This is a genomic window from Corynebacterium ciconiae DSM 44920 (genome assembly GCF_030440575.1).
GTDB classification, from domain to species: Bacteria; Actinomycetota; Actinomycetes; order Mycobacteriales; family Mycobacteriaceae; genus Corynebacterium; species Corynebacterium ciconiae.
Genome location: NZ_CP047189.1, coordinates 863093 through 976553 on the forward strand (window position 1 = coordinate 863093; position 113461 = coordinate 976553).

The following is a 113461-nucleotide window of genomic DNA, read 5'->3' on the forward strand; positions in this document are numbered from 1 at the left end:
GATCGAGCATGATCTTCTGTTCGAGCGCTTCCTCAACCCCGAACGCCCCTCGGCACCAGATATTGATATCGACTTCGACGATCGCCGCCGCGGTGAAATGGTGCGCTACGCCGCAGAGCGCTGGGGCGAGGACAAAGTGGCGCAGGTGATCACCTTCGGCACCGTGAAAACGAAGCAGGCTTTGAAGGATTCGGCGCGTGTGCAATTTGGCCAGCCCGGCTACCAAATTGCCGACCGCATCACTAAAGCCCTGCCGCCGGCCATCATGGCCAAAGATATTCCGCTGGCTGGAATCACCGACCCCGAGCACGAACGCTACGAGGAAGCCGGGGAGGTGCGTTCGCTCATCGAGTCCGATCCCGATGTGAAGCAGATTTATGAGACCGCCCGTGGTCTCGAAGGAGTGGTGCGCCAAGCGGGTGTTCACGCTTGCGCGGTGATTATGGCCTCGGTGCCATTGATGGATCACATTCCGATGTGGAAGCGCTCCGACGGGGCGATCATTACCGGTTGGGACTATCCTGCCTGCGAAGCCATCGGTTTGCTCAAGATGGACTTTCTGGGGCTTCGTAACCTCACCGTCATCGGTGACGCTTTGGAAAATATCAAAGAAAACCGCGGTGAGGATCTCGATCTTGAAAACCTCAGCACGGAGGACGAGCCCACCTACAAACTTCTCTCCCGGGGCGACACCCTAGGTGTGTTCCAGCTGGATTCCTCCGGTATGCGCGAATTGCTCAAGCGCATGAAACCCACCAACTTTGACGATATCGTCGCCGCTCTTGCGCTGTATCGCCCAGGACCTATGGGTGTGGGCGCGCACTTGGCATACGCGGATCGTAAAAACGGCCGCAAGCCCATCGAGCCTATCCACCCGGAGCTCGACGAGCCGCTCAAGGAAATCCTTGCCGATACCTATGGTCTGATTGTTTACCAGGAGCAGATCATGCGTATCTCGCAAAAGGTGGCCAACTATTCCGCCGGCCAGGCCGATAGCTTCCGTAAGGCCATGGGTAAGAAGAAGCCCGAAGTGTTGGCGAAGGAGTTCATCACCTTCGAAAAGGGCATGAAGGAAAACGGCTACTCCTCAGAAGCGATCAAGGCGCTGTGGGACACCATCGAGCCCTTCGCGTCCTATGCGTTCAACAAATCGCATGCCGCAGGCTACGGCCTAGTGTCGTTCTGGACGGGCTACCTCAAGGCGAACTACACCTCCGAGTACATGGCGGCCTTGCTGACATCGGTGTCGGATAACAAGGACAAGTCGGCGGTATACCTCGCTGACTGCCGCCACCTCGGCATCCACGTGTTCCCGCCGGATGTTAATGACTCCAAGCTGAATTTTCAGTCGGTGAATAAGGACATCCGTTTCGGGCTGGGTGCTGTGCGTAACGTGGGTGAAGAAGTGGTGGATTCCATCATCGCTGCCCGTGAAGAAAAGGGGAACTTCACCTCCTTTTCGGACTATTTGGACAAAATCGACACCGTCGCCTGCACCAAGCGTGTCACCGAGTCCCTCATCAAAGCCGGAGCTTTCGACTCCTTGGGCCATCCCCGCAAGGGCCTGATGCTGATCCACGAAGAAGCCGTGGATGGTGTGTCCTCTACAAAGAAGGCCGTGGCGAAGGGGCAGTTCGATCTGTTTGCCAGCCTCGGAGACGGTGGCGAGGAGACCACCACCATTTTCGAGATTGAGGTGCCGGATCAGCAGTGGGATAAAAAGCAGCAGCTCGCACTCGAGCGTGAGATGCTTGGCCTGTATGTTTCTGGCCACCCGCTGGATGGTTTCGAGGATGCGCTTGCGCTGCAAACCGACACTGCGTTTACCGATATTTTGGAGCGCAATGTGCGCCACGGCCAGGAAGTTACTATCGGCGGCATCATTTCCAAGGTGGATCGGCGTTTTTCGAAGCGCGATGGTTCTCCGTGGGTAATTATCACGATCGAGGATCACATTGGTGCACAGCTCGAGGTCCTGGTGTTTAACAAGGTCTACGCCTTGGTGAGCGGCATGATCGCCGAGGACAGCATCGTGTTAGTGAAGGCGCATATTTCAGAAAAGGACGAGCGCCAATCCATCTTTTGTGATGATATGAAACAGCCCGATCTTGCCGGCAGCGGCAACGGCATTCCGCTGCGTTTGCGGATGCGTGCTGATCAGTGCACGATCGCTAATATTTCCCGCTTGAAGAGCGTGCTCCAAGCCAACAAAGGCGAATCGGATGTGTATCTCACACTCGAGTGCGGTGAGGAAACCACGATGTTGGTCCTCGGCGACCATCTACGCGTGAACCGCACCCCCAGCCTCATGGGGGATCTCAAAGCAGAGATGGGGCCCGGAATTTTGGCCTAGTTCTACCCTCCGCGCTTATCGACGCCACCCTCCAGGCCCATCATCGCAACCCCGCGGTGATCTTGGCTGGTGGCGTTTCGCCACGCGACTGGGGGAGGGCAGCGCAAAGCACGCAAGGCGAGGCGCTAGAATCTAGCTGCATGACGGATCATCACAGCGCGACCGACGCGCCCACGCCACTAGAGACCGCGACGCACGATTTTTCCGCAACGGACATTCATGCGTCCGATATTCAAATGGCGCAGGCACGAATTTCCGCCGTATTGGGTCCCTCGCCGCTGCAGTACAGCCCCCGCATGTCCGAGCTCACTGGGGCGGAGGTGTATCTCAAGCGAGAGGACCTTCAGGATGTGCGTTCCTATAAGATCCGCGGCGCTTATAACAACATCTCTCAGCTCGACGAGGCGCATCGGGCCGCCGGGATCGTGGCTGCCTCTGCCGGCAATCACGCCCAGGGTGTGGCCTATGCTTGCCGAACCCTCGGTATCACGGGCCGTATCTATGTGCCGGAGCAAACCCCGAAGCAGAAACTCAAGCGCATCCGGGTGCACGGTGGAGAGTTCGTGGAGGTCATCCAGATCGGTGACACCTATGACGCGGCCTCCGAAGCAGCGAAGGCCGATGCCAAGGACACCGGCGCTACCCTGGTCGAGCCCTTCGACGCCCGCGACACCATCATCGGCCAAGGAACCGTGGCCGCTGAGATCCTCGCGCAGCTCACCGCCATGGGAAAGTCAGCGGACACTATTGTGGTGCCGGTGGGCGGCGGCGGGCTACTGGCCGGTGTGGTGAGTTACCTCGCCGATATGGCGCCTACAACCGCGATTGTCGGCGTGGAGCCCGAAACGGGCGCATCGATGCAGGCGGCCCTCGACAACAAGGGGCCGGTCACCCTGCCCAGCGTGGATCCTTTCATCGATGGTGCCGCCGTCAAGCGCGTCGGTGATTTGAACTATCGCATCATTGATCGCAATCGCTCGCGGGTGCACATGATCTCTGCGAACGAGGGCGCGGTGTGTACCCAGATGCTTGGGTTGTATCAAAACGAGGGCATTATCGCGGAACCCGCCGGCGCATTGTCGGTGACGGGACTTATGGATGTCGCCCTCAAACCCGGAGAGATCGTGGTGTGCATCATCTCCGGCGGCAATAACGATGTGCTGCGCTACAACGAGATCGTGGAGCGATCTTTGGTGCACCGCGGGCTGAAGCACTACTTCCTTGTTGATTTTCCGCAGGAGCCTGGTCAATTGCGCAGCTTTGTCACCGACATCCTGGGCCCTGATGATGACATCACACGGTTTGAGTACCTCAAGCGCAACAACCGCGAAACCGGCACGGCGCTGGTTGGTTTGCAGCTTTCCCACGCCAGGGATCTTGATCCCCTCCTCGAGCGCATGGATGCTTCGCGCATGACGTGTACGATGCTCACCCCAGAATCGCCGGAATACCAGTTCTTGGTGTAGCCGCGACTGCTTTTATAAGGACCTGAGGGCGTGCTCGTAGGTTGTAAGCAGCTCGCTCGCGTGCTCAGAGTTGTGAGAGGAAGCTAGCGTATCGCGGATATCTGCGATACGGGCGGTGAGCACCCGCGTGGCTGCCTCCTGGTAGCTCAATGCATGGATGGGGCACTGGCAGTTGTGTGCTTTTTGTAACGCTCGATAAACGCTACAGCGTTCGTCCGCTGTGGCCTCGAGATGCGGATGGCTCAATAGGGCAAGCTCGTCGAGGGCGCGCGAGCCATTGCCGCCGTTCTCCCAATTAACAAGCACGGCATCAGTGTCGGTGACAATGACCGTGTCAGGGCTGACGTTGCCATGGGAGACCGCTGGGCACGTACAGATCTGAGCGCACTCGTGTGCGTAGTGAGAGGCACCCACGGCTGGAAGATTCGCTTCTACCCGTGAATCGCGCTGACACAGTTTCGCAAAAATGCCGTGCTGCTCGAGCATGCTCCACCGGTAGCAAGGCTCTACCTCTGATAAAGCGGTACCGTCGATGAATTCCGATTCGATGCGATCATTCTCCCAGCACAGTACGCGCGGGTGGGGAAGGCCCGAGGCTGCAGGGGCGTGCACCGCCGCAGCAATCATGTGCGTGGAAAATGCGGGGTAGGTCTGCTCGAGCCACGCGGTGCTGTCATGACCGAGTATCGTCACGCGGCGGGTGAGCGTGGCCTTGCTCTCGCCGTATGCCAAGGGGATCGCGAGCCGAGTGTGCATGCTGAGCGCAATCAAAGCGGGTATGACGATGCACAATAGTTGCAGCGCCATGCGCCAGATGAGCTCAGATTCCGAGGGATCGTTCACCACAATTGCAATGTTTATGATCGATGACACAAGGCTGGAAAACATACCGGTCAACGACAACCAGCGGGCTTTCCAGTGGGCGGCCGGCAAGGTCTGCACGGCGAGAGTGGAAAATAGAGGTCGATAGACTCCCTTCATCACTCCCATCAAGACCGCGCCGAAAATAATCACCGGCAGCACACCACTGTTGATGAACATCAAAGAGGCGAGCGTGCCCACCGTGAGCGCAACTAATGTGGCACACAACCCGTGCCTGGAGCTGAGCCGACGAGCGCGTTGGCCTAGGCCCAGCGTGGCCAACACGTTCGTGATGACGAGAACACCAGCCACAGTCCACAGTCGGTCGATTCCGGGAATGCTTGCAGCAGCCACCACGATCTGCAGACTGCGATTGAGTAGTTGGTTAGCTGCTTCAAACTCACCTGCAGTACAGCACACGGCGACCACGACGGCGACCCACACGAGCGTCGGCGAGATCCGCCAGCGCCCACCGATACAGCACCGCCCCGATTGGATATCCTCGTGGCTTCTTGGGGTCCTATCAGCTGTGGGCGCTAGCGTAGCAACAATCGCGCCCGCAGCAATAAGACACAATGCCTGCACCGCGAAAAGTAAGGTGGGAGAAACCAGATACAGCGCCACTCCCACAGGAAACAATCCACTTGTGTAGAGATAAAAGCGGCGATTCAATTCAAAAATCTCGAGTGAGAATCTCTCTTTAGCGAGCTCCAAGAGCAGGGCTGTGTCCGTACCAGAGATCAGCGCGCCGGCGAGGCAGATTCCCACGAGATAGGCGACAAAGCCCGCGAAGCCACCGATAGCCGAGGCTACAAAAGCAAGCGCAAACATCCCGAGGCCCACCGCATAAGGAATTCGGGGTTCGGTCTTGTCACTCCAGAACGACAAAGGAAAATCGATCAGCAGAGACACAATGCCTTGGATAGCCATTCCTGCGAGATAGACAGACAGCCCCACGCCGGTCTGCTCGCTCCACCAAATGGGCATAATCGGCATGGTGAGCGCCGTGGATTTTAGATAAAAGGCAAGGCGATATCGCCGAAGAGACTGCTGTGCCATCGGCACCTTTCTTCTACGCGCTTAGAGGTATCAAGGAGCGCAACAGGCGCTGAGTTTTCTTTCAGCGCAGTGGACGCGGGGGTAGTCAGCACTACTAGTACTGCCGCGCGGGGGCAGCTCTTCGAGCGGCGCCGCGGTGGAGCTATGTGGTAGTCGGCTTGGTTGTGATCAGGGCGAATTCCCAAGGGCCGAGGTCGGTGTGGGTATCGCTTACTGTCGGGGAGGTGAAGGAGTAGACGAGTGTGCCGCCGAAGGGCACACGGGTCTTGTGCGCGGAGTAGTTGCCCACGAAGATGTAGTCGCCGCGGTCCATGGCCACCCACTGCTCGTCGTGGCTGACTTGCATGTGCTCGAGCCACGGATCGGCAAGTCCGCAGGAACGGCGCAGGCGCAGCAGGGTGCGATAGGCCTCAAGGATGCTTTGTTGGGTGGCATCGAAATCCCAATCCAATCGTGAGCGCAGGAAGGTCTCTTCTTCCGCGGGGTTCGGTACATCCTCGGGGTCCCATCCAGCGCTGGCGAATTCTCGCAGACGGCCTTCGGCGGTCAGCCGCAGCAGTTCTTGATCCCCGTGGGATACAAAGAACTGGAAGGGGGTGGTTGCGCCGAACTCTTCCCCTTGGAAGAGCATCGGGGTGTAGGGCGAAAGATAGATAGTGGCGGCTTTCAACACCTGTTGGACAGGGCTGAGGTTCTGGCTAGGCCGGTCACCTTGGCATCGGTTGCCCACCTGGTCGTGGGTGGTGGTGTAGGTGACAAAACGGTTTGCCGGAATCACATCGGTGTGGAGGTGACGGCCATGGCGCTTGCGGCGGAAGGTCGAGTGCCAGCGGGTGTGTACAAAGACTTCCTCAAGAGCATTCGCCAGGGTGGCTGTGTCACCAAAATCGGTGTAGTAGGTGTGCTGTTCACCGGTGACGAGGGCGTGCAGAGCGTGGTGAATATCATCAATCCACTGCGCATCAAGCCCGTAGCCGCCGGCCTCCTTCGAAGTCACCAGCCTAGGATCGTTTTGGTCCGACTCTGCGATCATGAACCTTGAAATTCCGGTTTCGGCTTCCACACGGCGGGCCACTTCGGAGATTTCCTCCAAAATGGGAACTGCGCCGGGATCGTTGAGAGCCTGCACTGCGTCGAGCCGCACCCCGTCGATGTGGTAGTCCCGCAACCACTGCTCGATAGCGTCGAGCACATACAGCCGCACCTCGTCGGAGTCTTCGCCGTTGAGATTGACTACCTCACCCCAGCCGGTGGATCCGCCCGAGGTGTAGGGGCCAAAGGCTCCTACATAATTGCCCTCTGGGCCGAAGTGGTTGTACACGCAGTCGAGCACCACGGCGATACCTCGGCGGTGGGCGGCGTCGACAAGCCTCTTAAGTCCTTCGGGGCCGCCATAGCCGGCGTGGACCGCGTGCAGCGACACGCCGTCATAGCCCCAGTTACGGTTCCCGCCGAAAGGCTGCACGGGCATGAGCTCGATCGCCGTCACCCCGAGATCGACAAGGTGATCGAGTTTTTCAATCACTCCATCGAAGGTGCCCTCGGGGCTAAAGGTGCCCACATGCAGCTCGTAGAGCACCTGGCCCGGCAAGCTGCGACCAGTCCACGCCTGGTCGCCCCACGGATATTCATGATCCACCACGGCGCTGAGCCCATGCACCCCATCGGGCTGGGATTGAGAGCGTGGATCGGGAAACGGCCCATGCTTGTCGACGCCACCTGCCGAATCCTCACTGCTTTTTTCAAGCAGAAAACCATAACGATCCCCCGGGCATGGGCGAACCTCCGCGGTAGTGAAGACATCCGCGCGGTCAGGATCGCGCTCCAAGTCGATGATGCGCTCGCGTGAAGAATCACCACCGGGGTGGAGAAGAAGAGACACTGCCTCTGCGTAGGGGGCCCATACACTAAAAGTTTTCATGCTTGTCCACTGTAGCAATCGGATGCTGCGCTCTCGCCGGCTTTTATAGAGCGCTGCGGGATGCGCTAATGCGGTGTGCGGGCATTGAGAATGACACAATGTCAGCTATGTACCAGCTACCAGCAGAGAGCATCGACGCGCCGGCGGTGGCGGAATTTGAGGAAAAACGCTCCCGATTTATCGGCCTGATCGCCCGGGCCAGTAGCGAGGACGAAGCCCGCGCGTTCATCGCGCAATGTGTCTCGGCCTATCCAGATGCCCGCCACCACTGCCACGCCTTCATCCTGCACCAGGAGGGGGCACAACCAATAGAGCGGTCCAGCGATGACGGTGAGCCATCTGGGACCGCCGGTATGCCGATGCTCGATGTTGTGCGGGGCAGCGGATTGCTCAATGTTGTTGCCGTCGTGGTGCGCTATTTCGGGGGAATCAAACTTGGCACCGGCGGGTTGGTACGCGCCTATGGGCATGCGGTACAGCTGGCGGTGGAACAGGTCAGCGTGGTCGATCGCGCCAAGCGGCTGCTGCTTCGCCTTGAGTTGGACCACGCCAGCGCGGGCAAAATTGAGTCCGAATTGCGCCACCCGCACGGCTTTGAATTAGCAGTATTAGAGCCGGACTACACTGCCCGCGGTGTAGTGCTCACCCTCGCCGTAGACCCTGCCGATGAAGAACGCGCCACGGCACTAATTTCCCAACTCAGCGGTGGCACCGCGAGCGTTAGCAGAGGCGGGGAGATGTGGGTAGACACCCCACGGAAGAGGTAGCCACCGAAGCACCCTGCCCGTATCCCTCAGGGGGCCAGCCAAGTGGGTACTATAGATCTCCATGAGCATGCAGCGCTACCCCTCAAATCCCATCGAACGGCGCAAACAAGCGGTTCGTAGATACTCTCGCAACGCGGCCCTGTGGGGCGTTGGTGGCCTCGGAGGCGCTGCGGTGGCGGGGATCGCTGTGGGCAGCCCCGTACTCGTGATCCTGTGTCTGGTGTGCGCGGTTGCGGGAGTGGCATTCAACGCCTCGCGGGTACGCACCATTATCAACCACCGGGACTTGAATTAGTCGTGACGGCACCTAGTAGCGAACCGGTGCGGATCGACGCCTGGATCTGGGCTGTGCGTATCGTCAAAACTCGCACTCTTGCCGGGGCTACCTGCAAGGCCGGGCATGTAAAGATCAACGGCAGCACCGCGAAGCCCTCCCAACTCGTCGCGCCGGGTGACCGTGTGAGCGTGTGGGTCGAGCATCGCAACCTCGAACTCGAGGTGACACATACCCTCAAAAAGCGCGTGAGTGCTGCGGTCGCACGTACCTGCTACGTGGATCACTCTCCGCCGCCTCCGCCGCGCGAAATCCTTGCCTCCCAGCCGCGGCGGGACCGCGGAGCGGGCCGGCCGACGAAGAAGGAACGCCGCCAGCTAGACCGGCTGCGCGGCCGTGGCGAGGAACTCTAGAATCCCACCACAAAGCTAAGCGCCGCATCGAACACTGCGTGAGGACCAAGATGTCCTGAGTCACGCGCATTCGATGCGGCGCTGCTGCCGGTGGGCCGAGCCTAGAACTCGATGCTGCCCACGACGGCGTCGAGATCGTCCATGCCCCAGTCCGCGGGCGGGACATCAATGCCGAACTCGCGGAAGAAATCAGCTGCCCTCAATGCCCATACGTGCACTGCGTCGGCGGCCACGGGGAACTGCTCTGCAAAGCTATCCATCTCGATCGTCTCCTCGAATCATTCGGACGTGGTGTTCTACAGCAGCCACAAGTCTAACTCACCGGCGCGGCTGCGTAGAAGCTAGCGCTTATCGCGGCGCAGGCGCTTCAAGCGTCGGGCCAGACGTTGAGGACGCTGGGCAGCGCGGTTGCCGGTGGAGTCTGTACGGGCGATGTGCTGTTCACCGAAGCGGTCCAGCAGCAGATCATCCACGATGCGCACTTGGCTCGGCTGGAAGCGGTAGCCGAGCCGGCGTCGCAGACGCGCAATCGCCGGCGCTGTCACCAACTCCTTGAGCTCAGCGACGGTGGTGACCCCGTTGCGCTTGAGCAGCTCCTCGAGCCAGGGGTAGTGCTCGGATTTCGAACGGGGAAACTCCGAGCCCAACAAAATAGCGAGCACACCGGGCAGAGTGATGGCGGTGAGAGACACATCGTCGCCAGGATCCGGGGAGGGGTTTTGGATACTCGCGATTTGGTCGAATTGCTGGTCTGCCAGCTCGATCAACCCAGCAGCCAAGGTGAAGGCGCGATCGACCCGCGGATCTACACTGGCGCCAGAGGCTTTATAGCGAATATCGTGCTCGAACTCCGCCCAGGCGTGCTGGAGCACAGTGCGCAGCTGCACCTCGAAGGTCAGGCCCTCGAAGTCTCCCAACTCGTCATGATCGGCCGGCACCCGCACCACCAGGTGGTGGCTGCCGTAGCCGAAGCTACCGCTAACTCGGGTTTGGGCGGTTTTATCTACCGAGCGCAAAACATCGAAATGCCCGCCGAGCAAATCAATCACAATGGGGATCTCGGTGGAGTGGAACGTGGTTACGCGCACGCCGAGAATATCGTGAATATCATCCCACGGCTCCGGATACACCCACGCACCCTCGTCGTCTCGCTTGTAGGCCTTCGCCTCGAGCGAGGGCCATTGCTTCACGCGAGCCACCACTCGGTCGTAGGTGATTCCGCCGTCGGTGAGGAGATCTTCAATCACATCTTGGAAGCGCTCACTAGCGTCGGGGTGGTGAGCACACCACTGCACATAGGTGTCGTTGAGGGCGGAGATGTGCGCCGGGGCATGCACATACTCGCCCTCGTGAACCGCTTCGGTACTCACGTGGGTCTAGATACCTTCCAACAACGAGATGGGCAGGGTGGCGAAAAGTTCGGCCACGGCCACGGTGCCCTGCCACTCACGGCCGGTGAAACGATCACGCCACTGTCCCTCGGGCAGGGTGATGGTGGTTTCGCCCCAGCCGCCTTCGTGCTCCAGCAGGAGCGGCGTGCGGGTGGCGAGAGCAATCACGTCTACATTGCGTTCCCCATCGCCGCGCGCCATACCCACCAGATGGTTTTCTGCCGGGCCCTGAGCGAACACAGACTGATAGTCGGCGTCGATGAAGTATTCGGGATGCTCGCGGCGCAGCGTCAGCGACTCGTGGACCACGGCGAGTTTCACCATATCCGGGGTGGCGTCGATAAGCGCTGCATCCCCTTGGGATACAAGCCCATCGTGGGTCAGAGTGTGCAGATACTGGCCGCGCTTGGTGTAGTCCACGAAACGGCGGTTGTCTGGATCCACGAGGGAGTCGTCGAAGAACTCATTGCCCTGGTAGATATCTGGGATGCCGGGGCCAATAAGCTGCAGCAACTTTCGGCCCACGGACAGCACTCGTGCCGAAGGGGCCAGCTGCTGCACATAGCTGGTGATCAGCGGGGACGCGGGGCCGTTGACCAACGCGTTGATCCAGTTGTGGATGGAATCCTCAAAGTGCGCATCTGGGTCGGTCCACGTGGTGTGCACGCTAGCCTCGCGCATGGCCTTTTCCGCATAGGCATGGAAGCGTTCCACCAAGGACTCGGACACCTCGCCATCTTCCGGCCAGATGCCCAGTAGGTTTTGCAACAAGAACAGCCCGGTTTGGGAGTCCGGCGCGGGGGTGAGCGCCAAGACCTCGCGCACCAGCTCTGCGAACTCGGTGGGAGTTTCAGAGATCGACAGAATCCGAGCGCGCACATCCTCGCCGCGTTTAGTGTCATGGGTGGTCAACGTGGTCATAGCTTTGGGCCAGAGCACGCTGCGTTCCTGCTGCAGCAGATGGAACTCGGCAGCAGAAACACCGAAACGACCCGGGGCGCCACCTACCTCCTGCAAAGGAACAAGACGGCAAGCGCGATAGAAGGTGGTATCTTCCACGCCCTTAGCCATCACCGCGCCGCAGACCTGGGCGAAACGAATCTTGGCCTCGCCATCGGCCAGCAGCCCCGCGGAGATGAGATCGAGGGCGTTACGACGCGAAGGGAAACGCCGCCCCATATCGGCAACAATGGTGGCGGTGACACGCGACAGCGACAAATAATCTGCGCGGTAAACCGGCATGGCGGCCACCAGATCCACGATTGTGTCAAACAGCTCCTCATCGGAGACCCGGCCACCGACGGTGGAGAAGTTATCGCGCCGCAACGCCCGCGCCAAACGACGCACCTCGGCGGAAAGCTCATCGGCAGCCACATCACGTTTGAGCGTGTGCTCTGTCGCCTCGATGGCGGCCTCGTTCCACGTCGAGCCGGACTGCTCTAGCGCCAACATAGACAGCGCATCTTCGGCGCGGCGATTAAGAAATACCCCGTCGAGCTCCCGCAGAGCGTCATAGCCGGTCGTGCCGTCGGCGGCCAGGCGGGCATCGAGTGGCTCGTGCACGTCGAGGATCTTCTCCACCACGAGCCAGCGATCATCGCCAATGACATCCCGGAGGCGCTTGAGATAGCCGAAGGGATCAGACAGGCCGTCGGGGTGATCCACCCGGATACCGTCGATAAGCCCCTCGGCGCACAGCTGGCGAATCACGCGGTGGGTGTGTTCGAACACCAGTGGATCTTCCTGGCGGATGCCGGCGAGTCCATTTACGGAGAAGAATCGGCGGTAGCTGATCACCCCGTCGCGCCAGTACATCAACTTGTAGTGCTGCTGGCGGTAGGTGGTGAGGGGATCATCGCTGAGAGTGCCTTCATCGATGGGGAAGATGTTGTCGTAGTAGGCGAGCACGGTCTCGCCATCGACCTCACGGAACTCGAGCTTGTCCTCGTCGCCCTCGGCACCAAGAACCGGCAGGCCCAGCTTGCCTTCCGCGCCATTATCCTCGTGCCAATCGATATCGAAGTAGGACTCGAATTCAGAGTCCTGGCCCCGCTTGAGTACATCCCACCACCAGGCGTTATCGCGGGGATTATCAATACCCACGTGGTTGGGCACGATATCGATCACAAGACCCATGCCGTGCTCGTGGACCACATCAGCTAGTGCACGAAAGCCCTCGATGCCACCGAGCTCAGGGTTGACGGTAGTCGGGTCGATCACATCGTAGCCGTGGTTCGATTCTGGGGCTGCGGCCAGAATCGGGGAACAGTAGACGTGGCTGACGCCAAGCTTGTGCAGATAGGGCACGATCTCAGCCGCTTCAGCAAAGCCAAAAGCGCGGCCCTGCGCATCGGCCTTAGGCCCGCGCAGCTGAATGCGATACGTGGAGGTAATAGGGGTACGGGGCATGAGACATCAGTCCTCAGGTTTATCAATCGCACGGTGCAAAATGGTGTGCGCGGCCACGCCGCGAGCTGAATCTCACGCGACGGCGGGGAAAGGATCGTCTCCCCGAGCGGATATAACCCGCCCTATGCTCTCGCGAGAGAGTGCAGCCTGTGGCGCACGCGCGCGCACACATGTGCCCTTCGAGTGTAGACCTGCTCGTGTCCTAGGGGACAGAATCAACCCTGTGGACCAACCCTGTGCGCCCTTGCCCGCTGCCGGCAGACTGCCGCGGTTTATCCGGCCTCGGTGCCCATCAGTGGAATCGGGTGACGCCACCGCGTCGAGGGTGGAGGAAGGGGCGGGCTGCTAGGCATCTGCTGCGGGTTGAGCTCGCGCGGGAATCCGGCTTGGTAGAGCAGCACGTGCGGGCTGAGTGGCTGCGGGGTGCGGCCAGCTACCTGCGGCAGGTGAGTGCGCGCCAAATCGGCGATCCAGTCGGTGGTGAAACGGGAGGCAACACGGAAAGGGACAGCGAAGAGATGGTCATCGGACAACGCCACAAAAACCACATCCGTGCCGAGCAGGGTGGTGAGGTGTTTATCGAGAATAGTGAAGGTGGTCGGGTGTGCCAGCCACGCAGTGGGCGAGTGCCCGAGGGTGCGGATCTGTGTCATCTCGCCCACGCGGCGGGTGAGGAAACGAAGGCCGCGCCGGGTGCGTGCAGCGTTGATGAGGTTGGTAGCTGCCAGACCCCACGCCTTGGAGACGCTGATATGCAGATTATCGATGTCTCGCTGGTTCAGTGGGGTTCCATCGTGGCAGAGCGTGGCGGCAAGGGTGGGGCAGAGGTTCACCACCGGTGCCGAGGAAGCGAACTGGGCGCTGTCGAGGCGATCCCGGCGCACCAACTCGGAGGGTCTAAGAAGCGGTGTAATCAAATGTGGTTGAAGAGTCATAGTGATGTGGACTCCGCCGCCACCGCTAAGGTTCCCTTTGGGCGGGAAACTACCCCCCTTTGGGGCTAAAAGGGTGGTTGTTCATCCAAGCCCAGCACCTGAAGTAACTGGGGCTGATCCCAGAACTCGATGTCTTGGCCCTGCTCGCGGTATTTCTCCGCCTTCTTTTGCTTCGAGGTGATGCCATTCCACGGGCCGCACACCAAGATCGTGGTCTTTTTAGTCACGTTCTTTCCTACGGTGGCGCCGCAGTCGGCGATACGCTGCCACAGTTGCCCCTTATCGAAGGGGGAGAACTCGCCCGTGAGGGTGACATTCTGGCCAAAGAGCGCATTGTTTTTGCTGGCGTTGGGGTTCGCCTCAGGAACGGAATCGGGTGCTTGCACCTTTGCCCACACCGGAGGTGTCGCGGAGCCGGAGCCATCCGCGTGCTCTGCGGGGGTTGAGCTTGATGCTGCCGAGCCATCCCCTGCAGCCTTCGTCTTTGAGCGGGGCGTGCCGCGGTGAGAGGCCGAGATGAGACGATCACGCACCACCGGCTCTACCTTGCCTTCGGCGGTGGAATGCCCCAGCCGCAGAGAAGCGGCAGCCCATAGGGCTCGAAGATCGCTGGGATCCTCAGCATTAGCGGTGGCGGCGCCCAGCAGACTAAGCGTGTCGGAGATGGTGGCGCTCAATGTCACTCGGCGCCCGCCGTTTTCAGCGGAGGCGGCTTGGGCGGAGGCGGCTTGGGCGGAGGCTAAGGCGAGCACGCACCCGAAATCACAGTCCGGCGCCTCGACACCGTGGGCGCGGGCTGATTGGGCAAGCCCCAGCATGAGTGGCTGGGCGTTATAGGCCACCAGAATGTCTTGGCCGAGAAACTCGGTGAAACGCGGGATAATCTCCTCGCCTTTCAGCGTGGCGTCTTGTGCTATCTGGCCATCGCGCACCCGAGCCAGGCTGAGGGATACGAGCTGACCTGGATCACCGTGGGCGAACTCGGCGGAGGCGAGCACACAATTCAGCCCTGGGATAGTCATTCCCTCGCCCGTGGCGATACCACTAATTACTCGCACCAGATCCTGAGCCACGGCAGCCTGGTTGGGCGCTAGGGTCAGTCGCACGCTATCCCCACCTGAGCGCACTGTTAGTGAGCCGCAGCTCAGCGCGGTGGGCTCGTCGAGTTCCCAGGAACAAGAGGAGTCAAGGGGCAGCTCACACGCCTGCACCCGAAGCGCGCGGGCTAGCTCGCTGGGCCGAAAGGTGAGCGTGGTGCCCACAAATTCCACATCTCCGCCATGAACCGCTACCACGTGTACTGCTCCTTAAATCCTCGCCACAACGTCGCCATATTTTCACCGTACAGTCGCCATATCCTCGCCATACGGTCGCCGTTTCTTCGCCCCGTTCCCACGACAGCCACCACGGCGGGAGGTGATACCCACCGCACATGGCAACGCCGCGGCTACGAAAGTGGTCGCTATCTGTCACGATCATACGCAGTCGCGGCGTGGGGGCCGGATGGGGTATCGGGGAGTACTTAGTCGGTCTTGTTGTCCTCGACGCGTTCGGCGGTCTCGCGGCTTACCTGCGCTACCTTGTCGTGGGCGCGCCTTTCCGCCTCGGCCAGTTCTTCGGTGCGGTCGGTATGGGCGCGAGGCTCGATACCGTCACCAGAGGTGGTTTCATCCGACTGCTGGTCGGCGCTGTCTGCCTCGCCGTTGGCACGCTTCTCCGCCTCGGCCACGATGGCTTCGGCCTCAGACTTTAAGGCCTCAACCTCGGCTTCTTCCATGCCTTCAGCGGCATCGAGCTTCGCCTTGGTGCGCTCGAGCTGTGCCTTGGCTTCTTCCGGGTCGGTCTCAGCGAGCTTCGCCAGCTTCTCCTGAGACTGCTTGATGCGGCGGTCGCGATCGCGCAGGGCTCGCTCGAGGCGCTCACCGGAGTAGTTGGTGCGCTCGGAGCCGACATTCACAGCGTGCAGGCGGCGCGCGTACTCATCATCGCTAGCCTGGTTCTCCTCGGCCTCTGGGGGCTCGATTTGCTTGAGAATCGAGGTGGAGCGGGCGGGAACAACGAAGGTCTGGCCAGCTTGCACCACTTCCTCCTCCAGCGGATAGCCGGTGGCCTCGGTGGTGTCCACGATCAGACGCCAGCTCTTGCCGAACTGCTCGTCGGGGGCGGTGAACTCGATGTCTTCGTGGTAGGCATTGAAGCACAGGATGAAGGAATCATCGTGGATCTTCTCACCGCGATCATCAGGCTCGGCAATGGCGTCGCCGTTGAGGAACACCATGAGGGACTTGCCGAAGGCAAAGTTCCAGTCCTCTTGGCTCATCACCTTGCCGTCCGGCACGAGCCAGGCAATATCGCGCTTGGCTAGCTGAGCATCTCCAAGCGGGCCGCCAGCGAGGAAGCGTCGACGGCGGAACACTGGGTGAATAGCGCGGATATTCAGCAGCCGCTTGGTAAAGGCCACGAGATCAGCGTTGGTCTCGGCCTGCTCCCAATCCATCCACGCGATCTCGTTGTCCTGGCAGTAGACGTTGTTATTGCCGCCTTGGGTGCGGCCCATCTCATCACCGTGCGCCAGCATCGGGGTGCCTTGTGAGAGCAGCAAGGTGGTGAGGAAGTTGCGTCGCTGCTGGGCGCGTAGCTGCAGTACCTGGGCATCAGAGGAGGGGCCTTCCTCGCCGCAGTTCCACGAGCGATTATGCGATTCGCCGTCGTTGTTGCCCTCACCATTGGCGTCGTTGTGCTTGTTGTTGTAGCTCACCAAATCGTTCAGGGTGAAGCCATCGTGGGCGGTCACGAAGTTAATGGAGGCGGTGGGGCGGCGACCATTATTGGCGTAGAGATCCGAGGAGCCGGTCAGGCGGGAGGCGAACTCACCCAAGGTGGCGGGCTCACCGCGCCAGAAATCGCGGACGGTGTCGCGGTATTTACCGTTCCACTCGGTCCACAGCGGCGGGAAGTTGCCCACTTGGTAGCCGCCTTCGCCCACATCCCACGGCTCCGCGATGAGCTTGACCTGGGAGACGATCGGGTCCTGTTGCACCAGATCGAAGAAGGACGACAGTCGGTCCACGTCATGCAACTCGCGGGCTAGGGTGGAGGCGAGGTCGAAGCGGAAGCCATCCACATGCATCTCCGTCACCCAGTAGCGCAGCGAATCCATAATTAGCTGCAGGGAGTGCGGGTGCCGCACGTTCAACGAGTTACCGGTGCCGGTGTAATCCATGTAGTGGCGGCGATCGCCATCAACCAACCGGTAGTAGGCGGCATTGTCGATACCGCGGAAGGAGATAGTTGGGCCCATGTGGTTGCCCTCGGCGGTGTGGTTGTACACCACGTCGAGGATCACTTCGAGGCCGGCTTCGTGGAAGCTGCGCACCATGCCCTTGAACTCGGCGACGGCGCCACCCGGCTCGGAGGCGGCGGCATAGCCCTCGTGCGGGGCGAGGAATCCGAAAGTGTTATAGCCCCAGTAGTTGCGGAGACCGAGCTCGCGCAGGCGATCGTCTTGGAAAAATTGGTGCACCGGCAGCAGCTCGATGGCGGTAACACCCAAGTCCTTGAGGTAGTCGATGATGGCGGGGTGCGCCAAGCCGGCGTAGGTGCCGCGAAGGTTATCCGGAATATCCGGGTGAGTCATCGTCATGCCCTTGACATGGGCTTCGTAGATGACGGTCTCGTGATAGGGGATCTTCGGCGCCCGATCTGCGCCCCAATCGAAGAAGGGGTTAATCACCACCGAGAGCATGGTGTGGCCCAAGCTGTCCTCGGTGTTACGGGCGTTTGGATCGTCCGGGTTGAAGATGTCATAGGAAAACAGCGAGGGGTCGCCGTCGTATTCTCCCGCGAAGGCCTTCGAATAAGGATCAACCAGCAGCTTGCTCGGGTCACACCGGTGCCCATTGTTGGGATCATAAGGGCCGTGCACGCGATACCCGTAGCGCTGCCCAGGCTGAATGCCGGGAAGGTAGCAGTGCCAGATGTGGGCATCTACTTCTTCCATATTGACGCGAGTTTCGTTCATATCCGCATCAATGAGGCAGAGTTCCACTTTGTCCGCAATGTCGGAAAAGAGGGCGAAGTTGGTGCCGGCGCCATCGTAGGTGGAGCCCAAGGGGTAGGCGTCGCCAGGCCAAACTTCAAAGGGTAGATCAGAAGTGCTCATAGGGAACGATCATAGACGGTTCTCCGAGTTAATACCCTTAACCAGCAGCTGGGCGCCCAGTTCGAAGCGGGCGCTGTAGTCCACCTCCTGCAGGTGAGCGCCGGATTCATCCACCGAGCTGGCCAGCTCTGTCAGCGCCCGCGTGGATTGTTCCGCGAGCACGGCGCCAATAACGTAGTGCACGAACACTGCCGCCATGTCCGCGCGTTGCTCCGCGGCGACGTCCGCGGGCAAATGGGCGCTAAAGATCGCCCCGGCCTGGGCCGCGAGTTCGGGCTGGGCGAGGGCCGCACTGACGATTTCTGCACCATCGCGGTGGGCGTTGAGGCAGGCGCGCAGCCGATCCGCCGCGGTGAGCAGGTGTATTGCGCCGCGCTTATCGACGCCACCCTCGGGCTCTTGCACGCAGGCCGGCTCGAGGATCTTCTGGGCAATCTCCGCAATCAGTGCCTGCTTGGAGGGGACATGCCAATACAGGGCCCCTGGGGCGACCCCGAGATGCTTGGCCACGCGCCGCATGGTCATGTCGGCTAACCCGAAGGTGTCCAAGATGGTCATGGCCGAGTCAATAATCGCCTGTTTCGATAGCTGCACAGCGTGTAACTCTAGTGAACCTTGGCGAGAGGGTGGCGTCGATAAGCCTTAAGGAGGGTGTTTTTTAGCGGAGTCTCGGTGTGGTCTGGGCGGATTCTCATATCCCTGTCAGGTGCGTTTGCTACGGTTGACCCAGCACTGACCCGCGGGATGTGTTCACCTGCGCGGGTAGTAGACCTTTATTTGAGGAGAAGTTGTCTATCGTGTCCATCGCGTCTCTGTCCACAAAGAGTGTCGTTGCAGCGCTGCTGGTGTTGCCGCTGACCCTGAGCGCCTGTAGCCGCGACGAGGGGGACTCCGCCCAGAGCTCGTCCTCGAGCAGCACCAGCCCATCCACCACCACAACCACCTCTACCTCCACTGCAGACACGAAGGAGTCTGAGGAGAACAAGGACGACAAGGACGCAGACAAAGCGGCCGAGAACACCCGCGAGGAAAGCGAGCGCGAGCAGGCGCCAAGGACCGAGCAGGAGCAGCTGGACGCCGCCCAGCAGGCGGCACAGCAGGCCGCGCCCGCCGCAAACCAAGAGCCCATTGAGGGTGGCCATCCCGCCAGCGCCCAAGATAAAGAGGAAATCGAGCGATTGGTGCGTGGATGGGGCGAGCAGACCACGCTGCGTTCGTTCATGGAATACGCCAATAACAACACCTGCCGACGCGTGATTGAGAGCAATGGCGGTTATGCCGCGAGCGATCCGTCGAAGGTGCCGGATGTGTCGCTGGAAAATCAGTCCAATCTCAACCTCGGGGTGGAAAGTGTGAGCGATATCCAGGTCAACGGCGATTCTGCGAGTGCCAGGGTGACACCCACCGGACCGAACCCAGAGACCAGCACCATGCGCTTTTTGCGCGAGGATGGCCGCTGGACCATGTGTAACTAGGTGGACATGGCAGTATCTGAGGCCGCCGAAGCTCCCAGTCGGCGGCGTCTGCATGTAGGGGCCACGGCCCGCACCGCGATGGCTGTGTTCGCCCTCGCGGTTGGAGCGAATGTGGCGTGGGCTGTGCCGTGGGGGCTCCTGCGGCCCGCGCAGCGCGTGAGCATCGGCCCAGATGGGCAGGCATGGAGCGATGCCGCCGCACTTGCTGTGCAATTTCCGCAGTATGCACTGTGGGTGATTGTTAGCTCTATCGTGGCGTTTGTCGTGAGCATAGGTGCTTATCGACGCAGCCTCGCCGCCCGTAACCTGTGGACCATGGCAGCCGTGGTATTCAGCGCAAGCATCGGAGCCTTGATGGCCTTCGACCTCGGCAACTGGCTATCAACTGTGGCCCATCCCATGCCGGCCCCGCAGGACATCGAGCCAGGAGGCAGCGTGGAGATCGCCCTCGTGCTGAGCGGGCGGGTCGGAGTGCTCGCGGCCGCGGGCATCGCCGCATTGTCGTATTGGGTAAGCGCTTGGGTCACTGAAAGCGAGTCTGGCGAAGACTCCTAATCATTCCGAGCGCGCGCACTTTCTGTGGTCTCTCGATTTAGCGCTCGGGGCTACCTGCTGTCTGGACCTACACCTGTATGGGCCTACAATGCTGCTAGTGTGCTGCGGGCTTTCTACAATATGTCCACCCGCCCGCTTAGCAGCCGATAAATGAACGAAAGATGTGTGTAAGCGATGCTGCAGATTACTGATCTTCGTGGAACCACCCCTACCACCCGTGAGCTGCGTCAGGCGTTGCCGCGCGGTGCCACCGATGTGGGGGCAGTGATGGACACCGTCGCGCCCATGGTGGCTGAGGTTCAACAGCGCGGTGCCGCCGCGGCTATGGAGTACGGCGAGAAGTTTGATGGAGTGCGCCCGGAATCGGTGCGGGTGCCCGAGTCCGTGATGCGCGAGGCCACCGAGTCACTCGATCCGCAGGTGCGTGCCGCCTTGATCGAGGCCATCGAGCGTATCCGGGTGGTGCATGCCGCGCAGGTTCCGCAGAGCAGCACTACCACCTTGGCAGATGGCGCCACGGTGACCGAGAAGTTCATTCCCGTCGAGCGGGTCGGTTTGTACGTTCCTGGCGGCAATGCGGTCTATCCTTCCTCGGTGCTGATGAACGTAATTCCCGCCCAAGAGGCAGGGGTGGGAAGCCTGGTGGTGGCCTCCCCGCCGCAACACAACTGCGGCGGCTGGCCGCACCCGACCATTCTGGCCGCGTGTCAGCTGCTGGGGGTCGAAGAGGTGTGGGCCGTGGGAGGCGGCCAAGCCGTGGCACTGATGGCCTACGGCGATGACAGCGCCCAGCTGGAGCCGGTGGACATGATCACCGGCCCGGGCAATATCTTTGTCACCGCCGCCAAGCGCTTGGTGCGCGGAGTGGTGGGCATCGATTCCGAGGCTGGTCCGACCGAGATTGCCATCGTGGCTGACGACAGTGCCGATGCGGTGCACGTGGCCTATGACTTGATCAGCCAGGCTGAACACGATGTGATGGCGGCATCTGTGCTTATCACCGACTCGGAGGAATTCGCGGCAGCCGTCGATCGTGAGGTCGAGCAGCGTTATGCGGTCACCCTCAACGCCGAGCGCGTAGCCGAGGCACTGCGCGGTGCCCAGTCCGGAATTGTTCTGGTCGATTCCATGGCCGAGGCGCTGCGCGCCGCCGATGCCTACGCGGCCGAACACCTCGAAGTCCACACCCGCCAGTCGCGGGAAGACGCAGAAAAGATTCGCAATGCCGGTGCGATCTTCGTGGGCACGTATTCCCCCGTGCCACTAGGCGACTATGCGGCTGGATCCAACCACGTGCTGCCCACCTCCGGAACGGCGCGGCACAGCTCGGGGCTCTCCACCCACACCTTCCTGAAGGCCGTCAATCTCATCGACTACAACGAGCGGGCCCTCCACGAGATCGCCCCGACAGTCATCGCCCTAGCCGATGCCGAGGCCCTTCCCGCTCATGGCGAGGCGATCAAAGCCCGCACCAGCACCGAGATCAACTAATCAGAAAGAGACGTGACGTTTCATGGCAGCTTCTCACCCTTCGCTGAACGATCTGCCCTTGCGCGATAGCCTGCGCGGGCAGTCTCCCTATGGTGCGCCGCAGCTCGAGGTGCCGGTGGCGCTCAATACCAACGAGAATCCTTATCCGCCCTCCGATGCGATCATCACCGAGCTGCAGCAGCAGCTCGCCGCCGATGCTGCGCGATTGAACCGCTACCCAGAACGCGACAGCGTGGAGCTACGCACCGCCCTCGCCGACTACTTTTCGCGCCAGACCGGGGTGGAAGTGAGCGTAGATAATGTGTGGGCGGCCAATGGCTCTAATGAGGTGCTGCAGCAGCTGCTGCTCGCCTTCGGCGGGCCGGGTCGATCCGCCCTGGGCTTCCAGCCGAGCTACTCGATGCACCCGATTCTTTCCGAGTCGACCATGACGGAGTTTCTCAACTGCCCGCGCGATGAGAACTTCAACATCGATATGGACCGCGCCCTCGAGGCGATCGCCGAGCACCGCCCGAACGTGGTGTTTGTGACCACCCCGAATAACCCGACTGGTGGGTTGACCTCCTTGGAGGATATTTCCACCATCGTCGAAGCTACCGACGGGGTGGTGATCGTGGACGAAGCCTATGCCGAGTTTTCGGATCAGCCCTCGGCCGCCACCCTGCTGAAGAGCTATCCCAACAAGCTCGTGATCTCCCGAACGATGTCGAAAGCCTTCGACTTTGCAGGTGCACGGTTGGGCTACTTCGTGGCCGCGCCCGCCTTCGTGGAGGCCGTGATGCTCACCCGCTTGCCCTATCACCTGTCGGTACTTACCCAGAGCGCGGCGATCGTGGCGCTGAAGCACTCCGAGGACACCTTGGCCACCGTGGCCACGCTCGCCGCTGAGCGCGACCGAGTGTCTGCGATGCTCAAGGACATCGGCTACGACGTGGTCGATAGCTCCTCTAATTTCATCTTCTTCGGCCGCTTCGCAGACGCCCATCAGGTGTGGCAGCAGTTCCTCGATAGGGGAGTACTCATCCGCGATGTCGGGGTAGAGGGATTCTTGCGTGTCTCCGTGGGGTTGCCGGAAGAAAATGACACCTTCATCGCCGCCGCGCGCGAGATTCACACCAGCTAGCCGATTCTCCCTTTTCGCGCCGGCATCTTGCGGCTCACGCGAGCTAGCCGGCGCCCCGATCTTTCCTATAAGGAGCCACCATGGCAGATCTCAGCCACAGCAGGGATCAGCGCATTAGCGCAGAGACCGCCGACAAGGAGCGGCGCGCCCGCATCGAGCGCGCTACCCAGGAATCCACCATTTCGGTGGAGTTGAACCTCGATGGCATCGGCAAGGCGGATATCTCCACCGGGCTGCCCTTCTTCGATCACATGCTGCACGCCTTTGCCAGCCATGGTCGTTTTGACCTCCAGGTACACGCCAAGGGCGATATTGAGGTCGATGCCCACCACACGGTGGAAGACACCGCGATTGTGCTCGGCACGGCTTTCGCCGAGGCCTTGGGTGATAAGTCCGGTATCCGGCGTTTCGGCTCTTGCCAGCTGCCCATGGATGAAGCGCTGGTGGAAGGCATCGTGGATGTATCCGGCCGACCCTACTGCGTGTTTACCGGTGAACCGGAGCAGATGATCTCGGCGGTGATTGGCGGGCACTATGCCACGGTGATTAACCACCACTTCTTCGAAACCCTAGCCTTGAACGCGCGCATTGCGCTGCATGTGCGCTGCCACTACGGACGCGATCCCCACCACATCACCGAGGCCGAATACAAAGCCGTAGCGCGGGCGCTGCGTCAGGCCGTGGAGGAGGACCCGCGGGTGACTGGGGTGCCCTCGACCAAGGGAAGCCTGTAGATGCTCAGCGCAGTGCTCGCCGAGCCTGAAATGCCAGGCGATACTGGCCAAGCGTGGCTGGTGTATCTGCTGTTCATGGTGTCCGGATTGCTGGTTGGTGGCGCTATCTCGGCCTATAGGGCGGAGCGAAAAGCCCTCACGATAGTCTTAGGTGTGTTAGCCCTGATCGGCGTCGCCGGTGGGGTGATGTGGATGATTGGAGAATTAGGAGCCTAGATGAGTACTCGGGTACTTTCACGCGCAGAACTCGAACAACTGCCCAGCATGTGGAAGTCGCCCGGGTTTATCGCCACGCTCATCGCCGTGGGGTCGGCCTTCGGGGCGTTTTCCATCCTGCTGCCCGTGGTGCCGCTGGCCGTGATTGAAGAAGGCGGCTCTGATGCCCTTGCCGGCGCCACCACAGCCGTGTTCATGGCCGCTACGGTGCTCACTCAATACTTCACCCCGCGGGCCATCCGCGCGGTCGGTTATCGACCGGTAATGGTGGCCTCAGCGTTCATGTTGGGTGTGCCCGCACTCGGTCACCTGCTGGGCATGACGGTGGTGCCCGCCCTGTTGTTCTCTGCGTTGCGCGGGGTTGGTTTCGGCGCGATCACCGTGGCCCAAGCGGCCCTCATCGCAGAGATCGTGCCGCTGCGTTTCCTGGGTAAGGCCTCCGGCATGCTTGGGGTGTGCGTGGGGCTGTCGCAGATGGTCTTTCTCCCCATCGGGCTTGCGGTAGCAGACAACATCAGCTTTACGGTGGTCTATATCACCGCCGCAATTATCGGGGTGTCTGGGGCGGCGCTGTGCGTACTCATTCCGCCGGTGCGTCCCAATCCCAACACCGACAGCCAGGAGGAATCGGAGGGCTTCACTCAGCGCGTAGCCACGTGGAAGCTCATTACCGTACCGGCGATCGCTATTTCCACCGTGGCCATGGGCTTTGGTGCTGTGTCCTCCTTCCTGCCGGCCGCGATCCGCGATATGGATCCGCGCTCTGGGGCGTTCATCGCCGGCATTGTGCTCTCGGTGGTGGGCGGTGCCCAAATGGTCTTCCGCTTCCTCTCCGGCATGGTGGCGGATCGACGCGGCGAAGCCGGCGCTACGATGCGTCCAGCCCAGATCGTGTCGGCACTCGGCCTCGTGGCAATCGCGGTGATCATTATTTTCGAGTGGCCTAGCTGGCTGCTGCTGCTCGCTGCCCTCGCTTTTGGTGGAGGTTTTGGCGCGATCCAGAACGAGGCCCTCTTGGCCATGTTCAACCGGTTGCCGCGTTCGAAAGTCTCCGAGGCCTCCGCGCTGTGGAACATGTCCTATGACACCGGCACTGGCATGGGCTCGTTCGTTCTCGGTATCGTGGCTGCCCGCGCCGCCTACCAAGACGCCTTCATCGTCGGAGCCAGCTTGGTCGCGGTGGGGCTCATGATCAACTACGCCGATGCCGTCATGGGGCGGCACCGCATTGCCGAATACGGCAATACCCGCGCCCAGCTACGCCAGGTGCCCGTGGCCCGCAAGGCCGTGTACGGCATGCGAAAGATCCGACGCGTTGGCGCCAGCGCAGTGCCGGTGGAGGCACTGCTGCGCCGTGCCCCGCGGCCCGGCGGCTGGAAGCGCGGAAACAAAAACACTAAGCGCGGCTAGCTGTTTAAGGCCCCAGACTACAATTTTTGAATGCGCCATTGCCTGATGCGTGAAGGTGGCGTCGATAAGCACAGAACAAGGTGGAGACAACCTCATGACAACAACAGTGGCAATTTTGGATTATGGCGCCGGAAATCTACGATCGGCGCACCGCGCCATCGAACGCCACGGTGTGACCACGCTGGTAACCAACGATCCGCGCGAGGTCCTCGCGGCCGACGGTCTGCTCGTGCCTGGGGTGGGCGCCTACGCCGCCTGTATGGACGGGCTGAAGAAGGTGCAGGGGCCGCGGCTGATCGGAGAGCGCTTAGCCGGAAGCCGTCCCGTAATGGGCATCTGTGTGGGCATGCAGGTGATGTTTGCGCGCGGCGTGGAACACGGGGTGGATGCCGCCGGGCTCGGAGAGTGGCCCGGAACCGTGGAACGCCTTGAGGCGGAGGTATTGCCGCACATGGGGTGGAACACTGTGGATGCGGACGAGGACATGCGCATGTTCGACGGGCTGGATCCGCAGGAGCGCTTTTACTTCGTGCACTCCTACGGGGTCCGGTCGTGGGAGTTGGAGGTGGAGGAGCCTTTCGTGCCGCCGAAGCTGGCGTGGAGTGAGCACGAAGGCGGTCGCATTCTCGCCGCCGTGGAGAACGGCCCGCTGTGGGCCACCCAATTCCATCCGGAAAAATCCGGCGATGCCGGCGCCGAACTGCTGCGCAACTGGATTGCTACGCTCTAAGCTAGTGCCGCCACAGCCCACCACCGCGTTTAATCTTTAAGGATTCTTAGCTGCCATGAGCTTCACCCTCATCCCCGCTGTCGATGTTGTCGATTCCCACGCCGTGCGCCTCCACCAGGGCGAGGCCGGTACAGAAAAAAGCTACGGCAGCCCACTCGACGCCGCCCGCACTTGGCAGGAACAGGGCGCTCAGTGGCTGCACTTTGTGGACCTCGATGCCGCCTTCAAGCGCGGTTCTAACCATGAGCTCATGTCCGAGGTGATTCGGGAGCTTGACATCAATGTGGAGCTCACCGGCGGCATTCGTGACGATGCCTCCCTCGAACGCGCTTTGGGCACCGGTGCCGCCCGCGTGAACATCGGCACCGCCGCGCTGGAAAACCCCGACTGGGCTGAAGACGTGCTCGCCCGCTACGGCGAGGCGGTGGCGATTGGGCTAGACGTCAAGCTCATCGACGGTGAGTGGCGCACCCGCGGCAATGGCTGGGTCTCCGACGGCGGTGACTTGTGGGAAGTGCTCGAGCGCTTCGACGCCGCCGGCTGCAGCCGTTTCGTGGTGACAGATGTGTCCAAAGACGGCACCTTGGCCGGCCCGAACATCGATCTATTGCGGGATGTTGCGGCAGCCACTGACGCCCGTATTGTCGCCTCGGGCGGCATCTCCAGCATCGAGGATGTGCTAGCCGTAGCCGAATACCGCGCAGAAGGCATCGACTCCGTCATCATCGGCAAGGCCCTCTACGAGCAGCGCTTCACCCTCGCCGAGGTCCAAGCGGCTGTGGATGCCCTGGACTAACCTCGGCGACAAGGCCTTGGCGCGATGTGGTGCTGGCGGCGCGATGTGGCGTGGTACAGCTAGCGGCGCGGGCGGTCCGGGAGTATCAGGAAGGGGCGGAAAGGAACACCATGGTGGACACACCTGACACGGAGTATGACGCCCAACAGCTCGAGCAGCTGCGACGTAGCGCGGAACGCATCCTTCAGCCACTTCTGCCGACCTTCCGCGGTGGACTCGGCTCCCCGCCGGCGGTGAAGAAGGCGCCGGGCGATTTTGCCACCGCGGTGGATCTGCAACTTGAGCGCACCCTCAGCGAGGAGCTGAGTGCCCAGACCGGCATCAGTTGCGCGGGCGAAGAATTCGGCGCGGTGCGTGACTACGCATCAGCCCACACCACCCCGGCCCCGCAATGGGTGATCGATCCCATCGACGGAACCTCCAATTACTCCGCTGGTAACCCACAATGCGCCATCTTGGTGAGTCTCATCGCCCAAGGCTCCGCCGTGATCGGCCTGACCGCACTGCCCGCCACCGGCGAGCTACTTTCCGCCACAGTGCATTCTGGGGTGTATCTCAACGGAGTGGAGGCCCTCGAACCGCCGGAGCATGTGCGCTCTATTACCCAGTTCGGTTTCGGCTCCATCGTCTCGCCGAGGGATTCTCGTTTCCCCACCGAGCTGCGCCATCGACTACTCGGGGAACTCATCACGCGCTTCCCGCGGCTGCGCATCACAGGTTCAGTGGGCGTGGACTTGGCTTATACCGCACTGGGGCGCTTCGGCGGCGCTGTGAGTTTTAGCCCCCACCCGTGGGATAACGCCGCCGGATGTGTGCTCAATATCGCGGCCGGCAATGTGGTGACCGATTTAGCCGGCACCCCGTGGCGGCCGGGTGGTATCGGCATGGTGGCCGCCACCCCGCGTATCCACGAGGTAGTCATGGATGTTATCCGGCAGGCGCAGTAGCCGCCCATGTGGTGCTGCGGGGCGTCTACCCTCTATGCGGTGTGGGCGCTGGAGCGTGGGAGACTGGTAGCGAGACTTCAACTACAGTCAACATTCTTAATTTCAGTGTGAACAACAATCGTGTGTAAGGACGAACAATCGTGGGCGTAGCAGTGCGTGTGATTCCGTGTTTGGATGTGGATCAAGGACGCGTGGTAAAAGGCGTGAACTTCCAGGGACTGCGCGATGCCGGTGACCCGGTTGAGCTCGCGGCCCGGTATGACGCGGAGGGCGCCGACGAACTCACTTTCCTCGACGTCTCTGCCTCTACTGCGGGGCGTGGCACCATGCTCGATGTGGTGCGCCGCACCGCCGATCAGGTGTTTATCCCGCTGACGGTCGGCGGGGGAGTGCGCAGCGTTGAGGACGTGGACCAGCTGCTGCGCGCCGGTGCGGACAAGGTGAGTGTAAACACCGCCGCGATTGCGCGTCCCGAGTTACTCACCGAACTTGCCGAAACTTTCGGCTCCCAGTGCGTAGTGCTCAGCCTCGACGCGCGTCGAGTCCCGGAGGGAGGAACCCCGCAGCCCAGCGGTTTCGAGGTCACTACCCACGGTGGGACCCGCTCTGCGGGGATTGATGCCATCGAGTGGGCTAAAGAGGCCGAACGTCGCGGCGTGGGCGAGATCCTGCTCAATTCCATGGACGGCGACGGCACCAAAGCTGGCTTCGACACCGAATTAATTGCTCTGGTTCGCGCGGAAGTATCGGTCCCCGTGATCGCCTCGGGTGGTGCCGGCAGCGCCGAGCATTTCCCGCCTGCCGTACAGGCTGGGGCGGATGCGGTGCTCGCCGCCAGCATTTTCCACTTCCGCGAAGTCAGCATTGCCTCCTGCAAGCAGGCGCTTATCGACGCCAACCTCGAGGTGCGCACCAGCCGTGACCACGCCAGCGCCCCGGCGGAGCTGCCAAGCACAGCTGAAGGGGGAAGCGATGCCGAGCACTAGTCCAGCAGACTACGAACTGGATCCCGCTATTGCCGCGCAGGTGCGCTTCAACGCCGATGGGTTGGTGCCCGTGGTGGTACAAGACGCCGAAGACGGGGCAGTGTTGATGATGGCGTGGATGGACGCGCACGCTATGGCTTACACATTGGCCTCGCGCCGCGGCACCTACTATTCCCGTTCCCGACAGGAATATTGGATCAAGGGGCTAACCAGCGGGCACGTGCAGCAGGTGGTTTCACTAGCAGCGGACTGCGATGGCGATACCCTCCTCATGCGCGTGTACCAAACCGGTGCGGCCTGCCACACCGGCACCCGCACCTGCTTCGATGGCCGAGAATTCAGCTTCGGCTGCGAGCGTGAGGATAGGCAAGGAGATCAGCAGTGAGTCGAGTCAGTTCAGCCACCAGCTCCACGCGATATTGGATGTCTGTCGCCGCCATTGCCCTCGGCGCGGTGGTGACATGGGTATCGACCCGCATGGTGTGGGTGAGCGTGGAGAGTTTCGACGATAAATCCGGTGCTGCCTCCTATGAGATCGTCGGTGCAACATGGTCCACAGAACTCACCGCCATCGCGTTGCTCTTTCTGGCCTCGGTTGTTGCCGCTACCGTGTTGCGGCCGGCCGTGCGACGGGTCATTGGTGGCGTCGTAGCCGTCGCTGGGGTGGTAGGCGGCTACGCCCCGCTGACTGTACTCGGTCGAGAGGCCGATCCTGCCCGCGCTCGGGCACTGCTGCTTGCGGACTCTCACGATGCCGGAGCGTCCGCGGCAGGTACTAGCCAACAGGTACAAAAGCTCACCGAATGGGCCAGCATCCAGGCTGTAGACAGCTCCACCCTTGGCCCCGCACTGGCGCTGCTCGGGTGTGCCTGCGCAGTATTCGGTGGTGTGGTGCTGATGCTGAAGCCGGGCCGGGCACGGGCTGCAGCGGCTAATAAATACGAAAAGCGGGCGGCACGGCGAGAGAATCTTGAAGTGGATCTGCGGGAGTCTCCCGACTCTGGGCGCGTGATGTGGGACGCCCTCGATGAGGACATCGACCCCACTGAGGCCTCGGACTCGGTGAACCGCAGCGATGACGTAGACAACACAACCGAACGTTAAATGCCCTGAGACACCGCGACACTAGGCGGCTGTGAGCTGCGGTGATGCCCGTGATTTAGGGATAACCCCCGCTAGGTTATAGCCTAAAAGAGTTAATCGCAGGGCGGTGGTGTGATCGTTGTGGGGTCCACCACAGCCGCCGGACACACTCTAAGGACACGGCATGGTTTCGGAGATCGAGCGCATTCTCGCTGGTGTCAGCGAGGACGTGAAGGCGCGCGAGAACCAGGTGTCCTTTAAAGAGATTAAAGAGCTGTCCTTTCATGCCCCTGAGCCGCGGGACGCTCGAGCGGCTTTGGCTCAACCGGGGTGCTCGATCATCGCTGAGCTCAAGCGCGCTGTCCCCAACAAGGGAGAGCTCGCTGCCATTGAACATCCTGCCTTGCTGGCGCAGCAGTTCGAGCGCGAAGGAGCGCGCATCATTTCGTGCCAAACAGAGCGGCGCCGTTTCAATGGTGATCTCCGCGATGTGCGCGCCGTTAAACAGGCCGTGGATGTGCCAGTGATGGCGAAAGACTTCATCATCGATCCCTACCAAATCCACGAGGCACGCTATTTCGGTGCGGACGTGGTGCCGCTCATCGCCGCGATCTTGGATCAACACCGGCTCGAGGCTTTGCTGGACCGGATCGAATCCCTAGGTATGACCGCCCTGGTGGAGGTTAATACCCGCGAGGAGGCGAGCCGAGCCGTACAGGCGGGGGCAACAGTGATCGGCGTTAATGCCCGCTCCATGGACACTTTCGAGCTCAACCCCACGGCCTTTTCGGATATCGCCCCGGGCCTGCCTAGTGGGGTAGTGCGCATCGCTATGTCGGGTGTGGATACCCCGCAACAGTTGATGACTTACGCCGGCTGGGGCGCCGATGCGGTTATTATTTCCACCTCCTTGGTCACCCATGAGGATCCGGCAGGGCTGTGCCGTAAACTGGTGGCTGCCGGGCAGCACCCGGCTTGTCCCTCCACCCGCTAGCAATCTAACGAAGCGAGATCTCCCACGGTGCTAGACCAGTTCGTTTCCACCGGACTCCCGCATGCCTTTGTCCTAGCTGACCTCCACGGCGTGGGCGCGATGCTGACCCGCGCTATTCCCTCACCGCCGCAAGGCGTGTGGCAGCTGGGCCCAATCCCCATCCGCGCCTATGCGCTGTGCATCATTGCCGGCATCGTGGCGGCGCTGCTTCTTAGCAAGAAGCGCTATCAGGACCGCGGCGGCGATGGGGAGGTGGTCTACGATGCCGCCCTCGTGGCCGTGCCCAGCGGCATCATCGGTGGCCGACTGTATCACGTGATCACCGATCACGATAAGTACTTTTGCGATAGCTGCAATGCAGTCGATGCGCTGAAGATTACCAACGGCGGGCTCGGTATCTGGGGCGCTATCGCTCTGGGCACTCTCGCCGTGGCGCTATATTTCCGAATCAAGAAGATTCCACTCGGGCCCTTTGCCGACGCCGTGGCCCCGGGCATCATCCTCGCTCAAGCCATTGGGCGTTTGGGCAACTGGTTCAACCAAGAACTCTACGGCTATCCCACCGATGTCCCGTGGGCGCTTGAGATTTACGAGCGGGTCGATGATAGCGGGATGCTTGCTCCCGTCACGGGCCGATCCACGGGGGAAGTATTGGCCACCGTGCACCCGACATTCCTCTACGAACTGGTGTGGAACCTGCTCATCTTCGCGCTGTTGCTCTGGGCGGATAAGCGTTTCTCTCTCCGCGGCGGGCAGGTATTCGTCCTCTACGTTGCGGGCTACACCGCTGGGCGCTTTGTCATTGAGCTCATGCGTTCGGATGCAGCCACCCACATCTTTGGCTTGCGCGTCAATACCGTGGTCTCTGCTGTGGTGTTTGCAGCGGCGGTGCTCACGTTCATCATCATGCGCGCCCGTCAGCGCAGCCGAGACACACAGTCCCTTGGATCTGCCGCCATCGAGCGCAGCGATTCTGCGGCCGTGGAATCCTAGAGTCCTCAACGAGCCGGCGCCTGTCATCACCGCACTCACCACTGGTGGGTGCGGTTATGTGTATCGGGGACTCAAGGCACCGAAGAATGGCGCCTAAGGCGGTGGTGTGATCAACTTCGCCAGAACGTGGCCGTGTGGCCTCATCTCGCATGGGGTGCGGCGGTGTGCTCTCGAATGGCAATGTTGGTTTATGCCTGTTTATCCAGCATTTGTGTGGTTTTACGGACGTTTCTGTGGATAAAACAACAGGGTGGTGTGGGGTTGTTGGGTGGCGTCACCGCGCCTTCCAGCGCTTTCTTTCTTTCGCGGCGTGTAGCCGGATTGCGTATTGAGCACTACAGTGGGAAAGCGTGAATAGGAGAACGAAAATCGTATGTACCCTCGGTCCGGCCGTTGCTAGTGAGGAGGGCATTCTTGAGCTCGTCAAATCTGGCATGGACGTGGCTCGCCTGAATTTCTCGCACGGTGATCACTCCGACCATGAGCAGAACTATCGGTGGGTGCGTGAGGCCACCGATAAGACTGGTCACGCTGTCGGCATCCTCGCCGACCTGCAAGGCCCCAAGATTCGCTTGGGTCGCTTCATCGACGGCTCCACTATGTGGGAGACCGGCGAGACCGTCCGCATCACTGTGGACGATGTGCAGGGCACCCATGACCGCGTGTCCACCACCTACAAGAACCTGGCTCAGGACGCCAAGCCCGGCGACCGTCTGCTGGTTGACGATGGCAAGGTTGGCCTCGTCTGCATCGAGGTCGACGGCAACGATGTGGTCTGTGAGGTCACCGAAGGTGGCCCGGTGTCGAATAACAAGGGTGTGTCGCTGCCTGGCATGGACATTTCCGTGCCGGCCCTGTCCGAGAAGGACATCAAGGATCTGCGCTTCGCCCTCAAGCTGGGCGTGGACTTCATCGCCCTGTCCTTCGTCCGCTCCCCGGCTGACGTGGAGCTGGTGCACAAGGTGATGGATGAGGAAGGCCGCCGCGTTCCCGTCATCGCCAAGCTGGAGAAGCCCGAGGCCGTGGAGGCACTCGAATCTGTGGTGCTGGCCTTCGACGCCATCATGGTCGCCCGTGGTGATCTCGGCGTGGAGGTGCCCTTGGAAGAGGTGCCGCTGGTGCAGAAGCGTGCGATCCAGATCGCCCGCGAGAACGCCAAGCCGGTCATCGTGGCTACTCAGATGCTCGACTCCATGATCGAGAACTCTCGCCCGACCCGCGCCGAGGCCTCCGACGTGGCCAACGCCGTGCTGGACGGCGCCGATGCTGTCATGCTCTCCGGTGAGACATCCGTGGGTGTGGATCCGCACAACGTGGTGCGCACCATGTCCCGCATTGTTCGCGTGGCGGAGAAGGATGGCGATGTGCCGCAGCTGACTCACGTTCCGCGCACCAAGCGTGGCGTGATCACCTACTCTGCTCGCGATATTGCACAGCGACTCAACGCCAAGGCTCTCGTGGCCTTTACTACCTCCGGCGATACCGCTAAGCGCCTGGCCCGCCTGCGCTGCCCGCTACCGTTGTTGGTCTTCACCCCGGATCCTGCTGTGCGCTCTCAGCTTGCACTGTCGTGGGGTGCCGAGACCTTCCTCACCGATGATGTTCATGACACCGATGAGATGATGATGACCGTGGACGAGGCCCTGCTGTCCATGAGCGAATATGAACGCGATGATGTCATGGTGGTTGTGGCCGGTACTCCTCCCGGAATCCCCGGTAACACCAACATGATTCAGGTGCACATGCTCGGCGATAACTCCCGCGCCGCCAAGGCCGAGGAAGCGTCGACAAGCGGCACGAGCACCGCAACCGCCAAGTAGGCGCGAACGCTACGCATCGTTCTCGAGGGCCCCAGCCGCAATCACCGCGGTTGGGGCCCTCGCTGGTTTCTCAGCTGTATATAGAACGACCACCGATTCCTTTCTTAGTTAGGAGAGGGGATCGGTGGTCTCTGCATGCGACCGATAGCGGCCTAGGGGGTTACTTTCGCAGCTCGTGGGCGCGGTGGGCTGCCTCGGCATCGGGGAGGTTGGCCGATTCCACCACGGCCTCGGAGCGTACTTCGGTGGGATCCGAGGGGAGATCCTTGGGCAGGTTCGCCTCGTGTGGACGCTGGGTGGTGGCCTCGGAGTTGTCGTCGACCAAATAGGTCAATACCGCGCACAAAGCGGCCTTGGTGGAGGCCTCCACTGAGGGCTCATAGTCCGGCAGGAAGTCGCCGGCGTGGTTGACTGGAACATCCTCGATTCGGTCCTCAGCGAGTGCCTTGTTCCACTGCTCGCGGGGGGTGATGCCCACCAGCCAGAAGAAGTAGGGGGCGCCAAAGGCGCGGGGAATGTTGGTGAAGTCCTCCGAAGCGGTCCAACGCTTGGCGTCCACGCTTTCTTCGCCGAAAACCTCGTCGAAGGTGTAGCGCACATGGGAGTAGACCACCGGATCGTTATCGGTGAGCTCGCCGTGGTTAGAGAAGCGGAACTCGGGGGCACGCTCGCAGCCGGAGGCTTGGCATTCGCCGTGCACCACGCGCTTGATGGCCTGGTAGGTCTTGCGCTTGACCTCGTTGTCATAAAAGCGGCAGTTGAGCACCAGTGTGGCCTCGCCGGGCACAGTGTTGTTGGTGTGGCCGGAGATGAGCGAGCCCACGGTGATCACAGCAAAGTCATTGGGGTTGATCTCGCGTCCTACGATGCCTTGGAGGCGCACCACGATCATCGCCGCCAAATAGGTGGGGTCGATGGAGTTGTGGGGCATAGATCCGTGCGCGGACTTACCGTAGAGTTTGATGGTGATGGTGTCGCAGGCGGCCAACGCGGCACCTGGGCGGGAGAGAATCCGGCCGGCCGGGCCGGCGATCACGTGCTGGCCGAAGCAGACATCGGGCTTGGGGATGATATCGGCCAGTCCATCGTTGACCATCGCGGCCGCGCCGACCGAGATTTCCTCAGCTGGCTGGAAGAGTGCGACGAAAGTTCCCGACCAGCTGTCGCGGGTGGCGTCCATGACGGCGCAGGCCCCCAGCAGGGCGGTGGTGTGCATGTCGTGCCCGCAGGCGTGCATGATCGGGGTCTCCACCCCGGATTCGCGCACGCGGGTACGGGTAGAGGCGTAAATAGCGCCGGAGGTTTCCTTCACCGGCAGGGCATCGAAGTCGGCGCGAAAAAGGGCGGTGGGGCCGTCACCATTGCGGAAGATAGCGACGATTCCGTGGCCACCGATGCCCGTGTGAACCTCACAGTCGAAGTGACGCAGCTGGGCAGCAATCTTGCGCGCGGTTTCCACCTCGAAGCCGGACAGCTCCGGATTGGCGTGCATATCCTGGTAGAAGGCCTTCTGCCAGTCGAGTTTCACCCCGTGATTCTCAATGATCGTCTTGATAGTCCGGCTCTTATCGCGCGCGTGCGCCGAGGCGGCTGTGGTGTCATTCACGGGGGTACTACCTTGTTCCTTTCGCAAAAATGCGTGCAGTGGATATGTCATGCCCGAACAGCGCTGTCCTACCTCACTGCAGCTAGGCCCAGAATGGGCGAGCCAGTGGGTGGGAAAAACAGCAAACGCTGGGCGTCTTCAACCCTAGAGGCGCACTTAGCGTGGCACAAGGGCTTGGCGTTGTGCCTATACCCCTGATGTCGAGACGCTCGGGCTGGAGCTGGTGGCGGTGAGGTGGTGTGCTCGCAGTAACCACCGACCGGTACCGGCGGCACCTGCTGTCGCCAGTACGACCAGTGTCCACGCCGCAGCGGGAATCCCAGCGTGGCTACCCACGAGCCCTGCGGCTGGATAGGTGAGCAGATAGCAGGCGTGGGATGCGCTGAATTGGGTGGCAAACACCGCGGTTCTCGTGGTGGAGTCGCTATGGCGGCGCAGGATCCGCGAGCTCGGGGTGGCGATCAGCGCGCAGCTCGAGCCGAGTGCGAACCACAGCAGACATATCAGCCACCAAGGGCGGACATGGTTGAGCGCGAGTGCGCTGAGGCTGAGAAGGAGCACAGCCGCTATGCATCCGGTGGTGATCACTGCGAGGTCTGATGCGTAATGCAGCAGCCTGGGTAAGACGACAGCCACCACCATGGAGCCAGCGCCGAAGAACGCGAGCAGCACGCCCAGATCTCCCTCGGGTCGGTGGTAATGCTCGCGCACCACCACGACGCTGGTGATGATCACCATGGCCATCGCTGAGGCCACGGCGAGGTTGGACCAAGCTACGGCCCGGAGTTCGGCGCTGCAGCGAAAGATGCGGGCTCCACTGAGAGTGCGGTGGAGAAAGGATTCGTCCTGTGGGGCGTTGTGGTGGCGTCGATACGCATCGATGCGCGCGCTGAGAACGAGGACCGCGGAAGCGCAGAAACCAAAAATGGTGCCGATAAACAGCAGGTGGTAGCTCATCACCGTCAGTAGCGCGGCAGCGAGCAACGGCGAAAGCACAGACTCCAGGTCATAGGCCAGCCGCGACAGAGAGAGGGCGTGGGTGTAGTCCTCTTCATCACTAAGAATCTCCGGAATGAGAGCCTGGAAGGTGGGGGTGAACGTGGCCGATGCCGCCTGCAGCACAAAGATCACCACGTAGATCTGCCAGGGCTCGTGAACAAAAGGCAGCGCGCAGGCCATGAGGGCGCGAATACCGTCCGCGGCAACCAGCACCACGGTCGGATTCCGATCAGCGAGCAGCGCGGTGATCACTGGGGAGAGTGCAACATAGGCAATGATTTTGATGCTCAAAGCTGTGGCCAGGACACTAGCGGCGCGGCTGCCTGCGATATCAAAGGCGAGAAGTCCCAACGCCACCGTGAGCAGGCCCGTGCCAACGAGGGCGATCACCTGGGCAGAGAACAACCGCGCGTAGCGACGATGGCCAAGTATAGAAAGCATGAGCCAGTCTCTTAGTGCTGATGGGGGCGTGCCAGCCCATTGGGGCTGACGGCGTGTTCGGCTTGGTTCATGGCTTCGCTGATGAGCTGGATGGCGTGCTCGTCCGTGAGGGCGTAGTACACGCTGGTTCCTTGGTGGCGGGTAGTCACCATGCGGGCGAGGCGCATTTTGGCGAGGTGCTGAGAGACTGTGGCGGGGCGCTTGCCAACGGTGGCGGAAATCTCATTGACGCTAATCTCCGCAGCGCGGCCCAAGGTGAGAATGATGCGGATCCGGGTGGGATCCGCGAGTAGCTTGAGCACCTCTGCGGCGGCGAGCTCGAGTGCGCCGCTTTCGGTAATGGCGGGAACGTGCACGTGATCGCTGGGGGTGCGGGAATGAATCTGATTCGCTAACCGCTTATCTTCGTGCATATGAAGATAATAGGATTAGAGTGACGCGGCGGTCAAGGGACGTAGGAGGTGAGGTGCGCCTAGAGTAGTGGCTATGACCACACTCACATCTGAGGCGCTGCACACCGCCGGCATCAGCGCCGAGCCCTACTCGGCACCGGCCCAGCGTTCCGCTTTCGTGCTTGTCGACGGCCAATATGACTTCGTGGAAGGAGGCGCCCTCGGGGTGGAGGGAGGAACCCGCGCCCTCGCCGGGGTGGCGGAGTTTCTCGCCGCACACGCCGCCAACTACGCGGTCTGTGCCGTCACCCGTGACTGGCACATTGATCCCGGGGCGCACTTTTCCGAGCAGCCAGACTTTGCAGAAAGCTGGCCGCGCCACTGCGTGGCAGGCACCACCGGCGCTGAGCTGCATCCCCAGGCCCTCCGGGCGCTTGATAACGCCGCGGCCGCTCACCCAGGCCAGATCCGCATCGATGTGACCAAGGGGGAATACAGCGCTGCGTACTCGGGTTTCGAAGGGGCCACCGCCGGCGGCACCAGCTTGGCCGATGCGCTGCGTGGGCACGAGGTGGCGAGCATCGACGTGGCAGGAATTGCCACCGATTATTGTGTGCGGGCCACCTGCCTCGACGGCCTCGCCGCAGGCTTCGAGGTGCGTCTACTTGTACCCCTCAGCGCTGGGGTGGCCGAGCCTAGCTCGGTGGAGGCACTCGCAGAGATCCGCCGGCGCGGCGTCCACCTGCTAGTCGTTTAAGAGCTAGCCCTAGGGCCTGCTAGGCGGGTTACCTGCTAGGAGTTCGGGGCGAAGGCTCGGAGGATCGCGTCATTGAAGGCGGGAAGATCCGCTGGGGTGCGGGAGGAAATGAGCGTGCCATCAACGCACACCTCCTCATCCACCCACGTGGCCCCAGCGTTTACGAGGTCAGTCTTCATCGAGTGATAGGAGGTGAGGGTGCGGCCACGCAGCACGTCGGCGTCGCACAGGATCCAGCCGCCGTGGCAGATCACCCCCACCGGCTTGGTGGCCTCAACGATCTGCTTCACGAAAGCCACCGCCGGAGCGTCGGTGCGAATGGAGTCCGCGTTTGCGGTACCGCCAGGCAGCAGCAGGCAGTCATAGTTGGCGGCGTCGGCCTCGGCGGTGGTTCGGTCCACCTGCACGGTGGATCCCTTCTTGCCCTCGATCGTGCCGCTATCGGGGGAGAGCACATGCACCTCGGCGCCCGCCTCGGTGAGTGCGGCGATCGGGCTAGAGAGCTCGTCATCTTCGAATCCGTGTGTGGCTACCACGGCCACGGTGATAGAGCTGAGAGAAGACACTATGCACACGTCCTTTCGGTTCATCTCATCATGCGGCTAGGTTGCGGCCCCAGCCTAGAACAACGCGGGACCTGGTGGCCACCGTTGAACGCGGTACCGCCGGTGCAGTCGGGGAGAGTAAGGCCCCGCGGGCCACTACAACTACACCCGCGGGCAACAATGAGCTGTCGCGCGCGGGTGAGCGTTATCTACTGAGAAGGTGCTGGATCTACTTCTTTTCCAGCTTCAGCAGGATGTCATCGTCGGCCTTAGGATCGGTGCCGAGAAAACCGGAGGTCTCATCGGGGTGCTTCATCAGCTGCACGCTGAAATACACCAAGCCGCCCCAAATGATGAGGATGAACAGTGCCATCATGATGATTGCGGTTCCGGTCATGATTAGTGCACCTCCTTGGTGTCAGCGGCCTTGTGTAGGTCCGCCTCGGGGCCGTTGTCGTCAATACCGCGGAAGCCGAGTGAGTGATCGACCGCCACGCCAAAATCTGAGCCGGGAGGGCCATCGAGGGTTTGGTTGCCGCGCCACGGCAGGATTGTCAGGGCCATGCAGCCGACGAAGATGATGCCGATCACGCCCCAACCGTAGATACCCAGCTGAGAAGCGGAGTAGCCCTCATAGGGCTCGGCGATAAGGTTGGTGATTTCCTGGAAAAGGATGATGGCTAGCACCACAGGGGTGATGTTGGCGACGAAGATACGCCAGGTATTGCCCACACGGAAGGAGGAGACGGCGTTGAGGTGCAGCGCCAGCTCATCGGTGCGGTGCAAGATCCAGTCCACCACGATAATCGCGGCGATAGCCACGGCGACGATGCCGATGTTATTGGTGAACTTATCCACGATGTCCAAGGTGACCAGGCCAGAGGTGGTGGGGAAGAAGACCATGGCGATTAAGGCCATGGAGCCGCCCACTACCAGCACAGCCTGCACACGCGGCAGGTCGAACTTGTCCTGGAAAGCGCCGATAACTACCTCGAGCAGGGACTGCAGGGAGGTGATGCCGGCGATCACGAGGCAGGCGAAGAACACCACGCCGAAGATTGAGCCCCACAGTCCACCCATTTCGGAAATTACGGTGGGGAAGGCCACGAAGGCCAGGCCGGGACCAGAGGAGGTGACCTCATCCACGCCCACTCCGGCCTGGGTAGCCATGAAGCCGAGGGTGGCGAACACGCCGATGCCGGCAAGCACCTCGAAGGAGGAGTTGGCGAACGCGGCCACCAGCCCAGTGCCGGTGAGGTTCGAGCGCGGCTTGAGATAAGAGGAGTAGGTGAGCATGATGCCGAAGGCCACCGAGAGCGAGAAGAAGATCTGGCCATAGGCGGCGATCCACACCGTTGGGTTGCTCAGCGCCGACCAATCCGGTGTGAAGAAAGCATTGAGGCCGGTGGCCGCGCCGGGCAGGGTGAGCGAGTAGACCACCATGCCGATGAAGAGCACAGCCAACACCGGAATGGCCCAGGTGGACAGGCGGCCAATGCCCTTATCCACACCGAGTGCCAGCACTGCGAGGACTAGCACCCACACCACGGCGAGCACGATGGCGATCGGCCACACGAAGTCGAGGCTGTTGATCGAGGTGGCGTCGATACGCAGGAAGTCGTTGAAGAAGTACTCCTCGGCGTTATCGCCCCAGGACTTGCCGATGGAGCTAAAAGCGTAGATGGCTGCCCACGCGATGATCACCGAGTAGTAGATGGTGATGAAGAAGGACACGCCCACTTGGAACCAGCCCACCGGCTCGGTCCAGGACTTCAGGCGGCGAAACGCCTTCGGGGCGGAGCCGCGGAAGCGGTGTCCCACGGCGAAGTCGAAGAACAGCAGCGGAATACCTGCGGTGATGAGCGCGACAATATAGGGGATCAGGAAGGCGCCGCCGCCGGATTGGTAGGCGACATAAGGGAAACGCCAGATGTTTCCCAGGCCCACAGCGGAGCCAATGGCGGCGAAGAGGAAGGCCTGCCGCGAAGAGAATGTCTCGCGACCCTGCGTGGCCTCTGCGCTACCTGCGGTGCTCGTGGAGGTAGACATGTCTCGGTCTCTTTTCTACTGGGTCGGTGCGCGGCGCAGGAGCGGGGCACCTAACGACAGAAAGTAGTTTCACATCGTGAGAAACTTGGTCTCACCATAACAGAAGGGGCGCCATATAAGAACACGCTGGGCTTTGCTTAAGAAAACTCCCAGCAGGGGCGGTGTGTCCAGCTCAGCGAGGGGAATGAGAGGCTATGTTCTACGCCTATCTGGGGGTAGGTGGGTGCTGGCTGGGGCCGCCATAGGCCGCAGGCATATGCAGAATTCAACGAAATGAACTAAAGATCAATGGTGATCTATATGGTGCTTGATCGAGATTTCGACACCACAGGCACTGCGCCACGTGGGCAAAAGATGAAAGAGGCAGAATGAGTTCCTTTGCGCTCGCGATGCTGGTCTCCCTAGGGGCAGGGCTGGCAACCGGATTGGGTGGTGTGATCGCCGTACTCAAACGCTCCCCGGGGCCGGTGTTCATGGCCTCGTCGCTCGGCTTCTCTGCTGGGGTGATGCTCTATGTCTCCTTGGTGGAGATCCTCGGCGAGGGGCGAGACAATCTTGCCGAGGCGTGGGGCGAGCAACAAGGAACATGGGCCGCCATCGCGGCCTTCTTTGGCGGGATTGCTCTTATCGCGGTCATCGACCGGCTGGTGCCCGAGCCCATTAACCCGCACGAGTCCACGAAGAGCGATCCCTCGCTGAGCGTGCGCCGGCAGCGGATGATGAAGACTGGCGCGATGGCGGCGCTAGCCATCGCCATCCACAATTTCCCCGAGGGCTTCGCCACCTTCATTGCCGCCTATCAGGACTTCTCACTGGCTATCCCCATTGCGATCGCGATCGCCATTCACAATATTCCGGAGGGAATCGCGGTGGCAGTGCCGCTGCGCGAGGCCACGCAGTCGCGTCGCACGGCCATGGTGTGGGCAACGCTTTCTGGGCTGGCCGAACCTGCGGGCGCGCTCATTGGATATCTCATTCTTGCCCCGTTCATTGGCCCGTCCGCCTTGGGGCTGTCCTTTGCCGCAATTGCCGGGATCATGGTGTTCATCTCTCTCGACGAGCTGTTGCCCACCGCCCAAGCCACCGGCCGGCACCATGCTGCCATCTATGGACTCGTCGCGGGGATGGCCGTGATGGCCATCAGCCTCGCGCTTATGATCTAGGGGCGCCTCGCACCGAGCCAGCCTGTAGTGCTTAGTGAGTGCGCTTGAGCGGAGAGAAGTGGACGGCGGTGGCCAAGATCGTGCCGATGATCGCGCCCACTACCAGCGAGCAGCCGGTGGTGATCAGCCAGCCGAGGAAGCCGTGGTGGTCGCTGGTGAGGGAATGGACGAACTCCTCGGGGGCGTGGCAGCCCAGCTCGGCGGCACCGTGAAGGATGATGTGCCCGCCGACCCAGAGCATGGCGAAGGTGCCGATCACACCAATCACGGCCAAGACTTTGGGCATGGCTGCCACGAGACCGCGGCCGAAGGCGGCGGTGCCGGAGTTGTCTGCTGCTGCGAGCTTGAGGCCGAGATCGTCCATCTTCACCAGCAGTGCCACCGCGCCATAGACGAGGGCGGTCAGCCCTAAAGCCACCAAGACGAGCGCGGCGGTGCGTACCCCGAAGCTGAGGTGTGCCACCTCATTCAGGGAGATCACCATGATCTCGGCGCTCAAAATCAAATCGGTGGCGATGGCGCTTTTTACCAGCTGGTCCTCATCGGCTGTGTTTCCGGCTGAGGCGGCCTCGTCCTTGCTATCGGCGCCGGTGAGGCGTTCGATGACCTTTTCCATGCCCTCGAAACACAAAAAGGCGCCGCCGAGCATGAGGATGGGGTTGAGCAGCCACGGCGCCAACCAGCTCAAGAGCAGTGCCAGCGGCAAAATCACGATGAGTTTGTTAAACAGTGAACCGCGGGCGATGCGGAAAATCATCGGCAGCTCGCGCGAGGGGCTGATACCTTCCACAAACTTTGGGGTGACGGCTGCGTCATCGACCACCACGCCGACGGCCTTGGTGGAGGTTTTGGCGGCGTGGGCGGCCACGTCGTCAATATTGGCCGCAGCGGCCCTCGCTAGCAGGGAGATGTCGTCGAGAAGCGCTGCAAGCCCACCGGCCATGAGGAGGTCCTAACTAGATGTGAGGAATGAATACAGAAATATTAGTTGCCTACGCTGAGCACACCCCGCTACTCTTGCAGAGGCCGCGCAGCGGCGCCAACCCCACGGGGCCTGCACAGACACCTTGAGTGGCCTGTGTGTACCGGCTGGGGCGCCGCGCCGTCGCCTAAGCATACTAAACAGAGTCGCTACCGCGGGTGCCCGCGCGCGTGCATATGTCACGCTCCGGGGCTGAGAACACACCGTGTGAACCTGATCCGGGTCATTCCGGCGAGAGGGAGAGTACATCATTATGACTGCTAAGACCCAGCGCGTGACCGCGAGGTGGCGGGTCGTAGATATTGTGGTGGCCGCCGTGTTGGGCGTGGCTACTGGCCTGATCTTTTGGATCTGGAACTCGATTGGCTACGCCTGGTACACCGCCGCCGATGCGCTCACTCCAGGCCTGGGCGGAATTGCCGCGGGCGTCTGGCTGCTGGGCGGTGTGCTCGGCGGGTTGGTGATTCGCAAGCCCGGCGCAGCAGTGTTTGTGGAGTTGCTCGCGGCCGCCGTGTCGGCGAGCTTGGGCAGCCAGTGGGGGCCCGAGACTCTCTATTCCGGCTTGGCGCAGGGCTTGGGCGCGGAACTGATCTTCCTTCTCGTCGCTTATCGACGCTTCACCCTAACCGTAGCCATGCTGGCCGGCGCCGGCGCAGCTGTGGGTGCTTTCCTGCTGGAGCTGGTACTCAGCGCCAACTACGCGAAGTCGCTGGCCTTTAATCTCACCTATGCGTCCACGCTCATCGTCTCGGGCGTGCTACTGGCCGGAGTGCTCGGCTATGTGTTGGTGCGTGCCCTCGCCGCCGCCGGTGCCCTAGATCGCTTCGCGGTGGGCCGCGAACACCGCGCCGAAGTATAGGCGCGTTAGGCCATGGACACCTCCGCCCACCAGCACGGCGATGCCGCTGTGCGGCTGCGGAATTATTCTTGGCGGCACGGCGGCCGTAAGAATCCCACGCTGCGCTCCGTCGATCTTGATATTGAGCAAGGGGAGAGGGTGCTGGTGCTTGGCCAGTCGGGCGCCGGCAAATCGACGCTGCTGCACGCCATCGCGGGGGTGCTCGGCGGCGAGGACGAAGGCGATGAGCACGGCAGCGTCAGCATCGGTGGGCGCCGCCCCGAGCAAGCCCGCGGGGTGGTGGGCATGGTGCTCCAAGACCCCGACTCCCAAGTCATCAGCTCCCGGGTCGGCGATGATGTGGCCTTTGGTTGCGAAAATCTCGGCCTTGACCGTGACGAGATCTGGCGCCGAGTCCCAGATGCCCTCGAGATGGTAGGACTGCGCCTGCCGCTTGAGCATCCCACCGCGGAGCTTTCTGGTGGGCAAAAGCAGCGTCTGGCGCTGGCCGGGGTGATCGCCATGGGGGCGCGGGTGATCGTCCTCGATGAGCCCACCGCCAATCTCGACCCGGCGGGAGTGCAGGATGTGCGCGATGCGGTGATCGCGGTGGCGGAGCGCACCGGGGCCACACTGATCGTGGTGGAACACCGCGTGGACATCTGGCAGCACCACCTCGAACGTGCAGTGGTGGTGGGTGCGGAAGGATCCATCGTGGCCGATGGCCCCTTAGACACCATCATCGCCGAGCAAGGCACAACACTTGCCGAGCAGGGCGTGTGGGTGCCGGGGGTGGAGCTGGATCTGCCCAACGCCCGATCGATTCCGGCAGGGCAACGCCCTGCGCTAAGCGCGAGCGAGTTGGTGGTGGGCTGGCAGCGCCACCACCCGATTGCGGGGCCCATCGACCTCGATTTCCCCGCCGGCTGTTCCACCGTGATCACTGGGGACAACGGGGCAGGCAAATCCACACTCGCGCTCACCGTCGCCGGTTTGCTGCGGCCGCTGGACGGTGAGGTGTGGGTGCATACACACCAAGGCAGCGTCAGCCCGCATCGCATGCGCTCGCGGGCTCTCGCCCGCACGCTGGGCTATGTGTTCCAGGATCCCGAACACCAATTCGTGGCACGCACCGTGCGAGAGGAATTGTTGGTGGGCCCGCGGGTAATCAGCGGTGATAAGCACATGCGGGAGCATCCGCGCGTAGACGAGCTGCTGGAACGCTTGCGGCTAAGCCACCTCGCAGAAGCTAATCCTTTCACCTTGTCCGGTGGGCAGAAGCGCCGGCTGTCGGTGGCTACCGCCTTGGTGTCCGCCCCACAGCTGGTACTGCTCGACGAGCCCACCTTCGGCCAAGATCGACGGACCTTCGTGGAATTGGTGCATCTGATTCGTGAACTCGCCGATGACGGCGTTGCAGTCAGCTCCATCACCCACGATGACCTCTTCATCCACGCCTTGGGAGACCACCGGATACACGTCGATAAGCGTGGTTCTGTGCAGCGCGGGGAGGATTGCGCATGAGCGGCAGGATCAATGTTTTGCGCGGCACCAACCCGGTGACCCGCCTGCTGGGTGTGCTACTTCTCACCACGCCGCTGCTGATCAGTGTGGATCGCGTATCTGCGTCGGTGGCCCTAGCGTGCACCCTTGCCGTGACACCGCTGTGCGGAATGTCCTGGCTCCAGCTGGCCCGGCGGGGCTGGCCGATTCTTGCAGTAACCCCCATCTCCGGTGTGTCCATGGCGCTCTATGGCCGGCCGGAGGGCACTGAATATGCCGGCTTTCTCTTTGCCCACATCACCGACAACTCTCTCGAGCTGGCGCTGGCGATCATGCTGCGCGTGCTCGCGATCGGCCTGCCGGTGGTGATCGTCTCCCACAAGGTTGATCCCACTGACTTCGGCGATGGCCTGGCGCAAGTGCTCAAGCTTCCCAGCCGTTTCGTGATCGGCTCGGTGGCGGGGGTGCGCTTGATGAGCCTATTTCAGCGCGACTGGCGCGCCCTAGAACGCGCTCGGCGCTCCCGCGGCCTCGGCGATAGCGGCAGGATCCGGCGTTTCTTCAGCCAGGTCTTTGGCCTGCTCGTGCTCGCGCTCCGCCGCGGCTCAAAGCTCGCCACCGCCATGGAAGCCCGCGGCTTCGGCAGCGAGCAGGAGCGCACGTGGGCACGTACATCCACGCTCAGCGTCCGCGACTACGCGGTGTTGGCCGGTTGTCTCGCCATCTCGCTTGTCGCCCTCGGGGTGTCCATCGCCAGCGGCGAATTCCGTTTCCTCGGGGCTTAAGATGACTCGCACCGTGCTTATCGACGGCCGCTCCGGGGCAGGAAAAACCACCCTGGCACGGTGGCTAGCCGAGCGCACCGGCTTCCAACTGATACACCTCGATGATCTCTACCCCGACTGGACAGGCCTACGCGCCGCTGGCGAGATCGTGGCCCGCGATGTCCTCGCCCCGACCGCGGCTGGATATTACCGCTGGGACTGGGAGCAGCATCAGCCTGGGACGTGGCGCAGTGTGGACGCAGCGGCACCCATGATCGTAGAAGGCTGCGGGGCGATCACCCCGGCCACGGTGGCAGCGGCCCGCGCCCGTGGGCTTGTAGCCACGCTCTTTCTTGATGGCGATCCTGCCCTTCGCAAAGACCGCGCCCTGCGGCGCGATCCCGACTATGCGGCCTTCTGGGAGATGTGGGCGGCACAAGAGGATGAGCACATTCGCTCAGTTATTCCGTGGCGAGATGTGGACTTTTCCCTCACATGGCCGCCAAATACCCCCGCGCAGGGGTGATTTCTGGGGATCTATAGAAAACCAATCTGGCCCCCACATGAGGTGGAAAGCAGGATAGTGGGCGGTTCTTCGCTCAAGAGGCTGAGAGTTTTTAGTTTTTGCTCCTGAGGGAAACTAAGATGTGACGTGCCCCAAAGGCAATCGTTTTTACACGATGAGATCACCATATGCCTGACCTACCTCGATGGGAGAACAATCGCCATGTCGCTGAAGAAGTCGCTGGCCATCCTCGGCGCCGCGTCGCTCACTCTGGGCCTCGCCGCGTGCTCGGATGATAACGGCTCTGGAGGGGGAAGCGGAGCTGATTACATCCGCGCCAACGGATCCGAGCCGCAGAACCCGCTGATTCCGGCCAATACCAACGAAACCGGTGGTGGCCGCATTATTGACCTTATTAACTCCGGTCTCGTCTACTACGACACCGAGGGTGAGGTGCACAACGAGCTCGCTGACTCCATTGATCTGGAGGGGGATAAGACCTATCGCGTGAAGCTCAAGGAGGGCAAGAAGTTCTCCGATGGCACCGAGATCAAGGCCGAGAACTTTGTGAAGGCCTGGAACTACGCCATGGAGAACGAGCAGCTCTCCGCCTACTTCTTCGAGCCCATCAAGGGCTATAAAGAGGGCGAATCCGAGATGGAGGGCCTGAAGGTAGAAGACGACTACACCTTCACCATCGAGCTCGAGCAGGCCGAGTCTGACTTCCCGCTGCGCTTGGGCTACTCCGCCTTCTTCCCGCTTCCCGACGTCGCCTTCGAGGATATGGATGCCTTCGGCGAGTCCCCGGTGGGCTCCGGACCCTACAAGCTTGAAGAGTGGAACCACCAGCAGGACGCCCTCATCGTGCCGAATGAGCACTATGACGGCGAGCGTTCCGCCCAGAACGACGGCGTGCGCTTTACCTTCTACCCGCAGCAGGACGCCGCCTACGCCGACCTGCTCTCCGGCAACCTGGATGTGCTGGACGCTGTGCCGGATTCCGCCTTCTCCACCTACGAGGACGAGCTCGGCGACCGCGCCGTGAACCAGCCTGCCGCCGTGTTCCAGTCCTTCACCATCCCGGAGAGCCTTGAGCACTTCAATGGCGAAGAGGGTGCGCTGCGTCGCCAAGCTATCTCCATGGCGGTCAACCGCGATGAGATCACCGACAAGATCTTCCTCGGCACCCGCACCCCGGCCAAGGACTTCACCTCCCCGGTGATCGACGGCTACGACCCGAACCTTGAGGGCGAAGAGGTGCTGGAGTTCAACCCGGACCGTGCCAAGGAGCTGTGGGCTGAGGCCGACGAGATCGCTCCCTTCGAGGGCACCTTCGAGATCGCCTACAACGCCGATGGTGGACACCAGGCGTGGGTGGATGCCACGGCGAACTCCCTGAAGAACGTGCTGGGCATCAATGCTCAGGGCAAGCCCTACCCGGACTTCAAGTCCCTGCGCGATGAGGTCACCAACCGCGAGATCACTACTGCCTTCCGTACCGGCTGGCAGGCGGACTACCCGGGTCTGGGTAACTTCCTCAGCCCGCTGTACGCCACCGGCGCCAGCTCCAACGATGGTGACTACTCCAACAAGGAATTCGACGCCAAGCTGAAGGAAGCTGCCGGCGCCGGCTCCGTGGAGGATTCCACCCCGCTGTACAACGAGGCCCAAGAGATCCTGCTGAACGATCTCCCCGCGATCCCGCTGTGGTACTCCAACGTCACCGGCGGTAGCGCCGACACCGTAGAGAACGTGGTCTTCAACTGGAAGTCCGTGCCGGTCTACGAGCAGATCACCAAGAAGTAGCCTGCTTACAGTCCAGCACTCATAACCGCACAGCACCCCTGTTGCCACGACAAGGATGATCGTTTGTGAAACAACGTTGCGCTTTGCCCTTAGACATAGTCCACATCGTTGTTTCAGATCTACCCCAAGCGACTAGGGGTGCTGTCGCGTGTCAAGCTTTGGTATTTTAAAGCGATAGTCTCGCCAGTCACACTGCAACGCGGCCTTTTTGTCTCATCACAGGGCGAAGAGGCCGCGCCCACAGTGGGGCGTGCGGGAGGAACATGCGTCTACCGCGCTAACTAAACCTAGAAAGTCCTCGCCTATGCTGCGCTATGTGGGGCGCCGCGTTCTGCAGATGATTCCGGTGTTTATCGGAGCGACTCTGCTGATCTATGCGCTCGTATTCCTCATGCCGGGTGATCCTGTGCAAGCCCTAGGCGGTGACCGTGGACTATCCGAATCCGCGGCTCAACGCATCAGGGAAGAGTACAACCTGGATAAACCCTTCCTCGTCCAATACCTGCTCTACATCAAGGGCATCTTTACTCTCGATTTTGGTACGACCTTCTCCGGCCAGCCTGTGTCCTCGGTGATGGCGAATGCCTTTCCGGTGACGATCAAGCTCGCGTTTATGGCTCTGGCCTTCGAAACGATCTTCGGCATCCTTTTTGGTGTGATCGCCGGCGTACGCCGCGGTGGAATCTTCGATTCCACTGTCTTGGTTCTGTCTCTGCTCGTGATCGCAGTCCCCACCTTTGTGATCGGCTTCGTGCTGCAGTTCTTGGTGGGCGTGAAGTGGGGGCTGTTGCCCACCACCGTCGGGCCGCGCGAAACCTTCGAGGCGCTGCTCATGCCCGCGATTGTGTTGGGCGCGGTCTCCTTCGCTTATGTGTTGCGTTTGACGAGACAGTCCGTGAGCGAAAACCTCACGGCCGACTATGTGCGCACCGCCCGCGCCAAGGGGCTTAAAGGCGGCACCGTGATGAACCGCCACGTGCTGCGCAACTCCCTGATTCCCGTGGCCACCTTCCTCGGTGCGGACCTGGGAGCGCTGATGGGTGGCGCTATCGTCACCGAGGGCATCTTCGGCATCAACGGTGTCGGCGGCGCCATCTACCAGGCCATCCTCAAGGGTGAGCCCGCCACCGTGGTGTCCTTCACTACCGTGCTGGTGCTCGTCTACATTGTGGCCAACCTGATCGTGGACTTGATCTACGCCGTGCTCGATCCGAGGATTCGCTATGCCTAAACCATCTCCTGCTCACCTCAATCCTGAAAAGAACCTGCAGGGCCCCGCCTTCGAGAGCAAAAGGGGCCAAGAGCATTTTGTCGATGCCGTGGACGAGACCGGCCTCGGCGCCGTGGACGCGGTGGCCGACGAGTCCGCCCCCACCTCGCTGTGGGGCGAGGCGTGGCACAACCTGCGCCGCCGGCCGCTGTTCTGGGTCTCCGCTGTGTTGATGCTCGCGGCCATCGTGCTCGCGCTTGTCCCGCAGCTATTTACCAGCGTGGATCCCCAGGCCTGCGAGTTGTCGAACTCGCTCAACGGCCCCACTGATGGCCACCCCTTCGGCTTCGACCGCCAAGGCTGCGATATTTTCTCCCGCACCATCTACGGGGCCCGCGCCTCCGTGCTGGTGGGCGTGCTGACCACCCTTTTCGTGGTGGTTCTCGGGGTGCTCATCGGTGCAACCGCTGGCTATCTCGGCGGCATCGTGGACTCCATCTTTTCCCGTATCACTGACGTCTTCTTCGCCCTGCCGCTCGTGTTGGCTGCCATCGTGGTTATGCAGATGTTTAAGGAGCACCGCACGGTGATCACCGTGATTGTGGTGCTCGGGCTTTTCGGCTGGACGTCGATCGCCCGCATCACCCGTGGTGCCGTGATGAGTGTGAAGAATGAAGAGTTTGTCACCGCTGCTCGGGCGCTGGGTGCCTCGCGCACCAAGATCCTGTTCAGCCACATTCTGCCCAATGCGGCTGCGCCGATCATCGTCTACGCCACCGTCGCCCTAGGCACGTTCATCGTGGCGGAAGCCACCCTGTCCTTCCTGGGCATCGGTTTGCCGTCCACGGTGGTCTCGTGGGGTGGCGATATCTCGCGCGCCCAGGCCTCGCTGCGCACCCAGCCGATGGTGTTGTTCTACCCGGCTGTGGCATTGGCGCTCACCGTGCTCAGCTTCATCATGATGGGTGATGTCGTGCGCGACGCCCTCGATCCGAAGGCTAGGAAGCGATAACTATGACGAAGACTACGCACCCTACCGGCACCGACAACTCCGCTGAGATGGATCGCTCTGTGCCGCTGTTGACCTTCGAGGATCTGAAGATCTCCTTCGAGTCCACCACCGGCACCGTGGATGCCGTGCGGGGCATCAACCTAGCGGTCTACCCCGGACAATCCGTGGCGATCGTGGGTGAGTCCGGATCGGGCAAGTCCACCGCCGCCATGTCCATCCTCGGGCTCTTGCCCGGCACCGGCAAGATCACCGGCGGTTCGATCACCTTCGACGGCCAGGACATCACCCATGTCTCCGAAAAGGAACGCCAAGAGTACCGCGGCAAGATGATCGGCCTTGTTCCGCAGGATCCGATGAGTAACCTCAACCCGGTGTGGCGCATTGGCACTCAGATTAAGGAGTCGCTGCGCGCAAATAACGTGGTGGATCCGAAAGACTATGACAAGCGCGTCGTCGAATTGCTCGAGGAGGCCGGCCTACCTGATGCGGAGCGCCGCGCCAAGCAGTATCCGCACGAGTTTTCCGGCGGTATGCGCCAGCGTGCGCTGATCGCCATGGGGCTTGCCGCCCACCCCAAGCTGCTCATCGCCGATGAGCCCACCTCGGCGCTGGACGTGACGGTGCAAAAGCGCATCCTGGACCACCTGGGCACCCTCACTGAGGAGCTCGGCACGGCCGTGCTGTTTATCACCCACGATCTGGGACTAGCCGCCGAGCGGGCCGAGCACCTGGTGGTCATGCACCGTGGCCGAATCGTGGAATCCGGCCCTTCGCTGAAGATCCTGCGCAACCCGCAGCACCCCTACACCCGCCGGCTGGTAGACGCCGCGCCTTCGTTGGCATCGGCGCGTATCCAAGAGGCGAAGCAGCGGGGCGTGGAGGCTGCCGACAAGCTCAGCAGCGATCACTCGCAGGCGGAGGAAGAGGTGATCCGCGTGGAAAACCTCACCAAGATCTTCGATGTGCGCGGCGCCCGTGGGGCCAAGAAGGAACTGCGCGCCGTGGACGATGTCACCTTCGGCCTGCGCAAGGGCACCACCTTGGCGTTGGTGGGCGAGTCCGGCTCGGGCAAGTCCACAGTGGCGAATATGGTGCTCAACCTGCTCGATCCCACCGAGGGAAAGGTGTTCTACAAGGGCACCGACCTCTCAACTTTGGGCCGGAAGGAGCTTTTCGATATGCGGCGCAAGCTGCAGGTGGTCTTCCAAAACCCCTATGGCTCGCTGAACCCGATGTACTCGATCTACCGCTGTATCGAGGAGCCGTTGAAGGTGCACAAGGTCGGTAGCCGTTCGGAGCGGGAGAAGCGCGTTGCTGAGCTGTTGGATGTGGTGCAGCTGCCGCGTTCGACCATGCGCCGCTATCCCAACGAGCTCTCAGGCGGACAGCGTCAGCGCATCGCCATCGCCCGTGCTTTGGCTCTGCAGCCGGAGGTGATCGTGCTGGACGAGGCCGTTTCAGCCCTCGACGTGCTCGTGCAGAACCAGATCCTGCAGCTGCTGGCCCAACTGCAGGACGAGTTCAACCTCTCCTATCTGTTCATCACCCACGATCTTGCTGTGGTGCGCCAAACCGCCGATGACATCGTGGTGATGCAAAACGGCAAGCTCGTGGAGCATGGCAGCGCCGATGACATCTTCGATCATGCGCAGCAGGACTACACCCGCAACCTCATTGAGTCCGTGCCTGGCTTGGGCATCGAACTCGGCGTAGGGGAGTAAGAACAGAGGGCTATAAAGAAAACCCCTCACCTGTTCCCACTTCACGCTTTGACGGCCGCCGCATCAATCGGTGCGGCGGCCGTCGGCGTTGCTCGAAGCGAAAAGGGGAGTGGCTGTATGAGCGCAGCGGGAGAAACCGCTCGTGTCAGGCGGGGTCGATGATCGCATCAAGGGCGTCTGTGGGGCGGGCAATCACCACGCCACGGGCACTACGCACAAAGGGGCGTTCGATGAGCCGGGGGTGGGCGAGCATGGCCGCAATGAGCTCATCGTCGCCGGTATCGGGGCTTAATCCCAGTTCGGAGTACTCGGCCTCGCCGGTGCGAATGGCATCGTGGGGGCGGAGTCCAGCGTCGGCCAGCAAGCTGCGTAGTGTCTGCTCGTCGGGGGTGTCATCGAGATAGCGCACGATGGTCGGCTCGATGCCGTGCTCGCGCAGATACTGCAGGGCTTGGCGGGACTTGGAACACCGTGGGTTGTGATAGATCGTGGTCATGCCGCCTAGGCTACCGGCTGGGCTCATGGGCGAGTGGCTGAGGAGCCGGCGGGAGTGAGGCTGACGGCCTCAGCCCACTCGAGAGTGATACCGCAGGAACGCAGCCAACGGTGGACATCATCGCCGTAGCGAGTGATGCCTTCCACAGCGGTGAGCGTGCGCTCAATCGCCCGCTCGGACTCGGACGCGGTGATGAGCCCCGCGGAGGTGGCGGCGGCGAGCTCGTCGATATCGAGTACATCGATCGGGGTGCCGGTGGTAGCCACCAAGTCCACATAGAGGTCCCGAGTGGTCCACGTGCTGCCCTCGTGGTGGATGTCCGCAATGTCGATGTAGAGCTCTTGGTCTACATCGACTCCCGGGCGGAAGTGGAAGATATTGGCGCGCAGGCCCAGCTCGGGAAGGAGCCAGGATTCGAGATAGCCGAAGCGGGGATGATCCGCCCCGCGCGCCATGTACAGGCCGAAGTCAGTTTCGGTGTAGGTGTCCACGTGACGCAGGTAGCCCTTGGGGTCGGTGTTGGTCAGCGCGCGGACATCGAAGGTCTCTTGCTTCACGGGATGGAGATCCACCGTGGAGTCACCCTCGTTCGCGCGTGGCCCAGACGTAGACATGGGATACCTGCTCAGCCGCGTTTAGACGTTGAAGATCGCGGCGGTGGGCGCGAAGTGGCAGGCGGTCTCGGAGGTGTTTACAGTGCCCTCGAGAACCGCGATGATGGTGCCCTTGCCAGTGGCGGCTGTGCCATTGAGGGTGGCGGGGCCGTCGGGGTTGAGGCCACCATTGCCCAAGCGGGAGGTGCCAAACTGCAGGGTGTCAATGTTGAGCCAGTGCACGTTGAGTGCGTCCTGCTGCTCGGCTGCAAGACCCGGGGTGCCGAGCGCGGTGAATACGAAGCCGGCCTCGTTCTCGGCAACGCCCGGCAGCGGCAGGGCGGCAGGCCCTGGCACGGCGATGGCGGTGCCCACGGCAGCGTGCTCGCCGCCGATGCAGGAGCCGGAAATGGTGGGCCAGTAGAACTGGGTGAAATCCGGAGTGTTTTCCGGCTTGAGCAGCGGAGCACCCGCGGGGGAGTGTCCGCCTTCGTAGAACTCCACGGCGGCGATCACAGCGTCGCGCAGCTGCTCGGGAATGAAGGGTTGGTTGGCGAAGGCGCGGGCCTGGGCCAACACCTCGGGGGTGGGGCGGCCGAGCTCGTCGATGAGCTGCGGGTTGGTGATGACCGGAACGGTCATATCGGAGCTGGACTGTGCGGTGGCCAGCGGCGCGGTGAGCGTGGCGCCAACGGTGATGGCTGCCGCGCAGGCCACGGCGATCGGGGTGCGGAGTTTCACGGGGCTTCAGTGTCCTTTCTTGGAAGCTGTAGATGCGACGGGGCACAAAGCTCTAGTCCACAGACTTCACTTAAACCACATTAGTCACAACAGCCACAACGTTAATACATTTCTCAGCTTCAGGCTAGACCCTTAAGCCGCCGGGTACGTGCTGTCTCTGCCGAGTACGTCCGTGGTGGGGCGAGGTGGCGTCAATAAGCAAAAGCGGGGCTGGTAGAGGTCGGTGTCCTTATATTCTTAAGAGGGAGTGCATAGAAGTTGCGGCAGCGTTGGAGTAGAGAGGTTTTTGTTGCCATTTCGTTACAATCTACTCTAGAAGATGGGGTATCGCCTGAAAAGGGGGTACACTCAGCTAGTCGTTGCCCGTGTGTTGCACGCAGGCAACGGGCGCGTCCTTCTTCACTATCGTCTGCGCCCGCGATCATTTTCTATATTTCAGGAGTACACACAAGCCCGTGAGCGAAAACACCACTACCGCGCGCACCGAATTCCGAAACGTCGCCATTGTCGCACACGTTGACCACGGCAAGACCACCCTCGTCAACGCGATGCTGGAGCAATCCGGTGCCTTCGGTGACCACGGCGAGATCGCCGATCGTGTGATGGACTCCGGTGATCTGGAGAAGGAAAAAGGCATCACCATTCTGGCCAAGAACACCTCCATTCGTCGCGCCGGCCAGGGCAAGAACGGCGAAGACCTCATTATTAACGTGATCGACACCCCCGGCCACGCCGACTTCGGTGGCGAGGTGGAGCGCGCGCTGTCCATGGTGGACGGCGTGGTGCTGCTTATCGACGCTTCCGAGGGCCCACTGCCGCAGACTCGCTTCGTGCTGGGCAAGGCATTGGCTGCGAAGATGCCGGTGATCATCTGCGTGAACAAGACCGACCGCCCCGATGCCCGCATCGACGAGGTTGTCGAAGAGGCGCAAGACCTGCTGCTGGAGCTCGCCTCCACACTCGAGGATGAGGAGGCCCAAGAGGCCGCCGAGACCCTGCTGGACCTGCCCGTGCTCTATGCCTCGGGCCGTGCGGGCACCGCCTCCACCGAGAACCCGGGCGATGGCAATGCGCCTGCTGCCAAAGACCTGCAGGAGCTCTTCGATGTGCTCTACGATGTGCTGCCCGAGCCCTCGGCTGATATCAATGCCCCCTTGCAGGCGCATGTGACCAACTTGGACTCCTCCTCCTTCTTGGGCCGTATCGGTCTGGTGCGCGTGCACGCCGGCGTGCTGAAGAAGGGCCAGCAGGTGGCTTGGATTCACTACGACGACGAGGGCAATCAGCACACCAAGACCGTCAAGATCGCCGAGCTGCTGGCCACCGAGGGGATGCAGCGCGTTCCCGCTAAGGAAGTGATCGCCGGTGATATCGCTGCGATCTCCGGTATCGATCAGGTGATGATCGGCGACACCCTCGCTGATATCGACAACCCCGAGCCGCTGCCGCGCATCACCGTGGACGAGCCGGCGATCTCGATGACCATTGGTGTCAACACCTCGCCGATGGCCGGCCGCGGCGGTGGCGATAAGCTCACCGCCCGTGTGGTTAAGGCCCGCCTCGAGCAGGAGCTGATCGGTAACGTCTCCCTGCGCGTGCTGCCCACCGAGCGGCCGGACGCGTGGGAGGTGCAGGGCCGCGGCGAGATGGCGCTGTCCGTGCTGGTGGAAACCATGCGCCGCGAGGGCTTCGAGCTCACCGTGGGTAAGCCCCAGGTGGTGCCCAAGACCATTGACGGAAAGATCCACGAGCCCTACGAGCACATGGTGATCGACGTGCCCGCCGAGTTCCAGGGAGCTGTGACGCAGCTGCTGGCTAACCGCAAGGGCATCATGATGTCCATGGACACCACCGGCACCGATTGGGTGCGGATGGAGTTCGATGTACCCGCCCGTGGCCTCATCGGTTTCCGCACCGTGTTCATGACGGACACCAAGGGCACCGGTATTGCTAACCACTACTCCGATGGCTACCGCCCGTGGGCCGGCGAGATCAAGGATCGCGCCTCCGGCTCGTTGGTGGCCGATCGCTCCGGCCAGGTCACCGCCTATGCCCTGATGCAGCTGGCCGATCGCGGCCAGTTCTTCGTGGAGCCCGGCATGGAGGCCTATGAAGGCATGGTGGTAGGCCAGAACAACCGTGATGAAGATATGGATGTCAACATCACCAAGGAGAAGAAGCTCACCAACATGCGCTCGGCCACTGCCGATGCCACCGTCACCTTGGCCAAGGCGCATGTGTTGTCTTTGGATGAGGCGATGGAGTTCTGTGGCCAGGACGAGTGCGTGGAGGTCACCCCAGAGCGCATCCGCGTGCGCAAGGTGATCCTCTCTGCCACCGACCGTGGCCGCGCCCGCGCCCGGGAGAAGGCCCGCAACAAGTAGTGTCCCCATCGCGGCCGCAGGGCCCTGGTTGGTAGTTAAAGAGGGTGATCAATGTGGCTCGCCGTGGTGTGCTGAGTTGCGCCAGCGCGGCTATCGCGCTGTGCGTGGCTAGCTGTGTCGCCAACCCGGGGCCGCCGCCGGTGGAGGATGTGGAGCGGGCTACCACCGCTAGCGAGACCTCCACGCAGCCCGATGCGCCGGAGGAGAACGATCCGGCGGAGCGTAATCAGATCACCGTGGGCATGGACCCCTTGCTTAATGGCTTCAATCCGCACCTCATCGCTGATGCCACTCCCTTTGTGGAATCGATGGCGGCCCTTGTGCTGCCCAGTGCCTTTGTGGACGGCGAGATCAATTCCTCGCTGCTGACCAAGGCCGAGGAGATCGAGCCCGAAGGTGATGCGGTGCAAACGGTGCGCTACCAGATCAGCACTGCAGCGCAGTGGTCTGATGGCACTCCTATTACGGGGTCGGATTTCCAATACCTGTGGGAATCCATCGTGAGCACGCCGGGCACGAATGCCACCGCCGGCTACGAGCAGATATCGGGCATCCGCATCTCCAATGGCGGCAAAACCGTGGCGGTGGACTTCTCCCACCGTTTGGAGCAATGGCAAGAGCTCTTTACGCACTTGCTGCCCAGCCACATCTTCCTCACCGGAACCGATGGTTTCGATCGGGTGTTGGCCAACACCATGCCGGTCTCCGGCGGGCGCTATCAAGTCTCATCCATTGACCGGCAGCGCGGCGAGGTGGTGCTTTCGCGCAATGACCGCTACTGGGGCACCCAGCCTGCCACGATCGAAAGACTCGTTTTCCGCGAGATTCGATCCGCCGGCAGTGCCGCTGAGATGATGCGGCGCAGTCAGATGGACTTAGCTGACCTCTCGCTTGAGGAGACGACCGAACCGGCACTCGATCTCGTGCCTGGGGTAGACACCGCCACGCGGGTGTATCCGCGCCGCCTCGATGTGGTGTTCAACACCGCGGCTCCTGCGCTGGATACTCCGGCGAAGCGGGCTGGATTCATTGGGCTTATCGACGCCAAGCTCGTGGCCAGCCTCGCAACCGGCCGCAGCACCCACCTCGGCTTGGCGGACCCGAGCGAATTTCCCCAGCCAGAGGTAGAGCCAGAGGCGCTGCCGGAGAACACCGAAGTGACTTTAGGGGTGGATGCCGCCGATGATGAGGCGGTAACCGCCGCCCGGTCCATCAGTGATCTGGCCGCCCAGCGAGGAATCGTGGTGAATGTGGTTCTCACAACTACCACCGAGCTTTTTAGCACCCTCATGCCGCAGGGGCGCATCGATGGCATCGTCTCTCGCTCCCGCACTGAAAACGCCCCCATCGAGGTGGCTACCCGCTACATGTGCCAGGTGGCGGTCTCACAGCTGTGCGACGAAGAGCTCGATTCCACCCTGCGCGGCTATCTTGGCGGTTCGGTGGATTCCGCCACCGCCCAGCAGGCGGTGCAGGCGGTAGAAAACCGTGAGATCATCACCTACCCGATTTCTTATACCATTCGCCTCGACGCGGCGGGCTCGCGGATCACCGGCCCGGCCGCCGAGTTCGCGGACTGGCCGATCGATCCCTATGCCGGGCGTCTCGCCAGTGCTGCCAGCTGGAGTGTGCGCGATGGCTTGGGTCCCAGTCGTATCAGCACCATCGAAGGAGACTAACGACCTCTCATGAGCACCACAGTGCATGCGATAAGCCCCCTCGACGGGGTCACCGTCATGGCCGTTCACGCCCATCCCGATGATGAGGCGATCTGGACCGGCGGGCTGCTTGCTCATCTCGCTCGCCGAGGAGCGAATGTCATCGTGGTCACCTGCACCTTAGGTGAGCAAGGCGAGGTGATCGGCGAGCCTTATCAGAACCTAGTGGCCGATCACGCCGACCAGCTCGGCGGTTTCAGAATCCGCGAGCTCAGCGCGTCCCTCGCAGCCCTCGGCGTGCGGGGAGTCCACCTCGGTGCGGTGGGGCAGTGGCGCGACTCCGGCATGGCTGGGGATCCTTCGGCGGATCACCCTCGTGCTTTTGTGAACAATCTTGATCAGGCCACCGAGCAGCTGCGGGCGCTCATTGACGAGCACCGCCCCGATCTACTCGTTACCTATGGTCCAGACGGCGGCTATGGCCACCCAGATCACATCGCCGCCCACACCATCACCCATCGCGCCGCCCCCGCCGACACCCGCATTCTGTGGGCTGTGACCCTCGAGGAAGACCTTGAGGCCGGTTTCGCCGGAATCCACAGCATCCCCGATACGTGGCGCCGCGCCGACGCCGAGATCGCCCGGGTGGCGACCGCGGATCTTCGACTGACACTCAGCCAAGAGGAGCTGGCGTGCAAGGTAGCGGCGATGAAGGCGCACGCCACTCAGCTATGGATCGCCGATGGGCACACCAGCGCCACCAATCCCATTGCCGCCTACGCCCAGGCAGAAACGCCAGTGTTCGCCCTGTCTAATCTCATTGCTCAGCCGATCACTGCCTCCGAGGCCTACCAGATTGGTGCCGGCCCGCAGCTGCCCGCGGGCGCGAAAGATCTGCTCGATGGGCTTGGATGTGCCGAGGAGGGTGGCGTGGTGGCGTCGATAAGCGCACAGCATGAGCGGGAAAAGGAGTAAGGGATGAAGTGGAGCCATCCGGAGAAATACACCTACTCGCAGCACAGCGCGGGAGAAATCGCAGTTGGGGTGCTGTGGCTATCGGTGGGATCGATCGTGTCGGTGCTGCTGGAGGTGGTGTATCTGAGCACCTGGATCACCCTGCCGGGTGGCACGAAGTTTCCCTTTCCCTACACCATTGTGATCGCGTTCTTCTTTACAAGGGCGCTCACCCGGACGGCGCGGCTGTGGACAGAAAACCTCCTTGTGGCCGCGATTCCCGCCAGCGTGTGGGTACTGGGTTATTTAATCCTAACTTTTTCCGTCTCGGTGACGGGGGATATGCTTGTCGGGTCTAGTGTGCTCTCGGTGGTGCTCCTATTCGCTGGAATCGCGGGCGGCCTCATGCCGCTGTTTACACCCAGCCCTAGGCCGCCGCGCCCCGAGGCACACCCCACACATCCATAGTTCTCACACATTTTCAGGAGTTAGCTCACATGACGTACACCATCGCCCAGCCTTGCGTCGACGTGATGGACCGGGCGTGCGTGGAAGAATGCCCGGTGGACTGCATCTACGAGGGCAAGCGTTCCCTCTACATCCACCCGGATGAGTGCGTGGACTGCGGCGCCTGCGAGCCGGTGTGTCCCGTGGAGGCTATTTTCTACGAGGACGACGTGCCGGATGAGTGGATCGAGTACAACGACGCCAACGCTGCGTTCTTTGATGATCTCGGCTCGCCCGGCGGCGCTGCTAAGCTCGGCGCTCAAGACTTCGATCCGCCGCTGGTGGCTGAGCTGCCGCCCCAGGCTTAAGCCCACGAGGGAGGCAATCGCAGTGACCGCGCGTTCTCGTCAGCCCCTGGCCGCCCGACTTCCCGCCTTCCCGTGGGATAGCCTCGGCCCGATCATCGAGCGCGCCCACGCTCACCCCGATGGCGCTATCGACCTCACCGTCGGCTCGCCGGTCGATCCCGTAGCCGAGCCGATCGCAGCCTCCCTCAGCGCGCACGCCAACCATCCGGGCTATCCGCCGACTCTGGGCACGCCCGCGCTTATCGACGCCATCTCGCAGTCCTTGCACCGCCGCTACGGCATTAGCGCGCTGCCTCACAACGCGATTGTGCCGGTGGTGGGGACCAAAGAACTCATCGCGCAGCTACCGTGGCTGCTCGGGCTAGGCCCCGATCACCGCATCGCCGTGCCAGCCATTGCTTATCCCACCTATGACATCGCCGCTAGGCTATGCGGGGCTCGGGCGGTAGTGGCCGAGGAAGTGGAGGAGATCATCGCCTCGGATGCGGATCTCGTCTACATCAACTCCCCGTCTAATCCCACGGGTCGTGTGCGCAGCGCTGCCGAGCTGTGCGAGATTGTGGCATGGGCCCGCGAGACAGGGGCGATCATTGCCTCCGATGAGTGCTATCTCGGCCTAGACTTCTCCGGGCGCGCGCGCTCGATCGCCCACCCCGAGGTATGCGGGGGATCGCTGGACAATCTCATAGCCATCCACTCGCTGTCCAAAACCTCCAACATGGCCTCTTACCGCGCCGGCTTCATCTTCGGCGAGCAGAGCGCCATGTCTGAGGTGGCCGAGGTACGCAAACACTGCGGCCTCTCGCTGCCTTGGGCCGTGCAGCACGCTATGGTGACAGCGCTGAATAGCGACGAGCACGAGCAGGCGCAACACAAGGTGTATCGCCGCCGCCGGGAGCTACTACGCAGCAGCCTTGAGGCGGCGGGACTGCAGGTGGATTACTCCGAAGCGGGGCTGTATCTGTGGGTCACCCAAGACCGCAGCGCCGAAGAGACGATTGCAGCCTTCGCTGATCTTGGGATCATCACCGCTCCTGGCACCTTTTATGGCGACAATGAGCAGTGCCGTAGCCATGTTCGGCTCTCCATTACCGCCAGCGACAATGCGATCGAGGAGGCCGCCCGGCGTCTCGCCGGAGGGGTGGGCTGCGCGCCCAGCTGAGCGCATACAACGTCGCTCCGGCGCTAGTGGTGAGACGTCGGATGATTCCAAATCCGTGCGGCGCACCGAGTACACTCTGGATGAACACCAGCGGGCATCATTGCGCGCTGTGCCCGTAATCAACTAGGCCTTCGCTAGGGGAGAAAGTAGTGAGTAACCACCAGGTAGCCCAGCCGCTCGGCGGCTCGGGGTCCGCGCGCTATCGCCGCAATCTCCGCCAGTTTGTGAAATTCGGCATCGTCGGCGCCTCGGGTGTGGTGGTGAACTTTGTCACCGTGGTGGTGGTGAAGAAGATCCTCGATGGAGGCTTCGGTATCCATGAGGAAGACGCCGCGATGAACCTCTTGGGCACCCAGTTTCACCTCCGCTGGTTCCACATCATCTTGACTATCGCCTTCCTCGTGGCCAACATGTCGAACTTTCAGCTCAACCGGATGTGGACCTTCCGTAGCTCCCACCGTCCCTCGTGGCTCAAGCAATTTATCCCCTTCCTCATTGCCGGACTCGGCGCGCTGGTAGTCACGCAGGTGGTCAGCACCCTGCTCATCAATCCGGAATCCCCACTGGCATTGCCTTCTGATATCTTCGACGGCTCCACTGGGCTGCGCACCAAGCTCTATTGGGCGGCTCTGGCGGGCACGGCGGTGGCGATGCCCGTGAACTTCGTGGTGAACAAGCTCTGGACGTTCAGGAAAACCCGGGTGGTCATCGAACAGCCGCCGATCTAGCCCAGCCCTTCCGCGGGGGCATGTATGTTGCCCGCATACGCTCACACCCCGAGAGACCAGTGAAAACTGGTGTCTCGGGGTGTGGTGCGTGCGGCATAGGCGGCAGCGATGGTCACTGCCGCACTCTGCTGCGTAGTGCGACGTAGCGTCAGCGGGTGCGGGCCGAGCTGCGGGTGAGGAAGGACAGGCCGATCAGGCCCACCGTCAGCACCGTCACGGAGGTGACTTGGGGGCGGGAGGAGGCGTCGAAAAGCATGAGGATGGTCAGCCCAGCCAGCATGGCGAGGGTGAGCCAGCCGAGCCACGGATAGCCCCACATACGTACCGAAATTTCCTTATTGCGCTCCATTTCTGGGTGCAGCTTCAGGTAGCTGGCCACGATGAAGCCCCAAATAACGATGAGGCAGCCGCCGACAGCGTTGAAGAGGAACTCCAGCAGACCGGCAGGGTTCCACCACTGCAAGGCGACAGAGCCGAAGGCGAAGACCACCGAGAGGATCACGGCGAGCATCGGCACCTGGTTGCTGCCGCTGAGAGAACGAAACGCCTTCGGGGCGTAGCCACGCTGGGCGAGGGAGTAAACAAAGCGCGAGGTGGCGTAGATCTGGGCGTTGAACGCGGACAGCAAGGCCAACACAATCACGGCCTCCATGAAGCCCACGGTGCCGGGGATGTTCGCCATGCTCAAAATGATGGTGAAGGGCGAATCTGCCGCTGAGTCGGCGCCGCCGATGCGGGAGTAGGGAAGCAGGAAGCAGATCACCAGCACTGCGCCCAAGTAGAACACGGAGATGCGCCAGATCACCGAACGCACCGCCACCCGAATGGACTCGCGAGGCTTCTCGGACTCGGCCGCGGCGATGGTGACGATCTCAATACCGCCGAAGGCGAAGGCCACGGCGAGCAGGCCGGCAGCAATTCCCGAGATGCCATTAGGGGCGAAGCCGGAATCGCTGAAATTCGACAGCCCCACAGCCTCGTGCCCAGGCAACCAGCCGAGGATCATGAGCACACCCACGACGAGGAAGAAAATGATCACGGCCACCTTGATGAAGGCGAACCAGAACTCGAACTCGCCGAAGCCGCGCACCGCGGCCAAGTTCACGACCGCGAAGAACACAACGCAGACCAGCGCAGGAATCCACGGAGCCACACCGAACCAGGCGCCCATGATGGCGGCGGCGCCGGTCATCTCGGCCCCCATCACCATGGTGAGCATGAACCAATACATCCAGCCCAAGGTGAAACCGGCCCAGTGTCCGAAGGCCATCTCGGCGTATTCGGAGAAGGAGCCCGAACGCGGGCGCGCAGCGGAGAGCTCGCCGAGCATCTGCATCACAAACACCACGATGATGCCGGCGACGATATAGGCCAAAAGCACCGCTGGGCCGGCGGCCTTGATGCCCACTCCGGTGCCAAGGAAGAGTCCCGCACCAATGGCGGAGCCAAGCCCCATCATGGTCAGGTGACGGGTTTTTAAGCCTGAGCCGAGTTCATTCTCAGCTGTGTCCACGGTAGTCATGGTTAGTTAGCGTATTACACTCCGTACCGCTCGGTACAGCATCCGCCTGTTGCTGCATCACATAGGGGGAGGACGCAGCCGTGGATGATGCCGGTGGTGAGGCTAATAGATACCTGAAAATTCGCTGTTATAGCCCGGCGGATCCTGCTGTGGGGCCTGAGAAGCCACGATCGTTCCAGCACTGGCCGCGCAGCGCACCGTCCAGTTATTGCCGCCACCCATATCGGCGGCGGTGCCCCACCGGCCTTCGTCGATGGGCTCGCCGGGCTGGGGGAGAGCACCGTCGAAGAACAGCACCGGGGTGTGCGGCTCAAGCACCACGCCATTGCCGATGCTGCAGTGATCGCCCAAATCGAGCCCGATGACCCCGGCGCTGACCCCAAGGGTGCAGCTTTCGCCGATGCTGGTGGGCACGCGCGGATTGGTCTCGCTGCGTCCGGCCATCACGATGGCGGCCAAGCCCACTCGAGTGTTTTCCCCGATGACGGTGCCGGAGGACATACGGCCCTCGATCTTGGAAGGGCCGAGCGAACCTGAGTTAAAAGAGACGAAGCCTTCCCGCAGTACCGAGGTGCCGGGGGCGAGATAGGCGCCGAGTCGCACCCGTTCGGCCTCGGCGATGCGCACCCCAGAAGGCACCACATAGTCCACCATGCGGGGCAGGCGATCGACGCCATACACGTGAATCAGGCCGCGAGAGCGCAAGGAGGTGCGCACAAACTCGAAATTATCGGGCAGGCAGGGGCCCTTGTTGGTCCAGACCACGGTGGAGAGAAGATCGAGCACCCCATCCATGTTGATCTCGTGCGGCCGCACGATCCGGTGCGAAAGCAGGTGCAGGCGCAAAAACACATCGTGGGCATCCAAGGCCGGCTGAGAAAGATCACGGATGGTGGTGGACACCGCGACTTGCTCCACCATGCGGTCTTCGTCAATACGCACAAGCGAGAGCATTTTCGGGGTGAGCCGGTGTGCCCCGAGACGAGTGGTACCGGAGGTGGCAGGCACAGCGGGAGAGTCGAGATCTATGACGAGCTCAGGGTGTGGATACCAGGTGTCGAGAACAGTTCCATCCATCGCGATATTTGCAATTCCCACTGCAGTGGCACCATGTGTGAGCATGAGTCTCATCCTACCTACCGGCCAGGGGCGAGATAGACACGGGTGGAGCTGGCAGCGGAGGTGAGCGCCCTGCTGGCGGCAGCCTGCAGGGCGCACGTGGCGGGGAGTAGCCTTGAGCCTCGCAGTAGTGGCGTGGCTTCGCTCAGGTGCCGCTTTGGGGGCGGCCGCGCAAACGCTAGTGTGAACAGCAGAAATACCCCGCGTATGGAAAGAATGGATTGAGCTAGATGACCCGTGAGACCACCCCCGCTTCCAGCCGAGCCCGCGGACTCCGCGGCCCAGTGCTGATGCGCCAGAACGCTCCGCAGGATTCCACCACCGACCAGCGTTTGCTGGATCACTGCGCCGATGCCGATTGGCTGCATACCGACCCGTGGCGAGTGCTGCGCATTCAATCCGAATTTGTCGAAGGATTCGGCGCTTTGGCAGAGCTGCCGCCGGCCGTTACGGTCTTCGGCTCTGCCCGCACCGCCCCTGATCATCCCTACTACGCATTAGGGCGCGAACTCGGGGCGAAGCTCGCCGAGGCCGGCTACGCGGTGATTACCGGCGGCGGACCTGGGCTGATGGAAGCCACCAACCGTGGTTGCAGCGACGCCGAAGGGCTAAGCGTGGGCCTCGGCATTGAGCTGCCTCACGAGCAGCACCTGAACGAATGGGTCGATCTGGGCCTCAACTTCCGTTACTTCTTCGTGCGCAAGACGATGCTGTTCAAGTACACCCAAGCCTTCGTCTGCCTGCCCGGGGGCTTCGGCACTCTTGATGAGCTTTTCGAAGCGCTCGTGCTTACCCAAACCGGCAAAATCACCAACTATCCGATCGTGCTCATCGGCACCGAGTTCTGGGCCCCGTTGAAGCAGTGGATGCTGGACCGGGTGATCGAGGAGGGCTTCATCGACGAAGACGATGTTGACCGTTTCATCATCACCGACGACATCGACACCGCCGTACGTCACATCACCTGCGCCCACGGCGAGCCTGGTGAACCTAGTGCGCCGCAAGCCTAAGCCTCGGCCCGCTGCCCTGTACCCACCTCCAGCAGAAAACACTGTGTGAGTTTTATGCCCTCTCTATCTTCCGCCTTTCGGCCCGGTCCGCTGCCGGCAATCATGGCGATCATCAATCGCACTCCAGATTCTTTCTACGACAAGGGGGCAACGTTTAGTGATGACGCCGCTCTCGCCCGCATCGACCGCGTGGTAGAGCAGGGGGCAACGATTCTCGATATCGGCGGGGTGAAAGCCGGGCCTGGCGAGTTCGTCTCGGCGGCGGAGGAAATTGACCGCGTGGTACCGATGATTGCCGCCGCTCACCGGCGCCACCCTGATGTGGCGATCTCGGTGGATACGTGGCGCACCGAGGTGGCGCGGGCGGCCGTGGAGGCTGGTGCGAGCCTGATCAATGACACCTGGGCCGGGGTGGATTCCGAGCTGGTCGAGCTCGCAGGGGAGAAGAAAGCGGGATATGTCTGCTCCCATACGGGCGGTCAGCGCCCTCGGACACGGCCGCACCGGGTGCGTTATGACGATGTGGTTGCTGCCGTCATCGCCGAAACCAGTGCTCTTGCTGAGCGGGCCGTGGACTGTGGGGTACCGGAGGATAAGGTGCTCATCGATCCCACCCACGACTTCGGCAAAAATACCTACCATGGCTTAGAGCTCTTGCGGCGTATCGATGAGATCGTGGCTACCGGTTGGCCGGTGCTCATGGCGCTGTCGAACAAGGATTTCGTGGGCGAGACCACCGGCCGTGAGGTGGATCAGCGCGTGGCGGGCACCCTTGCCGCCACCGCTCATGCCGCGGCCCACGGGGTGGCGGCCTTTCGAGTACACCAAGTGAGCGACACTGTGGATGTCACCCGCATGATGGCTGCGATCGCGGGGGAGGTGGCCCCACTGCGAGCCCAGCGAGGACTGATCTAAGTGCTCGATTAAGGCCGGAAAATCGTGTGTGTCTGGCTGATCCTGATATAACGACTTGTATGACACCGCCCGCAGATCATCCCCATGGTGCCCGCCACGCCGGCGAAAAAGAGGTGTCGGTGGTGATCCCCGCGCTCAACGAGGAAGCCACCGTGGCGCACGTGGTTGAGGCTGTGCGGCAAGATGATCCCGCTGAGATCATCGTGATTGACTCCGATTCTTATGACCGCACCGCAGCCAAGGCCAAGGCTGCGGGGGCCACGGTGCTCAATTGGCGCGAGGTGCTGCCCGAGATTCCGCCGCATGCCGGCAAGGGCGAGGCGCTGTGGCGCGGGGTTGCCGCCGCCCGAGGCGAGTATGTGGTGTTCGTTGACGCCGATCTGCGTACCCCGCCACCCAATATTGTGAAGCGGCTTGTTGCGCCCCTGGCGGATCCGGCCCTCCATTTGGTGAAAGCAACGTACAGGCGACCTTTGGGCGACGACCCCCGAGGCGGCGGGCGAGTGACTGAGCTCACCGCCAAGCCGCTGTTGCGGCTACTGCGCCCAGAGTTAAGTTGGCTTTCTCAGCCGCTCGCCGGCGAGTACGCATTGCGCCGTTCGAGCGCTCGGGCGTGCCCCTTCGTTGTGGACTTTGGGGTAGAGATGGGGCTAGTCCTCGATATTGCCGAACGTTTCGGGGCTACCGCCATCACTGAGGTGGACCTAGGGGTTAAACACCATAAACACCGTCCGCTCAGCGAGCTGACACATACCGCCGACAGCATTGCCACGGTGCTGCTGGATCGTCAGGCATGCACCTGCCGACCGCCCCTGGACTCGCTCGACAGGGGTGCTTTGTCTGCTCCGAATCGTGCGCGCTAGCGCCGCATTCACCGCCCGAGAACGTGAACCCTTCAGAGCGGCGCAACCAGTGCCTTAGGGGTTAAAACCCGCGCACGCCCTGTGTGCACGGCGTAGGATGATGGGTAGTTGTAACTAATTTTTAGTCATAGTGGAAGGCTTATCGTGGCTGCTCAAAAACCGCGCACGGGGAATGGACCATTGGAAGCTGTCGAAGAAAACCGAAAGATCGTGGTGCGGATCCCCGCCGACGGTGGCGGCCGATTGGTGGTGGAGATGAGCAAGGATGAAGCGGCCGAGCTCGGCCATCACCTGCTCGACGTGGCGGAGGCCTAGTACTCAACGTGGCGCCTGGGCGCGATGGGCCAAGGCGCGCAGGCCGTGAAAGAAGGGGCCGACTCATTCGCCGCCGCGCCCGTGCTCAACACGACTGCGGGTGAAGTTTGGGCGCGTGTCCTCCGAGTTGTACCATGGGCCAAAAATATCCTGTGTCCAGTGCAGCAAGGAGGATTCCTTGTGCCGGACACCAGCACCGCCGAGCGAGTGCGGTGAGCCACGGTTGGTGGTGTGTGGGCGCAGGTGATTCTCCACAAAGATTAGATAGGCGGTAGCCGTGCTCGAAGATGTAAGTGATCTCCTCGCAGACCCGGTGGATGGGACAGCGCTGTCCTCTCAGGACGGTTACCGTAGCTTAGTTTCTGCCCAGGGGCGCAGCTATGAGGTGTGTGCCGACGGCTTCGTTACTCTCGCCGCCTGCGAGACGCTCGCCCACGATGGTGATGATGCCCAGATGGTGGCCGATCGCGAAACCTTCCTCTCCCAAGGGCACTATGCCCCCTTTGTAGAAGCCGTCACTCAAGGAGTACACGATGCCCTCGATGACGCTGGGGTGGGCAATGACATCGCCCCAGCCCTCTGCGAGATCGGTGCTGGTACCGGCTACTACCTGTCCCACACCCTTGACGCAGTGGATGATTCCCGCGGCGTAGGCATCGATGTCTCTTATCCCGCTGTACAGAAGCTCACTACCTCGCACTCGCGCGTTGGTGCGGTGGTAGCCGATGCCCTTGAGCGCCTGCCGCTGCGTGATGAGTGCATTCACGCGCTCACCGTGATCTTCGCCCCGCACAATTCGGCAGAGTTCGCCCGGGTGCTGGCCCCAGGCGGCAGCGTGGTGGTACTCAACGCCGAGTCTGGCCACCTGCGCGAGTTGCGCGAGCCCCTCGGCATTATGGATGTTGAGCCAGGCAGCACCGAGCGCATCATTGAGGACATGGCGCAGTACTTCGTGCCTGTGCAGGCGCCTCAATTAGTGGAGTTTAAGATGCGGCTGGATCAGCCCTCGATCGCTGCCCAAATTGGTATGAGCCCTTCGGCCCGCCATATCGAACCGGAGGTGCTGCACCAGCGCGTGGCCACCCTGCCGGAACGCATGGACATCACCGCCCGCGCCAGCATCACCCGTTTCGTGCGGCCCGCCGAGTAACAGCCCCAGCGGCTATGGGCAGCATGGCCACCAACCGAGCCACGGGCCCAACCGAGCCAATAAGGGCGCCCAGAGCGATAGGGCGCCCAGTGCAATAAGAGCAACCGAAGCCACCTGAGCCATCATGGCGCACGGTGGCTGTTGCGCTATCTCGGCCTAGATACACTGCCGGCCCGCCCCCACGCTGAGTGTGTGTCAGTGCGGGGCGGGCCGATCACTGCGAGGCGATGGACAGCGAGCGATTGCTGCGAAGCGATTGCTGCGAAGTGATCGCCGTGCGCTGCTAGAGTGGCTTAATTTCCATGGTGGATTCCACCCGCGCACCATTGCGGGCGGTGTAGGTGATGGAATGGCAGCCGCCGTCGAAGTACACCCGAGAGGCCATGGCGATCAGACCGCCGTCGGCGAAGACTTCCACGGTGGAACCATCCACAACCAGAGAGAGTGCTTCGGTTTCCTCGCTCTCGCGCTCAGCCACCGCAGGGGCACTGTCGGCGTGGTGGGGGTTCATGCTGCGATCGAGGATGATCTCCTCGGAGGAGTAGGACACGCGCGCCCCAACCGCTCCAGATGCATCGCGCAGTTCGATATCCACCACGGCGTCATCGCTCGGCTGGGCATCGAGGCGGGCGATGAAGGCACGGGCGTGCTCGGAGGCGCGGATGGCGTCGGGAAGCCCAGCTCGTGGAGTTTGATACAGTCTGCCGCCTTGGAGAGTGACTCGCCGCGGCAGAGTGAGGCAATTCGCCCAGTCCTCCTGTTGCAGGCTGAGGTGGGTGGTCGGGTCATCGCCACGGCCCACACCATTCATCAACCCGAAGATCGTGCCCGCGGCGTAGCGGGCCGCTGGGTCTGTGTTGAGGGTGGCCACCACGTTGGTGTTGCGGGGCCGGGAGAAATCGTGGCCGCGGTCGAGTCGGGTAAACGGAGTAATCACGGTGAACTCCGAGTCGTTCAACGTGCCTACCAGGTAACCGGAGATATCGCGGCCTTCGGTTTCTACGGTGAGAAGCAGCACATCGTAGACTTTTTCGTCGACCTCGTCCTGCAGGCGGATCAGGCGGGGGGAAACGATGCGCTCATAGTGGCTAACCCCGCTCGGCTCGCCCACGCAGCGCAGCGGGCCGACGAAGTTCCACTCGCGGCGATCATCCGATTCAAACACCACAATGTCGGGGTTGTCCGAGGAGCCGGCGACGGCCAGCATGACCCATCCGTGGTGGTCATCGCGTTGTGTAGAGCGCCAATCCGGTACGACGCACGGGGAGCGGAAGTGGGAGTAGCCGTGGCAGTCGGAGACCACCGTGTGCACATTGTCCACATTCCGGTCGAGGTGGGTGATGTCATCAGCGACGGTCTCGGTGGTGGCGTCCGCATCGGCGATTTCTGCCACCTTGATGGTGGTGGCGTCGGCGGAGACTGCCGTGAAGAAGATGTCGATGCCCTTGCCCACAGGGATCACGGAGCCGGCACGCAATTCCACCTCGTCACCGTGGGTGGCGAGCACATCGTCACAAACATCCCAGTCGTAGGGCAGGGCGCGGGAGGCCTGGTGTCCCCAGCGGGAGCTGGCCTGCGCGCTCGGCTTGTACTGGTTGAACACGTGCCAGACGTCGTCGTGAAGCAGCACCCCAGCGGGGGCGGCAAGAATGCCTTCTTCGGCGGTGACGTGTAACTCGGGGCGGTGGCTCATGGCGTACCTGCGTGTTTCTCTCGACAACATTTTCGGGCACCTATCGGCGGCTGCGCGTGCCCGAATTTCGCAGCGGGCGAAGCGTAGCGGCGTCGATAGTACTTAAGTTTTCACTTCCGTGGTGTGGATCTGCTCATCGAGGTTCTCTGGAGCAAGGTCAGCGCGAGAGAAATCCGATGACAGTGGCAGCCGCAGGTTCAGCTCCGTCGCGGGGCACAATTCAATGATTGCGTCCTTCACCCGAAAATCCAGCACATGCCCACCGCGGCTTCGTGCATCATCAATAAAATGCACGTGGCAACCGGGAACAGAAATGCCTTTTTCATACACGGGGGTGCGGAACCCGCCGATAATGCCGGACACATTGTCAAAATGTATCTCGGTATCATCTGCCGTTGCCTCCACCATAGGTCGATATGGTTTTTCCTGTCGCGTGACAGTGCGCACAGCAACGTCGTGGAACTGTCCGCTAATACGCACCGCATACATGTAGTTCTCGCTCGGTTGCAGCGAGTCGATATAGTCACCGAGATCGCTACGCGACATGTCATTGGGAGCATGTGCACTAATGCGCGGCACAAAATTAGTGACCACGGTAAAAGGAGAGCACTGATCCAGTCGCGCCGGGCGGGCCGAGCCGTCCCCGCGCACCTGATAGCACTGGCCGTCGACGATAATCATTTCCCCATCCAGGGCGTCGAAAGTGCCGATGCCGAAATTTCCTTGGCCTAGCAGTTCGCTCACCGTTATGTCGCCGTCGTAAATGCCATCGAGCAGCGCCGTCATCAACGAATTTTGAAAAATGGAATGCCGTTCCACCGGCGCGAGCTGAGTGCTGTCTGTGGGATAGTGGCTCATAGCCTCCCAGCGTAGTCGCAGACAACGGCCGGCTGCCGCGCGCTTACCGACGCCACCTCCCAGCCCCTCAGCCCTAGCACCACATAGCCAACGTCCCGCCCGCAACACGTGGCTGCAGACGGGACGAATACCGCATATGTGGCGGGATGGAGATGTAAGGAAGGTGGCTACATCAGGCTGCGGTAGACCTCGATGGTCTGCTCGGCGATGGTGGCCCAAGAGAACTTCTCCACGGCCCGTTGACGGCCCTTCTCGCCGATCTCCTTGGCGCGGCTACGATCGGCCACCATGTCGTTGACGGCGGCGGCCAAGTCCCGCTCGAAGGCCTCGGGATCCTCGGAATCGTAGTGCACCAAACTGCCGGTGACACCATCGTTGACCACCTCGGGAATGCCGCCCACATCGGAGGCCACTACAGCGCTGCCGCACGCCATGGCTTCGAGGTTCACGATGCCGAGCGGCTCGTAGATGGAGGGGCAGACGAAGGTATCGGAGGCGGTGAGGATCTCCTGGATCTTTGGCTTGGGCAGGAATTCCTGTACCCAGAACACGCCTTCGCGCTGTTCGCGTAGCTTCTGAACGAGTGCCGCAGTGCGCTCGCCGATTTCAGGGGTATCGGGGGCGCCGGCGCACAGCACCAGCTGCACACCCTCATCGAAGTGGGCTGCGGCCTTGACTAGGTGCTCGACTCCCTTTTGTCGGGTAATTCGACCCACGAAGGAGACGATGGGCTTGGCGGGATCCACGCCGAGCTCGCGCAGAATGGAATCTTCGTTGTCGTCGAAGGTGGGGCGGGGGTGCCATAGTTGCGGATCGATGCCGTTGAGCACCACGTGGATGCGGCTATCGTCGATCCGCGGATAGGCGTCCATGATCGCATTTTTCATCTGCGCCGAGACGGCGATCACCGCATCGGCATATTCCATGGTGTTCTTTTCTGACCATGAGGACACCTCGTAGCCGCCACCGAGCTGCTCCCGCTTCCACGGCCGGTGCGGCTCGAGCGAATGCGCTGTGGCGATATGGGGGATGTCGTAGAGCCGGGCGGCCAAGTGCCCGCCCAGACCTGAGTACCAGGTGTGGGAGTGAACCACGTCTACGTTGTTCGCGGCGGTGGCCATGCGCAGACCCGTCGAGAGGGTTTGAATAGCGGGGTTGGCATCCTCGAGGGCCGGATCCACGCCGTGCACATAGACGTTGTCTTCATCGCGGGGCTGTCCCATGCAGTGAACATCCACGTCAACCAGCTCACGCATGAAGCGGGTGAGCTCCGCCACGTGCACGCCAGCGCCGCCGTAAATCTCCGGTGGGTACTCCTTGGTCATCATTCCAACTCGCATAGTCACCACAGTAGTGTGACCTTGTGGGTGAGGGGGCTGAAAGTGTGTATGGGGTAACCCACTTTTCCGGCGCGTCTAAACAAAAGCGGTTAAATTGGAAACCGTGAAACGCCAACCACATGTTCTAGCAATTGTCCTTGCTGGCGGCGAAGGTAAGCGCCTGTATCCCTTCACCGCTGACCGCGCCAAGCCAGCCGTTCCCTTTGGCGGCACCTATCGGCTCATCGATTTCGTGCTTTCCAACCTTGTCAACGCGGGGTTCATGCAGATCTGCGTGCTCACCCAGTACAAGTCGCACTCGCTGGACCGCCACATCTCCCAATCGTGGCAGCTCTCCGGCCTCGCCGAGCAGTACATCACCCCCGTGCCCGCCCAGCAGCGCCTGGGTAAGCGCTGGTTCACCGGTTCGGCAGACGCCATTTTGCAGTCGCTGAACCTGATCTATGACGAAGAACCGGATTACGTCATCGTCTTCGGCGCCGACCACGTCTACCGCATGGATCCCGCCCAGATGGTGGACGAGCACATTAAGTCCGGTAAGTCCGTCTCGGTAGCGGGCATCCGGGTGCCCCGTTCCGAGGCCACCGCTTTCGGCTGCATTCAGTCCGACGAGGACGGCAACATCACCGAGTTCTTGGAGAAGCCCGAGAACCCGCCCGCCACCCCAGATGACCCAGAGGTCACCTACGCCTCTATGGGTAACTATGTCTTCACCACCAAGGCCCTCATTAAGGCCCTGCTGGAGGACGAAGAAAACGATGACTCCGACCATGACATGGGTGGAGACATCATCCCTTATTTCGTCGAGCGCGGCGATGCCCATGTATATGACTTCATGGCTAACCAGGTGCCCGGCTCTACCGAGCGTGATCACGGCTACTGGCGTGATGTCGGTACCGTGGATGCCTTCTACGAGGCCCACATGGACCTCATCAGCGTTCACCCAGTGTTCAACCTCTACAACAAGCACTGGCCCATCCACACCTCCGAGATCGGCAACCTCCCGCCGGCGAAGTTCGTGCAGGGTGGTATCGCACAGTCGTCGATGGTCTCCTCCGGCTGCATTATCTCCGGTGGCACGGTGCGGAACTCGGTGCTGTCGAACAACGTGATTGTGGAAGATGGCGCCACCGTGGAAGGCGCGGTGCTGATGCCTGGCGTGCGTATCGGCAAGGGGGCTGTGGTTCGCCACGCCATTTTGGACAAGAACGTTAAGGTTAGCGAAGGCGAGTTCATCGGCGTGGATCATGAGCGCGATAAGTCCCGCTTCAAGGTCAGCCCTGGCGGCGTGGTCTGCGTGGGTAAAAACGAGATCGTCTAGCCCTGTGAAGCGCACACGCGCCTGATCACATCCTCTTCACGGAGGTGATCAGGCGCGTGTTTTATTGTGCGGCAGGCGTGTCGACGCCACCGCGCAACCTAGGCAGGCTTGCTGATGATGGTGAGACCACCGGCGAGCGGCAGGCGGGTGACGAGCGCTTCGTGGTATTCGCGCAGCTGCTCGTCCAAGGCGCGTGCGGCGGCAGTGTCGCGGTCGGTGCGGGACTCATCGGCCACGGTGCCATCGAGCAGGCTGGCAGCCACGACAACCATGCCGGAGGGGCGAATCAGTGGCCACGCGGCGTCGACAAACGCCTGCATGTCTTGCGGGGCCACATCGCCATAGACGATGTCATAGGACTCTGTTGCAAGCCGCCCCATCACTTCGAGCGGCCGCGAGGGTAGGAAACGGAAGCGGGAGGCGGCTATGCCTGCTTCAGTGAAGGTGCGTCGCGCCAGCTTCTGGTGCTCGAGCTCGGGGTCGATGCAGGTGAGGTGGCCGGCCGGGCCCATGCCCTCAAAAAGATGCAGGCCGACAACGGCGGCGGCGGGGGTGACCGCAATCGCGCTCGGCTCCGCGCCGCGGGCGGCCTGGGATCCCAGCAGAGTGAGTACGGATCCGCTGATGGAATCGAGGGTGGGGATGCCGAATTCCGCTGCGCCTTCAGTGGCCGCCTGCAAGCTGTCGCTCGTCACGGCGGTGGAGCGGATGTAGTCAGTCAAAGCACGGTATGCAGTCTCAGTCACGCGCCTTATTCTAGGGTCGCTGTCGTGACGGCTTGGGTAACAACGCACCGGCAACGCCAAAGCTGTGACTGCTGTGGCTTAAGTGTTGCCTAGGGTGGGGAAGTGGGTGTGCTGCACAGCTGATCTCCAGTGGAGCGTTACGGGATTGTTGTGCGGAATTCAGATATTTCTTATCTCAATGCGGCACAATGGCCTTCATGACTGAACGTCCTGCCCCCGCTTCTCTCTCCGCTGCAGACGCTGTTTCATCCGCAGCCAGTGAAGAACCGCTTCAAGGCACCGCTGCCTTCGATGCAGGACAAGGATCGATGCCCACGTGGGCGGAGCTTGTGGAGGAGCACGCCGATAGCGTTTACCGCCTCGCTTTCCGCCTCTCCGGCAACCAGCACGATGCCGAGGACCTCACTCAAGAGACCTTCATGCGCGTGTTTCGCTCGCTGAAGAACTACCAGCCCGGCACATTCGAGGGCTGGTTGCACCGCATCACCACCAACTTGTTTTTGGATATGGTGCGCCACCGCAACAAGATCCGCATGGAAGCACTGCCCGAGGATTATGAGCGAGTTCCCGGCACGGATTTGACTCCTGAGCAGGCATATCAGGTGGCTAACCTTGATCCCAGCCTGCAGGATGCGCTCGATACTTTGTCCCCCGATTTTCGCGTGGCGATCGTGCTCTGTGATGTTCTCGGGATGTCCTACGATGAAATCGCGGACACTCTCGGGGTAAAAATGGGAACTGTACGCAGTAGGATTCACCGCGGCCGCACCCAGCTCCGAGCGTCTCTGGAGCAGGCCGCCGCCGCGGATGATGAAAACGCTAAGCTGTTGGTCCCGCACCACAGCTAATGAGCGCTTGGCCGCCGCTGTGGCGGCCGTGACCGCAGCAACCCGATGACGATGATGGCGAGGTGATCGACCGGATGATCAGCGAATACCGCGACGAGACCGATAGCTTTGATTCGGTCGAGCACCTAGGCCCCGAGGCTATCGCCGCCTATGTGGATAATGAGCTCAGCCCCGCCGCCGCTGATCGTGCGCGAGTACATCTGGTGCACTGCCCACTGTGCCGCCATGAGGTCCAACGCCAGCGCCAGGCCGCGGAGTCTGTGCGCCAAAGGGTGAACGATGGGCTGCGGGCCCCGCGTTCGCTCATAGCCAAACTGGCCCAGCTTGAAACCTCCTGCCCAGAAGGTCCCGGCGCCGATGAAGTTCATTGCGGCAGCAAACCCAGCCTGATGGATCGCGTCGAGGTGTTTTGTCGCGCGGTGCGCCACGTACAGGGACGATAGATCGCGTATCTGCCCTCGGGTGGGTTGTCCCTATGCCGAGGAATGTGGCGGGCACGCTAGAATCTGATAGCGGCAGTGTCGTGCGGTTGTCAGTTGCTGCGAACAAGAAAGAGGGACTGGTGTTTTCTAGCATTGGCTGGGGCGAAATTTTCGTCGTATGCGTCGTCGTCCTCATCGTGGTCGGCCCAGACCGGTTGCCCCGCGTGATCCAAGATATCCGCGCAGCAATTATCGCCGCCCGTGACGCAATCAACCGCACCAAGCAGACATTGAACGAGGAAATTGGCCCCGAGTTCGAGGAGGTCGCTCGCCCCGTTCAGGAGTTCACAAAGTTCACCGCTATGGGCCCGAAGGCTGCGCTCACCAAAGCGCTTTTCGATGGCGATGGATCGTATCTGGATGCTTTCGATCCGAAGAAGATCATGGCAAGCGATACCCAAGGTGAGGCCTATCGCGAACAGGGCTCAGCTACCCCGTCGTCGGGCTCGACGGTGGTGCCCAACACCCACAGCCCATCCACCGGCGGCAGTGCGCAGCAGCCGCAGCAGCCGCAGCAGATGCCACCCAGCGGGCCACAGAACCGCAATTTCAGCTGGGATGACATCACTTAGCAGGCATATAAATTGACCACAACCCCGCATTCCGTGCTGGCCGGTAGCCAGGGAAGCGGGGTTGTGGCTTATCACTCGCTTAGCGAGTGGGGTTTACCCCCAGTTGAACGCCGCTTAAGGAGCCTTCGCGGCGAAGAAGCTGATCCGCGATCGCGGTGACCGCTGCGCCGGAAGGGCTGGCGGGATCGTGCAGGGCGATAGGCGTGCCTTGATCACCCTGTTCGCGCAGTGCCGGATCCAGTGGCACCGATCCGAGCAAGGGCACGCTGGTGCCAAGTAGCTCGCTGAGCCTGGTGGCGACGGTTTCGCCGCCGCCGGTGCCGAAGATGTCCATGGTGCTGCCATCGGGAAGCACCATGGCTGCCATATTTTCAATCACACCGCGCACACGCTGCCGAGTCTGTTGGGCGATGGTGCCGGCGCGCTCGGCAACCTCGGCGGCTGCGGCCTGCGGGGTGGTCACGATGAGTAGCTCCGCGGTGGGCAGCAGTTGAGAGATCGAGATGGCAACATCCCCAGTGCCGGGCGGGAGATCGACCAGGAGTACGTCGATATCTCCCCAGAAGACATCGGTGAGGAACTGGGTGATGGCGCGATGCAGCATCGGCCCGCGCCACACCACAGGCGCGTTGCCCTCGGTGAAGTGAGCGATGGAGATGTGCTTGATGCCATGTGCCTGAGGAGGCATGATCATGTCTTCCACCATGTTCGGCGCCTCGGAGCTACCGAGCATGTGCGGGATAGAGTGGCCGTAGATGTCGGCGTCGAGAATGCCCACGCTGAGACCACGCGCCGCGAGGGCGGCGGCGAGATTGACCGTCATGGAGGATTTGCCTACGCCTCCCTTGCCGGAGGCCACCGCGAAGACGCGAGTGGTGGAGTCGGGCTGGGAGAAAGGGATTACCGGATCATCCTGGCCGCCACGCAGCCGCATACGCAGGTTGCGGCGCTGCTCATCGCTCATCACATCAGTACTAACCGTGACCTCGCCAACGCCGTCGATCTCCTCGATGGCGGCGCGGACGTTGTCGGTGATCGTGGACTTCATGGGGCAGCCAGCGATGGTCAAATAGATCACCACTGCCACATCAGTGCCGGTGATCTCCACGGACTTGACCATGTCGAGCTCCGTGATGGGGCGACCAATTTCGGGATCCTCGACACGAGACAGAGCCTGGAGGATGTGGGACTGTTCAATATGAGACATCGGGATGCGGGGTTTCCTGACTGAACGCTTTAGTTGTGGGGGCGGTGGTGAGTATCCACCACATCGCCTTGGGTGGGCTCGTGGAACTCGGACGACTGGTGTCCGCCGTGCTCGCCATGCTCGCGGGCGATACGAGCTGCGGACTCATCATCCAGCTTCGCCTCGATACGCTCGAGCAAGCCGGAGAGCTCCTCCATCTCACGGCGCAGGTAATCGCGGGTGACGCTATCGCCCAAGGCGAGGCGTACCGACGCCAACTCGCGGGCGAGGAATTCCGTATCGGCCTTGGTTTGGGCAGCACGGCGGCGATCCTCGCTCAAGGCAACACGGTCGCGATCCTCTTGGCGGTTTTGCGCCAGCAAGATCAACGGCGCCGCATAGGCGGCCTGGGTGGAAAAGGCCAAGTTCAACAGGATGAAGGGGTAGGGATCCCACTGCCATTTCCACGCGCCCAGGTTGAGCACGATCCACGTGATCACGAAGATGGTTTGCCAAAACAGGTATTCACCGGTGCCGAAGAAACGGGCGACGTTTTCAGCCATGGCTCCCACAGCATCGGCGTTGATCCGGAAGCGGCGTCGCCGCGTGGCCATAGGCGTATCAAGGCTATTGCGGTAATCGCTCATGAGCTAGGCCTCCTGTGCGGGCGTGGTGGTGGCAGGCTGGGCGGGGCGAATGCCGGTTTCGCGCCAGTCCTCGGGCAGCATGTGATCGAGCAGGTCATCGACGGCAACGGCGCCGAGTAGGTGGCCGTCATCGTCCAACACCGGTCCACACACCAAGTTATAGGTGGCGAAATAACGGGCAGCGGTTTCTTGCATGTCATCGGCGTAGAGCGGCGGCAGATCTGGGTCGAGCAAACCACCGATAAGTTCTGAGGGCGGTTCGCGTAGCAATTTCTGCAGGTGCAAGCATCCCAGATAGGTGCCGGTGGGAGTGGCCGTGGGGGGACGCACCACAAACACCATGGAGGATAGGGAAGTAGGCAGATCAGGATTGCGGGCCATAGCGAGCGCCTCGGCCACTGTGCGCTGGGGAGTCATTACCAAAGGATCGGAGGTCATGAGCGCGCCGACGGTATCGGGTTGGAAGCTCATCAGGCGGCGCACGGGGGCGGAATCCTCAGGATCCATCAGCTCCAGCAGCACATCGGCGGTGGCGTCGGGAAGCTCCTCGAGGAGGTCCGCCGCGTCATCTGGGTCCATCTCCTCCAGCACGTCGGCGGCGCGCTCGATGGCGAGCTCCTCAATCAACTCGGCCTGGCGTTCTTCGGAGAGCTCCTGCAGAATATCGGCCAACTGCTCATCATTCATGCCGCTGGTGACTGCGCGGCGCTGGTCGGCGCTTAGGTTATAAAACAGCGGGGCCACATCGGCGGGGCGCATCTCTTCGAACTGGGAGCGCAGCTTGGCGGTTTCCTGCTCTTGGCTCGTGGCGGTCTCGCCCAGGCCGTGCACATACTTCCACGGGGTGACATAGAGGGTGGGGCGGCGGCCGAAGGTGGACTTATTGGCGCTAACCGCGATTTTGGAAATAACCCAATCCCGGGAACGGGTGCGGGTGAGCTCCACATCCGCGACCTCGACGGCTTTGCCGTGGATATTTTCCAGCTCTGGATCATCTACGTGCACTTTGGCGCCGATGATGTCCTGGGAAATCGTGGTCTCGCCTTCGCGGGGCTGGTAGGAACGCATCGATACCTGCCCAGAGGCGAGAACAATCTCCTGGGGCTCGATGGTGGCTACACGCAGCATCGGCAAAAAGATACGCCGCTTAGACGGCAAGGCCACGATGAGCCCCAAGACACGAGAGTCGTGTTCGTGCCCGTGCATCATCACTACGACGTCGCGGACACGGCCAATGGGTTCGGCGTCGGGGCTACGCACTACCATTCCAGCCAGTCGGCCGGCATATACTCTCGTCACTGCGTTCATATTTAGACAGTATATCTACTCGCCTTCTCATCGAGGCAATAAAACCAGCTCATAGACCCCTTAACGAAGCGCCGCCGCCCCTCGATCCCGCATCGATCCCGCGCGGCTCCAAGATCCCCTGCACTGCGGCGCGGGCTTGCTCCTCAGCATCCGGAAAAAGATGGGTATAGGTAGACAGCGTGAGAGCCGCGCTCTCGTGGCCCATCAGTCGCTGCACCGCTGCGACTGACAGCCCAGCATCAATCAATCGAGACGCGTAGAAATGCCGAAGCCCGTGAAAAGTGAAATCAGCCCCTACGTGCAGCACCGCTCTTCGAAGCGGCGCCGTAACCGTATTCAGCCGGTACGTCCCCCCAGAGAGATTTGTGAAAACCCACTCATCTCCCTGCTTTCCCGCGCACATCTTATCGAGCGCCATGAGCGTCTCCTCGGATACGGGTAGTGTCCGCTCACTAGCGGTGGTTTTCAGCGGCGCCAAGCCACGGCCCCGACTATCCATCTGTGCGGTGACGTGCACTCTGCGGTGTAGGAAATCCACCGACTGTACCTGCAGCCCGCATAGCTCACTGGCCCGCATGCCGGTGCCAGCGGCGCAGATCACCATCGCCGCCAGCGACGGATTGGATCGTCTCTGCACGCCTCTTTCTAGGTAGTCCGCTACGGCTCTGATCTGCTCTACGGTAGGCAGCTGGGAGCGCTGCACCGCGCGTGAACCTTTACCCGTGGAGCGTGGTACTTTCACCACGTTTTTCGTCAGTATCCCTAGTTCGACGCCATATTTCGCCAGGCTCGACAGGTGCGCGACCATCGCCCGCGCCGTCGTTTCAGACACGCCTTTATCCTGCGGGCCTCGCCATGGCCTATGTGAGAGGAGCTGCTTGTACCAGCCGTCCACGTCTACGCGCGTGAGCTGCAGGATAGGCATCTCAGCCAGGGGGCCGAGATTAGCGAGGGTCTGCTCGTACACGGACCGGCTGTTCTCTCTCATTGGCCGCTCTATCCACTGCTCCATGAGTTCTTGCACGGTGATGCGCGACTGTTTGGGATCGACCCATTCTCCGCGCCGCAGTGAGCGCTCCTGCTCCTGCAGGAAGGCTTTCGCCTCACGCTGCGTATCGAAGCTCTTGGAGTGCTCTTTGCCGGCGTGGTCACGATACCGCGCAACCCAACGTGTCTTGCCCGACTTAGTCGAGCGTTTCTGAATAGCCATGTAATATAAGTCCTGTCTTTATCTGAGACACATATGCCCCGCGCCACCTCCCACAAGGACGCGGGGCATTTTCACGCGCCTACAGCCCTAAATGCTTCCGTTTCGCGACACTGAACTCTTCATCATCCAGCACGCCTCGAGCGTGTAGATCAGCCAATCTGGATAGGTAGTCGAGACCGCCCTCTTGCTGCTCGACGCGGTCGTTCGGAGAGCCTAAAATCCCCACGATTTTCCGAGCCGACTCTTCACTTTCAGGCCCTCCAGCAGCCACAAGCTCGCCGCCTTCTGGAAGCTGAATAGACAGGTAGACGCGCTTATCACTCTTCCTAGCCATCCCGCCGAGCAGTGCACCAACTGGCCCGAGGAGGATTGCGCCCCCAACCACACGCCCAGCCGACATTCGCCCCTGCAAAGATTCCTCGGTCTCGATCCGAGCTGTCACCCCATCTACAGGCTCCCTCACGCCCTGATGGTAGACGTACTCGTCCGTGACCAGTAGCTCGCCGAACTCGATCACATCCTTTCCTTTAGCGTCTCGTTTAGCCACAGATTTAGCGATCAAATCAGCCCGAGGAGCAATCTTGTAGGGACGACGCTCCACACCTCTAGTCCGGTCGAGCACGGAATGCAGCTCATCGCGAAGCTGCTCGAACTGCTTCTTCTTCACCGCAATGTGATACAGGTCAGAAGGCCACTCGGTGGGCTTGCACTTGAAAAAGCTTGGATGGTCCAAATCGAGTGCGAGCAGATCGTGAAACATCACCGACCGCTTATGAAGCTCGTATCCCACTATGTACTCGGCGGGGATAGTGGTCTTCTTCTTCATGGTCTTCCGGTAGATCGTGACCGTCGAATCCTCATGGTTGATCACGGTGTATCCGTTGACCGCCTCGAATTTGCTCATGGCACTGTCTCCTTTAAAGAGATGTCGTGATGCTCGATGTAGAGCTTGAGAAGGGAAGGGGTTACTTCTAGGTCTGCGGCTAGGCTTCTGAAGTCGTGGCGGTGCCACAGGGCTAAGTCACTGAGCTGTTGGGGGTCTATAAGTAGCTCAGCGGCGAAGAGGTCCGCGCGCCGCTCCTGCTTGGAGTTGGTTCTCCCGCAGTCGCTAGCAACGTCTCCGTATGTGGCGTGACCTAGCTCGTGTGCGAGAACGCTGCGGTAGTCCCAAACGGCTAGGCCGCGCCGGGTTGATATTCGCCGCATTGAGTGCGAGTACCAGCCCAGCGGGCCGGCGGTGTGGTGCACGAGCTCTATTCCGAGGGTGTGGGCTAGCTCGTGCAGCTCGTGGATAGCTACCAATGGGCCTCCTTATGGCTCGAAGTCGTCTGGGGTGCCGCCCATCTCGTCGTCGTGGTAGGCGACTGCGTCTTCTGGGATGTCGTCACTGTATGAGGTGGGGGAGACACTGGGGGTAGGCCTCATCGAACGGCGCTCTTCCAGTTCGTCCACTGCTTCTTCGAGTGTCATGTCCGGCTCATCGGTGATCTCAAGGTTCTTGATGAAGTTGAAGCGGTCTACGCGGCGCTGTAGCTCGTCGAGAAGGGCATCCGCGCTTATGTCCTCGAGGTCGAGAGTGGGGGCAACCTCGCGCAGCTGCGCTTCCTTCTCAGTGATGAACTCGGCCTCCACGAGCGCTTCAAGGACATTGGCGCCGTAGGCGCGGGCGACCTTGACGACAAAATCCGGGTCGGCGCGGGCGCCATTCTTCCATCGGGTGATGTTGCTCTTTGAGATCCCGATGAACTTCGCAGCCTCGAGTTGAGTCTGGCCGCCCATAAGGCCTTGAAGGTATTTCCACCATCGTGTTTCAGTCATACATCCAGCCTAGTTCCAACCCTGCAACAGTGCAAGTCAGACCAACAAAGCAACCAAGGGTTGCAGGTGTCAAACCATTGTGCTAACTTAAGTTCCAGCAGAGGAACACAAGGTTCCAGCGAAAGAACAAAAGGAGGACGAAGTGGCAACAGTAAAGACCACCCGCGTTCGCTCCGAATGGGTAGACGAGATTATCGAGAAATACGGCACCCTCACCGGCATTGCCGAAGTAATGGGGGTGGGGAAGTCCACAGCATCTCGCTGGCTATCCGGAACGGCCGAAGCAAGCCCGCGCTGTATCGGAACTGTCCTAATGACTTTTCCGGTCGAGTTTGACGAAGCCTTCGTGGTGGTCGAAGAGGAAGCGGAGCGGCGCCGCGCTCGCGTCTATAGCCGAGCAACAGGCCGAGCCGCCGCATAAGAAAAGCCCCACCGCCGAAACGATGGGGCAAAACCAAGAACAATTAAGGAGTATACATCATGAGTAATGATCTTGTCACTATCCCGGTGCCTGGTGCTGGAGCCAGCCTGAAGGCCGTGCAGGCCGACGGGAAAGAATGGGCCAGCGTCACCCATGTTTGCGAGACGCTCGGACTCGACAGCAAGAGCCAGCGCCGGAAGCTTCATGAGAAGCCGTGGGCCTGCGGGGTCATGATGACCCTGCAGGTAGGCGGACAAGGCCGCGAAATGTTCATGGTTGATCGTCGTACCCTCACCATGTGGCTCGCCACGATCGACACCAACCGCGTTGCCGCCGAGGCCCGCCCCACACTTGAGGCATTCCAAAACGAAGCCGCCGACGCGCTCGACAGGTACTTCCACCAAGGCGGCGCGATCAACCCCCACGCCAACGAGCACCAGCAAAAAGCACTCATGTTCGAGCTGCGATCCCAGATGGAACTCGCACAGGCCGCTAAGGGACTCATTCACAGCGACTTCCTCGAGGCTAAAGCACGCATCATCCTCGCCCGAGGAATGGGAGAAGCCCCAGAGCTAGACCCCTCCACGAAACCGCTTTATGTGCAGTCGTTCCTGAAGGAGAAGGGCCTGTCGAAGAAGCAGCTCTCCGCTAAAGCTCCCGGATTCGGGAAACGGCTTAAGAATCAGTGGACGAAAAGTCATGGCACCGCCCCGCAAAAAGCGCCGATCGAGCTATCTAACGGCCGCATCATCGACGTCTACGGCTACACCGAAGCTGACCGGCCCCTCATGGAATCCATCTGGAACACCCACTACGCGGCATAAAGGTATGTAAGAACCATGTCAGTCAATTTGAGTGAATTCAATGATGCCAGCTTGATTCTCGCGGCAGCTGATGCGGTGCTCGAGGACGTTGCCGAGTTGCCGGCCTCCAGGGGTTTTGAATTTCAGGTTAGCAACGACAGTGAATTTCACGGGATTTCGACTGCCGTAGATAGCGGAATCTTCGAACATAGCAATGATCTCGCGTCTCTGGGAACGCGCCTTGCTCGTGAGTTCCGGAAAGATGCTTTGAACATCGAAGAACAGCTGAGCACCAGGGGAAACTTCGTTCTCGTGCCGGTGATAGGCGCTGAGCGGGGCTATAGCATTGCCCGAGCGCTTCGCCTCAACGAACAAGGTCAGATCGAGAGCATCGTGGGTGCCGTCGTGGGAGATCCACATTGTTCCGTCTTGATTGACGTGGAGTCTCCATTGGTATTCGAAGTCCTCGCTCGTCATGAGTATGGCTCGGTTAGCGATCGTGTTCGAGTCTTCAGCCAGCTTGTTCGCTTGTACGGCGATGCGATTCGATTCTTCGGCTTCCGTAAGTGCCCGCTCTGCGATGCGGTTAGCGTCCTTCGCGCTGCGATGCGCGAGTTGCGCGTAGAGCAGTCCGACAATGCCGGTGAAAGTACCAATGCCGGCGAAGAGAATCGCTAAATCCATGTTTCGAGTCTAGCTAGAGATAGCCCCCTAGGTGCAGTTTCCCGAGGGTTGGTGTGCCTGAAACTTTCGTCACATTTCGTCATAGCGGGGTATCTACTATGCCCGCCTAATGCGTCACAGATTTAATTCTGTGCGGCCCGAATGGTTGATCCGCGTGGTTCGATTCCGCGCCGGGCACTAGGCCCTTGTGGCCGTGTTATTTGAGATCTGAATAGAGCACAGCGCTGGTGAGATACGGCGCGCGATGGAGCGGCGAGCATGGTGAGTAGATTGCGACGACCCGCTAGATCGCGTGGCTACACCGCTGCAGGTTCGCTACCCGCGGCGAGGGAACGACCAGCGCGAATACAAATACTGCCCGAATGGTTTTTGCGCGGTTCGATTCCGCGCCGGGCACTGAGCGTAGGTGGGTTCATCTGGGTTTCTCTCCACCTTTTTGGGAAGCACAGCCATGATGCCTGTTTTGAGCATTTCGGGCTGAGCTGTTGCTGCTCGCCTGCGCTCTTCTTTTTACCCCAATAGTTAAGGCCCCGCTGGTGCTGGTACCACCGCGGGGCCGTGATTCTTGCGAAAGGAATCTGCGATGAACGATACCACGAAGTTGACCTACACGGTGAAGGAGGTGTCGAGGATGCTCGGCATCCCGCAGTCCACCCTTTACCGGCATGTGAAGGACCCCGAGTGCGGGTTCCGGCCGATTATGGCCGGATCGACTATCCGCATCCCGAAGGTTGTTGTTGACCGAATGATCGCGGGGGAGCGTTAGCGATGAGTGATTCTGTTGAGGCGTTGGCGCGGGCTACGGGGGTGCTGGTGGATGAGGGCCGCACCCCAGAGTGGCCGTGGCAAGCATGGGTTTTCGCGCTCGCCTACGGCGTTTTGATTGGGCTTGGTTTCGCCTGGGCGATCACGGGATAAGGAGACTTCAATGAAGATAACGATTTCTGTCGAGGGCGGCGAGAGCACGGCTGGTGAGCTGGCTGATCGGCTGGTCGGTGAGGTGCGCAGGTTCGCGCCCTCGGAGGAGCAGCGCGCGATGGCGTGGGATTCTCTCGCCGATGAGGTGCGGGATGGGCGGAGACGTGTCGCCGAGCTGGAGGAGCAGCTGGCCGCAGCGCACCGTGACCTCGAGATGATGGATGAGACCGCCGGTGATCGGGACGCGTTGGAGGAGCAGCGTGAGGCTCTGTCCCGTGAGGTGGATGAGCTACGGTCCGAGCTGGTCGAGTCCCACGCCGAGGTGGAGAGGCTGGAGGGCGTGTGTCAGGAGGTTGATGCTCTGCGCGCTGATCTGGCGAGACGCGATGAGGACGTTTTGTCGCTCGAGGACTATGTGGACGAGGTGAAGGACGAGCTGGCCGAGGAGCGGGACAAGTTGGATGCCCGTCTTGAGGAGGTTAGGAACCTGCGCCGTCTTGTGTCTTGGTGGACCTCGGCGTCAGTGGGGGCGATGCGGCTAGCGTGTGCAAGCCCCGACAGCAGCAATGAAGAAGAGTTAGCTGAGCTGCGCGAACAATGCAGGAGATACCGGCGGAAGCATAACGCGGACGCGAAGAACATAGCTGCGCTGAAAACTAGGCACGCTGGCCGTATCGAACGGATGAAGGCCAAGCACGAGGAACAGTTGGATGCTCTGCGGCGTGAGAACGAGGAGCTGTCCCAGCGGCTGAAACACCTCGAGGATCAGCGTTACCCGCACCAGCTACAAGTCCACGAGCAGTGGCTGCGTGAAGCGAAGGAGGAGCTGCATGCCGCCGAAAAGCGGCACCTCACAGATGTGGACGCGCTGCGGAGCCACTACCAGCGGGAGCTGACCAAGCTACGTGAGAACTCTGGGGAGCCGCTGCTGCGGCGTATCGCCCGCCAAGCGGAGAGGCTGTACCTCGACGAAGACGAGAGCGCCGTTGAACGCATCTACGAACTGACTGAACCATACCGAAAGGACTAGCCATGTATCGACGCTATTTGCACGAGCCGGAGTGGGTAGAACCCCGCGACGTGTACTGGGACGAAGAAGACGAAGAGCGTAAGCGCCGCGCCTACGACCTCTACGTTGAGAGCCGCGTAGAAGCGGCCAAGGAGTGATCGTGATGCGAATCCCCTGCGACTACACCCGCTGCTATCAGGACGCGACTCACCGACTCGAGGACCACGGCGTGCCGCTAGGCCGTTTTTGCGGCAAGCATTTCCGGAACGCAGTTGAGACGCTGTACCCCGCCTACGACCTCTCGGATTGGGACGAGTACCAGCGCGACCACTTGATAGATCAATCCACGGCCGATCACATCGCTAGCAGTGAGGATCTTCGACGCTGGCTGCAAGGCATCGGCGAGCTGCGCGAACTGACCGGCCCGCTGCCGGAGAGTATCGACAAGCGCGTGAGGCGTCTGCAGAAAGCACTGTCGATGGCGTTGCGCGCCGCCGAGGAGCGCGACATCCACGCCGCGAAAAACTACCACAACAAGAAAGAGGCAGGTAAATGAAGGTTTTAACTTTCGATGATGAGGCGGGCTGGTTGGAGGCCCGCCGTAGCTATATCACGGCGACGATGATTGCCCGGCTGGCCGCGTCACGCGCCGAGTGGCCGCGCCTGTGGCGTGAACGCGAGACCGGCGAGTCGAGTTTCCACGGTAACGCTTACACGGAGTGGGGTAAGTCGCGTGAGCCGGAGATCGCCGAGTATGCGCGGATGTTTGTGGACTCTCGGCTAGAGCATTCCTCGGATCTGTATGTGCATGACGATGGTGTGTCCGCCTGCTCGCCGGACATGGTGGCGCTGGATGATGACGGGCTGTTGGCCGAGATCAAGACGGTGAAGGCCGAGAATGCTTGGCCTGTCCCGCCGTATGGTGCTGATCCACGTGACTTTATCCCTGCGCGGTATTTCGACCAGGTGCAGTGGCAGCTGATGGTCACGGGCGCGCAGGAGTGCATTTTCCTGTGGGAGCCTCACACGGACTTCACGCCGGGCCGGATCGAGTGGTGTGTGGTGAAGCGTAACAACAAGCGCATCGAGGAGCTGTGCGCCATACGCGACGAGTTCCTTGCGGGCGATTGGCGAGACGATGAATCCCGCCCAGAGGTTGATGAGCTGCTGCAGCGTATTAAGGAGCTGCGGCTGATGAAACGCCCCCTTGAGGAAGAGGAGCGGGAAGTACTCGACCGGTTGCGGGAAGCGCTAGGCGATAGTGATGTGTCGTACGAAGGCGCGGGTTTGCGATTGTCGTACACGCTGCCGAAGCCGCGCCGCACGTGGCAGGGCAAGGAATTCGCCAAGGCGCATCCTGATTTGGCGGCCGAGTTTACCCGCGAGGTGCCGGCGACGAAACGCACGCTGCGCGTCACGGAGGTGGCCTAAATGTCAGAGAAGCCCACGATCGTAGAGGCTCTATCGGCCGTGATGAAAGACGTATCCCACGTTGCCAAAAACGATGAGAACACCCACCAGCGGTTCAAGTTCCGAGGCATTGACGCGGTAATGAACGCGTGTGGACCTGCTCTACGCAAGCACGGCGTGATTGCGGTCCCTAGTGTTTTGGATGCTCAATACTCGAGTATGCCTACACGCAATGGTGGGCAGGCCACGGTGTGCCGCTTGCAGATGAAAGTGGACTGGTACGGCCCAGCGGGTGACTCACTTTCGACTGTGGTGTGGGGGGAAGCCTTCGACAACGGGGATAAGGCCACAGCCAAGGCTCATTCTGTTGCGTTCCGCACAGCGTTTCTGCAGACGCTGTGCTTGCCAACTGATGAGCCTGATCCAGATCATGACACCTATGAGGCCATTGATCCTAGCCAGGTGAGAGCGGAAGAGTTAGCAAGGTTCAAGGATCAGTGTGAGCAGTTTGTGGCAAAGGGTGACGTCACTCCCTTGAAGACAGCTGTCGATTATTGGTCCCGTAAGGCGGACTCGGAGAAGCAGCAGATCGCTCTGGCCGCGTTGAACAGGGTGGGCGATAACGATGGATCCGCTTAGTCCGCCGCAGATCGAGTCCCACATCCGTGAGCTGGTGAATCGTATCGCTAAGGGTATTGGGGTGTTTTCCCGCGCTTATGGCGAGTTCATGGAGAAGGATCGTGTGTTTGATCGGGTACGGGCCGCTGCTTATCTCGCCGCTGAGGGCAGCGTGGAGGATCGTAAGCAGCGCGCGGTGTTGGAGACCGAGGATGCGCGCGCGGAGCGTGATGTTGCTGAGCAGGCTTATCGGCACGCTGATCGGTTGTTGAAGGCGTTGGAGCTGGAGCTGCGCGCCTATCAGTCCATCAGCGCCTCGGTGCGCGCGGCGTATGGGGTGGCTGGCCGTGGGGAAGCCTAGTATCCCGCCTGACGTGGTTGCTGCGGTGCATGTGCGCTCGAACGGGGTGTGTGAGGCGATGGTGCCGCCCGCGTGTGTGTGGGAGGGGCAGCATCTTCACCACCGGCAGCTGCGGTCTCAGGGCGGCGGCCACACCACAGAGAATCTAGTGCTGCTCTGTCACACATGCCACGAGTGGGTGCATCGACACCCTGCACAAGCACGGGAACGTGGCTTGATTGTGCCCGGCACACGGGATCCTGCCGGTGTGCCAGTGAGATATCAGAACGGGGGCTACACGCGACTGTGCGATGTGTCCCCAAATTTTTAGCCAGACGGTCTGGCTTGAGAAAGGAATGAATTATGAATCCTGTCCAAACCTATGTGGGGCGTCTCGTTGCCGAGCCGGAGCTGCGGTTCACACCCGGCGGGGATGCTGTGCTGTCGATGCGTATCGCGGTGAGTGATAGCCGTAAGAACGAGAATGGCCAGTGGGAGAACTCGAATCAATTGTTTTTTGACGCCAGTGTGTGGCGTGAACAGGCTGAAGCGTTGTCGCCGCTGGTGTCGAAGGGGCAGAAGGTGCTCGTGCAGGGCAAGCTGTATACGCGCAGCTGGGAGGATAAGGAGGGGCAGCGGCGTTCTCGGCTGGAGATGCGTTGCTTTGATGTGTGGTTGCAGCCTCACGCGCAGCAGTCGGGGCAGGGCCAGCAGTCTTCTCGTTCTTCACGGCAGGAGCGTAGCGGTTGGGCTGTGCAGGATGACAGGGGTGGGTTTGGTGGATCGGATGATGATGCCCCGCCGTTCTGATTCTCTATGCAGTCTCACGATGAGTTGAGCGCGGAGGGTATCGCGCTCTACGCGTATCGCATGAATATTCACGTCACGGCGGAGGTGGCTTACGCTATCGCCGCCGTGTGCCGGCAGTTGGAAGGAGGTGAATTTGAGTATCCACGCAGTGGCGTGGGTGAGTGACCAGGTAGATGATATTAGCCCTACTGAGAGGGCTGTTTTGTATTTTCTGGCTGACAAGGCCCGCGATCACGGCGGGAGGCAGCAGGCGTGGCCCTCCACGGTGTTCATCGCGGATCGGCTGGGGATGAACCGCAGCACTGTTCATAGGTGTCTTAAGAAGCTTCAATCCGAGGGGCTGATTGTGCGTGGGGATCAGTCTCTTGTGACGCGCCGAGGGGGTGGGCGCCGTCCTGTTGTGTGGGTACTCAACGTGCCCGAGAAGGGCGAGTGAATGTTGCACCCATGCACCATTCGGCCGATTTTGAATGTTGCACCCACGCCACATTCAATGTTGCACCCACGCCACATTCAATGTTGCACCCACGCCACATAAAGACAGTAACTAACAGTAAGGGAACCTCGAAGGTGGGGGACGGTCATTTCATTCCCTTAACCCCCCACCTTCTGTAACTGGGGCTAGCGCCCCAGACCCGAACCGGTAATGCTCCGCAACGTGGCATACGCCACCTAGCGGCCGGCGGCGGGCGAAACAACACGCCGCACACATCACCAACCCCCATCACCCACATCACGCGCCCACAACGAGCGCGCACCTAACCATGCCCACATCACCGAAAGGACAACCAATGAGTCTCACTATCCCGTATCAAGGACAACCGCCAAGCCGCGCACATCCAGGAGACGCCGGCGGGGACCTCACCGCAACCACCACCATCACCCTGCACGTCGGTAAACACGCCGTAATACCCACAGGATGCCGCCTAGCCATCCCAGAAGGCCACGTGGGGCTAGTATGCCCCCGCTCTGGATTGGCGGCGCTACACGGCGTCTCGGTGCTGAATTCGCCCGGCGTGATCGACTCAGGCTACAGAGGCGAGATCGGGGTGATCCTGATCAACCTCGGCGACAAGCCCGTCACCATCAACGAAGGCGACCGCATAGCCCAGCTTGTAATCGCCCCGCACTCCACGCCCAGCTACACGCAAGCCCCGCTCGATACCACCCAGCGCGGCGCCGGCGGATACGGGAGCACAGGCAAGTAAACATGCCCATCACAATCCTTGTTCCCGGTATCCCAGCGCCTCAAGGCAGCAAAAAGCATATTGGCGGCGGCCGTATGGTCGAGTCCTCGAAGAAGCTCCCCGCGTGGAGACGCGCCGTGAAAATCGCGGCCGCAACCACCCATCAAGGCAAAGATCCACTGGATCAGCCCTTGGCCGTGGATATCGTTTTCTACCTTCCTCGACCGAAACGACCCCGCTTCATGTTGCCGGCAACCGCGCCCGACCTGGACAAGCTATGCCGATCAACGCTGGACGGCCTCGAGCAATCCGGAGTCATCCGCAACGACGCCCGTGTCACAACCCTCCGCGCCGCGAAAACCTACCCCGAAGACGGATTCACCGGCGCGAAAATCACCATCCAAGGAGACCAACCATGACTGATCTGCATTACGAATTTACCGGCGACACTATTGAACCCGCGGGGCAGACCCTGCACCGTATCCGTGCCACCCGTGAACTAAGAAAGCGCGGCGTGAGGGCTGGTGACCTCGGTGGATGGGTCGAGTTTGAGGGAAATCTCCAAGACGAAGCGTGGGTGTCCGGCAACGCACGCGTGTACGGCGACGCACGTGTGTCCGGCAACGCGTGGGTGTCCGGCACCGCGTGGGTGGCTGGCGACGCGGAAGTGTCCGGCAACGCACGTGTGTCCGGCGACGCGGAAGTGCATGGCGAAGCAGAAATATCCGGCGACGCGGTGGCGTGCGGACAAGCGCGCGTGTACGGCAACACAGTAATGTCCGGCACCGCGCAAGTGCACGGCGACGCGGAAGTGCATATGCGTGCGAGGCTCGAATCAAAGCAAGACATTCTCATCATCGAACCTATCGGATCCGAGGACTCGACCATCACCTTCGCCAGGCAAGAAAACGGCCACCCGCAGATCATCACAATTGGGTGCTGGACCGGGCCGCTCGATGAAATGGCCGACGAAGTGCAGCGCCGCTCCGAGAAATGGGTGGGCACCGACGACGAAAAGCAGCGCTGGATCGCAGAATATGAGCTAGTCGAGAAACTGTGCCGCGCCCGAATGAAGAAATGGGCGCAGTAAACCCTCAAATTTTCTAGCCCCATCGAAAGGGAGAAGAATGACCATCACTCAACCTAAAGTGCATCTAGTTGCACACACGCAGCTGGCTTTCAGCGGCGACGAAGACCACCCTCGACAGATCATGCGCCGTGACCCCGAGGCCACTGACGCTGAGCATCTGGCCGAGTTCGCGGGCCGCGCCTGCTATCAAAGCTTCCATAAACCGAACCCCGCCACCCGCAAGAATGCCGACTACCTGCAGCGCACCTTGTTCGAGCAGCATCACTGGTCAATCGCGGAGCACGCCACCGCCACCCTGTATTTCACCGGCGTGTCCCGCGCTTTCACGCACGAACTCATCCGGCACCGGCACCTGTCCTACTCGCAGCTATCGCAGCGCTACGTGGACGAGGCCGAAGCTAGCCCAGTTATCCCGCCGGCTGTTAGTGGGCTGGAGCCATACATCGGAGACGATAAAGAGCCCTTCACTGATGGCCTGTACTGCTCTCTTACCGAAGCCATGCAGGATTGGGCGCGCGAGGCTCGACGGAGCTACAAAATCCTAGTCGAGAGACTGCTGGAAGAAGGCTTTCCCCGTAAGCAGGCCCGTGAAGCCGCACGAGCTGTTCTTCCCAATATGACCGAAACCCGCATCGTGGTGACCGGCAACCTCCGCGCGTGGCACGATGTGATCCAGCGCCGCACCGCGCCTGACGCGGACGCCGAAATGCAGCACGTCATGGAGCTAGCACGAGAGGCCCTGCAGCCCGTCGCCCCCGTGATCTTCACCAAGGAGCAGCAATGACCCCCGCCGAGGTGGCCCGCCGGTTGCGGGACAGGGCAACCAAAATCCCGAAGGACACCACTACCTGCGGGTATTTGGAAAACGCGGCGGTCACTATCGAACGCCTCGACGCCGCACTCAAAGCCACCAAACGCCATCAGCGTGACCAGCTCACCCGCATCCAATCAATCCTCAACGAAGGGGGACAGCAGTGAATCTCATCGTGTTTTTCCGGCGGCTACGTGACCGGGCCGCGCTGCGGCTACACACCGCCACCGAACACCTCAACCAGCAACGAGCACACATACAGCACGCCAAGCAAGCACGCGCCGAAAGGGGCGCCAAGTGACCGGATCGCCAACCAGCCGCGTGTGCCTCGCCGCAGCACTCGACCTACTCGACGAAAGGAGCTAGACATGCTGATTGAAGCAGACGTCAACGTGGACGAGTACCTCGACGAAGCGGACGAGGATGCTCTCATCGATGAACTCCGCTGGCGAGGCTATGTGGTGTCTAAGCCGGGTGAGATACCCCGCTACATTGACCCGCTCTACGACAGGGATACAGCTGTACAGTGCCTCATCCGCCGTATCGAGGAAGAAGCCCGCGCCTGTGAATCCCTCCAAGTACGTGGCGCCCTGCACTGGGTGATCGGGCAGATCAACGACAGTCTATGAACATCACCCCAGAGCAGGCACGTGCACGGCTGGAATCCAAGCCGACGGCCAGCCGCATCGAACGGCGCGCTTATCGGACAATCGCCGGAATGACATACGAGTACGCCGTCCAATACCTCGACGAAAACACCGGCGGGTGGGAATGGCTCGCCCCCGAGTGGGAGACCCGCTGGGGTGACTACTCGGCCACGTGCGTACAAGAGCAGCGGGATCGCTTTATCGAAGAAACACGCATCGTGCGCCGCCTAGTAGGAGAACCCGAGGTATTCGAATGAGCAGCTCCACCCGATAAGGAGACCAGCATGAACCAAATATTTTTCACCGCGGACCTGCACCTCGGCCACGACACCGTAGCCCAGCACCGCGGCTTCCCGAACGCGCCTGCCCACGACAACCACATCCTCTCGCAGCTCGCGACAACACTCGGCAAGCGCGATACCCTCTACATCCTCGGCGACGTCACCGATAACGCCGACTGGGAATACGGCCTCCACTGCCTCACCCCAATCAGGTCACTCACCGGCGCAGAGCTGCATCTCATCGCCGGAAACCACGACCCTGTACACCCGATGCACAGGAACTGGAAGAAGCACGTGGACGAATACCTTAGGGTCTTCAGCACTGTCACCACTGCTGACACAACCCGCGCCATGGGGCGCCGGTGCCTCGTCTCGCATTTCCCCTACGAAGGCGATCACAGCACCCCAGACCGGTACACCCAGTGGCGACTGCCAGATGAAGGCGCACCAATCATCCACGGGCACACCCACGCCACCCAGTCGCTCAGCCACACCAAAAGCGGAACTCCCCAAATCTGCGTGAGCGTCGACGCCCACAACTACAGGCCCGTACCCAAAGGCCGCATCGACAAGCTACTAGCGAGCCACGCATGAAACGCCGCACCCTCGCAGACATGACACCCACTGAACAGCGCGAGCACATCGGCGCATGTTGCACCCTCTCAATCGAGAACTGGGTAATCGTCAACCTGTACTGGTCTGACCAGTACAAACAGGTGCTCGCCACAGTGCTCAACCCCATCGACGCCGAACTGCTCGACGGCGTACCACTCTCCACCATCACCCCAAGGCAAGACCTACCACCCGCCTGGAACCCCGACGGAACACCAATCAAAGAAAGGTAACCATGGAACCTGTAGACATCTACGAAGACGCGCGCGAAACGATCAGGTTTTGTTTCTTAGGCGCCGATCGCGAAACCGTGCAACACGCACTCGCCGACGATGCTCTCACCGAAGAGGACACCCAAACCATCCTCGATGCGGCAAACACCATCCTCGCCCACCTGCACACCGTCAACACCACCGCACACGTCCTTCAGCTGGAAGACCCCGAGGACGGGTGGATCAACTACACCCACCCCACCACCTACACCGCCGCGCTACGCGTCTACTACACCCTGACCCAAAACGGCTGGAACCCCGAAGAACTCCGCGTCACCACCCACACCCCCTAGGAGGAACCAAGTGACCACGCCGCAAGACCTGCGGATACTCCTACGCGCCCTCGCCGGGCTAACCCACCAAGCACAAACACTGCTCTACGACTCTGGTTACGGGCAAGCCCGAAGAAACGAAACCGGAATACGCGGCAGCAACCGGCACAGCACCCCCTGCGACCAGCAGCTACTCGCAACCATCGTGGACACCATCACCCCCATAACCGCTGGGTGGGCACGCAACCTGAGCATGGATGCGCAGATACTCATCCCCACCGACGTGGCCGAGAAAGGATTCTGGTGCGCATGGATGGCGCGCCACGCCGAGCAGCTCGCCGCAATGCCATGGGTCGAAGACTGTGTCGAGGAGCTAACCGATCTCGCCCACAGACTCGCCCAGCAACTAACCCCACTCCCAGAACCAGGCGGCATCAAGCTTCCCGACTATGCCACCGCCGGGGAGATCGCGAACGCCTACAACATCACCCCCCGCGCGGTAAGGAAGTACTGCGCCGCGCATGGAATCACCGCGTGGAGAATGCCCGACGGCACAAGATACAGCACCCATCAGTATCGACAAGCCCGCAAGGACTAGTGGATAGGTTCCACCCTGTGGTATACTGACGTACGACAGAGATATGCCCCGAGGGAATGACATCCCCCGGGGCTTTATCTATGCCCACCCCGCAGGCAGTACCCCCGCGGCGGCTAGGTGAGATGCCCAAACCTGCGGCAAGCCGAGCTCGAAACAGAAGGCCTCCAAGGAACACGATTCTTTGGGGGCCTTTCGCATACCCACGAACAACCAAGGGAGGCCACCATGATCCACATCATCAGCCACCCAAGCAAGCAGCGGATACCAGCCACTATCCGATACGACGCTAGCCAACTACCGAACCCACACAACGAGCCAGCACTACGTCCACGCGACGGGCGATCGCCACAAGTACAACAATGGCTATGCGATCACGATGACTTCGCCAACGTACTCGACGCGCTCACACGCCGCGCACACAACACCGGCAAAAACAAAGACATCACCATCGCGATAGCCTGCACCGCAGGCAAACACCGCAGCGTCGCACTCGCCGAACTACTCGCCGCGAACCTCACCAACAAAGGCCACGAAGTTCGGATAGAACACACCACACTCAACACCCGCAAGCAACAGGCAGCCAAAACAAAACCACAAGCAAGCAGCACAAGCAGCGCGAAAACCACCAAACAACGCGGCTACGACCAACGACACAAACGCACCCGAAAAGCACTACTCGCCACCATGACCCAAGGCCAACCCTGCTGGTGGTGCGGCAAACCCATGTACCGCGAAGCCGAAAAAAACCACGACGGGAAACCCCTCGCCGCCGACCACATCCAAGCCGGAGGAGCATCCCGCCACCAAGCCGCCGGAAGACTACTCCACTTCACCTGCAACTCAGCACGCCAAAACGGCACACGAGACCACCTACGACCAGCACTCCAAATAACACCAAACAACCAACCCAACCCAACACCAACCAACACCCCAACCTTCCAATGGAAACCCCCACCACCCACCACACCACGAGGACACCCCACCCCCCAATAATCTCAAGGGGCATGGGGCAGGCGACCCCACTCGCATGGCCGGAGTCGCATTCTCTCTCCCCGTAGCGCCAAGCGCCCCCTAGAGGCGTTCACAGGCCCGCTGGGGCGAGAACGGGGCTTGTTGTGGGTTTGTTGAACCCCTAGCGGCTTAGATGGGCGTACGGCGTGCCGAGTTCTCGGCGGGAAGGAGTGATCCAGATGGATGAACGGCTGAACGAGGAGTATGAGCGGCTGCGCGGTGGGCGTGATCTCAACCCAGTTGATGTGTCCGCTGTTCTGGCGGTCGCTGGCTTGTCGCTGCGTGTGAAGGATGCGCAGCGCATGATCGCTGCTGAGGGGATCATGTTGGAGAGATCTGACGGGATGGTGGAGCATCCGGCGCTCATGGTTGAGAAGCGCGCGTCGGCTGAGATTCGTGGTTGGGTGAAGGACCGGCCAGATTTGTTTGGGGAGCAGAAGAAGTCTCGTCCGAGGCGTGAGAAGCCGGAGTTCAAGATCGTGTGAGGCGGTGGGGCATCATGACGGAGCTGATGGGGTGTAGGTATCCGCGTCTGTCTTCGATACCGGAGGGTGATCCTGCGCGCGGCGAGAAGGCTGTGCAGTTTGCCCGTTGGGCCGGCATGACGCTTTTCCCGTGGCAGGAGGATGTTCTGCGGGCGATGTGCACCACGGGTGATGATGGGCTGTGGGCTGCGTCTGAGTCGGTGATCGTTGTTCCTCGGCAAAACGGTAAGGGTGAGATTTTGGTTGCCCGTGAGCTGGCTGGGGTGTTCCTTTTCGGTGAGCGGGAGTTGCTGCATACTGCTCACTTTCTGGATACGGCTGTGGATGCTCGTGATCGTCTGTGGGAGATTATCGAGGGTAACGAGAACCTTTACTACTGGTGGGAGGATGATCCAGACGCCCCAGGGGTGCCGATGCTTGTTCGTACAAACGGGAAAGAGGGCATCGTGTTCCCGAATGGTGCCAAGGCTCGGTTCCGCACGCGCACGGAGAAAACGGGACGTGGGTTGTCGATTGATCTGCTGGTGTTGGATGAGTGCTTCAACCTACCAACGCAGGTGCATGCCGCGATTTCGAAGACGACGCGCGCGAAGCAGAATTCCCATACGATTTTCATTTCCTCGCCGGTGAACTCCGCTGAGCACATGCACGGCGGGACGTTCTCGGCTAAACGCTGGGCCGGCATGGATAAGGCGCCGGGCACTCTTTTCATGGAGTGGTCCGCCGATCCTGAGCAGGTGGACATCTACTCGGATGAGGCGTTGATCCAGTCGAATCCTTCCCTGACTCGTTCAGGGGTGGGCGCCCAGTACAGGGATGCCCGTAAGGATGCGGAGTCCGCGCGCGTATCTGAGGAGTTGCGGGATGCTTATCTCGTGGAGACTCTTGGCATTGGCCGGTGGGTTCCGCGTGACGGTGATGAGTCGGATTTCGTGCCGATTATTGATCTTGATGATTGGGGCGAGATGGCGTGCGATTCGCCGGCTGTGACGCGGCTACGTGAGTCCGCTATCGGGGTTGATGTGAATGTGGATGGGGCTAGCTGCGCGATGGTCGCGGCCGTGAAGACACGTGATGGTGTGCATTTGTCGTTGGCTGATCGCAGCGAGTTTGACCGTGACGCCCTGTTGTCCGATCTAGGGACGGCTGTTGAGCTGAATGATCCGCTTGCCGCTGCTATTGATGTGCGCGGCCCCGCCTCGACGATTGAGCGTGGTATCCGTGATCTGGGGGTGGAGCCGATGATTTTGCAAGCGCGGGATGTCGCGAAGGCCTACATGCTGATGCAGCAGCTCGTCCATGAAGGCGGACTGACTCATGACGGTGATCCTCGATGGCTGGAGGCGCTTTCTGTCGTGGAGGAGCGTGAGATCGGCGAGTACGGCAAAGCGGTCAAAAGGGTACGCGGCGCGGGGTGCCCGATTGTTGCGGCAACGTTCGCGATTTTGGCGCTCGAGCGCGCCGCACTTCAAGAAGTTGTTCCGATGCGGCGGCCCTCGTTTATGCCGCAAGCTATTCCGGCTGCTGCTGTTGGTGGCCGTTCAAAATTCGATTTCTAGATAGGGAGGTGACGCGCATTGGCTGAGATTGGTCACGCATCTCCACGCTCTGTGGTTGGCGGAGTGATGGAAGACAACTGGGAGTTACGCTTCCCCCAATCCACGCGGGTGTACGCGAAGATGCTGCGGCAGGACGCGCAGGTGCAGTCGATCATGAGGGCTGTGACCCTCCCTATTCGCCGATCGACGTGGAGAGTTGATCCTAACGGCGCGCCGGCAGAGATCGTTGAGCACGTCGCTGCGGATCTGCGTCTGCCCGTGTTGGGGCAGGAGAAGGGGGCTGTTCCTCGCCGCCGAGGCAGGGTGTCGTGGGACGCTCATCTGCAAAAGGCTCTGCTCGCGTTGCCTTACGGTCACATGTTTTTTGAGCAGGTGTACCAGCCGGGCGATGACGGGTTGGAGCATCTTGTGAAGCTGGCTCCGCGCCTTCCAGGCACGGTATCGAAGATCAACGTCGCCCGTGATGGCGGACTGGAGTCGATCGAACAGGTCGCCTTGGAAGGGCAGCGGGACCGGCCGGTGATTCCCGTGAACAGGCTGGTCGCTTACTGTTTTGAACCGTCGGACTCCACTTGGGTGGGGTCTTCTGTTTTACGCCCCGCCTATAAGCATTGGGTTTTGCGTGATGAGCTTCTCCGGCTGGAGCAGCAGACGCTCGACCGTAACGGTATGGGCATCCCGCTGTATAAGGCTTCTGCCACACCTGAGGATCCGAAGCAGGAGATGGAGGCGGGGCAGCGCATCGTGGAAGGTATCCGGTCTGGTGCTAACGCTGGGGTTGCGGTGCCGTACGGCGCTGAGTTTGAGCTGCGCGGCATCAACGGGCAGGTGGCTAGCCCTCGCGCTGCTATCGAGTATCACGATTCGATGATGGCAAAGGCTGTGCTCGCGCATGTGCTGAATCTATCCGGAAAGGGCGGGTCCTACGCGCTGGCAGAGACCCAGAACGATCTATTTGTGCAGTCGCTGCAGTCCATCGCGGACTGGATTATCGATACCGCTAACCAGCACATCGTTGAAGACCTCGTGGAGCTTTCTTGGCCTGAGTACGACGGCCCCGCACCGCTGCTGATGGCTGATCCTATCGCATCGAAGAAGGAGTTGACTGCTGAAGCGTTGGCGATGCTCGTCAACGCTGGCGTGATCTTTATGGATCCGTCGAGCGAGAACGAGGTGCGGCGTCGCTACCAGATGCCACAGAAAGACCCTAGTTACATGCCTGTCAGAAACGAGGAGGGTGAGAAGAATGAATAGGCCTTTTGCACTGAGGGATAGTGACGAGGGTGCTGTGCTTGAGCTTTATGGAGAGATTGGCGCGTGGGGTGTCACGGTGAAGGACGTCGCGGCCGAGCTCGCGGCTGTCGACGGTGATCTTCTTGTGCGGTGCTCGTCTCCGGGAGGTGACGCGTTTGAGGGTGTCGCATTAATGAATCTACTGCGCGCCCAAAACGGTCGAGTCACTGGCGTGGTCGAAGGCTATGCGGCTTCCGCTGCGTCAATCGTCATGGTGGGCGGCTGTGACCATTTGATCATGCGTCCGTCTGCGGAGTTGATGATCCATAATGCGTGGACTTTCGGGGACGGTGGTTCGGACGATTTGCGCCGTATCGCTGACGATCTGGATCGAATGAATAACAAGATGGCGGCGATTTACGCGGATCGAGCCGGTGGGGATGCAGATTCCTTCCTTGAGGCCATGTCCCGAGAGACGTGGTACACGGCCGAGGAGGCTGTGGCCGCTGGTTTGGCGGATGAGATTCGGGACGGGCGTGAGTCGCCGGTGTCTTCGCAACCGGCGGCTCGCGTGAGGGCCGCGTTCAAGTATCGGGGGCGTGCTGATGCCCCCGCACCTGTTTTAGGAGCTGAGATGAATTTGAAGATGTTTGCGCAGCGTTTGGGCTGCGCTGAAGACGCGGATGAGGCTACGGTGCTTGCCGCGTTGGATGAGGCTTTGGCTGAGCAGGCTGTTGAGACGCCTGTGCCCGAAGATGACTCCGAGGAGTTTGCCGAGGGTGGGCATTCCGAGGAGTCTGCGGAGGCTGAGCATGAGCAGGAGGGAACCTCCGACGATGAGCCGGCCGAGGAGGGCGAGTCGGAGCAGTGCCTCGAGTCTGAGGAGACCTCGGACTTGGTGGTGACCATTGACGCCGCCGCGCTTGAGGAGCTGCGAGAGCAAGCGGCCTACGGTGCTGCTGCTCGTGCCCGCGATGAGCAGGCCGGCCGTGAAGAGGTCATTGATGCCGCTATCCGAGATAACCGCATCTCTGTCACTGCGCGCAGCCGGTGGATGGCCGCGATGGAGGCCGACCCCGAGGGGACGCGGGAGAAGCTCTCCCGTATCCCTAAGGATCTCATTCCCCGCGCTGAGCTTGGACATAGCTCCGCTCAGGGGGATGTAACTGTCAAGAAGATCACGGCGCCGGGGTTCGGCGCCGTTCACGTTTAAGGAGGCGTGTGGATGTCGAATCCGAAGTTTGTGCAGGGGCCTGTGACTTGCAAGGTCAATGCTGAGTCCATTGATAAGTACCGTCTGGTGAAGCTCACCTCGGATGGTATCGAGTACGCCGGAGCTGAGGCGCCGGTGTTTGGCGCGGTGACTGAAGCTGGCGCGAAGACCACGGAGCGGGAGCCGGGGGATCTGCGTTTCGGCCGCCCCGATGTGCTGGCCGTGCACACAGCACCTGCTGTGGTTCCGGTGGCGTGTGATGCTCCTGAGTCCGTGAAGGCTGGGGCTGCGGTGTATGCCGCCGCCGATGGCAAGGTGTCCGATTCTGGCTCCGTGGTTGTGGGTGTGGCCCTCAGCGACGGCGCGGAGGGCGCGGCCACTGTTGATGTTCGTCTGCTCGCCCCGGTGGCGAAGTAAACAAAGGAGCTTACAAATGAATCTTTCTTCCGCTTATGACGGTGGCTCGATCACCGTATCCGATATCCTGAAGGACCCCACTTTCCTTCAGACCCGTATCACTGAGGAGCTGGACGGCGCTTTCGTCGAACAGCTCCTTTTCCGTAATGGCGGCAATAATGCTGCCGGTGTGGTTGCGTTCCGTGAAGCCGCTTCTTCGATCCTCGCGGACTCTCCCGAGGATGTTGCTGAGTTCGCGGAGATCCCCACGAGTGTGCTGGGGCTGGGTGAGCTGAAGGCTGCTTTCGCCCGTAAGCGTGCTCTGGGTGTGCGTATCTCTTATGAGATGCTGCATGAGAACAAGCTGGATCTGCTGTCGCAGCAGGTCGCGGCTCTCAACAAGACCATGGTTCGGGATTCTGTCCGTACCGCGCTGGATGCTTTGAACGCGGCGGTTGGAGAGAATGAGAAGGCTGCTACCGCCGCGTGGGCGTCTGGCGGGTCTGACATCGCTAAGGATGTTTTCGACGCTATCGAGCGGGTGCAGGGAGCAACCGTTGATGGTAGCCCGAACGAGTACTTCGGCTACGAGCCTGACGTTCTGCTCGTGCACCCCGTAGTGCTGTCTAAGCTGCTGCGTGACGAGAAGATCATCAAGTCCTATGTGGGTGACATCGCCCACGAGAACCCGATCTACAAGGGACTTAAGCCCACCCAGCTGTTCGGACTGAACGTCGCCACGTCGCGGTTCATGCCCCACACTGAGGCGTGGGTGCTCGAGGCCGGCACTGTTGGTTTCTATTCCGATACCATCCCGCTCACCGTGACTGAAACCTACGCGGAGCGGGGAGACTCCACCTTGGGCGGCGCCACCATGTCTTGGCGTACCGACGCGGTGATCAAGCGCGCCGTGGCCGTGGACAACCCGAAGGCCGTCGCGAAGATCACCTCTATCGGCGAATAGGGGTGAACGTCGTGAGGATTCGTCTTGTGCGCGGCAGCTGGGATCAATGCGTCGCGCCATACGAGTACGTCACTCACCGTGTAGGCGACGAGGTGGACGTGTCTGAGGAAGAGGCTGCTCGCCTGATCGGTGGTGGCACCGCCGTGGACGCCGATGCCGAGGCGCGGGACCCGTACGCGGGAAGGGCTGATTCGGTGCCGCTTCCGCCCGCCCCAGATCTTAAGAAGAAGCCGGCGCGTGAGATCCCGAAGAAGCCGAGGCGCGCCGCCTCTAAAAGTGAGTGGGTGCGATATGCCGAGAAGATCGGTGTAGTCACCAAACGTGCTGACGGGGAGGACATGGAGAAGTCGCAGCTGATCGTGGCTGTCGAGGATTACTTGTCCAAGCTTGAAGATTAAGGGAGGTCGTGGTGTTTAATGCCGCCGATATTGAGCGCCGTCTACCTCGGCAGCTAACGGACGCCGAGTCGCAGCGGCTGACAGTTCTCGTTGCTGACGCCGAGGAGTTGATTGCTGCAGCGTTCACGCGCGAAGGTCGAGACTTCTATGTGGAGGCTGAGGCTGATTGGCTGTTCACGAATGCCCGCCGCGTGGTGCTCGAGATGGTCTCATCCGCGATTCTCGTGGGTGGGGATGCGGGTAAGCGGCAGTATTCGATCACGGTTGGCGGGGTGACTGAGTCCTCAACGTGGGCTGATGTCACTTCCTCCCCGTGGGGTGTTTTATCACTGTCGGATTCGCAGCGGCGACTTTTGGGCCTATCGGTGGCTGTGACGCCACGCGCTAGCTTCCCTTGCGCGAAGCGCTGGCCTGAGAGGTGGTGACACCGTGTGGGATTCCACTTTGATGGTGGTTAAAGCGGGCCGCGTGTCGGACCCGTATAACCCGAGCGGCGGGGTGCCTACCTTGAGCGTGAACGAGGGGGCCACGATTGTGCCTGCTCGGCACCGCTGCGAGGTGCAGCCTGTGGAGCTGGTCGAGGATGATGCCGCCGGCACGAGGGTGCATACCCGCACCTCGTGGAGAGTGATTACACAGCCGGGGCATTACATCGATGGGCTGCGAGCATCTGACGGCGTGATGGTCGATGGTATCGACGGGGTGCTTGAGGTTGTGGGCGAGGTGGGGCAGTGGCCTCACCCGACGCACGGGCATTCGGAGTTCACGGTGAGGAGGTGGCAGGGGTGACGCCTGAGATTGACATCGATGGTGACGCGTTGTTCCAGCAGGCTATGCAGCAGACGGTTGTGAAGGCTGCGCTGCAGGCTCGTGCTTCTCGTATCGCGGCGCTTGCCCGTAAGGATCTGGCGCGCGCGGGTATCGATGCGTCGGTGACTATTCGCCCTCATGCTCTCCCGTCGGGGCGCGCGTCTCTGGATGTGGGCTGCGAAGTGGACGACAAGTATGAGCGGCGTGTGGGGCGCATCATGCGGCGCGCGGCAAGGGGTGGCCGATGAGCAAGTTACCTGATGTTTTGCGCACGGTGATCGAGTTCCTGTCCGGTGCTCTTCCCGACTACTGGGTGGGTGATTCCCTCCCGCCTGGCCAAGAACTCGCCGCTAGCCTGCCGTGCGTGATCGTGGATCTGCTGCCCGGCACTGAGCTGCGCGTCTCGTGGGGTGGTGCTGATTTCCCCGTGAGAGTCGATGGCGCCGCTATCGACATTGAGGTGTTTGCGGCGTCTCGTGGGCAAGCCACCCCCGTGGCTGAGCAGGTGCGGCTCCTGATGCATCAACTCCCCTTCGTGGAAGGTTCTCGAATAGTGAGTGTCGAATGCCCGTCATTTGGGACTCGTGAGGACCTGAACCCGAGAGTGAAAGTGCTCGGCGGAGTCGCCGAACTAGCCCTTCACACCTAGTTTTTTCAAACCAATCTCACCCCACCGCGTGTGGGGTTTTTCTATGCCTTGAGGAGGCAAACTAAATGGCAATCGACGATGTTTTGTCCGGTTTCAACGCTGGAGCGGCGCGCGTCGCTCTGACCGGCGCGGTGCGTATCGCCCCGGTTGGAACTGAGATCAAGCCGATCTCTGAAAAGTACGATTCCGAGGTCTACACAAACCTTGGCTACATCTCCCCCGATGGCGTGGAGATTTCCTTCGACGAGGATAAGCAGGAGTACATCCCGTGGCAGGAAGCCTCTGCCATCCGAACCGACATCACCAAGGCCGCTAAGAGCATCAAGTTCACGATGTGGGAGACCTCGCCGGAGAAGATCGCCTTGTTCCTCGGTGTGCCGGCGTCCAAGATTGAGGAGATCGCCGACGAGGAAGGCGTCGCATTCTGGGAGGAGGGCCTGCCCCAGTTTGAGACCACTCAGCTGCACGTCGACATGGTTGACGGGGATAAGCACAATCGCGTGTCCTTCCCCTCTGCGAAGGTGACTGAGCGTGGCGCTCTGGTGCTGAAGAAGGAAGACGTTTTCGGCCTCGAGGTGACTTACACTACCTTCCCCGGTGGAGCCGAGTACGAGGGCACTCCGGCGCGCGGCAAGACCGCATATTGGCAGTTCAACAAGGCTTTCACTGATGCGGCGAACGTTTCTTCTTCCGTTGACGGTGTACGCCCGCTGCAGATCTCCACCGCGTCGCTTCCCGCTGGAGTTGAGCAGCAGGAGTACACGCAGAAGCTTTCGGCGACTGGTGGCACCCCGCCCTACAAGTGGGAGATCGAATCCGGTGATCTTCCGGCGGGTCTTGAGCTTGATGGTGAGGGCAACATCACTGGTACTCCTACCAGCGCAGCGACTGAGCAGGTCACGTTCAAGGTGACTGACGCGAAGAAGCTGCCGGCTTCTAAGCAGATCACTGTCACTGTCAACGCCGCTGAAGAGTAGCAAAAAGCTCCTTCCCTTTTTTTCTTGGGGTGTGGGTGCGGGCCTCAATGGCAGGGCTCGCCCGCACCCACTTCAAAGTTCTGCCGCTTAAAACGCCCTGCCGCTAAGACTTGAAGGAGTCCTGCCATGTCTCAAATTGATCTGGATGCAATCCTCGCGCAGCGTGCCGAGGCTACCGGCGCCGAAGAGGGCCGAATCCCCTTTACGTTCAAGGGGGAGACTTTCACTTTCCGTGACCCGATGATGCTCGACGATGAGGATCAGGAGCTGCTCGAGGATATCGCCGACAGTGAGGATGCTCGCCTGTCTGAGATCGCCGAGTTCTGGATGGGGGAGGAAGAGTGGGAGCGTTTCCGCAGTGCCGGCGGCACCGCCCCGATGTTCCGTTACATCATCGAGGAGAATAGCCGCCGTGAGCAAGAAGCCGACGCGGCGGGAAAATCGTCTGCACGTATCAATCGCTCGCAGCGTCGTGCGGCGGGCCGGAAGCGTTAGAAGCAGCGCTTGAGCGCGTCTACCACAGGGATGTGGTGGGCGCGTTTTTTCGCGGGGAGATCACGATCCGAAAGCTACGTGTCCTCGCCGAGGGCATGCCCCAAACCGGCGTGCATACTCGCCATCAAACCGATGGGGTCGAGTACTCGTACACGGATTCGCTGCTGTGGAACACGCTGTGGTGCCTGCTGGATAACACGGTGGTGACAGCGCAAGCTGCGGGGTCTAAGAAGGCGAAACTGCCGGCGGATAAAATGCCGCGCTTCCCGTGGTCTCTGGAGAAGCAGAAGAACACTCTGGGTGGGGATCTTGGCGATCACACCCAAGAGGAAGTTTTGGACTTCCTCGACAATTTGTAAGGAGGACTGCCATGGCCGGCGTGTGGATCCCTGTTTTGGCGTCGATGAAAGGTTTTGTCGCCGAGGTCAACAAGGGTGCCGAGCAAGCCGCCGGCCAGGCAGGCTCCAAGCTTAAGAAGGGCTTGTCTGATGCCGCGAAGGATGGCGGCGCGGATGGCGCGGCGAAGATGGCGCGCGCTGTGGAGGCCCAGACTCAGAAGATCGCGACTGCGCGTAGGGCTCAGGCTAAGGCCGCTGCTGATGTGCAGGTGGCGGAGCAGAAGCTTAAGAATCTGCGTGAGTCTGGTAAGGCTTCGGCGTCTCAGATCGCCCGCGTGGAGGGCCAGCTCGAGGCCGCGAAGAAGCGGCACGAGAACGCTTCCCGGCAGGTTGCTCGTGGTGAGCGTGATCTTGAGTCGGTGCGTAAGGGCGGTGAGGCCACCGCGTCTTCTCTTGCCCGTGCCGAGGATCAGTTGGCGGCGGCTAAGGCGCGCGCTATCGCGAAGCAGGGTGAGCTGCGTACTGCCGAGGCGCAGTTGGATGAGGCGCGCAGTAGGTCTCAGGCGGCGGCGTCTCGTGTTGAGAGCGCGGAGAAGTCTCTTTCTGGTGTGCGTGAGCAGTACGGTGCTGGGTCGCGTGAGGTTGTGCGCGCCGAGCGGGAGCTTGAGTCCGCAAAGAAGCAGGCCGCGTCTGCGGATGATCAGGTGGCTTCCTCGGCGGGGCGTGTGACGAAGGCTCGTGCTGAGGTTGCTAACGCTACCGATAATGTGCGTTCTAAGACTCTCGCTCATAAGGCGGCGCAGGAGGATGCGGCCCGCTCGGAGCGTAAGGCCGGCGATAATGCTCAAGGCGCTGGGGCGAAGGTCAGGTTCTTGGGCCGTGAGATGACTCTGGCGTCCGGCCCGGCGAAGGGGCTTACTGGGTCTCTGATGGGTATGGCCGGTAAGGCCACTGCTTTTGCTGGTGTCGCCGCTGGCGGCCTCGGCCTGACTGGCGTGACCGCGTTCATGGGTAGCGCGATCACCTCCGGCATGGAATTTGATAAGGTACTCGGCTCGCTGTCCGCCGTGTCCGGCGCGACGGCTGACCAGATGTCTCAGATTCGTGATCGTGCCCGTGAGCTGGGGCAGGATACTGAGCTGGCTGGTACCTCGGCGGCGTCCGCAGCGGACGCCATGTTGGCTCTTGCTAAGGGCGGTATGGATGTGCAGCAGTCTATGGATGCTGCGAAGGGCTCGATCCAGCTTGCCGGTGCGGCGCAGATTGATGCCGGTCAGGCGGCGGAAATCCAGATCGCCGCGTTGAACAGCTTTGGGCTTGCGGCTGATGAGGCTGGCCGAGTTGCCGATGTTCTGACAAACACTGCCAACAACTCCGCTACGGGGGTTACTGAACTTGCCGAATCGCTGAAAATGGCCGCCCCTACCGCCTCCACTCTTGGCGTGTCTCTCGAGGACACAAACACCATGATTGGTTTGTTCGCGAACAATGGCATTAAGGGCACGATGGCTGGTACGGCTATGCGCTCTGCGATGCTGTCTTTGACGTCGCCGTCGAAGCAGGCCGCAGGTGCTCTCGAAGAACTCGGCGTGGAGGCATTCGACGCTGAGGGTAACTTCGTTGGTTTGCGTGAGGTGTCCGAACAGTTGAAGGATGCCCACGAGCGTATGGGGGATTCGGCGTTTACTGCTGCGTCCTCGGTGGCTTTTGGTCGTGAGGCTGTTGGTTTTGCGACTACCGCCGCTAAGGGCGGTGCGAAGGCTTTTGATGAGCTGCGTGGCAAGATGGACAAAACCGGTGCTGCTGGTGAAACAGCTGGTGCCGCGCTGTCCGGCATGAACGGCGCGCTTGATCGTGTTGGTAATGCTCTCGCCGATGTGAAGCAGCGCCTGTATGATGCTTTCGCGCCCACGATGACTCGGATGATTGATGTTGCCGCGAAGGGTTTTACCGTCGTTGCTGATGTGATCGGGTTCATGACCGATGGGATCAAGAACGTGCCTCTTTTGGGGACCGCGATGAAGGGGCTTGGCAAGGTTGCTTTGGGCTTGGCTGGGGCTTTCACCGCTGTTGCTCTGGCCGAGGCGGCTGTGTGGGGCAAGGGTTTCGCGGTGTCGAAGATCACGGCACTGGTGAAGGCGATCAAGTCGTGGACTACTGTGACTAAGCTGCAGGCAGCTGCCCAGTGGGCGCTGAACGTTGCGATGAATCTCAACCCTATTGGCGCGATTGTGATGGCTATCGGGCTCGTGGTCGCCGCCTTGGTGCTGTTTTTCACCAAGACTGAAGCGGGCCGGAAAGCATGGGCTGCTTTCAGTGACTTCATGAAACGCGCGTGGGATGCGACTGTGCAGGCGTTCAAGGCTGGTTATGAGGCCTACATCAAGCCCGTGTGGGACTGGATCGTCGAAGGCGCTAAGAAGGCGTGGGATGGGCTGAAGTCTGTTTTCGGCTGGTTCAGTGACGCGTTCAGCGGCCTGAAATCCATCCTCATTGACGGGGACTTCACCGGCGCTTTCCGTAAAGCTTTCCACGTGGAAGAAGACTCCAAGCTTGTGGACTACATCCTTAAGGCGCGTGACAATTTCATCCGGCTCAAGGATGTGGTGACTGATGTAGCCGGCTGGATCGGTGAGAAGCTGCGCTCTATCCCCTTCGACAGTATCGGCGCTGGATTCATGAATGTTGTGAAGGGGATCGGCAGGGCTGCGAAGGGGATTTGGGATAACGGTTTTGGCGCGGCTATCCGCGCGATGGTGGATGGCGTCAAGGCCGGCCTGCAGATCGCTGGCGATGTGTGGGATACGTGGTCGGAGAAAATCTCTACCAAGTACCACGAGAATATCGAGCCGACGATCACCGTGGCCAAGGAGCTTTTCAATCAGCTGCGCGATAAGGTCGGCGAGGTCGTGGATCAGGTCCGTCAACGCTGGGACGAATGGGCTAGCGCGGTGCGTGACCAGTATCAAGCCAACATCGCCCCTGTTGTTGACCAGCTGCGTGAAAAGTGGGAGATGCTGCGCACCGCAGTGGGCGCGGTCGTGGACAGCATCAAGCAAAAGTGGGATACCTTCAAGCAAGCGGTTGCTCCGGCACTTGAAGTTGTGAAGGGAAAGTTGGAGGAGCTGCGCGGCCATTTGGCTGAGTTCTTCAAAACCCTTTGGGAGCCGGTGATTAAGCCTGCTTTGAAATTCCTTGCTTTCGCTATTTTCGCGCCGATGGCTGTCGCTATCGGGCTCGTGGTCGCCGCCGTGGTTGCGGTGGTCGCGGCTGTTGGTGGCTTCATCTATGTGCTGGTGTCTTTACCAGGCTGGGTGAAATCGGCCGTGGATGCGGTCACTGGCTGGTTCTCGGATATGTGGAACAAGGTGAAGCTGTGGTTCGTCGAGATGGGTGTCGCGATCCACGATTGGTGGCAGGAGCATGTTGCTACGCTGCCCGGCTATGTGGCCGAGGCAGTGAACGGCGTCAAGCAATGGTTCATGGACATGTGGAACAGCGTGAAAAACTGGTTCGCCGACATGGGCCGTGCTGTCGCGGATTGGTGGAACAATCACGTTGCTCCGCTGCCGGGCCAGGTCGCCAGCGCAGTGACTGGGGTTCTAAACAACCTCGGGCAGCTGCCGGGCAAGATCAGGTCCCTTTTTGCCGATGCGGGCCAGTGGCTAGTTTCCGCAGGACAGCGCATCATCAACGGCCTGTGGGAGGGCATGAAGTCCGCGTGGTCGAGCGTCCGTAACTGGCTGTCCGATCACCTGTCCTTCAACGCGATTGGTTCTCTCGTCGGACTGTCCGGCGGCGGTGTGGTTGCCTACGCACAGGGCGGGGTGGCCGAGTCCTACGCCGCTGGTGGGCGTCGTGAAACCCACACTGCCCAGATCGCTCCCGCCGGCGCGTGGAGGCTGTGGGCCGAACCGGAGACCGGCGGTGAAGCCTACATTCCGCTGGCCGCGTCGAAACGCAACCGGTCCACGGCCATTCTCGATGAGGTCGCCGGCCGATTCGGGTATCAGCTGGTTGACCGAAGCGGTGAGCCGTATCGCGGCGGATACAACGGCGATCTGGGGCCGCAGCGCGTCGCCGCGTTTGCTGACGGCGCTGTTGTTGGCGTGGATGATTTGGTGCGGCTCGCCCAAGGTCAGGGCGCGTCCCGCCCGCTGGAGGGTGCCCCGTATGTGTTCGGCGGCTCTAACTGGGGAGACTGCTCCGGTACGGTGTCCGCGTTCGCAGCGAAGGCTATTGGCATCAACCCGTTCCCGCGTAAGTTCTACACCGGCGACGAAGGTTCTTGGTTGTCCAGCCACGGCTTCACGCGTGGCCGTGGTAGCGACGGTGATCTTCGGATCGGGTTCAGGGATGGCGGCCCCGGCGGCGGGCACACTGCCGCTACTTTGCCTAACGGCGTGAACGTTGAGATGGGTGGTGGCCTCCACAGGGGGCAGTATGGCGGCAGGGCTGCCGGCGCGTGGGATTCGTACTTCAACGAATTCTTCTACATGCCTATGGGGCCGTCGTTCGAGAAGGTCGATCCGGGCGAGTTGGGTGATCTAGCCAGCGTCCCTGATACTCCCTATGATGCTGCGGCCGCGTCTGGTGCTACCACCTCGGACTACACCTCCACAACTACTGGGGGTGCTAGCTCTGCGGGTACGTCTGGGGGTGGCGAGGACACCACTATCTCGGGGATGCTCGGCAGCCTGTCCAAGGAAATCGTATCCGGACATGTCTCCGATATTCTCGGTGTTTTTGGTGTGCCGGATCAGCTGCCGAGTTGGGTGACTGGTGCGCGTGAACTCGCCAAGGGTGGCGGAAATCCGTCTACTTCCACGGCCGAGGAGCACGCCGCTCAGATTCACGATAATGCTGTGACGAGTATGACAGCGGATCAGCTGCAGAAGGATCCCCAGCTGCGCGGTGCTGATTCGCTCGACACGATCCAGAAGCCGGAAGTCCCAGAATGGGGGCCGAGGTTCTTTGCGTACGAGATCACTCGTCAGGCGAAGGAGATGAATCTGGGTGCTGACGCCGCGAAGATCGGCGTTGCGACCGCGCTGGTGGAGTCCGGTGATCCGATGAAGATGTACGCCAACAACCGTGTGCCGGAATCGTTGAAGTTCCGGCATGATGCGCTTGGCTCGGATCATGATTCGGTTGGTTTGTTCCAGCAACGTGATAACGGTGCGTGGGGCACTGTGGCCGACCGTATGGATCCGTTCAAGTCGGCGGGCATGTTCTTCCGTGAGCTAGCAAAGTTCGATTGGAAGAGCATGGATGCCGGTGCGGCGGCGCAGCGCGTGCAGCGCTCCGCTTTCCCTGATCGCTATGGCAAGAAGATGGGGCGCGCGGAAGGGATGGTTCGTGACACCGGCCTGTATGACCAAGGCGGTGTGTTGAAGCACGGGCAGCTCGGCGTGAATTTGTCCGGTAAGCCGGAGGCGGTTCTCACTAACAAGCAGTGGAAGGATCTGCAGGGTATCGCTAATGCTCTGCCTTCCATCACTGGTGGGGCTGTGTCCTCGGCGGTGAACGCTGCAGGCGCGGCCGGTATCGCTGGCCTGAACGCCGCCATGCCCGGCGCTGGCGCGGCGTTGTCTCCTGTGGTTGGTGTGGCGGCCGACTATGCCGGTGGTGTTGCTGCTGGCTGGACTGAGGCGTTGAGCACTGCCGCAGGTCAAGCCGTGGGGGCTATCGAAGAAGGTGTTGGGGATGTGTCCTCGCAGGTTGGGGGCGATTTAGCGCCCAGTCGCGCGGGTGGTGTTGGCGCTGCTCAGGAGGTGCACATCCATGTTCAGAATATGGATCAGGCCTATGAGGCGAAGAAGCGTCTCGAGGCGCGTGCGCTTGCTGGTTTTGGTTAAGAAAGGAGTCCTCTGTGGCTAGTCGTGAAAAGATCGACATCCGTCTTGTTGGTGTGGATGGGTCCGTGTGGGATTTATCCGGCCGGCGGGGCGGGACGCAGGGGGTGTGGCTCGACCGAGCCCACACGGGGTTTATCACTGATACCCCTGTGGAGACGGTGTGGCAGTCGTCTGTTGGTCAGATCGGTGGCACTTTTCGTGGAATGAATTTCGCGCCGCGTGAGATCACGCTGCCGGTGATGGTGCTGGATGATAAGTCCCGCGCGTGGCAGGAAACGGATTCTCAGTGGAGGCGCGCTTGGTCGTATCGTGAGGATTCGATCCTGCAGGTGATGTCGGGTGATTCGGTGCGGTCACTGCGGGTGCGGCTGAAAGCGACTCCTGAGCAGAAGCTGGAAGAGTCCTCGGGGCAGGAGCGCGGCGCGTCTTTGATGCTGATGCACCTGATCGCTGGGGATCCTCTGTGGTCGTCGGAGACGGTCACGGAGCCGTGGATTTTCGATGGGGTGCATTGGACTGGAAACGTCACAGTGACGAATCCAACCGATATGCCTATGTGGTTGAAATGGACGGTGACGGGGCCCGCGTCGATCATCCTTCCGGATTTTAGTTTCGAGTCGCGGCCCGGCTATCCGGGCTTTGATCAGCAGCGCCGCCGTATCGTTTTGCCGCATCTTCGATACAGGTGGGATGCGGTGGTGGATTCTGATCCCACTCATGAGCAGCTTGCGGTGGTCGGTAAGCCGAATTTCTGGATGTTGTTGGAGAAGCCGTTCCTGTATCCGGTGCCGCCGCGTACCCCGCCTACGGAGTTGCCTTTGGCGGTCAACCCGTTGCCGCTTCTGCCGGAGGTGTGGAAGCGGCTGGATATCCCGTTTGAGATTCCGGTCGAGTTTTTAGTGAAGATGGCCGAGATTCTCGAGCGGATCCTCACCGGTATCGGGCTTGAAACGCTGGAGCAGTGGTCTGCGGATGGGATCGCGATCCGTACCCGTAAAGCCCTCGAGGAGGCCGCCGAGTGGGCGAAGGACAAGGGTATCGCGGGGGAGTGGCTATCCACACTCCTGCGGGTTTTGTCGAAGTCCAAGCTCGCAGAGTTGATCGGTGAGGCGTGGGGGCATGCGTGGGGATCGGCGTTCAATATGCCTGGCGCGGGTGTGCAGGTGCGTATGGAGCGGCGCTGGACACGGCCGTACGGTTTGGAATAGGAGGCCATGATGGCTGGTGATGCGCTTCGCAAGCTGGATGATCACCTGTCCGAGGTGTATGCGCAGGTCGATTATGAGCGTCAGGCGCGTGCCGCGCAGCGTGTGTGGACCCCGTTGGTGCGCTTGTGGGATGGTGACTGGAACTTGCGCGGTGTTGTGTCCGGCGCGCTCGATATGCAGTGCGAGTGGAAGTACAACGAGGTGGGGGCGGCGTTTATCACGCTGCCCTACGACCATCATCTAGCCCGTTGGGCGTTGGATCATCGTGGTCGTGACACTAAGAACATTCATGTGACTTTTGACCGGTCGCTGGATGGGCAGGACGCCCGCTGGGGTGGGCGCTGCCAGTCGGTCACTTTGGTGAAAAACGCGGACGGCACCCGCCATGTCGAGCTGAAGTTCTTGCATGATTTGAAAGAGCTGGAGCACATCCTCGTGTGGCCTAACCCGTTTCTGCCGGCGGGGGTGCAGTGGCCTAAGGCGTTCGCCCTTGCGGGGCCGCTGAAGACGATTCTGAAAACCACGCTGCTCGTGAACCTGATGCGGCTGCACGGTAACCTTTGGCAGTTGCCGGATGATCCGTTGGATCCGAAAACGTGGGTGGAGGGCCTCACCCCGTGGAACTGGTCGATCGTGGTCGCGCCGGGCTCAATTTTGCTGGATGATTCCCAGTGGGGCGTGATCTCTTCACGGATGAAGAGTTTCATGGAGGTGGCCGCGCCCGCGCTGGATGATGCGGGGCTGATGCTTACTTGCCGCCGCTGGCTGCATGGGGATCCTAAGCCGAAGGGCTGGATTGGGCCTATGCGGCAGGGGCAGCTCGTGGTGGATGTCGAGGACAAGTCAGGGGTGTTTGAGCAGACCGCGATTGGTGGCACGATTTTTGGCGGCATGGTCCGCACCGTAACCAAGCTGGCAGACAATGTGATTGATGATGTGGTCACGGTGGTGGCGAACCCCACGGTGCCGGTTG

122 protein-coding genes (2 of these 122 cut by a window edge) are annotated in these 113461 nt (G+C 61.3%); 89 read left to right on the top strand and 33 right to left on the bottom strand.

All coding sequences use genetic code 11. The features are described 5' to 3' along the window. Together dnaE and ilvA are read left to right on the top strand one after the other, a co-directional pair. Nucleotides 1-2353 carry the 3' portion of a DNA polymerase III subunit alpha gene (dnaE, locus tag CCICO_RS03775; protein ID WP_018020283.1) on the top strand. The gene continues 1196 nt to the left of window position 1, outside the view, so 2353 of the gene's 3549 nt are visible here — the last part of the coding sequence; its start codon lies off the left edge, out of view; its stop codon occupies nt 2351-2353. A 140-nt stretch (nt 2354-2493) separates the two neighbouring features. Then, complete coding sequence (gene ilvA / locus CCICO_RS03780) at nt 2494-3819, top strand: threonine ammonia-lyase IlvA (RefSeq protein WP_018020282.1); 1326 nt, start codon at nt 2494-2496, stop codon at nt 3817-3819. A gap of 12 nt (nt 3820-3831) precedes the next feature. Here ilvA and CCICO_RS03785 read toward each other — a convergent pair whose 3' ends face one another. Continuing rightward, the gene (locus tag CCICO_RS03785; RefSeq protein ID WP_018020281.1) at nt 3832-5739 is read right to left on the bottom strand and encodes an MFS transporter; all 1908 of its coding nucleotides are present in this window, start codon (nt 5737-5739) and stop codon (nt 3832-3834) included. 142 nt (nt 5740-5881) lie between these two features. Beyond that, the gene (treZ, locus tag CCICO_RS03790) at nt 5882-7660 is read right to left on the bottom strand and encodes a malto-oligosyltrehalose trehalohydrolase (protein ID WP_083878340.1); all 1779 of its coding nucleotides are present in this window, start codon (nt 7658-7660) and stop codon (nt 5882-5884) included. A 107-nt stretch (nt 7661-7767) separates the two neighbouring features. Between treZ and CCICO_RS03795 the strand changes: the two genes are divergently transcribed. The 3 genes from CCICO_RS03795 to CCICO_RS03805 all read left to right on the top strand — a co-directional run bounded on the left by CCICO_RS03795 (nt 7768) and on the right by CCICO_RS03805 (nt 9114). Beyond that, nucleotides 7768-8427 carry an IMPACT family protein gene (locus tag CCICO_RS03795; protein ID WP_018020279.1) on the top strand — a complete coding sequence of 220 codons (660 nt, stop codon included), beginning with the start codon at nt 7768-7770 and terminating at the stop codon, nt 8425-8427. A 61-nt stretch (nt 8428-8488) separates the two neighbouring features. Next, nucleotides 8489-8722 (top strand): hypothetical protein, encoded by a 234-nt coding sequence (locus CCICO_RS03800; RefSeq protein ID WP_018020278.1) that lies wholly within the window; start codon nt 8489-8491, stop codon nt 8720-8722. A gap of 2 nt (nt 8723-8724) precedes the next feature. Further along, the gene (locus CCICO_RS03805; protein WP_026161552.1) at nt 8725-9114 is read left to right on the top strand and encodes an RNA-binding S4 domain-containing protein; all 390 of its coding nucleotides are present in this window, start codon (nt 8725-8727) and stop codon (nt 9112-9114) included. A gap of 101 nt (nt 9115-9215) precedes the next feature. Here CCICO_RS03805 and CCICO_RS03810 read toward each other — a convergent pair whose 3' ends face one another. The 7 genes from CCICO_RS03810 to CCICO_RS03840 form a co-directional block, all read right to left on the bottom strand. Further along, nucleotides 9216-9374 carry a hypothetical protein gene (locus CCICO_RS03810; protein ID WP_018020276.1) on the bottom strand — a complete coding sequence of 53 codons (159 nt, stop codon included), beginning with the start codon at nt 9372-9374 and terminating at the stop codon, nt 9216-9218. Between the two features lie 81 nt (nt 9375-9455). Beyond that, entirely contained in the window at nt 9456-10484 is a 1029-nt protein-coding gene (locus CCICO_RS03815) for a GTP pyrophosphokinase (RefSeq protein WP_018020275.1), read from the bottom strand. A gap of 6 nt (nt 10485-10490) precedes the next feature. After that, nucleotides 10491-12914, bottom strand: a complete 2424-nt coding sequence (gene treY, locus CCICO_RS03820) for a malto-oligosyltrehalose synthase (RefSeq protein WP_018020274.1) — start codon at nt 12912-12914, stop codon at nt 10491-10493. A 272-nt stretch (nt 12915-13186) separates the two neighbouring features. Continuing rightward, nucleotides 13187-13849, bottom strand: a complete 663-nt coding sequence (locus CCICO_RS03825; RefSeq protein WP_156809894.1) for a hypothetical protein — start codon at nt 13847-13849, stop codon at nt 13187-13189. Between the two features lie 65 nt (nt 13850-13914). After that, entirely contained in the window at nt 13915-15144 is a 1230-nt protein-coding gene (locus CCICO_RS03830) for a BRCT domain-containing protein (RefSeq protein ID WP_018020272.1), read from the bottom strand. 227 nt (nt 15145-15371) lie between these two features. Further along, nucleotides 15372-18011 carry a glycogen debranching protein GlgX gene (gene glgX / locus CCICO_RS03835; RefSeq protein ID WP_018020271.1) on the bottom strand — a complete coding sequence of 880 codons (2640 nt, stop codon included), beginning with the start codon at nt 18009-18011 and terminating at the stop codon, nt 15372-15374. Nucleotides 18012-18020: 9 nt separating this feature from the next. Further along, entirely contained in the window at nt 18021-18605 is a 585-nt protein-coding gene (locus CCICO_RS03840) for a TetR/AcrR family transcriptional regulator (protein WP_018020270.1), read from the bottom strand. 203 nt (nt 18606-18808) lie between these two features. On the opposite strand from CCICO_RS03840, the gene CCICO_RS03845 reads away from it, so the two are divergent. The 16 genes from CCICO_RS03845 (at nt 18809) to pyk (ending at nt 33364) form a co-directional block, all read left to right on the top strand. Continuing rightward, nucleotides 18809-19486: an Rv0361 family membrane protein gene (locus CCICO_RS03845; protein ID WP_018020269.1), complete on the top strand. Its 678-nt coding sequence runs from the start codon at nt 18809-18811 to the stop codon at nt 19484-19486. Nucleotides 19487-19492: 6 nt separating this feature from the next. Beyond that, nucleotides 19493-20041 carry a hypothetical protein gene (locus CCICO_RS03850; protein ID WP_156809893.1) on the top strand — a complete coding sequence of 183 codons (549 nt, stop codon included), beginning with the start codon at nt 19493-19495 and terminating at the stop codon, nt 20039-20041. A gap of 174 nt (nt 20042-20215) precedes the next feature. Next, nucleotides 20216-21532 carry a histidinol dehydrogenase gene (gene hisD / locus CCICO_RS03855; protein WP_018020267.1) on the top strand — a complete coding sequence of 439 codons (1317 nt, stop codon included), beginning with the start codon at nt 20216-20218 and terminating at the stop codon, nt 21530-21532. A 22-nt stretch (nt 21533-21554) separates the two neighbouring features. Beyond that, nucleotides 21555-22655 (top strand): histidinol-phosphate transaminase, encoded by a 1101-nt coding sequence (locus CCICO_RS03860; protein WP_018020266.1) that lies wholly within the window; start codon nt 21555-21557, stop codon nt 22653-22655. Between the two features lie 80 nt (nt 22656-22735). Then, nucleotides 22736-23389, top strand: coding sequence for an imidazoleglycerol-phosphate dehydratase HisB (gene hisB, locus CCICO_RS03865; protein WP_018020265.1), 654 nt, complete (start codon nt 22736-22738; stop codon nt 23387-23389). Next, nucleotides 23390-23605 carry a CG2302 family histidine operon protein gene (locus CCICO_RS03870; protein WP_018020264.1) on the top strand — a complete coding sequence of 72 codons (216 nt, stop codon included), beginning with the start codon at nt 23390-23392 and terminating at the stop codon, nt 23603-23605. Next, nucleotides 23606-25015, top strand: coding sequence for an MFS transporter (locus CCICO_RS03875; protein WP_018020263.1), 1410 nt, complete (start codon nt 23606-23608; stop codon nt 25013-25015). Nucleotides 25016-25109: 94 nt separating this feature from the next. Then, nucleotides 25110-25745 (top strand): imidazole glycerol phosphate synthase subunit HisH, encoded by a 636-nt coding sequence (gene hisH, locus CCICO_RS03880; RefSeq protein WP_018020262.1) that lies wholly within the window; start codon nt 25110-25112, stop codon nt 25743-25745. Between the two features lie 55 nt (nt 25746-25800). Further along, the gene (gene priA / locus CCICO_RS03885; protein WP_018020261.1) at nt 25801-26541 is read left to right on the top strand and encodes a bifunctional 1-(5-phosphoribosyl)-5-((5-phosphoribosylamino)methylideneamino)imidazole-4-carboxamide isomerase/phosphoribosylanthranilate isomerase PriA; all 741 of its coding nucleotides are present in this window, start codon (nt 25801-25803) and stop codon (nt 26539-26541) included. A 110-nt stretch (nt 26542-26651) separates the two neighbouring features. Next, complete coding sequence (locus CCICO_RS03890; protein ID WP_018020260.1) at nt 26652-27488, top strand: inositol monophosphatase family protein; 837 nt, start codon at nt 26652-26654, stop codon at nt 27486-27488. Between the two features lie 140 nt (nt 27489-27628). Further along, nucleotides 27629-28474 (top strand): imidazole glycerol phosphate synthase subunit HisF, encoded by an 846-nt coding sequence (gene hisF, locus CCICO_RS03895; RefSeq protein ID WP_018020259.1) that lies wholly within the window; start codon nt 27629-27631, stop codon nt 28472-28474. Further along, nucleotides 28461-28859 (top strand): phosphoribosyl-AMP cyclohydrolase, encoded by a 399-nt coding sequence (gene hisI, locus CCICO_RS03900; RefSeq protein ID WP_018020258.1) that lies wholly within the window; start codon nt 28461-28463, stop codon nt 28857-28859. Before hisF ends, hisI begins: the two co-directional genes overlap by 14 nt. After that, nucleotides 28856-29578 carry a TIGR02234 family membrane protein gene (locus tag CCICO_RS03905; protein WP_244264010.1) on the top strand — a complete coding sequence of 241 codons (723 nt, stop codon included), beginning with the start codon at nt 28856-28858 and terminating at the stop codon, nt 29576-29578. The genes hisI and CCICO_RS03905 overlap by 4 nt, the downstream gene beginning before the upstream one ends. A 163-nt stretch (nt 29579-29741) precedes the next feature. Beyond that, nucleotides 29742-30551 (top strand): indole-3-glycerol phosphate synthase TrpC, encoded by an 810-nt coding sequence (gene trpC / locus CCICO_RS03910; RefSeq protein WP_018020256.1) that lies wholly within the window; start codon nt 29742-29744, stop codon nt 30549-30551. Nucleotides 30552-30650: 99 nt separating this feature from the next. Beyond that, nucleotides 30651-31544 carry a prolipoprotein diacylglyceryl transferase gene (gene lgt / locus CCICO_RS03915; RefSeq protein ID WP_026161547.1) on the top strand — a complete coding sequence of 298 codons (894 nt, stop codon included), beginning with the start codon at nt 30651-30653 and terminating at the stop codon, nt 31542-31544. Nucleotides 31545-31894: 350 nt separating this feature from the next. Further along, entirely contained in the window at nt 31895-33364 is a 1470-nt protein-coding gene (pyk, locus tag CCICO_RS03920; RefSeq protein WP_040357914.1) for a pyruvate kinase, read from the top strand. 160 nt (nt 33365-33524) lie between these two features. Here pyk and CCICO_RS03925 read toward each other — a convergent pair whose 3' ends face one another. The 3 genes from CCICO_RS03925 to CCICO_RS03935 all read right to left on the bottom strand — a co-directional run bounded on the left by CCICO_RS03925 (nt 33525) and on the right by CCICO_RS03935 (nt 36823). After that, nucleotides 33525-34970 carry an amidohydrolase gene (locus CCICO_RS03925; protein WP_018020253.1) on the bottom strand — a complete coding sequence of 482 codons (1446 nt, stop codon included), beginning with the start codon at nt 34968-34970 and terminating at the stop codon, nt 33525-33527. A gap of 186 nt (nt 34971-35156) precedes the next feature. After that, nucleotides 35157-36410 (bottom strand): MFS transporter, encoded by a 1254-nt coding sequence (locus CCICO_RS03930; RefSeq protein WP_018020252.1) that lies wholly within the window; start codon nt 36408-36410, stop codon nt 35157-35159. Nucleotides 36411-36421: 11 nt separating this feature from the next. Further along, nucleotides 36422-36823: an ArsR/SmtB family transcription factor gene (locus CCICO_RS03935; protein ID WP_018020251.1), complete on the bottom strand. Its 402-nt coding sequence runs from the start codon at nt 36821-36823 to the stop codon at nt 36422-36424. A gap of 73 nt (nt 36824-36896) precedes the next feature. Between CCICO_RS03935 and CCICO_RS03940 the strand changes: the two genes are divergently transcribed. Continuing rightward, the gene (locus CCICO_RS03940; RefSeq protein ID WP_018020250.1) at nt 36897-37559 is read left to right on the top strand and encodes an isochorismatase family protein; all 663 of its coding nucleotides are present in this window, start codon (nt 36897-36899) and stop codon (nt 37557-37559) included. A gap of 35 nt (nt 37560-37594) precedes the next feature. On the opposite strand, the gene CCICO_RS03945 is transcribed toward CCICO_RS03940, so the two are convergent. From CCICO_RS03945 to CCICO_RS03955, 3 genes are all read right to left on the bottom strand, one after another. After that, a complete protein-coding gene (locus CCICO_RS03945; protein ID WP_018020249.1) occupies nt 37595-38125 on the bottom strand; it encodes a type 1 glutamine amidotransferase domain-containing protein in 531 nt (176 codons plus the stop codon). 208 nt (nt 38126-38333) lie between these two features. Continuing rightward, nucleotides 38334-38501 carry a methionine/alanine import NSS transporter subunit MetS gene (metS, locus tag CCICO_RS03950; RefSeq protein ID WP_018020248.1) on the bottom strand — a complete coding sequence of 56 codons (168 nt, stop codon included), beginning with the start codon at nt 38499-38501 and terminating at the stop codon, nt 38334-38336. 2 nt (nt 38502-38503) lie between these two features. After that, nucleotides 38504-40153 carry a sodium-dependent transporter gene (locus tag CCICO_RS03955; protein WP_018020247.1) on the bottom strand — a complete coding sequence of 550 codons (1650 nt, stop codon included), beginning with the start codon at nt 40151-40153 and terminating at the stop codon, nt 38504-38506. 368 nt (nt 40154-40521) lie between these two features. Here CCICO_RS03955 and zupT point away from each other — a divergent pair, with 368 nt between their 5' ends. Then, a complete protein-coding gene (zupT, locus tag CCICO_RS03960; protein ID WP_018020246.1) occupies nt 40522-41316 on the top strand; it encodes a zinc transporter ZupT in 795 nt (264 codons plus the stop codon). A gap of 31 nt (nt 41317-41347) precedes the next feature. Here zupT and CCICO_RS03965 read toward each other — a convergent pair whose 3' ends face one another. Then, nucleotides 41348-42259 (bottom strand): DUF808 domain-containing protein, encoded by a 912-nt coding sequence (locus CCICO_RS03965; protein WP_018020245.1) that lies wholly within the window; start codon nt 42257-42259, stop codon nt 41348-41350. A gap of 292 nt (nt 42260-42551) precedes the next feature. Between CCICO_RS03965 and CCICO_RS03970 the strand changes: the two genes are divergently transcribed. The 8 genes from CCICO_RS03970 (at nt 42552) to CCICO_RS04005 (ending at nt 51657) form a co-directional block, all read left to right on the top strand. Further along, nucleotides 42552-43157, top strand: a complete 606-nt coding sequence (locus CCICO_RS03970) for an ECF transporter S component (protein WP_018020244.1) — start codon at nt 42552-42554, stop codon at nt 43155-43157. A gap of 12 nt (nt 43158-43169) precedes the next feature. Continuing rightward, on the top strand, nt 43170-44660 hold the full coding sequence (locus tag CCICO_RS03975; RefSeq protein WP_018020243.1) for an ABC transporter ATP-binding protein: 1491 nt from the start codon (nt 43170-43172) through the stop codon (nt 44658-44660). An 8-nt stretch (nt 44661-44668) separates the two neighbouring features. Next, a complete protein-coding gene (locus tag CCICO_RS03980) occupies nt 44669-45424 on the top strand; it encodes an energy-coupling factor transporter transmembrane component T family protein (protein WP_026161543.1) in 756 nt (251 codons plus the stop codon). 1 nt (nt 45425) lies between these two features. After that, entirely contained in the window at nt 45426-45929 is a 504-nt protein-coding gene (locus CCICO_RS03985; RefSeq protein ID WP_018020241.1) for a nucleoside/nucleotide kinase family protein, read from the top strand. A 201-nt stretch (nt 45930-46130) separates the two neighbouring features. Continuing rightward, entirely contained in the window at nt 46131-47714 is a 1584-nt protein-coding gene (locus CCICO_RS03990; RefSeq protein WP_018020240.1) for a peptide ABC transporter substrate-binding protein, read from the top strand. A gap of 304 nt (nt 47715-48018) precedes the next feature. Then, complete coding sequence (locus tag CCICO_RS03995) at nt 48019-48945, top strand: ABC transporter permease (protein ID WP_018020239.1); 927 nt, start codon at nt 48019-48021, stop codon at nt 48943-48945. After that, on the top strand, nt 48938-49936 hold the full coding sequence (locus CCICO_RS04000; RefSeq protein ID WP_018020238.1) for an ABC transporter permease: 999 nt from the start codon (nt 48938-48940) through the stop codon (nt 49934-49936). The genes CCICO_RS03995 and CCICO_RS04000 overlap by 8 nt, the downstream gene beginning before the upstream one ends. A 2-nt stretch (nt 49937-49938) precedes the next feature. After that, nucleotides 49939-51657 carry a dipeptide ABC transporter ATP-binding protein gene (locus CCICO_RS04005; protein WP_018020237.1) on the top strand — a complete coding sequence of 573 codons (1719 nt, stop codon included), beginning with the start codon at nt 49939-49941 and terminating at the stop codon, nt 51655-51657. Nucleotides 51658-51802: 145 nt separating this feature from the next. Here the strand turns inward: CCICO_RS04005 and arsC are convergent, their stop codons facing one another. The 3 genes from arsC to CCICO_RS04020 are packed head-to-tail and all read right to left on the bottom strand — an operon-like array spanning nt 51803 to nt 53487. Beyond that, the gene (arsC, locus tag CCICO_RS04010; protein ID WP_018020236.1) at nt 51803-52153 is read right to left on the bottom strand and encodes an arsenate reductase (glutaredoxin); all 351 of its coding nucleotides are present in this window, start codon (nt 52151-52153) and stop codon (nt 51803-51805) included. Nucleotides 52154-52176: 23 nt separating this feature from the next. Continuing rightward, entirely contained in the window at nt 52177-52767 is a 591-nt protein-coding gene (locus tag CCICO_RS04015) for a ribonuclease FAU-1 family protein (protein ID WP_018020235.1), read from the bottom strand. Between the two features lie 21 nt (nt 52768-52788). Continuing rightward, complete coding sequence (locus CCICO_RS04020; RefSeq protein ID WP_018020234.1) at nt 52789-53487, bottom strand: Rv1157c family protein; 699 nt, start codon at nt 53485-53487, stop codon at nt 52789-52791. A 455-nt stretch (nt 53488-53942) separates the two neighbouring features. Between CCICO_RS04020 and typA the strand changes: the two genes are divergently transcribed. From typA to CCICO_RS04055, 7 genes are all read left to right on the top strand, one after another. Further along, nucleotides 53943-55871 (top strand): translational GTPase TypA, encoded by a 1929-nt coding sequence (typA, locus tag CCICO_RS04025; protein WP_018020233.1) that lies wholly within the window; start codon nt 53943-53945, stop codon nt 55869-55871. A gap of 53 nt (nt 55872-55924) precedes the next feature. Beyond that, on the top strand, nt 55925-57550 hold the full coding sequence (locus CCICO_RS04030; RefSeq protein WP_156809892.1) for an ABC transporter family substrate-binding protein: 1626 nt from the start codon (nt 55925-55927) through the stop codon (nt 57548-57550). Nucleotides 57551-57559: 9 nt separating this feature from the next. Further along, nucleotides 57560-58504 carry an N-acetyl-1-D-myo-inositol-2-amino-2-deoxy-alpha-D-glucopyranoside deacetylase gene (mshB, locus tag CCICO_RS04035; RefSeq protein WP_018020231.1) on the top strand — a complete coding sequence of 315 codons (945 nt, stop codon included), beginning with the start codon at nt 57560-57562 and terminating at the stop codon, nt 58502-58504. Nucleotides 58505-58507: 3 nt separating this feature from the next. Then, complete coding sequence (locus CCICO_RS04040; protein WP_018020230.1) at nt 58508-58951, top strand: hypothetical protein; 444 nt, start codon at nt 58508-58510, stop codon at nt 58949-58951. 29 nt (nt 58952-58980) lie between these two features. Further along, on the top strand, nt 58981-59298 hold the full coding sequence (gene fdxA / locus CCICO_RS04045; protein ID WP_018020229.1) for a ferredoxin: 318 nt from the start codon (nt 58981-58983) through the stop codon (nt 59296-59298). A gap of 22 nt (nt 59299-59320) precedes the next feature. Then, nucleotides 59321-60460 carry a succinyldiaminopimelate transaminase gene (dapC, locus tag CCICO_RS04050; protein WP_018020228.1) on the top strand — a complete coding sequence of 380 codons (1140 nt, stop codon included), beginning with the start codon at nt 59321-59323 and terminating at the stop codon, nt 60458-60460. 149 nt (nt 60461-60609) lie between these two features. After that, the gene (locus CCICO_RS04055; RefSeq protein ID WP_018020227.1) at nt 60610-61188 is read left to right on the top strand and encodes a GtrA family protein; all 579 of its coding nucleotides are present in this window, start codon (nt 60610-60612) and stop codon (nt 61186-61188) included. Nucleotides 61189-61336: 148 nt separating this feature from the next. On the opposite strand, the gene CCICO_RS04060 is transcribed toward CCICO_RS04055, so the two are convergent. Together CCICO_RS04060 and CCICO_RS04065 are read right to left on the bottom strand one after the other, a co-directional pair. Next, nucleotides 61337-62710, bottom strand: coding sequence for an amino acid permease (locus CCICO_RS04060; protein WP_018020226.1), 1374 nt, complete (start codon nt 62708-62710; stop codon nt 61337-61339). 102 nt (nt 62711-62812) lie between these two features. Then, nucleotides 62813-63832: a DapH/DapD/GlmU-related protein gene (locus CCICO_RS04065; RefSeq protein WP_018020225.1), complete on the bottom strand. Its 1020-nt coding sequence runs from the start codon at nt 63830-63832 to the stop codon at nt 62813-62815. Between the two features lie 227 nt (nt 63833-64059). On the opposite strand from CCICO_RS04065, the gene CCICO_RS04070 reads away from it, so the two are divergent. From CCICO_RS04070 to CCICO_RS04090, 5 genes are all read left to right on the top strand, one after another. Continuing rightward, nucleotides 64060-64839: an LOG family protein gene (locus CCICO_RS04070; protein WP_018020224.1), complete on the top strand. Its 780-nt coding sequence runs from the start codon at nt 64060-64062 to the stop codon at nt 64837-64839. 54 nt (nt 64840-64893) lie between these two features. Beyond that, the gene (folP, locus tag CCICO_RS04075; protein WP_018020223.1) at nt 64894-65754 is read left to right on the top strand and encodes a dihydropteroate synthase; all 861 of its coding nucleotides are present in this window, start codon (nt 64894-64896) and stop codon (nt 65752-65754) included. 59 nt (nt 65755-65813) lie between these two features. After that, entirely contained in the window at nt 65814-66617 is an 804-nt protein-coding gene (locus CCICO_RS04080) for a glucosyl-3-phosphoglycerate synthase (RefSeq protein WP_018020222.1), read from the top strand. Between the two features lie 144 nt (nt 66618-66761). Further along, a complete protein-coding gene (locus CCICO_RS04085; protein WP_083878338.1) occupies nt 66762-66932 on the top strand; it encodes a DUF3117 domain-containing protein in 171 nt (56 codons plus the stop codon). A gap of 277 nt (nt 66933-67209) precedes the next feature. After that, entirely contained in the window at nt 67210-68082 is an 873-nt protein-coding gene (locus tag CCICO_RS04090; protein ID WP_018020220.1) for a methyltransferase domain-containing protein, read from the top strand. Nucleotides 68083-68365: 283 nt separating this feature from the next. Here the strand turns inward: CCICO_RS04090 and CCICO_RS04095 are convergent, their stop codons facing one another. The 3 genes from CCICO_RS04095 to glgA all read right to left on the bottom strand — a co-directional run bounded on the left by CCICO_RS04095 (nt 68366) and on the right by glgA (nt 71973). Beyond that, nucleotides 68366-69775, bottom strand: coding sequence for a GH32 C-terminal domain-containing protein (locus CCICO_RS04095; RefSeq protein ID WP_018020219.1), 1410 nt, complete (start codon nt 69773-69775; stop codon nt 68366-68368). Between the two features lie 102 nt (nt 69776-69877). Then, nucleotides 69878-70633, bottom strand: a complete 756-nt coding sequence (budA, locus tag CCICO_RS04100; protein WP_018020218.1) for an acetolactate decarboxylase — start codon at nt 70631-70633, stop codon at nt 69878-69880. 167 nt (nt 70634-70800) lie between these two features. Beyond that, the gene (glgA, locus tag CCICO_RS04105; protein ID WP_026161537.1) at nt 70801-71973 is read right to left on the bottom strand and encodes a glycogen synthase; all 1173 of its coding nucleotides are present in this window, start codon (nt 71971-71973) and stop codon (nt 70801-70803) included. Nucleotides 71974-72076: 103 nt separating this feature from the next. On the opposite strand from glgA, the gene glgC reads away from it, so the two are divergent. Next, nucleotides 72077-73294: a glucose-1-phosphate adenylyltransferase gene (gene glgC, locus CCICO_RS04110; RefSeq protein WP_018020216.1), complete on the top strand. Its 1218-nt coding sequence runs from the start codon at nt 72077-72079 to the stop codon at nt 73292-73294. Nucleotides 73295-73392: 98 nt separating this feature from the next. On the opposite strand, the gene CCICO_RS04115 is transcribed toward glgC, so the two are convergent. Then, nucleotides 73393-74040: an O-methyltransferase gene (locus CCICO_RS04115; protein WP_018020215.1), complete on the bottom strand. Its 648-nt coding sequence runs from the start codon at nt 74038-74040 to the stop codon at nt 73393-73395. Nucleotides 74041-74228: 188 nt separating this feature from the next. Between CCICO_RS04115 and sigE the strand changes: the two genes are divergently transcribed. From sigE to tatB, 3 genes are all read left to right on the top strand, one after another. Beyond that, nucleotides 74229-74888, top strand: a complete 660-nt coding sequence (gene sigE, locus CCICO_RS04120) for an RNA polymerase sigma factor SigE (RefSeq protein ID WP_156809890.1) — start codon at nt 74229-74231, stop codon at nt 74886-74888. A 74-nt stretch (nt 74889-74962) separates the two neighbouring features. Then, nucleotides 74963-75331 (top strand): anti-sigma factor family protein, encoded by a 369-nt coding sequence (locus tag CCICO_RS04125; RefSeq protein ID WP_018020213.1) that lies wholly within the window; start codon nt 74963-74965, stop codon nt 75329-75331. A gap of 119 nt (nt 75332-75450) precedes the next feature. Then, nucleotides 75451-75942, top strand: coding sequence for a Sec-independent protein translocase protein TatB (tatB, locus tag CCICO_RS04130; protein ID WP_018020212.1), 492 nt, complete (start codon nt 75451-75453; stop codon nt 75940-75942). Nucleotides 75943-76021: 79 nt separating this feature from the next. Here the strand turns inward: tatB and CCICO_RS04135 are convergent, their stop codons facing one another. From CCICO_RS04135 to CCICO_RS04165, 7 genes are all read right to left on the bottom strand, one after another. Further along, nucleotides 76022-77149: an Mrp/NBP35 family ATP-binding protein gene (locus tag CCICO_RS04135; RefSeq protein ID WP_018020211.1), complete on the bottom strand. Its 1128-nt coding sequence runs from the start codon at nt 77147-77149 to the stop codon at nt 76022-76024. Between the two features lie 29 nt (nt 77150-77178). Then, a complete protein-coding gene (locus CCICO_RS04140) occupies nt 77179-77775 on the bottom strand; it encodes a DUF1003 domain-containing protein (protein WP_018020210.1) in 597 nt (198 codons plus the stop codon). 3 nt (nt 77776-77778) lie between these two features. Continuing rightward, a complete protein-coding gene (locus CCICO_RS04145; protein ID WP_026161535.1) occupies nt 77779-79083 on the bottom strand; it encodes a magnesium transporter MgtE N-terminal domain-containing protein in 1305 nt (434 codons plus the stop codon). 49 nt (nt 79084-79132) lie between these two features. Continuing rightward, complete coding sequence (locus tag CCICO_RS04150) at nt 79133-80293, bottom strand: tyrosine-type recombinase/integrase (RefSeq protein WP_018020517.1); 1161 nt, start codon at nt 80291-80293, stop codon at nt 79133-79135. A 79-nt stretch (nt 80294-80372) separates the two neighbouring features. Further along, a complete protein-coding gene (locus tag CCICO_RS04155; RefSeq protein WP_018020516.1) occupies nt 80373-81197 on the bottom strand; it encodes an SHOCT domain-containing protein in 825 nt (274 codons plus the stop codon). Then, entirely contained in the window at nt 81194-81499 is a 306-nt protein-coding gene (locus CCICO_RS04160; protein WP_208854335.1) for an ImmA/IrrE family metallo-endopeptidase, read from the bottom strand. Before CCICO_RS04160 ends, CCICO_RS04155 begins: the two co-directional genes overlap by 4 nt. 105 nt (nt 81500-81604) lie before the next feature. Further along, nucleotides 81605-82111 carry a helix-turn-helix domain-containing protein gene (locus tag CCICO_RS04165; protein ID WP_301354928.1) on the bottom strand — a complete coding sequence of 169 codons (507 nt, stop codon included), beginning with the start codon at nt 82109-82111 and terminating at the stop codon, nt 81605-81607. 142 nt (nt 82112-82253) lie between these two features. Here CCICO_RS04165 and CCICO_RS04170 point away from each other — a divergent pair, with 142 nt between their 5' ends. Together CCICO_RS04170 and CCICO_RS04175 are read left to right on the top strand one after the other, a co-directional pair. Beyond that, complete coding sequence (locus tag CCICO_RS04170; RefSeq protein ID WP_301354929.1) at nt 82254-82532, top strand: hypothetical protein; 279 nt, start codon at nt 82254-82256, stop codon at nt 82530-82532. Nucleotides 82533-82591: 59 nt separating this feature from the next. After that, a complete protein-coding gene (locus CCICO_RS04175; RefSeq protein ID WP_018020519.1) occupies nt 82592-83356 on the top strand; it encodes a phage antirepressor N-terminal domain-containing protein in 765 nt (254 codons plus the stop codon). Nucleotides 83357-83374: 18 nt separating this feature from the next. Here the strand turns inward: CCICO_RS04175 and CCICO_RS04180 are convergent, their stop codons facing one another. After that, on the bottom strand, nt 83375-84019 hold the full coding sequence (locus CCICO_RS04180) for a hypothetical protein (RefSeq protein ID WP_018020518.1): 645 nt from the start codon (nt 84017-84019) through the stop codon (nt 83375-83377). A gap of 583 nt (nt 84020-84602) precedes the next feature. Here CCICO_RS04180 and CCICO_RS04185 point away from each other — a divergent pair. The 40 genes from CCICO_RS04185 to CCICO_RS04375 form a co-directional block, all read left to right on the top strand. Continuing rightward, entirely contained in the window at nt 84603-84785 is a 183-nt protein-coding gene (locus CCICO_RS04185) for a helix-turn-helix domain-containing protein (RefSeq protein ID WP_301354930.1), read from the top strand. A 2-nt stretch (nt 84786-84787) separates the two neighbouring features. Next, the gene (locus tag CCICO_RS04190) at nt 84788-84937 is read left to right on the top strand and encodes a hypothetical protein (protein WP_301354932.1); all 150 of its coding nucleotides are present in this window, start codon (nt 84788-84790) and stop codon (nt 84935-84937) included. 10 nt (nt 84938-84947) lie between these two features. Further along, nucleotides 84948-85967 (top strand): coiled-coil domain-containing protein, encoded by a 1020-nt coding sequence (locus tag CCICO_RS04195; protein WP_301354934.1) that lies wholly within the window; start codon nt 84948-84950, stop codon nt 85965-85967. 2 nt (nt 85968-85969) lie between these two features. After that, nucleotides 85970-86104, top strand: coding sequence for a hypothetical protein (locus tag CCICO_RS04200; RefSeq protein WP_018020523.1), 135 nt, complete (start codon nt 85970-85972; stop codon nt 86102-86104). Between the two features lie 2 nt (nt 86105-86106). Further along, entirely contained in the window at nt 86107-86502 is a 396-nt protein-coding gene (locus tag CCICO_RS04205) for a hypothetical protein (RefSeq protein WP_156809911.1), read from the top strand. Continuing rightward, the gene (locus CCICO_RS04210; protein WP_301354936.1) at nt 86499-87377 is read left to right on the top strand and encodes a YqaJ viral recombinase family protein; all 879 of its coding nucleotides are present in this window, start codon (nt 86499-86501) and stop codon (nt 87375-87377) included. The genes CCICO_RS04205 and CCICO_RS04210 overlap by 4 nt, the downstream gene beginning before the upstream one ends. Then, nucleotides 87378-87995 (top strand): ERF family protein, encoded by a 618-nt coding sequence (locus CCICO_RS04215; protein WP_301354938.1) that lies wholly within the window; start codon nt 87378-87380, stop codon nt 87993-87995. It begins immediately after the preceding gene. Then, the gene (locus CCICO_RS04220) at nt 87982-88335 is read left to right on the top strand and encodes a hypothetical protein (protein ID WP_018020533.1); all 354 of its coding nucleotides are present in this window, start codon (nt 87982-87984) and stop codon (nt 88333-88335) included. The genes CCICO_RS04215 and CCICO_RS04220 overlap by 14 nt, the downstream gene beginning before the upstream one ends. Nucleotides 88336-88393: 58 nt before the next feature. After that, nucleotides 88394-88645, top strand: a complete 252-nt coding sequence (locus CCICO_RS11375; RefSeq protein WP_363324762.1) for an HNH endonuclease — start codon at nt 88394-88396, stop codon at nt 88643-88645. Nucleotides 88646-88677: 32 nt separating this feature from the next. Further along, a complete protein-coding gene (locus tag CCICO_RS04225; RefSeq protein WP_301354940.1) occupies nt 88678-89124 on the top strand; it encodes a single-stranded DNA-binding protein in 447 nt (148 codons plus the stop codon). Between the two features lie 133 nt (nt 89125-89257). Beyond that, the gene (locus CCICO_RS04230) at nt 89258-89560 is read left to right on the top strand and encodes a helix-turn-helix domain-containing protein (RefSeq protein WP_301354941.1); all 303 of its coding nucleotides are present in this window, start codon (nt 89258-89260) and stop codon (nt 89558-89560) included. Between the two features lie 355 nt (nt 89561-89915). Further along, the gene (gene dut / locus CCICO_RS04235) at nt 89916-90332 is read left to right on the top strand and encodes a dUTP diphosphatase (RefSeq protein WP_301354942.1); all 417 of its coding nucleotides are present in this window, start codon (nt 89916-89918) and stop codon (nt 90330-90332) included. 2 nt (nt 90333-90334) lie between these two features. After that, nucleotides 90335-90730, top strand: coding sequence for a RusA family crossover junction endodeoxyribonuclease (locus CCICO_RS04240; protein WP_026161596.1), 396 nt, complete (start codon nt 90335-90337; stop codon nt 90728-90730). After that, on the top strand, nt 90727-91401 hold the full coding sequence (locus CCICO_RS04245; protein ID WP_018020532.1) for a bactofilin family protein: 675 nt from the start codon (nt 90727-90729) through the stop codon (nt 91399-91401). The genes CCICO_RS04240 and CCICO_RS04245 overlap by 4 nt, the downstream gene beginning before the upstream one ends. Before the next feature lie 121 nt (nt 91402-91522). Beyond that, the gene (gene thyX, locus CCICO_RS04250; protein WP_435869252.1) at nt 91523-92185 is read left to right on the top strand and encodes an FAD-dependent thymidylate synthase; all 663 of its coding nucleotides are present in this window, start codon (nt 91523-91525) and stop codon (nt 92183-92185) included. After that, complete coding sequence (locus CCICO_RS04255; protein ID WP_301354944.1) at nt 92182-92379, top strand: hypothetical protein; 198 nt, start codon at nt 92182-92184, stop codon at nt 92377-92379. Before thyX ends, CCICO_RS04255 begins: the two co-directional genes overlap by 4 nt. Before the next feature lie 201 nt (nt 92380-92580). Then, a complete protein-coding gene (locus CCICO_RS04260) occupies nt 92581-92841 on the top strand; it encodes a hypothetical protein (RefSeq protein ID WP_301354945.1) in 261 nt (86 codons plus the stop codon). Continuing rightward, nucleotides 92838-93116, top strand: coding sequence for a hypothetical protein (locus CCICO_RS04265; RefSeq protein WP_301354946.1), 279 nt, complete (start codon nt 92838-92840; stop codon nt 93114-93116). Before CCICO_RS04260 ends, CCICO_RS04265 begins: the two co-directional genes overlap by 4 nt. 27 nt (nt 93117-93143) lie before the next feature. Next, nucleotides 93144-93734 (top strand): metallophosphoesterase family protein, encoded by a 591-nt coding sequence (locus CCICO_RS04270; RefSeq protein ID WP_018020525.1) that lies wholly within the window; start codon nt 93144-93146, stop codon nt 93732-93734. 20 nt (nt 93735-93754) lie between these two features. After that, nucleotides 93755-93985: a hypothetical protein gene (locus CCICO_RS04275; RefSeq protein WP_018020526.1), complete on the top strand. Its 231-nt coding sequence runs from the start codon at nt 93755-93757 to the stop codon at nt 93983-93985. Between the two features lie 2 nt (nt 93986-93987). After that, nucleotides 93988-94317: a hypothetical protein gene (locus tag CCICO_RS04280; protein ID WP_018020527.1), complete on the top strand. Its 330-nt coding sequence runs from the start codon at nt 93988-93990 to the stop codon at nt 94315-94317. A 10-nt stretch (nt 94318-94327) separates the two neighbouring features. Beyond that, on the top strand, nt 94328-94894 hold the full coding sequence (locus tag CCICO_RS04285; protein WP_301354947.1) for a hypothetical protein: 567 nt from the start codon (nt 94328-94330) through the stop codon (nt 94892-94894). A 225-nt stretch (nt 94895-95119) separates the two neighbouring features. Further along, entirely contained in the window at nt 95120-95887 is a 768-nt protein-coding gene (locus CCICO_RS04290) for a RapZ C-terminal domain-containing protein (RefSeq protein WP_301354948.1), read from the top strand. 197 nt (nt 95888-96084) lie between these two features. Continuing rightward, nucleotides 96085-96390, top strand: a complete 306-nt coding sequence (locus CCICO_RS04295; protein WP_301354949.1) for a terminase — start codon at nt 96085-96087, stop codon at nt 96388-96390. Between the two features lie 14 nt (nt 96391-96404). Further along, on the top strand, nt 96405-97949 hold the full coding sequence (locus tag CCICO_RS04300; RefSeq protein WP_301354950.1) for a terminase large subunit domain-containing protein: 1545 nt from the start codon (nt 96405-96407) through the stop codon (nt 97947-97949). A gap of 18 nt (nt 97950-97967) precedes the next feature. Beyond that, nucleotides 97968-99203, top strand: coding sequence for a phage portal protein family protein (locus CCICO_RS04305; protein WP_301354951.1), 1236 nt, complete (start codon nt 97968-97970; stop codon nt 99201-99203). A 34-nt stretch (nt 99204-99237) separates the two neighbouring features. Continuing rightward, entirely contained in the window at nt 99238-100395 is a 1158-nt protein-coding gene (locus CCICO_RS04310; RefSeq protein WP_301354952.1) for a head maturation protease, ClpP-related, read from the top strand. A gap of 12 nt (nt 100396-100407) precedes the next feature. After that, complete coding sequence (locus CCICO_RS04315; protein ID WP_018020520.1) at nt 100408-100812, top strand: capsid cement protein; 405 nt, start codon at nt 100408-100410, stop codon at nt 100810-100812. Between the two features lie 16 nt (nt 100813-100828). After that, nucleotides 100829-101755, top strand: a complete 927-nt coding sequence (locus CCICO_RS04320) for a phage major capsid protein (protein ID WP_301354953.1) — start codon at nt 100829-100831, stop codon at nt 101753-101755. An 11-nt stretch (nt 101756-101766) separates the two neighbouring features. Further along, entirely contained in the window at nt 101767-102153 is a 387-nt protein-coding gene (locus CCICO_RS04325) for a hypothetical protein (protein WP_301354954.1), read from the top strand. A gap of 8 nt (nt 102154-102161) precedes the next feature. Further along, nucleotides 102162-102578 carry a Gp19/Gp15/Gp42 family protein gene (locus tag CCICO_RS04330; protein WP_301354955.1) on the top strand — a complete coding sequence of 139 codons (417 nt, stop codon included), beginning with the start codon at nt 102162-102164 and terminating at the stop codon, nt 102576-102578. Between the two features lie 4 nt (nt 102579-102582). Continuing rightward, on the top strand, nt 102583-102942 hold the full coding sequence (locus CCICO_RS04335; protein WP_301354956.1) for a hypothetical protein: 360 nt from the start codon (nt 102583-102585) through the stop codon (nt 102940-102942). Next, complete coding sequence (locus CCICO_RS04340) at nt 102939-103211, top strand: hypothetical protein (RefSeq protein ID WP_301354957.1); 273 nt, start codon at nt 102939-102941, stop codon at nt 103209-103211. Before CCICO_RS04335 ends, CCICO_RS04340 begins: the two co-directional genes overlap by 4 nt. Then, complete coding sequence (locus CCICO_RS04345) at nt 103208-103612, top strand: hypothetical protein (protein WP_301354958.1); 405 nt, start codon at nt 103208-103210, stop codon at nt 103610-103612. The genes CCICO_RS04340 and CCICO_RS04345 overlap by 4 nt, the downstream gene beginning before the upstream one ends. A gap of 65 nt (nt 103613-103677) precedes the next feature. Then, a complete protein-coding gene (locus CCICO_RS04350) occupies nt 103678-104589 on the top strand; it encodes an Ig domain-containing protein (RefSeq protein ID WP_301354959.1) in 912 nt (303 codons plus the stop codon). Nucleotides 104590-104715: 126 nt separating this feature from the next. Then, nucleotides 104716-105084 carry a hypothetical protein gene (locus CCICO_RS04355; protein WP_018020513.1) on the top strand — a complete coding sequence of 123 codons (369 nt, stop codon included), beginning with the start codon at nt 104716-104718 and terminating at the stop codon, nt 105082-105084. 35 nt (nt 105085-105119) lie between these two features. Further along, a complete protein-coding gene (locus tag CCICO_RS04360) occupies nt 105120-105443 on the top strand; it encodes a hypothetical protein (protein WP_244264025.1) in 324 nt (107 codons plus the stop codon). Nucleotides 105444-105454: 11 nt separating this feature from the next. Then, a complete protein-coding gene (locus tag CCICO_RS04365; RefSeq protein ID WP_301354960.1) occupies nt 105455-111280 on the top strand; it encodes a phage tail tape measure protein in 5826 nt (1941 codons plus the stop codon). 14 nt (nt 111281-111294) lie between these two features. Further along, the gene (locus tag CCICO_RS04370) at nt 111295-112488 is read left to right on the top strand and encodes a hypothetical protein (RefSeq protein ID WP_301354961.1); all 1194 of its coding nucleotides are present in this window, start codon (nt 111295-111297) and stop codon (nt 112486-112488) included. Nucleotides 112489-112494: 6 nt separating this feature from the next. Beyond that, a protein-coding gene (locus CCICO_RS04375) for a Gp37-like protein (RefSeq protein WP_301354962.1) crosses the window boundary here: on the top strand, nt 112495-113461 show its 5' portion. 716 nt of this gene lie beyond the right edge of the window; 967 of the gene's 1683 nt are visible here — the first part of the coding sequence; the start codon lies at nt 112495-112497; the stop codon falls past the right edge of the window.

Bases quoted from the DNA above. Each gene is read 5' to 3' on its own strand.
- ilvA (WP_018020282.1), top strand. From the start codon at position 2,494: ATGACGGATCATCACAGCGCGACCGACGCGCCCACGCCACTAGAGACC.
- CCICO_RS03785 (WP_018020281.1), bottom strand. From the start codon at position 5,739: ATGGCACAGCAGTCTCTTCGGCGATATCGCCTTGCCTTTTATCTAAAA.
- treZ (WP_083878340.1), bottom strand. From the start codon at position 7,660: ATGAAAACTTTTAGTGTATGGGCCCCCTACGCAGAGGCAGTGTCTCTT.
- CCICO_RS03795 (WP_018020279.1), top strand. From the start codon at position 7,768: ATGTACCAGCTACCAGCAGAGAGCATCGACGCGCCGGCGGTGGCGGAA.
- CCICO_RS03800 (WP_018020278.1), top strand. From the start codon at position 8,489: ATGAGCATGCAGCGCTACCCCTCAAATCCCATCGAACGGCGCAAACAA.
- CCICO_RS03810 (WP_018020276.1), bottom strand. From the start codon at position 9,374: ATGGATAGCTTTGCAGAGCAGTTCCCCGTGGCCGCCGACGCAGTGCAC.
- treY (WP_018020274.1), bottom strand. From the start codon at position 12,914: ATGCCCCGTACCCCTATTACCTCCACGTATCGCATTCAGCTGCGCGGG.
- CCICO_RS03825 (WP_156809894.1), bottom strand. From the start codon at position 13,849: ATGACTCTTCAACCACATTTGATTACACCGCTTCTTAGACCCTCCGAG.
- glgX (WP_018020271.1), bottom strand. From the start codon at position 18,011: ATGAGCACTTCTGATCTACCCTTTGAAGTTTGGCCTGGCGACGCCTAC.
- CCICO_RS03850 (WP_156809893.1), top strand. From the start codon at position 19,493: ATGGCAGTATCTGAGGCCGCCGAAGCTCCCAGTCGGCGGCGTCTGCAT.
- hisD (WP_018020267.1), top strand. From the start codon at position 20,216: ATGCTGCAGATTACTGATCTTCGTGGAACCACCCCTACCACCCGTGAG.
- CCICO_RS03860 (WP_018020266.1), top strand. From the start codon at position 21,555: ATGGCAGCTTCTCACCCTTCGCTGAACGATCTGCCCTTGCGCGATAGC.
- hisB (WP_018020265.1), top strand. From the start codon at position 22,736: ATGGCAGATCTCAGCCACAGCAGGGATCAGCGCATTAGCGCAGAGACC.
- CCICO_RS03870 (WP_018020264.1), top strand. From the start codon at position 23,390: ATGCTCAGCGCAGTGCTCGCCGAGCCTGAAATGCCAGGCGATACTGGC.
- CCICO_RS03875 (WP_018020263.1), top strand. From the start codon at position 23,606: ATGAGTACTCGGGTACTTTCACGCGCAGAACTCGAACAACTGCCCAGC.
- hisH (WP_018020262.1), top strand. From the start codon at position 25,110: ATGACAACAACAGTGGCAATTTTGGATTATGGCGCCGGAAATCTACGA.
- priA (WP_018020261.1), top strand. From the start codon at position 25,801: ATGAGCTTCACCCTCATCCCCGCTGTCGATGTTGTCGATTCCCACGCC.
- CCICO_RS03890 (WP_018020260.1), top strand. From the start codon at position 26,652: ATGGTGGACACACCTGACACGGAGTATGACGCCCAACAGCTCGAGCAG.
- hisI (WP_018020258.1), top strand. From the start codon at position 28,461: ATGCCGAGCACTAGTCCAGCAGACTACGAACTGGATCCCGCTATTGCC.
- trpC (WP_018020256.1), top strand. From the start codon at position 29,742: ATGGTTTCGGAGATCGAGCGCATTCTCGCTGGTGTCAGCGAGGACGTG.
- lgt (WP_026161547.1), top strand. From the start codon at position 30,651: ATGCTGACCCGCGCTATTCCCTCACCGCCGCAAGGCGTGTGGCAGCTG.
- CCICO_RS03930 (WP_018020252.1), bottom strand. From the start codon at position 36,410: ATGCTTTCTATACTTGGCCATCGTCGCTACGCGCGGTTGTTCTCTGCC.
- CCICO_RS03935 (WP_018020251.1), bottom strand. From the start codon at position 36,823: ATGCACGAAGATAAGCGGTTAGCGAATCAGATTCATTCCCGCACCCCC.
- CCICO_RS03940 (WP_018020250.1), top strand. From the start codon at position 36,897: ATGACCACACTCACATCTGAGGCGCTGCACACCGCCGGCATCAGCGCC.
- metS (WP_018020248.1), bottom strand. From the start codon at position 38,501: ATGACCGGAACCGCAATCATCATGATGGCACTGTTCATCCTCATCATT.
- CCICO_RS03955 (WP_018020247.1), bottom strand. From the start codon at position 40,153: ATGTCTACCTCCACGAGCACCGCAGGTAGCGCAGAGGCCACGCAGGGT.
- zupT (WP_018020246.1), top strand. From the start codon at position 40,522: ATGAGTTCCTTTGCGCTCGCGATGCTGGTCTCCCTAGGGGCAGGGCTG.
- CCICO_RS03965 (WP_018020245.1), bottom strand. From the start codon at position 42,259: ATGGCCGGTGGGCTTGCAGCGCTTCTCGACGACATCTCCCTGCTAGCG.
- CCICO_RS03970 (WP_018020244.1), top strand. From the start codon at position 42,552: ATGACTGCTAAGACCCAGCGCGTGACCGCGAGGTGGCGGGTCGTAGAT.
- CCICO_RS03975 (WP_018020243.1), top strand. From the start codon at position 43,170: ATGGACACCTCCGCCCACCAGCACGGCGATGCCGCTGTGCGGCTGCGG.
- CCICO_RS03985 (WP_018020241.1), top strand. From the start codon at position 45,426: ATGACTCGCACCGTGCTTATCGACGGCCGCTCCGGGGCAGGAAAAACC.
- CCICO_RS03990 (WP_018020240.1), top strand. From the start codon at position 46,131: ATGTCGCTGAAGAAGTCGCTGGCCATCCTCGGCGCCGCGTCGCTCACT.
- CCICO_RS03995 (WP_018020239.1), top strand. From the start codon at position 48,019: ATGCTGCGCTATGTGGGGCGCCGCGTTCTGCAGATGATTCCGGTGTTT.
- CCICO_RS04000 (WP_018020238.1), top strand. From the start codon at position 48,938: ATGCCTAAACCATCTCCTGCTCACCTCAATCCTGAAAAGAACCTGCAG.
- CCICO_RS04005 (WP_018020237.1), top strand. From the start codon at position 49,939: ATGACGAAGACTACGCACCCTACCGGCACCGACAACTCCGCTGAGATG.
- arsC (WP_018020236.1), bottom strand. From the start codon at position 52,153: ATGACCACGATCTATCACAACCCACGGTGTTCCAAGTCCCGCCAAGCC.
- CCICO_RS04015 (WP_018020235.1), bottom strand. From the start codon at position 52,767: ATGTCTACGTCTGGGCCACGCGCGAACGAGGGTGACTCCACGGTGGAT.
- mshB (WP_018020231.1), top strand. From the start codon at position 57,560: ATGAGCACCACAGTGCATGCGATAAGCCCCCTCGACGGGGTCACCGTC.
- CCICO_RS04040 (WP_018020230.1), top strand. From the start codon at position 58,508: ATGAAGTGGAGCCATCCGGAGAAATACACCTACTCGCAGCACAGCGCG.
- fdxA (WP_018020229.1), top strand. From the start codon at position 58,981: ATGACGTACACCATCGCCCAGCCTTGCGTCGACGTGATGGACCGGGCG.
- CCICO_RS04060 (WP_018020226.1), bottom strand. From the start codon at position 62,710: ATGACTACCGTGGACACAGCTGAGAATGAACTCGGCTCAGGCTTAAAA.
- CCICO_RS04065 (WP_018020225.1), bottom strand. From the start codon at position 63,832: ATGCTCACACATGGTGCCACTGCAGTGGGAATTGCAAATATCGCGATG.
- CCICO_RS04070 (WP_018020224.1), top strand. From the start codon at position 64,060: ATGACCCGTGAGACCACCCCCGCTTCCAGCCGAGCCCGCGGACTCCGC.
- folP (WP_018020223.1), top strand. From the start codon at position 64,894: ATGCCCTCTCTATCTTCCGCCTTTCGGCCCGGTCCGCTGCCGGCAATC.
- CCICO_RS04080 (WP_018020222.1), top strand. From the start codon at position 65,814: ATGACACCGCCCGCAGATCATCCCCATGGTGCCCGCCACGCCGGCGAA.
- CCICO_RS04095 (WP_018020219.1), bottom strand. From the start codon at position 69,775: ATGAGCCACCGCCCCGAGTTACACGTCACCGCCGAAGAAGGCATTCTT.
- budA (WP_018020218.1), bottom strand. From the start codon at position 70,633: ATGAGCCACTATCCCACAGACAGCACTCAGCTCGCGCCGGTGGAACGG.
- glgA (WP_026161537.1), bottom strand. From the start codon at position 71,973: ATGCGAGTTGGAATGATGACCAAGGAGTACCCACCGGAGATTTACGGC.
- sigE (WP_156809890.1), top strand. From the start codon at position 74,229: ATGGCCTTCATGACTGAACGTCCTGCCCCCGCTTCTCTCTCCGCTGCA.
- CCICO_RS04125 (WP_018020213.1), top strand. From the start codon at position 74,963: ATGATCAGCGAATACCGCGACGAGACCGATAGCTTTGATTCGGTCGAG.
- CCICO_RS04135 (WP_018020211.1), bottom strand. From the start codon at position 77,149: ATGTCTCATATTGAACAGTCCCACATCCTCCAGGCTCTGTCTCGTGTC.
- CCICO_RS04140 (WP_018020210.1), bottom strand. From the start codon at position 77,775: ATGAGCGATTACCGCAATAGCCTTGATACGCCTATGGCCACGCGGCGA.
- CCICO_RS04145 (WP_026161535.1), bottom strand. From the start codon at position 79,083: ATGAACGCAGTGACGAGAGTATATGCCGGCCGACTGGCTGGAATGGTA.
- CCICO_RS04150 (WP_018020517.1), bottom strand. From the start codon at position 80,293: ATGGCTATTCAGAAACGCTCGACTAAGTCGGGCAAGACACGTTGGGTT.
- CCICO_RS04155 (WP_018020516.1), bottom strand. From the start codon at position 81,197: ATGAGCAAATTCGAGGCGGTCAACGGATACACCGTGATCAACCATGAG.
- CCICO_RS04160 (WP_208854335.1), bottom strand. From the start codon at position 81,499: ATGCGGCGAATATCAACCCGGCGCGGCCTAGCCGTTTGGGACTACCGC.
- CCICO_RS04165 (WP_301354928.1), bottom strand. From the start codon at position 82,111: ATGACTGAAACACGATGGTGGAAATACCTTCAAGGCCTTATGGGCGGC.
- CCICO_RS04175 (WP_018020519.1), top strand. From the start codon at position 82,592: ATGAGTAATGATCTTGTCACTATCCCGGTGCCTGGTGCTGGAGCCAGC.
- CCICO_RS04180 (WP_018020518.1), bottom strand. From the start codon at position 84,019: ATGGATTTAGCGATTCTCTTCGCCGGCATTGGTACTTTCACCGGCATT.
- CCICO_RS04185 (WP_301354930.1), top strand. From the start codon at position 84,603: ATGAACGATACCACGAAGTTGACCTACACGGTGAAGGAGGTGTCGAGG.
- CCICO_RS04190 (WP_301354932.1), top strand. From the start codon at position 84,788: ATGAGTGATTCTGTTGAGGCGTTGGCGCGGGCTACGGGGGTGCTGGTG.
- CCICO_RS04195 (WP_301354934.1), top strand. From the start codon at position 84,948: ATGAAGATAACGATTTCTGTCGAGGGCGGCGAGAGCACGGCTGGTGAG.
- CCICO_RS04200 (WP_018020523.1), top strand. From the start codon at position 85,970: ATGTATCGACGCTATTTGCACGAGCCGGAGTGGGTAGAACCCCGCGAC.
- CCICO_RS04210 (WP_301354936.1), top strand. From the start codon at position 86,499: ATGAAGGTTTTAACTTTCGATGATGAGGCGGGCTGGTTGGAGGCCCGC.
- CCICO_RS04215 (WP_301354938.1), top strand. From the start codon at position 87,378: ATGTCAGAGAAGCCCACGATCGTAGAGGCTCTATCGGCCGTGATGAAA.
- CCICO_RS04220 (WP_018020533.1), top strand. From the start codon at position 87,982: ATGGATCCGCTTAGTCCGCCGCAGATCGAGTCCCACATCCGTGAGCTG.
- CCICO_RS11375 (WP_363324762.1), top strand. From the start codon at position 88,394: ATGGTGCCGCCCGCGTGTGTGTGGGAGGGGCAGCATCTTCACCACCGG.
- CCICO_RS04225 (WP_301354940.1), top strand. From the start codon at position 88,678: ATGAATCCTGTCCAAACCTATGTGGGGCGTCTCGTTGCCGAGCCGGAG.
- dut (WP_301354942.1), top strand. From the start codon at position 89,916: ATGAGTCTCACTATCCCGTATCAAGGACAACCGCCAAGCCGCGCACAT.
- CCICO_RS04240 (WP_026161596.1), top strand. From the start codon at position 90,335: ATGCCCATCACAATCCTTGTTCCCGGTATCCCAGCGCCTCAAGGCAGC.
- CCICO_RS04245 (WP_018020532.1), top strand. From the start codon at position 90,727: ATGACTGATCTGCATTACGAATTTACCGGCGACACTATTGAACCCGCG.
- thyX (WP_435869252.1), top strand. From the start codon at position 91,523: ATGCGCCGTGACCCCGAGGCCACTGACGCTGAGCATCTGGCCGAGTTC.
- CCICO_RS04255 (WP_301354944.1), top strand. From the start codon at position 92,182: ATGACCCCCGCCGAGGTGGCCCGCCGGTTGCGGGACAGGGCAACCAAA.
- CCICO_RS04260 (WP_301354945.1), top strand. From the start codon at position 92,581: ATGCTGATTGAAGCAGACGTCAACGTGGACGAGTACCTCGACGAAGCG.
- CCICO_RS04265 (WP_301354946.1), top strand. From the start codon at position 92,838: ATGAACATCACCCCAGAGCAGGCACGTGCACGGCTGGAATCCAAGCCG.
- CCICO_RS04270 (WP_018020525.1), top strand. From the start codon at position 93,144: ATGAACCAAATATTTTTCACCGCGGACCTGCACCTCGGCCACGACACC.
- CCICO_RS04275 (WP_018020526.1), top strand. From the start codon at position 93,755: ATGACACCCACTGAACAGCGCGAGCACATCGGCGCATGTTGCACCCTC.
- CCICO_RS04280 (WP_018020527.1), top strand. From the start codon at position 93,988: ATGGAACCTGTAGACATCTACGAAGACGCGCGCGAAACGATCAGGTTT.
- CCICO_RS04290 (WP_301354948.1), top strand. From the start codon at position 95,120: ATGATCCACATCATCAGCCACCCAAGCAAGCAGCGGATACCAGCCACT.
- CCICO_RS04295 (WP_301354949.1), top strand. From the start codon at position 96,085: ATGGATGAACGGCTGAACGAGGAGTATGAGCGGCTGCGCGGTGGGCGT.
- CCICO_RS04300 (WP_301354950.1), top strand. From the start codon at position 96,405: ATGACGGAGCTGATGGGGTGTAGGTATCCGCGTCTGTCTTCGATACCG.
- CCICO_RS04315 (WP_018020520.1), top strand. From the start codon at position 100,408: ATGTCGAATCCGAAGTTTGTGCAGGGGCCTGTGACTTGCAAGGTCAAT.
- CCICO_RS04320 (WP_301354953.1), top strand. From the start codon at position 100,829: ATGAATCTTTCTTCCGCTTATGACGGTGGCTCGATCACCGTATCCGAT.
- CCICO_RS04345 (WP_301354958.1), top strand. From the start codon at position 103,208: ATGAGCAAGTTACCTGATGTTTTGCGCACGGTGATCGAGTTCCTGTCC.
- CCICO_RS04350 (WP_301354959.1), top strand. From the start codon at position 103,678: ATGGCAATCGACGATGTTTTGTCCGGTTTCAACGCTGGAGCGGCGCGC.
- CCICO_RS04355 (WP_018020513.1), top strand. From the start codon at position 104,716: ATGTCTCAAATTGATCTGGATGCAATCCTCGCGCAGCGTGCCGAGGCT.
- CCICO_RS04365 (WP_301354960.1), top strand. From the start codon at position 105,455: ATGGCCGGCGTGTGGATCCCTGTTTTGGCGTCGATGAAAGGTTTTGTC.